Source organism: Bradyrhizobium sp. AZCC 1577 (assembly GCF_036924575.1).
Classification (GTDB): domain Bacteria; phylum Pseudomonadota; class Alphaproteobacteria; order Rhizobiales; family Xanthobacteraceae; genus Bradyrhizobium.
In genome coordinates this window covers 1-115343 of record NZ_JAZHRQ010000001.1, presented here as the reverse complement: position 1 = coordinate 115343, position 115343 = coordinate 1, and the positions used below count along the sequence as shown (strand labels likewise).

94 protein-coding genes and 7 pseudogenes are annotated in these 115343 nt (G+C 59.5%); 56 read left to right on the top strand and 45 right to left on the bottom strand.

Going from position 1 to position 115343, the window contains the following annotated elements; genetic code table 11:
- Positions 1 to 404: 404 nt before the first annotated feature.
- Together V1278_RS36795 and V1278_RS00485 are read left to right on the top strand one after the other, a co-directional pair.
- A pseudogene (locus V1278_RS36795) lies at positions 405 to 482 on the top strand (zinc-ribbon domain-containing protein); the annotation flags it as partial.
- A gap of 150 nt (positions 483 to 632) precedes the next feature.
- On the top strand, positions 633 to 3773 hold the full coding sequence (locus V1278_RS00485) for an AAA family ATPase (protein ID WP_334379307.1): 3141 nt from the start codon (positions 633 to 635) through the stop codon (positions 3771 to 3773).
- Positions 3774 to 3996: 223 nt separating this feature from the next.
- On the opposite strand, the gene V1278_RS00480 is transcribed toward V1278_RS00485, so the two are convergent.
- Positions 3997 to 4893, bottom strand: a complete 897-nt coding sequence (locus V1278_RS00480) for a LysR family transcriptional regulator (RefSeq protein ID WP_334379306.1) — start codon at positions 4891 to 4893, stop codon at positions 3997 to 3999.
- A 269-nt stretch (positions 4894 to 5162) separates the two neighbouring features.
- Between V1278_RS00480 and V1278_RS00475 the strand changes: the two genes are divergently transcribed.
- Together V1278_RS00475 and V1278_RS00470 are read left to right on the top strand one after the other, a co-directional pair.
- Complete coding sequence (locus tag V1278_RS00475; protein WP_334384065.1) at positions 5163 to 5897, top strand: SDR family NAD(P)-dependent oxidoreductase; 735 nt, start codon at positions 5163 to 5165, stop codon at positions 5895 to 5897.
- Between the two features lie 41 nt (positions 5898 to 5938).
- A complete protein-coding gene (locus tag V1278_RS00470; protein ID WP_334379305.1) occupies positions 5939 to 6538 on the top strand; it encodes an NADPH-dependent F420 reductase in 600 nt (199 codons plus the stop codon).
- A 1149-nt stretch (positions 6539 to 7687) separates the two neighbouring features.
- Here V1278_RS00470 and V1278_RS00465 read toward each other — a convergent pair.
- Positions 7688 to 8599 (bottom strand): LysR family transcriptional regulator, encoded by a 912-nt coding sequence (locus V1278_RS00465; protein WP_334379304.1) that lies wholly within the window; start codon positions 8597 to 8599, stop codon positions 7688 to 7690.
- Between the two features lie 116 nt (positions 8600 to 8715).
- Between V1278_RS00465 and V1278_RS00460 the strand changes: the two genes are divergently transcribed.
- From V1278_RS00460 to V1278_RS00450, 3 genes are all read left to right on the top strand, one after another.
- Positions 8716 to 9648 carry a ring-cleaving dioxygenase gene (locus tag V1278_RS00460; RefSeq protein WP_334379303.1) on the top strand — a complete coding sequence of 311 codons (933 nt, stop codon included), beginning with the start codon at positions 8716 to 8718 and terminating at the stop codon, positions 9646 to 9648.
- Positions 9648 to 10313: an alpha/beta hydrolase gene (locus V1278_RS00455; protein ID WP_334379302.1), complete on the top strand. Its 666-nt coding sequence runs from the start codon at positions 9648 to 9650 to the stop codon at positions 10311 to 10313. The genes V1278_RS00460 and V1278_RS00455 overlap by 1 nt, the downstream gene beginning before the upstream one ends.
- Before the next feature lie 310 nt (positions 10314 to 10623).
- On the top strand, positions 10624 to 11262 hold the full coding sequence (locus V1278_RS00450) for a hydrolase (RefSeq protein WP_334379301.1): 639 nt from the start codon (positions 10624 to 10626) through the stop codon (positions 11260 to 11262).
- 204 nt (positions 11263 to 11466) lie between these two features.
- Here the strand turns inward: V1278_RS00450 and V1278_RS00445 are convergent, their stop codons facing one another.
- Positions 11467 to 11697, bottom strand: coding sequence for a DUF2798 domain-containing protein (locus V1278_RS00445; protein ID WP_334379300.1), 231 nt, complete (start codon positions 11695 to 11697; stop codon positions 11467 to 11469).
- A gap of 302 nt (positions 11698 to 11999) precedes the next feature.
- On the opposite strand from V1278_RS00445, the gene V1278_RS00440 reads away from it, so the two are divergent.
- The 12 genes from V1278_RS00440 to V1278_RS36790 all read left to right on the top strand — a co-directional run bounded on the left by V1278_RS00440 (position 12000) and on the right by V1278_RS36790 (position 23092).
- Positions 12000 to 12626 (top strand): tyrosine-type recombinase/integrase, encoded by a 627-nt coding sequence (locus V1278_RS00440; protein ID WP_334379299.1) that lies wholly within the window; start codon positions 12000 to 12002, stop codon positions 12624 to 12626.
- A gap of 318 nt (positions 12627 to 12944) precedes the next feature.
- On the top strand, positions 12945 to 13430 hold the full coding sequence (locus V1278_RS00435; RefSeq protein ID WP_334379298.1) for a hypothetical protein: 486 nt from the start codon (positions 12945 to 12947) through the stop codon (positions 13428 to 13430).
- Positions 13431 to 13579: 149 nt separating this feature from the next.
- Positions 13580 to 14176: a lytic transglycosylase domain-containing protein gene (locus V1278_RS00430; RefSeq protein WP_334379297.1), complete on the top strand. Its 597-nt coding sequence runs from the start codon at positions 13580 to 13582 to the stop codon at positions 14174 to 14176.
- A 1287-nt stretch (positions 14177 to 15463) separates the two neighbouring features.
- Positions 15464 to 15832: a VOC family protein gene (locus tag V1278_RS00425; protein WP_334379296.1), complete on the top strand. Its 369-nt coding sequence runs from the start codon at positions 15464 to 15466 to the stop codon at positions 15830 to 15832.
- Positions 15833 to 15914: 82 nt separating this feature from the next.
- Positions 15915 to 16670 carry a cupin domain-containing protein gene (locus tag V1278_RS00420; protein WP_334379295.1) on the top strand — a complete coding sequence of 252 codons (756 nt, stop codon included), beginning with the start codon at positions 15915 to 15917 and terminating at the stop codon, positions 16668 to 16670.
- A gap of 254 nt (positions 16671 to 16924) precedes the next feature.
- A complete protein-coding gene (locus V1278_RS00415) occupies positions 16925 to 17155 on the top strand; it encodes a hypothetical protein (protein WP_334379293.1) in 231 nt (76 codons plus the stop codon).
- A gap of 739 nt (positions 17156 to 17894) precedes the next feature.
- Complete coding sequence (locus tag V1278_RS00410) at positions 17895 to 18344, top strand: CBS domain-containing protein (protein WP_334379292.1); 450 nt, start codon at positions 17895 to 17897, stop codon at positions 18342 to 18344.
- Positions 18345 to 18782: 438 nt separating this feature from the next.
- Positions 18783 to 19205 carry a hypothetical protein gene (locus tag V1278_RS00405; protein ID WP_334379291.1) on the top strand — a complete coding sequence of 141 codons (423 nt, stop codon included), beginning with the start codon at positions 18783 to 18785 and terminating at the stop codon, positions 19203 to 19205.
- Between the two features lie 283 nt (positions 19206 to 19488).
- Positions 19489 to 19734, top strand: coding sequence for a hypothetical protein (locus tag V1278_RS00400; protein WP_334379290.1), 246 nt, complete (start codon positions 19489 to 19491; stop codon positions 19732 to 19734).
- Positions 19735 to 19937: 203 nt separating this feature from the next.
- Entirely contained in the window at positions 19938 to 21725 is a 1788-nt protein-coding gene (locus tag V1278_RS00395; protein ID WP_334379289.1) for an adenylate/guanylate cyclase domain-containing protein, read from the top strand.
- 405 nt (positions 21726 to 22130) lie between these two features.
- A complete protein-coding gene (locus tag V1278_RS00390; protein ID WP_334379288.1) occupies positions 22131 to 22895 on the top strand; it encodes a Crp/Fnr family transcriptional regulator in 765 nt (254 codons plus the stop codon).
- Complete coding sequence (locus V1278_RS36790; RefSeq protein ID WP_442894639.1) at positions 22892 to 23092, top strand: GFA family protein; 201 nt, start codon at positions 22892 to 22894, stop codon at positions 23090 to 23092. The genes V1278_RS00390 and V1278_RS36790 overlap by 4 nt, the downstream gene beginning before the upstream one ends.
- A 324-nt stretch (positions 23093 to 23416) precedes the next feature.
- Here the strand turns inward: V1278_RS36790 and V1278_RS00385 are convergent, their stop codons facing one another.
- The 3 genes from V1278_RS00385 to V1278_RS00375 form a co-directional block, all read right to left on the bottom strand.
- A complete protein-coding gene (locus tag V1278_RS00385) occupies positions 23417 to 23884 on the bottom strand; it encodes a hypothetical protein (protein ID WP_334379287.1) in 468 nt (155 codons plus the stop codon).
- Between the two features lie 495 nt (positions 23885 to 24379).
- Positions 24380 to 25726, bottom strand: a complete 1347-nt coding sequence (locus V1278_RS00380) for an NAD(P)/FAD-dependent oxidoreductase (RefSeq protein ID WP_334379285.1) — start codon at positions 25724 to 25726, stop codon at positions 24380 to 24382.
- A 311-nt stretch (positions 25727 to 26037) separates the two neighbouring features.
- The gene (locus tag V1278_RS00375) at positions 26038 to 26316 is read right to left on the bottom strand and encodes a DUF1127 domain-containing protein (RefSeq protein ID WP_334379284.1); all 279 of its coding nucleotides are present in this window, start codon (positions 26314 to 26316) and stop codon (positions 26038 to 26040) included.
- A gap of 150 nt (positions 26317 to 26466) precedes the next feature.
- Between V1278_RS00375 and V1278_RS00370 the strand changes: the two genes are divergently transcribed.
- Positions 26467 to 28020, top strand: coding sequence for a winged helix-turn-helix domain-containing tetratricopeptide repeat protein (locus tag V1278_RS00370; RefSeq protein ID WP_334379283.1), 1554 nt, complete (start codon positions 26467 to 26469; stop codon positions 28018 to 28020).
- Positions 28021 to 28265: 245 nt separating this feature from the next.
- Here the strand turns inward: V1278_RS00370 and V1278_RS00365 are convergent, their stop codons facing one another.
- The 3 genes from V1278_RS00365 to V1278_RS00355 all read right to left on the bottom strand — a co-directional run bounded on the left by V1278_RS00365 (position 28266) and on the right by V1278_RS00355 (position 30702).
- Positions 28266 to 28985 (bottom strand): twin-arginine translocation signal domain-containing protein, encoded by a 720-nt coding sequence (locus V1278_RS00365; RefSeq protein WP_334379282.1) that lies wholly within the window; start codon positions 28983 to 28985, stop codon positions 28266 to 28268.
- A complete protein-coding gene (locus V1278_RS00360; RefSeq protein ID WP_334379281.1) occupies positions 28921 to 30072 on the bottom strand; it encodes an acetamidase/formamidase family protein in 1152 nt (383 codons plus the stop codon). The genes V1278_RS00365 and V1278_RS00360 overlap by 65 nt, the downstream gene beginning before the upstream one ends.
- A gap of 387 nt (positions 30073 to 30459) precedes the next feature.
- The gene (locus V1278_RS00355) at positions 30460 to 30702 is read right to left on the bottom strand and encodes a hypothetical protein (RefSeq protein ID WP_334379279.1); all 243 of its coding nucleotides are present in this window, start codon (positions 30700 to 30702) and stop codon (positions 30460 to 30462) included.
- 722 nt (positions 30703 to 31424) lie between these two features.
- Between V1278_RS00355 and ltrA (V1278_RS00350) the strand changes: the two genes are divergently transcribed.
- The 3 genes from ltrA (V1278_RS00350) (at position 31425) to V1278_RS00340 (ending at position 37081) form a co-directional block, all read left to right on the top strand.
- On the top strand, positions 31425 to 32756 hold the full coding sequence (ltrA, locus tag V1278_RS00350; protein WP_334379278.1) for a group II intron reverse transcriptase/maturase: 1332 nt from the start codon (positions 31425 to 31427) through the stop codon (positions 32754 to 32756).
- A 333-nt stretch (positions 32757 to 33089) separates the two neighbouring features.
- Positions 33090 to 34871, top strand: a complete 1782-nt coding sequence (locus V1278_RS00345) for an adenylate/guanylate cyclase domain-containing protein (protein WP_334379277.1) — start codon at positions 33090 to 33092, stop codon at positions 34869 to 34871.
- A gap of 464 nt (positions 34872 to 35335) precedes the next feature.
- On the top strand, positions 35336 to 37081 hold the full coding sequence (locus V1278_RS00340; RefSeq protein WP_334379276.1) for an adenylate/guanylate cyclase domain-containing protein: 1746 nt from the start codon (positions 35336 to 35338) through the stop codon (positions 37079 to 37081).
- Positions 37082 to 37215: 134 nt separating this feature from the next.
- On the opposite strand, the gene V1278_RS00335 is transcribed toward V1278_RS00340, so the two are convergent.
- Both V1278_RS00335 and V1278_RS00330 read right to left on the bottom strand, forming a co-directional pair.
- Positions 37216 to 37599: a hypothetical protein gene (locus V1278_RS00335; protein ID WP_334379275.1), complete on the bottom strand. Its 384-nt coding sequence runs from the start codon at positions 37597 to 37599 to the stop codon at positions 37216 to 37218.
- 62 nt (positions 37600 to 37661) lie between these two features.
- Complete coding sequence (locus V1278_RS00330) at positions 37662 to 39029, bottom strand: phenylacetate--CoA ligase family protein (protein ID WP_334379274.1); 1368 nt, start codon at positions 39027 to 39029, stop codon at positions 37662 to 37664.
- A 597-nt stretch (positions 39030 to 39626) separates the two neighbouring features.
- Here V1278_RS00330 and V1278_RS00325 point away from each other — a divergent pair.
- Complete coding sequence (locus tag V1278_RS00325) at positions 39627 to 40217, top strand: hypothetical protein (protein WP_334379273.1); 591 nt, start codon at positions 39627 to 39629, stop codon at positions 40215 to 40217.
- A gap of 287 nt (positions 40218 to 40504) precedes the next feature.
- Here the strand turns inward: V1278_RS00325 and V1278_RS00320 are convergent, their stop codons facing one another.
- Positions 40505 to 40912 (bottom strand): hypothetical protein, encoded by a 408-nt coding sequence (locus V1278_RS00320; RefSeq protein ID WP_283032868.1) that lies wholly within the window; start codon positions 40910 to 40912, stop codon positions 40505 to 40507.
- A 774-nt stretch (positions 40913 to 41686) separates the two neighbouring features.
- Here V1278_RS00320 and V1278_RS00315 point away from each other — a divergent pair.
- Positions 41687 to 42868, top strand: coding sequence for an amino acid ABC transporter substrate-binding protein (locus V1278_RS00315; protein WP_334379271.1), 1182 nt, complete (start codon positions 41687 to 41689; stop codon positions 42866 to 42868).
- Between the two features lie 412 nt (positions 42869 to 43280).
- On the opposite strand, the gene V1278_RS00310 is transcribed toward V1278_RS00315, so the two are convergent.
- Both V1278_RS00310 and V1278_RS00305 read right to left on the bottom strand, forming a co-directional pair.
- The gene (locus V1278_RS00310; protein ID WP_334379270.1) at positions 43281 to 45224 is read right to left on the bottom strand and encodes a PrkA family serine protein kinase; all 1944 of its coding nucleotides are present in this window, start codon (positions 45222 to 45224) and stop codon (positions 43281 to 43283) included.
- A gap of 657 nt (positions 45225 to 45881) precedes the next feature.
- Complete coding sequence (locus V1278_RS00305; protein ID WP_334379268.1) at positions 45882 to 46238, bottom strand: hypothetical protein; 357 nt, start codon at positions 46236 to 46238, stop codon at positions 45882 to 45884.
- A gap of 462 nt (positions 46239 to 46700) precedes the next feature.
- Here V1278_RS00305 and V1278_RS00300 point away from each other — a divergent pair, with 462 nt between their 5' ends.
- On the top strand, positions 46701 to 47069 hold the full coding sequence (locus V1278_RS00300; RefSeq protein WP_334367245.1) for a hypothetical protein: 369 nt from the start codon (positions 46701 to 46703) through the stop codon (positions 47067 to 47069).
- Between the two features lie 100 nt (positions 47070 to 47169).
- On the opposite strand, the gene V1278_RS00295 is transcribed toward V1278_RS00300, so the two are convergent.
- Positions 47170 to 47430 carry a hypothetical protein gene (locus tag V1278_RS00295; RefSeq protein ID WP_334379267.1) on the bottom strand — a complete coding sequence of 87 codons (261 nt, stop codon included), beginning with the start codon at positions 47428 to 47430 and terminating at the stop codon, positions 47170 to 47172.
- Positions 47431 to 47551: 121 nt separating this feature from the next.
- Between V1278_RS00295 and V1278_RS00290 the strand changes: the two genes are divergently transcribed.
- Positions 47552 to 48988 (top strand): IS1182 family transposase, encoded by a 1437-nt coding sequence (locus V1278_RS00290; RefSeq protein WP_334384064.1) that lies wholly within the window; start codon positions 47552 to 47554, stop codon positions 48986 to 48988.
- 710 nt (positions 48989 to 49698) lie between these two features.
- On the opposite strand, the gene V1278_RS00285 is transcribed toward V1278_RS00290, so the two are convergent.
- A complete protein-coding gene (locus V1278_RS00285; protein WP_334379266.1) occupies positions 49699 to 49944 on the bottom strand; it encodes a hypothetical protein in 246 nt (81 codons plus the stop codon).
- Positions 49945 to 50429: 485 nt separating this feature from the next.
- Entirely contained in the window at positions 50430 to 50690 is a 261-nt protein-coding gene (locus V1278_RS00280) for a DUF1488 domain-containing protein (RefSeq protein WP_334379265.1), read from the bottom strand.
- A 491-nt stretch (positions 50691 to 51181) separates the two neighbouring features.
- On the opposite strand from V1278_RS00280, the gene V1278_RS00275 reads away from it, so the two are divergent.
- From V1278_RS00275 to V1278_RS00255, 5 genes are all read left to right on the top strand, one after another.
- On the top strand, positions 51182 to 51427 hold the full coding sequence (locus V1278_RS00275) for a hypothetical protein (protein WP_334367235.1): 246 nt from the start codon (positions 51182 to 51184) through the stop codon (positions 51425 to 51427).
- Between the two features lie 414 nt (positions 51428 to 51841).
- On the top strand, positions 51842 to 52615 hold the full coding sequence (locus tag V1278_RS00270) for a sensor histidine kinase (protein WP_334379264.1): 774 nt from the start codon (positions 51842 to 51844) through the stop codon (positions 52613 to 52615).
- Between the two features lie 216 nt (positions 52616 to 52831).
- A complete protein-coding gene (locus V1278_RS00265) occupies positions 52832 to 53332 on the top strand; it encodes a hypothetical protein (protein WP_334379262.1) in 501 nt (166 codons plus the stop codon).
- Between the two features lie 28 nt (positions 53333 to 53360).
- The gene (locus V1278_RS00260; protein WP_442893699.1) at positions 53361 to 53768 is read left to right on the top strand and encodes a signal transduction histidine kinase; all 408 of its coding nucleotides are present in this window, start codon (positions 53361 to 53363) and stop codon (positions 53766 to 53768) included.
- A gap of 85 nt (positions 53769 to 53853) precedes the next feature.
- Positions 53854 to 54087 carry a hypothetical protein gene (locus V1278_RS00255; RefSeq protein ID WP_334379261.1) on the top strand — a complete coding sequence of 78 codons (234 nt, stop codon included), beginning with the start codon at positions 53854 to 53856 and terminating at the stop codon, positions 54085 to 54087.
- Between the two features lie 47 nt (positions 54088 to 54134).
- Here the strand turns inward: V1278_RS00255 and V1278_RS00250 are convergent.
- Positions 54135 to 54292 (bottom strand): annotated as a pseudogene (locus V1278_RS00250) (Hsp33 family molecular chaperone HslO); the annotation flags it as partial.
- Between the two features lie 3 nt (positions 54293 to 54295).
- Here V1278_RS00250 and V1278_RS00245 point away from each other — a divergent pair.
- The gene (locus V1278_RS00245; RefSeq protein ID WP_334367231.1) at positions 54296 to 54541 is read left to right on the top strand and encodes a DUF2061 domain-containing protein; all 246 of its coding nucleotides are present in this window, start codon (positions 54296 to 54298) and stop codon (positions 54539 to 54541) included.
- 722 nt (positions 54542 to 55263) lie between these two features.
- Here the strand turns inward: V1278_RS00245 and groL are convergent.
- The 5 genes from groL to V1278_RS00220 all read right to left on the bottom strand — a co-directional run bounded on the left by groL (position 55264) and on the right by V1278_RS00220 (position 59040).
- Complete coding sequence (gene groL / locus V1278_RS00240; RefSeq protein WP_334379260.1) at positions 55264 to 56913, bottom strand: chaperonin GroEL; 1650 nt, start codon at positions 56911 to 56913, stop codon at positions 55264 to 55266.
- A gap of 137 nt (positions 56914 to 57050) precedes the next feature.
- The gene (locus V1278_RS00235) at positions 57051 to 57368 is read right to left on the bottom strand and encodes a co-chaperone GroES (protein ID WP_334379259.1); all 318 of its coding nucleotides are present in this window, start codon (positions 57366 to 57368) and stop codon (positions 57051 to 57053) included.
- Positions 57369 to 57730: 362 nt separating this feature from the next.
- Entirely contained in the window at positions 57731 to 57907 is a 177-nt protein-coding gene (locus V1278_RS00230) for a hypothetical protein (RefSeq protein ID WP_334367229.1), read from the bottom strand.
- 354 nt (positions 57908 to 58261) lie between these two features.
- On the bottom strand, positions 58262 to 58672 hold the full coding sequence (locus tag V1278_RS00225) for a hypothetical protein (protein WP_334379258.1): 411 nt from the start codon (positions 58670 to 58672) through the stop codon (positions 58262 to 58264).
- A 203-nt stretch (positions 58673 to 58875) separates the two neighbouring features.
- The gene (locus V1278_RS00220; RefSeq protein WP_334367227.1) at positions 58876 to 59040 is read right to left on the bottom strand and encodes a DUF1488 family protein; all 165 of its coding nucleotides are present in this window, start codon (positions 59038 to 59040) and stop codon (positions 58876 to 58878) included.
- Positions 59041 to 59352: 312 nt separating this feature from the next.
- Here V1278_RS00220 and V1278_RS00215 point away from each other — a divergent pair, with 312 nt between their 5' ends.
- From V1278_RS00215 to V1278_RS00185, 7 genes and pseudogenes are all read left to right on the top strand, one after another.
- Complete coding sequence (locus tag V1278_RS00215) at positions 59353 to 59544, top strand: hypothetical protein (protein ID WP_334367226.1); 192 nt, start codon at positions 59353 to 59355, stop codon at positions 59542 to 59544.
- A gap of 173 nt (positions 59545 to 59717) precedes the next feature.
- Positions 59718 to 60650, top strand: a complete 933-nt coding sequence (locus tag V1278_RS00210) for a class I mannose-6-phosphate isomerase (protein ID WP_334379257.1) — start codon at positions 59718 to 59720, stop codon at positions 60648 to 60650.
- Entirely contained in the window at positions 60647 to 62932 is a 2286-nt protein-coding gene (locus V1278_RS00205; protein ID WP_334379256.1) for a glycosyltransferase family 4 protein, read from the top strand. The genes V1278_RS00210 and V1278_RS00205 overlap by 4 nt, the downstream gene beginning before the upstream one ends.
- 33 nt (positions 62933 to 62965) lie before the next feature.
- On the top strand, positions 62966 to 64264 hold the full coding sequence (locus V1278_RS00200; RefSeq protein WP_334367223.1) for a glycoside hydrolase family 130 protein: 1299 nt from the start codon (positions 62966 to 62968) through the stop codon (positions 64262 to 64264).
- A 50-nt stretch (positions 64265 to 64314) separates the two neighbouring features.
- Positions 64315 to 64514, top strand: a pseudogene (locus V1278_RS00195) (hypothetical protein).
- A gap of 195 nt (positions 64515 to 64709) precedes the next feature.
- On the top strand, positions 64710 to 64958 hold the full coding sequence (locus tag V1278_RS00190) for a hypothetical protein (RefSeq protein WP_334367222.1): 249 nt from the start codon (positions 64710 to 64712) through the stop codon (positions 64956 to 64958).
- 48 nt (positions 64959 to 65006) lie between these two features.
- Positions 65007 to 65141 carry a hypothetical protein gene (locus tag V1278_RS00185; RefSeq protein WP_334379255.1) on the top strand — a complete coding sequence of 45 codons (135 nt, stop codon included), beginning with the start codon at positions 65007 to 65009 and terminating at the stop codon, positions 65139 to 65141.
- Between the two features lie 857 nt (positions 65142 to 65998).
- Here the strand turns inward: V1278_RS00185 and V1278_RS00180 are convergent.
- The 5 genes from V1278_RS00180 to V1278_RS00160 all read right to left on the bottom strand — a co-directional run bounded on the left by V1278_RS00180 (position 65999) and on the right by V1278_RS00160 (position 70927).
- On the bottom strand, positions 65999 to 66160 hold the full coding sequence (locus V1278_RS00180; protein ID WP_334379253.1) for a hypothetical protein: 162 nt from the start codon (positions 66158 to 66160) through the stop codon (positions 65999 to 66001).
- A 430-nt stretch (positions 66161 to 66590) separates the two neighbouring features.
- Entirely contained in the window at positions 66591 to 66842 is a 252-nt protein-coding gene (locus V1278_RS00175; RefSeq protein ID WP_214493926.1) for a DUF1488 family protein, read from the bottom strand.
- A 1376-nt stretch (positions 66843 to 68218) separates the two neighbouring features.
- Positions 68219 to 68677 carry a MaoC family dehydratase gene (locus V1278_RS00170; protein WP_334379252.1) on the bottom strand — a complete coding sequence of 153 codons (459 nt, stop codon included), beginning with the start codon at positions 68675 to 68677 and terminating at the stop codon, positions 68219 to 68221.
- 71 nt (positions 68678 to 68748) lie between these two features.
- Positions 68749 to 70161, bottom strand: a complete 1413-nt coding sequence (locus V1278_RS00165) for an enoyl-CoA hydratase/isomerase family protein (protein WP_334379250.1) — start codon at positions 70159 to 70161, stop codon at positions 68749 to 68751.
- Between the two features lie 646 nt (positions 70162 to 70807).
- On the bottom strand, positions 70808 to 70927 hold the full coding sequence (locus V1278_RS00160; protein WP_334379249.1) for a DUF1127 domain-containing protein: 120 nt from the start codon (positions 70925 to 70927) through the stop codon (positions 70808 to 70810).
- 287 nt (positions 70928 to 71214) lie between these two features.
- Here V1278_RS00160 and V1278_RS36785 point away from each other — a divergent pair.
- The 4 genes and pseudogenes from V1278_RS36785 to V1278_RS00140 all read left to right on the top strand — a co-directional run.
- Positions 71215 to 71520 (top strand): annotated as a pseudogene (locus tag V1278_RS36785) (winged helix-turn-helix domain-containing protein); the annotation flags it as partial.
- A 1103-nt stretch (positions 71521 to 72623) separates the two neighbouring features.
- Complete coding sequence (locus V1278_RS00150; RefSeq protein ID WP_334379247.1) at positions 72624 to 73028, top strand: FAD-dependent monooxygenase; 405 nt, start codon at positions 72624 to 72626, stop codon at positions 73026 to 73028.
- Positions 73029 to 73063: 35 nt separating this feature from the next.
- On the top strand, positions 73064 to 74041 hold the full coding sequence (locus V1278_RS00145) for a Bug family tripartite tricarboxylate transporter substrate binding protein (protein ID WP_334379246.1): 978 nt from the start codon (positions 73064 to 73066) through the stop codon (positions 74039 to 74041).
- 26 nt (positions 74042 to 74067) lie between these two features.
- Complete coding sequence (locus tag V1278_RS00140) at positions 74068 to 74256, top strand: hypothetical protein (RefSeq protein ID WP_334379244.1); 189 nt, start codon at positions 74068 to 74070, stop codon at positions 74254 to 74256.
- A 40-nt stretch (positions 74257 to 74296) separates the two neighbouring features.
- Here V1278_RS00140 and V1278_RS36780 read toward each other — a convergent pair.
- Together V1278_RS36780 and V1278_RS00135 are read right to left on the bottom strand one after the other, a co-directional pair.
- A pseudogene (locus V1278_RS36780) lies at positions 74297 to 74464 on the bottom strand (recombinase family protein); the annotation flags it as partial.
- A 288-nt stretch (positions 74465 to 74752) separates the two neighbouring features.
- A complete protein-coding gene (locus V1278_RS00135; RefSeq protein WP_334379243.1) occupies positions 74753 to 75715 on the bottom strand; it encodes an ABC transporter substrate-binding protein in 963 nt (320 codons plus the stop codon).
- A gap of 625 nt (positions 75716 to 76340) precedes the next feature.
- On the opposite strand from V1278_RS00135, the gene ltrA (V1278_RS00130) reads away from it, so the two are divergent.
- Positions 76341 to 77672, top strand: a complete 1332-nt coding sequence (gene ltrA, locus V1278_RS00130; RefSeq protein ID WP_334379227.1) for a group II intron reverse transcriptase/maturase — start codon at positions 76341 to 76343, stop codon at positions 77670 to 77672.
- A 286-nt stretch (positions 77673 to 77958) separates the two neighbouring features.
- Here the strand turns inward: ltrA (V1278_RS00130) and V1278_RS00125 are convergent, their stop codons facing one another.
- From V1278_RS00125 to V1278_RS00115, 3 genes are all read right to left on the bottom strand, one after another.
- A complete protein-coding gene (locus V1278_RS00125; RefSeq protein ID WP_334379242.1) occupies positions 77959 to 78396 on the bottom strand; it encodes a hypothetical protein in 438 nt (145 codons plus the stop codon).
- 123 nt (positions 78397 to 78519) lie between these two features.
- A complete protein-coding gene (locus V1278_RS00120; protein WP_334379241.1) occupies positions 78520 to 78918 on the bottom strand; it encodes a thioesterase family protein in 399 nt (132 codons plus the stop codon).
- Positions 78919 to 79073: 155 nt separating this feature from the next.
- A complete protein-coding gene (locus V1278_RS00115) occupies positions 79074 to 79409 on the bottom strand; it encodes a hypothetical protein (protein ID WP_334379240.1) in 336 nt (111 codons plus the stop codon).
- 756 nt (positions 79410 to 80165) lie between these two features.
- On the opposite strand from V1278_RS00115, the gene V1278_RS00110 reads away from it, so the two are divergent.
- Positions 80166 to 81620: an acetamidase/formamidase family protein gene (locus V1278_RS00110; protein WP_334379239.1), complete on the top strand. Its 1455-nt coding sequence runs from the start codon at positions 80166 to 80168 to the stop codon at positions 81618 to 81620.
- Positions 81621 to 84338: 2718 nt separating this feature from the next.
- On the opposite strand, the pseudogene V1278_RS00105 reads toward V1278_RS00110, so the two are convergent.
- The 5 genes and pseudogenes from V1278_RS00105 to V1278_RS00085 all read right to left on the bottom strand — a co-directional run.
- A pseudogene (locus tag V1278_RS00105) lies at positions 84339 to 84503 on the bottom strand (hypothetical protein); the annotation flags it as partial.
- Positions 84504 to 84780: 277 nt separating this feature from the next.
- Entirely contained in the window at positions 84781 to 85827 is a 1047-nt protein-coding gene (locus V1278_RS00100; RefSeq protein WP_334379238.1) for an adenylate/guanylate cyclase domain-containing protein, read from the bottom strand.
- 39 nt (positions 85828 to 85866) lie between these two features.
- Complete coding sequence (locus V1278_RS00095; protein WP_334379236.1) at positions 85867 to 86235, bottom strand: response regulator; 369 nt, start codon at positions 86233 to 86235, stop codon at positions 85867 to 85869.
- A 145-nt stretch (positions 86236 to 86380) separates the two neighbouring features.
- Complete coding sequence (locus V1278_RS00090; RefSeq protein ID WP_334379234.1) at positions 86381 to 89419, bottom strand: response regulator; 3039 nt, start codon at positions 89417 to 89419, stop codon at positions 86381 to 86383.
- Positions 89416 to 90762 (bottom strand): histidine phosphatase family protein, encoded by a 1347-nt coding sequence (locus V1278_RS00085; protein WP_334379232.1) that lies wholly within the window; start codon positions 90760 to 90762, stop codon positions 89416 to 89418. The genes V1278_RS00090 and V1278_RS00085 overlap by 4 nt, the downstream gene beginning before the upstream one ends.
- 593 nt (positions 90763 to 91355) lie before the next feature.
- Here V1278_RS00085 and V1278_RS00080 point away from each other — a divergent pair.
- The gene (locus V1278_RS00080; RefSeq protein ID WP_334379231.1) at positions 91356 to 92408 is read left to right on the top strand and encodes an IS110 family transposase; all 1053 of its coding nucleotides are present in this window, start codon (positions 91356 to 91358) and stop codon (positions 92406 to 92408) included.
- Positions 92409 to 92929: 521 nt separating this feature from the next.
- On the opposite strand, the gene V1278_RS00075 is transcribed toward V1278_RS00080, so the two are convergent.
- Complete coding sequence (locus V1278_RS00075; RefSeq protein ID WP_334379230.1) at positions 92930 to 94480, bottom strand: winged helix-turn-helix domain-containing protein; 1551 nt, start codon at positions 94478 to 94480, stop codon at positions 92930 to 92932.
- Positions 94481 to 94642: 162 nt separating this feature from the next.
- Between V1278_RS00075 and V1278_RS00070 the strand changes: the two genes are divergently transcribed.
- From V1278_RS00070 to V1278_RS36770, 5 genes and pseudogenes are all read left to right on the top strand, one after another.
- Positions 94643 to 95623 carry a Bug family tripartite tricarboxylate transporter substrate binding protein gene (locus tag V1278_RS00070; protein WP_334379229.1) on the top strand — a complete coding sequence of 327 codons (981 nt, stop codon included), beginning with the start codon at positions 94643 to 94645 and terminating at the stop codon, positions 95621 to 95623.
- Between the two features lie 25 nt (positions 95624 to 95648).
- The gene (locus V1278_RS00065) at positions 95649 to 96665 is read left to right on the top strand and encodes a methyltransferase (RefSeq protein WP_334379228.1); all 1017 of its coding nucleotides are present in this window, start codon (positions 95649 to 95651) and stop codon (positions 96663 to 96665) included.
- Positions 96666 to 97277: 612 nt separating this feature from the next.
- Entirely contained in the window at positions 97278 to 98609 is a 1332-nt protein-coding gene (ltrA, locus tag V1278_RS00060) for a group II intron reverse transcriptase/maturase (RefSeq protein ID WP_334379227.1), read from the top strand.
- Positions 98610 to 99101: 492 nt separating this feature from the next.
- Positions 99102 to 99743 (top strand): septal ring lytic transglycosylase RlpA family protein, encoded by a 642-nt coding sequence (locus tag V1278_RS36775; RefSeq protein ID WP_442894615.1) that lies wholly within the window; start codon positions 99102 to 99104, stop codon positions 99741 to 99743.
- A gap of 109 nt (positions 99744 to 99852) precedes the next feature.
- Positions 99853 to 100246, top strand: a pseudogene (locus V1278_RS36770) (GTPase); the annotation flags it as partial.
- An 822-nt stretch (positions 100247 to 101068) separates the two neighbouring features.
- Here V1278_RS36770 and V1278_RS00045 read toward each other — a convergent pair.
- Positions 101069 to 101230: a hypothetical protein gene (locus V1278_RS00045; RefSeq protein ID WP_334379226.1), complete on the bottom strand. Its 162-nt coding sequence runs from the start codon at positions 101228 to 101230 to the stop codon at positions 101069 to 101071.
- Positions 101231 to 101932: 702 nt separating this feature from the next.
- On the opposite strand from V1278_RS00045, the gene V1278_RS00040 reads away from it, so the two are divergent.
- Complete coding sequence (locus V1278_RS00040) at positions 101933 to 102865, top strand: alpha/beta hydrolase (protein ID WP_334379225.1); 933 nt, start codon at positions 101933 to 101935, stop codon at positions 102863 to 102865.
- 767 nt (positions 102866 to 103632) lie between these two features.
- Here the strand turns inward: V1278_RS00040 and V1278_RS00035 are convergent.
- Complete coding sequence (locus tag V1278_RS00035; protein ID WP_334379224.1) at positions 103633 to 104061, bottom strand: hypothetical protein; 429 nt, start codon at positions 104059 to 104061, stop codon at positions 103633 to 103635.
- 902 nt (positions 104062 to 104963) lie between these two features.
- Between V1278_RS00035 and V1278_RS00030 the strand changes: the two genes are divergently transcribed.
- Entirely contained in the window at positions 104964 to 108368 is a 3405-nt protein-coding gene (locus tag V1278_RS00030; protein ID WP_334379223.1) for a glycoside hydrolase family 113, read from the top strand.
- A 470-nt stretch (positions 108369 to 108838) separates the two neighbouring features.
- Here V1278_RS00030 and V1278_RS00025 read toward each other — a convergent pair whose 3' ends face one another.
- A complete protein-coding gene (locus V1278_RS00025) occupies positions 108839 to 109018 on the bottom strand; it encodes a hypothetical protein (RefSeq protein WP_334379222.1) in 180 nt (59 codons plus the stop codon).
- Between the two features lie 1439 nt (positions 109019 to 110457).
- Between V1278_RS00025 and V1278_RS00020 the strand changes: the two genes are divergently transcribed.
- Positions 110458 to 111843, top strand: a complete 1386-nt coding sequence (locus tag V1278_RS00020; RefSeq protein ID WP_334379221.1) for a DUF2252 domain-containing protein — start codon at positions 110458 to 110460, stop codon at positions 111841 to 111843.
- A 404-nt stretch (positions 111844 to 112247) separates the two neighbouring features.
- Here V1278_RS00020 and V1278_RS00015 read toward each other — a convergent pair whose 3' ends face one another.
- The gene (locus tag V1278_RS00015; protein WP_334379220.1) at positions 112248 to 112601 is read right to left on the bottom strand and encodes a hypothetical protein; all 354 of its coding nucleotides are present in this window, start codon (positions 112599 to 112601) and stop codon (positions 112248 to 112250) included.
- 1234 nt (positions 112602 to 113835) lie between these two features.
- Between V1278_RS00015 and V1278_RS36765 the strand changes: the two genes are divergently transcribed.
- Positions 113836 to 114168 carry a diguanylate cyclase domain-containing protein gene (locus V1278_RS36765; RefSeq protein ID WP_442893701.1) on the top strand — a complete coding sequence of 111 codons (333 nt, stop codon included), beginning with the start codon at positions 113836 to 113838 and terminating at the stop codon, positions 114166 to 114168.
- A gap of 179 nt (positions 114169 to 114347) precedes the next feature.
- On the opposite strand, the gene V1278_RS00010 is transcribed toward V1278_RS36765, so the two are convergent.
- Together V1278_RS00010 and V1278_RS00005 are read right to left on the bottom strand one after the other, a co-directional pair.
- The gene (locus V1278_RS00010; RefSeq protein WP_334379219.1) at positions 114348 to 114980 is read right to left on the bottom strand and encodes a LabA-like NYN domain-containing protein; all 633 of its coding nucleotides are present in this window, start codon (positions 114978 to 114980) and stop codon (positions 114348 to 114350) included.
- A 151-nt stretch (positions 114981 to 115131) separates the two neighbouring features.
- Positions 115132 to 115343, bottom strand: a 212-nt coding sequence (locus V1278_RS00005) for a hypothetical protein (RefSeq protein WP_334379218.1), incomplete at its 5' end; no start/stop codon positions are given.

Sequence of the window (115343 nt, the reverse complement as noted above, 5' to 3'; positions counted from 1 at the left end):
TGGAGGTTCATGCCTTCCATACAGCGCGTTGTCCATGTGCTCACTTGAACTGCGCACGATGCTCGGTTGGAGCCCGTGCAAGTTGAAGCCTAAGGCTGCCAGGAGCGGACAAACTGAATGATGTGAAACGGCGCACATTTGGTGCGAGCGGATTGGACTAAGATTATTGCTGGAAGTCGTGGTGCGATTGTCCCTGTTTTCTAGGGAGCTTGCCATGAACAAACTGTCCTTGATCGCGCAGGTCGCAGCTGCGTTCGAAATGGCAAATGCAACAGCCAGGAAGCTTCCCAATTGCATTAGCGCGGAATTGCCGGAACCAAGGAGCAATGTCGCGCTCTGAAGGTTCGCTCTTAGAGGAAAACCGATGAGAGCTCATGTAGATCAGCAATTGGATCGGGTGCGACATGGATTGCCCGAGCTGCGGCAGAGTCAACCCAGAGAGTAAGAAAGTCTGCGGCGACTGCGGCGCGCCGCTATTCGTGCGCTGCCCTGCGTGCGGAGCCGACAACCCGTCGGGTAAAAGGTTCTGCGGCGACTGCGGCGCAGCGCTTACGCCGACGGAAGCCGCGCGAGTATCGGCAGCGGCTCGACCGTCGACGTCCACCGTGGTGCGGGTCACGGAGCCCTCGACCTTGTCATCCGCGCCAAGTTCTTCCGCCGAGCGCCGCCAACTCACAGTGATGTTCTGCGACCTCGTCGGCTCGACGGCGCTTGCGATCATGCTCGACCCGGAAGATCTACGGGAGGTCATCGCCGAGTACCGCGATGGTGTGGCGGCCATCGTCCGCAAGTACGGGGGCACGATCAGCCGCTACATCGGCGATGGCATGCTGATCCTGTTCGGTCATCCTTCAGCGCGTGAGGATGATCCCGAGAGCGCGGTGCGCGCCGCGCTTGAGATCGCCGCGGCCCGGCACGCGCCGAGCGCCCCACCGGATCTCGAGCTGCGGGTGCGTCTCGGGCTCGCGACTGGTCTGGTTATCGTGGGGGACCTCATCGGCAGTGAGGCCGCCGAGCCGCAGGCGGTGCTCGGCGAAACGCCGAACCTGGCCGCCCGACTGCAAGCGCTCGCCGAGCCCGACGGGGTGGTAATCGCCGAGGACACGCGGCGGCTCATCGGCGGGCTCTTTGATTACGAGGATCTCGGCGCGGTGATGCTGAAGGGCTTCGCCGCCCCGGTGCGCGCCTGGCGGGTGCTGCGTGAGGGAACGGCGGAAAGCCGCTTCGAGGCGTTCCACGCGGCAGAGCTCACGCCGTTGGTTGGGCGCGAGGAGGAGCTTGAGCTGCTGGTGCAGCATTGGCAGCGTGCCAGGACGGGCACTGGCCAGGTAGTGTTGCTGGCGGGGGAGCCGGGGATTGGCAAATCGCGCCTCGTCGCGGCTCTCCAGGAGCGCATCGGGGACGAGCCGCACACTCGCTTGCGGTATTTCTGCGCGCCGCATCATCAGGATAGCGCGCTGTATCCCTTCATTGCTCAGCTGCAGCGAACCGTCGATTTCGAGCGCGAGGACACGCCGGAGCATAGGTTCAGCAAGCTGCAGGCGGTGCTATCCCCGGCACTGCCGCCCGACGAGGACATAGCAATCCTTGCCGAGCTGCTATCGATCCCGACCAGCGAGCGATATCTGCCGATTGCCCTTACGCCCCAGCGAAAGAAAGAGAAGACTTTCGATGCCTTGTTTCGGCAGCTTCAAGGTTTGGCCCGGCTACACCCAATCATGATGGTCTTCGAGGACGCACAATGGATCGATCCAAGCTCGCGCGAGTTGCTGGACCGGACCATCGATCGAGTGGCGACCCTGCCGGTGCTGTCGCTGATCACGTTCCGTCCCGAGTTTCAGCCCGTATGGACCGGAAAGCCACATGTCAGCACGATGGTTCTGAACCGCCTTGATCATGAGGCGGGCGCCGCTTTGATACGGAGCATGACTGGCGACCGGGGACTGCCGCCCGAGCTCGTCATTGAGATCGCCGAGCGAACGGACGGTGTGCCGCTGTTCGTCGAGGAAATGACCAAGGCTGTGCTCGAAGCGGATGCTGCGGGGGCCGAGCGCGCTGTCTCCACTGCGCCACTCCCGGGGCTCGCGGTGCCGCCCACGTTGCACGCTTCGCTGATGGCGAGGCTCGACCGTCTTGGCCCGGTCGCGAAGGAGGTCGCGCAACTCGGCGCGGCCATCGGCCGAGAGTTCTCCTACGATCTGCTCTTCGCCGCCTCGCGCCGAAGCGAGAGCGAGCTGCGATCAGCGCTAGAGCGGCTGACGCGTGCCGGGTTGGTGTTTCGGCGCGGCGAACCACCCGAGGCCAATTTCCTCTTTAAACACGCATTGGTGCAGGATGCGGCATATGGCACGCTACTACGCGGCCAGCGTCGTGAATTGCATGCCCGTATCGCTGGCGCACTGGAGGAGAAGTTCGCGACGAGCGCCGAAGCGCAACCCGAGATCCTCGCGCGCCATTTTGGAAATGCCGGTCTGATCGAGAAGGCGGTTTCCTATTGGCAGGAGGCCGGCGAACGTTCCAAAGCGCGCTCAGCCACGGCAGAAGCGATCAGACAAATGCGAAAGGCGCTCGATCTGTTGTCCCATTTACCGGACACCGCCGAGAGCCAGCGCACCGAACTCCAGCTTCAGCTCGCAATCGGCGGCGCGCTGATCGCCGCGAAGGGCCATGCGGCCGAAGAGACCGGAAAGGCCTACGCGCGGGCGCGTCGTCTCTGCGAGCTGTTGAGCGACACGCCGAATCTGCTCAAAGCATTGTGGGGCGAGTTCGTCCATCACCATGTGCGCGCCGAGACGCAATTATCGCACCGTGCCGCCGAAGAACTGCTCGAGTTGGCCGGACGACAAAACGACAGGGCCGCCTTAGTCGCCGGTCATCGGGCGGTCGGCGATAGCTGGCTGCATCGCGGACAGTTGCGTTTGGCGCGCGCACATCTCGAGCAGGGGCTCGCACTTTACGACCCCACGCAGCATCGATCTCTGACGCTTCTGTTCGCCGAGAATGCCCGCGTGGCGACGCTCTCCTTCCTATCGCTGACGCTTGGGCTTCTAGGTTTCTTCGATCAGGCCCGGGCGCAGAGCAGGGAAGCCCTGGCAGAGGCGCGCGAGCTATCGCACCCCATCAGCCTTGCGTTCGCGTTAAGCGTCGCCTGCCGGCTGCATTTCGTGCTCGACGATCCACGGACTGTGCGCCTGCTCGCGGATGAGCTCATCGCGCTTACTACCGAGCAGGGCTTTGCCTTCTTTCTCGCGATGGGAACCGCGTATCGCGGCTGGACCATGGTCGAGGCCGGGGAATCAGACGCCGGGACCGATCTGCTGCGGCTCGGGATCGAGAGATTCCAAGCATCCGGCGCGGCGTGGACTCTTCCGTTCTACCTCGCGCAGCTTGCCACGGCGCACGTGAAGATGGGAGCGCCCGAAGACGGGCTCGGCCGACTAATTGAGGCTTTGTCTCTGACCGAGAAATCGGGCGTGCGATGGTTCGAGGCAGAACTGCGACGCCGTCGAGGCCAACTGCTGCGGACCACCCGCCAAAACGCCGAGGCCGAGGCGGAGGCCGACTTTCGCCATGCCATCGCGATCGCGCGGCAGCAGGAGGCGAAGCTCTGGGAACTCCGCTCCGCCATAAGCCTCGCCCGGCTCTGGTGCGACCTAGACAAGCGCGATGAAGCGCGTGCTCTCCTCGCGCAGGTCTACGGTTGGTTCACCGAGGGCTTCGATACACCCGACTTGAAGAAAGCGGAGGCCTTACTCGACAAATTAGACGCATAGAAGTCCGTGTAATCGTCATTGCCAGACCTGAATTCTGACTGCCTTGAAGCAGACTAGGCGATGTTGCGGAGGAGGGGACTTGATTGCTGCGGAGAACGACTCCAAGTGGCCCTTCTGAGACGTTCGGGTCCGGCCGAATGTCCGGTTTGCGCCATAAGCCGTCATTGGTCGCATATTCTCGAGCCTTCTCGTCGGCTTATTAGCCAGCGTGCTTCAGTGGGCGTCAGTCGCGCGATGCCGACACTCCCGCGAGAAGCGGAGCGTACGCGGCGAGCCTGCGGGATACGAACTCCGTGAAGAGCCGCACGCGCTTCGTCTTGCGTGTCTCGCCCTGCGTGAGAAGCCAGAGCGTTCCATGCATGTGCACGTCGGTGCGCGGCACCCTCACCAGGAGGGGATCGGCATCTCCAACGAAGCACGGCAGTGTCGTCATCCCGAGCCCTTGCCGTACTGCAACGATCTGCGCCTCGCCATCCGTGGTCCTGAACGGAACCCCTGTGGTACGAACCTCGCCCTCGCGGGCCCAGTCCGGGATGCCATGCATGCTTATGACGATCCACCGGATGGGGTCAGGCGCGCCCGCACGCCATGCGGCTAGTCGATCGCAGGACATGTAAACGCCGCCGAACAGCTCCGGTCCCTTCATGCCGTGAAGATTGAGCGGCAGGGTTTTGCGGTCGTAGACGACGCGGATCGCGACATCGGCCTCTCGGTTGGTCAGATTTGCCAGCTCGCCGGACGACAAGATTTCCATCTCGATGTCCGGATGCAGACGCGCGAAGTCGGCGAAATCCGGCATGAGCAGGTGTGTCGCGAGGGTCGGAGCCAACGTCACCCGCAGAAGCCCGCGCACGCTCTGGTCGCGTCCGAAGACGCGCGTCTCCAGCTGGTGCGACGACGCTTCCATCTGGTTCGCGAGCTCGAGGACCTCCTCGCCCGCAGCCGTCAGGCGGTAGCCCGAAGGCAGCTTTTCGAACATCTGCGCCCCGAGGCGTGCCTCGAGCTGGGCTATGCGTCGCAGCACGGTCGAGTGATTCACTCCGAGGCGCTCCGCCGCAGCCCGCACTGAGCCTCCGCGCGCGACGGCAAGAAAGTAGCGAACGTCATCCCAGTCGATCATGGTGCATTCCGGCACCGCGCGGTGCGCCTTCCAAAGCCCGTATCTAACACATCGCACAGCAGTACGGGCGATTATCATAGCTTATGTCGATGAGCGCGGCCCAATTCCGAACGGTGGACACCGATCGTCGCGGCTGGCGTCAGTCGTCCAGCCGGATCGATTTCGCACCACCGATGTGCGCGCTTCCGCACTCAACGCCTGACGCCGGCAGTCCCATCTCGAGGTTCTCGGGGGGCAGATGCTGTCCCGACACCACGAAAGGAGAAGTTATGGGAAAGCTTGAGGGTAAAGTTGCAGTCATCACGGGTGGATCGAGCGGCATGGCGCTGGCGAGCGCCAAGCGGTTCGTTGAAGAAGGCGCCTATGTTTTCATCACGGGCAGGAGGCAGGAGGCGCTCGACGCAGCCGTCAAGCTGATTGGTCGGAACGTGACCGGCGTGCGCGGCGACGCGGCCAAGCTCGACGACCTCGACCGCCTGTTCGACACGGTCAAGCGGGAAAAGGGCAGGATCGACGTCCTGTACGCGAGCGCCGGCACGGGCGAAGCCGTCCCACTGGGCGAGATTACCGAGCAGCATTTCGATGCGACCTTCGGCCTGAATACGCGCGGCACGCTGTTTGCGGTTCAGAAGGCGTTGCCGCTGTTCAACGATGGCGGATCGATCTTCATGACCGGGTCAGTTGCTTCGGTGAAAGGTTTTCCTGGTTACGGCGTGTATTCGGCGAGCAAGGCGGCGTTGCGCTCATTCGCACGCACTTGGCTCAACGAACTGAAGGGCAGGAATATCCGGGTGAACGTGCTGAGCCCGGGGCCGATCGCCACACCGATGCAGGACCAAGTTCTCACCGAGGAGGCGAAGCGGATGTTCGAATCCCTGATTCCGCGGGGAAAGATGGGTCGTCCTGAGGAAATTGCGGCGGTCGCGCTGTTTCTTGCTTCAGACGATTCGAGCTTCGTGAATGGGGTGGAGTTGTCTGTCGACGGCGGCTTCTCGGCCATCTGAAGGGCCGGGGAATCAATATCAACGCGGATCGGAGAAGTATTATGAGCTATGCGATTGTAGGATTCGGTGCGGTAGGCCAGGCTCTCGCCCGGGCCTTCGCCCGTAAGAACATCAAGGTGGCCGTCGCAAGCCGCCGGCCGCCCGAGGCGTTGGCGCCGCACGCTCAGGCGATTGGACCCACGGTCGTCGCCAAATCGCTGCGGGATGCACTCGAGGCCGACACAATCATCTTGGCGGTCCCGTTCGGGGAGCATCGCGAGGTTGCGAAGGCCCTGCCGAGCTGGAAAGGCAAGACGGTCATCGACGCGACGAACGCGTTAGTCCCCCTAGAAGAATTGGACGGTCTCCCGTCCTCCGCCTTCGTCGCGAAGGCGTTCACCGGCGCCAAATTCGTGAAAGGTTTCAATCACCTGATTGCGGCCACCCTGGCTGCCGATCCGATCGTCGAGGGCGGCCACCGGGTCATCTTTCTGTCGAGCGACGACGAGGACGCGACCGCTCCCGTGGCGGCCTTGGCCAAACAACTCGGGTTCGCACCCGTCAAGCTGGGAAAGCTCAACGAAGGTGGCGCGCTGGTGCACGCACGCGGCCGCACTTGGGGCCAGCTCATCTTCCAGGATTTGTTCAAGAAGGAGCAGTAATCGATCTAGGACAGGCTAATTCGGCGTAGGGCGGCTCCTAGGGCCGCTCGACTAGCCGGTTAGGTCTGGACGTCGGTAAACGGCATTAGAAGCCGAAGTTTCGCTCGGAATGCAACGCTCACCCGACCAACCAAGGCCGTTCCATGGACTTCGGCACCACAGGAGTCGTAGATTCCCGAAAAGCCGCAGCCCACTTCACGTCCGCCAAACAACGAATCGCGCGCGCGTATGCAATCGCTCCGAGCGGAAGCCATTATCTCGAGCACACCCCTTGCGAACGGAATCGGTGGGACCCTCTTCGTCGGACTAGCGGTTTTGGCTGTTTCGAAAACTTGCAAGTGTCTTTGCTGGAACGTCTGCTCCGACCATAACGCCCGTCGACGTCGCTCTATTATTACCCGGTCCCTCTAAGATCGAACCCACATCTCATGTTGTAGTCAGTTATCAGATGCTTCGATCTTCGGCGAGGCAGATCGTAGACTGCGCGCTCTTTCGCCTTGGCGGGCTCATCCGATGCGCGAAGTCGTAGTGGGCGTGTCGCATTGCTCGCCTATTGCGATCTGCATTTCTAGCGCACCAAAGTGAGCTACGTCCGCTTTGCGCCAGAAGAGGTCGTTCGCCAGAGGGCAGCTTATGACCCACACCGAGGCGTTTGACAGTTCAGGTCGGATCCTGTTGGGCGACTGGTACTTCGCTTCAAATTGCCGCCGCTAAGGCGCCCGCGGCTATGTCGAAGATGGTGGCTGACTGTGAAGTACTTTATATCCCTGTGTTCTCGGCCCAGGCTAAGATTGGGTAAGGCTTCTTACTTTGAAGGAGGCATCCGATGCTCGCGACAATCAAATGGAACTCCCGATACAACGTTCGCGAATGGATGATGATGGCTGGAGCTCTCGTCGTCCAACTCAGCGCACTGAATGCGTTACGACAGAGGGGTGAAAGCAAACCAAGGCGGCCACTCTGGAAACACTTCGACGACACCCATCATTGGGACTCAACCGCGGAGGAATGGGTGCCCAACGTTGATCAGTGATCGTGCAAGGTGTTAGGCGTCCCGAAGGCCAGATTCCAAGACTTCAAGATCCTCTCGCTGACGGGCCAGTCGAGGGCTGCGGTCGCGTACCTAGGCTCGTTCGATCGGATGATGGATCATGGTTCTACTAGATCCCCTGGTGGCTGGCTCGCGAAGCGTTCGACCAGAAAATCGATGAAAAGTCGCACCTTGACTGCCAGGTGCCGCGTCGGTGGATAGATCGCGTAAAGGTGCAGTGGCGGTGCCTGATATCCTTCGAGGAATCTCTGTAGCGCGCCTTCGCGCAGGGCATCGCCGGCGATGAAGGTCGGCAGCAACGCAACGCCCCTGCCCGCGATCGCGGCGTCGCGCAGCACCTCGGCGTTGTTGGCGCACAGCGTCCATTCCGGCTGAACCCAGTGGTCCCCATCGGGGCCAGTCAATTTCCACTGATTGCCGGTCAGCAGAAAGCCATAGGTCAGCAGCGCGTGACTCCGCAATTCGTTGGGATGTTTCGGCGTGCCATACTGCTCAAGATAATCCGGCGCCGCGCAGATTGCCCGATCGATCGCCAGGATCTTGCGCGCAATCAGGCTCGACGATTCAAGATCAGCGATGCGCAAGGTGACGTCATAACCACCCTGCACCGGATCGATCTGCTCGTCGCTGAGCACAAGGTGAATACGGAGCTCTGGATACAGCGCCATGAAATGCGCGACGGCCTGGCCAAGCTGGAGCGTGCCGAAGGACATCGGCGCATTGACGCGCAACAGGCCGCGCGGCGTGGCCTGCAACTGCGCGACGGCGTGATCGGCCGCGTCGAGGTCGGTAAGAATCACGAGTGCGCGCTCGAAATAGGCCTGGCCGTTTTCGTTCGGGCTGGCGTGCCGGGTGGTGCGGTTCAGGAGTTGTACGCCGAGGTCCTGCTCAAGATCGCTGACATACTTGCTGATCGCTGAGCGCGAGAGCCTGAGTTGCCGACCGGCTTGTGAGAAACTACCGAATTCGACCACTTTGACGAAGGCGCGGAGGCTGTTGAGCTTATCCATGATTGTCATCAAATCATAGACAGTCATGTCATGAAAGACCAGATTGTCTTTGAATTAGCCCACGCCAATTATCCCTGTAACGGAGGCCGGGCGCCTCCTAATCCAGGAGAAAGACCTTGTCAGGCATCCATCATGTCACCGCCATCGCAGGTAACGCCCTGCGAAACTTCGACTTTTACACCCGGTCGCTCGGTCTCCGCTTCGTCAAGAAGACCGTCAATTTCGACGACCCCGGTACCTATCACTTCTATTACGGCGACGAGACCGGCCATCCCGGCACAATCCTCACCTTCTTCCCGTGGGAAGGCGCAGCGGCAGGCAGCGGCGGTGTCGGCCAGACCCAGCAGACCGCGTTCCGCGTGCCGGCTCGCTCGCTCGGCTATTGGACGCACCGTTTCATTGAAAAGGGCATCGCCCACGAGGCACTGGAGAAGCGCTTTGGCGAAGCCGTGCTGCCCTTCACCGATCCGGACGGCATGAGCCTCGCACTGGTCGGCGTCCCCGGCGCCGAGAACGAGGCCGGCTGGAGCAACGGTGACGTGCCGGGGGAACATGCGATCCGCGGTTTTCATGGAGTCACGCTGCTGCTTGAGAATGCCGCCAAGACCAGTTCGATCCTGACCGACGTGTTCGGCTTCAAGGAAACCGCCCGCGAAGGCTCAATCATCCGTCTCACGGCGGACAATGCCGCCGGTGGCATCGTTGACATCTATGAGGCCAAGGGTTTCCTGCCCGGACGCCAAGGCGCCGGCTCCGTGCATCACGTCGCCTTCCGCGCCGCCGACGACGCCGACCAGGCCGAGATGTCGCGCAAGCTCGTGGAGACCCACGGCCAGCATCCGACTGAACAGAAGGACCGCACCTACTTCCGTTCGGTCTATTTCCGCGAACCCGGCGGCATTCTGCTCGAAATTGCCACCGACATCCCCGGCTTTGCCGTCGACGAGCCTGTCGAGTCGCTCGGCGAACATCTCAAGCTGCCGGCGTTCCTCGAGCCGCACCGCAACGACATCGAAGGAGTATTACCGCCATTGGAAAGGGCTGCGTAATGAGCAAGGACCTCTCCTTCATTCATCGCGTCGAGCCGGGCAACCGGCTCGAAGCACCCCCTCTCCTTCTGCTGCACGGAACCGGCGGCGATGAGAACGATCTGCTCCCGCTTGGCGAGGCCATCGCGCCCGGTGCGCCGCTGCTGTCAGTGCGCGGTCAGGTTCTGGAGCACGGCATGCCGCGCTTCTTCCGCCGGCTGGCCGAAGGCGTGTTCGACGAAGACGACGTGCGCCGCCGCGCCAACGAACTGGCGGATTTCGTTGTCGCCGCGGGTAGTCGCTACGGCCTCGCGGCGCCAATCGCACTCGGCTACTCCAACGGTGCCAACATCGCCGCCGCGATCCTGCTGCTGCGCCCGGACGTGCTCGCGGGCGCCATCCTGCTCCGGGCAATGGTGCCCTTGCGCCAAGCGCCGACGACCGATCTCGCCGGCAAGCCTGTACTGATCGTGTCGGGGAAATCGGATCCGATCATTCCGCGCGACAACTCGGCACGTCTCGCCACAATGCTGCAGCAGGCCGGCGCCGAGGTGCAGCACCGTACGCTGCCAGTCGGACATCAGCTTTCGCAGGCTGATCTCACCCTGGCAAAGGCATGGGTACAAGGTCTACGGCACTTCTCGGTCCGGCGTGATCCTGAAAAGCCTGTTGCGGCGTCCGGCTAGGAAAATCGATGGCTGAGATGTCCAACCGACGCCGATATGGGGACCCCGTTGCCCACTGAACGACGCACCGCTGCTTGCCACACGTTGTTCGTCGCTTCACACCCGCAAGAAATCTGCGTAAGCACCGCGTAAGCAAAAAGATGCACGTAGCTCAGCTGGATAGAGCGCCATCCCTCCGAAGGTGGAGGTTAGGTTCGAATCGTGTCGGGTGCGCTGGATAGGATGAAACTGGAACCGCTATGTGATTGTGTCTGATATAGGTTTAAATCATCAATGACGACCGCTTCACTTCGACTCGAAGGAGAACAACGTGGCAAAGACCCAGCCCGAGCCCGTCCGCGACCCCAAGGCCGATCATCTACTGACCCCGCAAAACTGCGTTCTGGTCCTGATCGACTACCAGCCCGAGCAATATTCGACCGTGACCTCATCCTCCCGTGAGAAGATCACCCTCAATGTGGTTGCGCTGTGCAAACTCGCTCAAGCCTACAATATCCCCGTGGTGCTCTCGACGGTCGCAGTGGACATGGGCGTGAACGAAGGCACGATTCCGGCGATCCGCGAGGCTCTGCCGGGAGTGGAAGAGATCGACCGCACGGGCGTCAATGCCTGGGAGGACGAGGACTTCCGCAAGGCCGTCCAAGGCACGGGGCGGCGCAAGGTGGTCATCGCCGCGCTTTGGACCGAGGTCTGCCTGGCCTTTCCGACCCTCGACATGCTGGCCGAAGGCTACGAGGTCTATCCGGTTGCCGACGCCGTGGGCGGCATCTCGCCCACCGCACACGAGCGCGCGTTTGACCGAATGATTCAGGCGGGGGCAAAACCCATCACTGCGATCTCCTTCGGCTGCGAGATCATGCGCAACTGGGCGCGCGGAGATTCCGACAATCTGCGACACGTCATGCGGTGGTATTTCCCCGAGCATCGCCGTCTGCACAAATCAGCTTGAGGGACGCGGAGGTTGTGCCGCGGGCATATGGAAAAAGTGGCGCTCCGCAGGGAATCGAACCCCTATTTCGGCCGGATGGCATGAAAACGGACGATGCATGTCCAAGGACGGCATGAAAAAGCACGACTCCATGTCGAAGGACAGCATGAAGAAGTAGGCGCAGTAGTTAGAGAGAGGCAGGCTCGGCCGTATGAAGCGAGCCTGCTACTCTTCCGTAGTCACGGCATGGGCCAAGCGTCGGATGGCGGGCGCTGCCAACAGCACGACCAGTAGCATCAGAAGCCAAGAGAACAGCCATGCTTGCAGCCAATGCAGAACGAAATTACCAGACGCCATGAGCGGAAAACTGGCGATCGCCGCCGCGATCCCACAGGTCAATCCCGACTGAATAAATCCATAGACGAAGTGGCTGTAGCGGCGCGGGATTCTGAACATGCGACCCTCGACAAGGACTGTTCCTTGTGAGGAAAGCAAAAGGCATGCCCGACATCGAGGTCCGTTTTCGGGGAATGGATTACTACATCCGGCCAAGGCGACCCGACGCGAGAACTTGAACTGAAGTAAGCGGCTTCGCTATTGAGCAGGTCGGGGGCGGCTGTTTGCGTACGAACGGCCGCTTTTGCGCCAAAACCTGTCGTCCTGAAATCGTAGCTGGGTGATATCAAGACGCACTCGTCGCTATAATACCGTGCTCGCTATTGAGCGACGCGGCCGGGCGGGTTGGCGGAGAACCCGCCATGCATGTTCGTCCTGTTTGCAAAAGCCGTCCAATACCATGGAATAAGGGGTTGCTCGTCGGTCAGAAAAAGCCTCTTCAGCCCAAGCACGTTTGGTCGAAACGCGTTCGATTGGAGGTCGCCCAGATGTGGCGAGATCTTTCCCTGTTCAATCTGGCGATCGATAGCAAACTTCGCGCGTGTGATTTGGTCAAACTGCGTGTCGACGAAATATGTTCTGGCGCTAGGGTCCGAGTTCGAGCGACGGTCGTTCAAAAGAAGACAGGCCGACCCGTACAATTCGAGATTACGGAGCAGACAAGGACTTCCTTAGAGATCTGGTTACGATCGATCCGGACGACCGGCTCTCGATATCTCTTCCCCAGCAGACTGCATGCAAACCCTCACCTATCCACCCGACAATATTCTCGACTGGTGCACCGCTGGGTTGATAGCATCGGTTTGGAATCAATCTCCTATGGTACCCATTCGATGCGGCGTACGAAGGCCACTCAGATCTACCGCAAGACAGGCAACCTTCGCGCCATTCAACTCCTCCTCGGCCATACGAAGCTGGAGAGCACCGTCCGATATCTAGGAGTTGAGGTGGATGACGCTCTAAATATTGCTGAGCAAATCGAGCTCTGATTGTCGACCACCGGCAACACGAGTGGTGGTCGCTTCCCGCCAACAGCTGACATTCGCAAGTCCGCTGTTATGGAATAGTGGACGGTGTCCTTCGCGAAGCAGGCGCTGCTAACGACTTCCACGATTAAGCGAGACGTAGGCCTCACCGGTGCTTGCTCGGTGGATTAACCCTACTACCAAACTTTGCCTCATCGCTGCTGCGGGTAGAACAGTTCTGCCGCTAACCCGCCGCATTGAATCCCAAAGATCATTCCGCGAAGGTTAGGCTAGGGTATTCGCTCGACTGGTCAAGCATCTCCGTTCCGGAGGAGTAAGATCATGATGAGGATAGGTCTCATCGTCGTCGGCTTGGGCACACTAACTGTCATGGAGATGGGGACACCATCGCGCACGAAAACAAGTGCGCCAGATCCGTTCGAGCAACTAGCGGTCGACGTAAGCGTATCACGCGACACCTTAGAGAAGGCTGATCGGCTCGAAACCCACTATTTGCAACATGAAGTACCGGTTCAGCCGATTTCCCCTGTCGAACCAGCACCACCACCGGATGTGACGGCCATCATCCCAGAAGAAGATTCGAACATTGCTGGCCGCGGTACAAACGACAAGAAAGAAGTTGTCAGAAAACTAAAACCTAAGCCGAAGTACACGTCTCCTAACAAGCCTCAGCCTAAGCTCACAAACTCCAATAAAGCTCCAAAGACGGAACGATCGAAGGCGATGGTCGAGGTCAAGCCGTGTCGTCCAAATGCTTTTGATAGCCTGCTTCAAGCATTGAACCTGTCCTCCCGATGCCAGACCTAGCTCAACGGTTCTCGTGCAATGTCGAGTTAGCCGGCGCCAAACCAACTCACTTCGCTCATATCCCAAGCCAAGTAGGGAGCACGGACGAAATCAGGCCACCTCTCCCAGATGAGAGGATGGCCTCTGATAAATCGGGAGATTCGCTTTGCGTGGCCATCGCGGCGATCGCTCTAACGGCGGCGATTGCGGCGGCTGTTATCTTATGTTTCTACCTATCTCGCAGTACTCCGTCGAACCGGGCGGCAATCGAGGCAATTGACGTCAAGGCTCTCGTGGAGCGCATCGTCAAAGTCGAATCGACGGGAATTGCGAATAAAAGGAACAAGCTTTCCAGCGCCACTGGGGCTGGTCAATTTCTTGATGACACATGGCTTGAAGCAGTCCGAAAGTATCGCCGTGATCTGATCAAGGGCCGCAGCGATAAAGACCTCTTAAAGCTACGGCGAGACACAGAACTTACTCGCGAGATCATTACGCGCCTGGTTGAGCAATACGCTAAGACATTGCGGAAACGGGGTCTGCCCCTCACGCCCGGCTCTCTATATTTGGCCTATTTCGCCGGACCAGCTGGCGCAGTGGCCCTGCTATCAGCTACTGAACATGCCGACGCCGCCTCCCTTATGGCCGCTGCCGATACGACAGGTCGAACCACCCGCCAGAAACTTGTCAGGGCTAATCCATTCCTCGAGGTACTAACGGTTCGTGATCTCAAGAACTGGGCCGATCATAGGATGCGAGGCATTTAGTTCGCCATGACCCCCGACATCGGGGAACTTCGCCCATCGAAGGTTATGAAAAAAATGCGACGAACGACCGCATTGCGCCAATAGGCGACATCGCGCTTGCATTTCTTACGACGAGGAGAGCGCCACTGAGATGGCCGTAAGCAAATGCCCCGGACAATGCCGAGGCTTCGAAGATTTCGATTTTTCTGTTGTCGATTAGGCGACTGCGACAAACGGGTTATTCTCCTTCGTTCGAGGATAGTTGCGTGCTCAATGGCCGCGAAAGCTCTTCACCCCTCGAATAGGTCGGCGCTGATGAGGATGACCGGCTCGGACGAGGCAGGCTCGCAATCGAAAAACGACGCGCGTGTCTATTGCATAGTTTCGTTACATCTCGTTACCGCGGTTGCGGCCTTCTTAAGCACGATCATAAAGAGATGGCATCACAAACAGATGGCGCACGTTTTATGGCACCAGCGCTGTCTTGAAGTCGCCTCGCGACTGCACCATGTTGGGGTCGATGAGCCCCGTAGGACTTATCGACATCACGGTACGCAACGGACGCGCCTCGCGCATCGTAACGATCCGCGACGCCGCGCGTCGCAACACATCGCTACGCAACGCTTGTGCCGCTGGGGAAGCCCGGCCGCTCGCGCGCGTTTAGCACGGACGCTCCCCTCAATCGCCTGTGGCTCCGAGACGCCTACCGCAGCCAGCCGGAGGCTGAAACCGAGGAGATCTGACAACGAGGGCGCGAGCTAGTCCCGCGCCGTCCGATCCGCCGGTTCACGCCGGCGGGCCTTACTTTGGTGAGTGCAAATCGCCTTGAAGCCAGCGTCCAAGGCCCTTGGACTTCATGGGGTCTTCAAACGCGGCAAAGGCCGTAAGTACCTGATTGCAGACAGCGCATTCAAACGTTTGCAAGTCGACGCCCCGGGCGCGTGCTGGCTCGATGCTAACGAGCATCATCTGGGCCTTGCACTTCGGACAGGCGGGGCGCTCAATTGCAGCGAATGGAATGACGGACGAGAGGCGTTGAGATTGGGGCATGATGCTTCCCTCGAACAGGCGGGAGCGCAACACTCTCTGTCACCGGTAATGCCTAGGAGGCGGAGCGGTGATTGCCTGAGTATGCGCCTGAGGGATCGCAAACGCGAGTTAATTCGCAGATATTTGGAAGGAAGGTAAGCGCCCCGCGGAAGTTGCGAAACCGGAAGCTCCCGCCCGATGCGGCGAGCGTCCGCCGCCAGCTGCCGGTCTGGGGCCTGTGGCAACGGCGCGGGGAAATGAAACGGGAGAGTTCTGTCCATGATCGAGGGGATCAGCGCGGTTACACTCGGCACCCACGAAATGCCACGAGCCGTCCGATTCTACTGCACGCTCGGGTTTGAGGTCCTGCACGGCGGCGAAGATTCGTCATTCACCAGCTTTCGAGCAGGAACGAGCTATCTCAACCTCATCACCCAGCCTAACGAGCGGCGCTGGTCCTGGTGGGGGCGGGTCATCTTCTACGTTGCCGATGTTGACGCACTTTACGACCGTGCACTCGCAGCGGGATACCAGCCAGCTACCGTGCCCCGCGATGCCAAATGGGGTGAGCGCTTCTTCCACCTAATTGACCCCGATGGCCACGAACTCAGTTTTGCTCGACCTTTGCTCCCGGCTTCCGGCCAATAGCAGCTCGAAGCGGCCTGTCATTCCAAGAGGCGTTGGGAGAGCGTATGGTGCTCCGATTATACGCTCAACCTGGGAGGCAATCATGCAGTTCAGGACAACCGGACTACTGTTGCTCGGCGCGATGGCGCTTCCCGCCTCCGGGACCGCACAAACCACTCCTGCTCCATCGGCAATTACACGAACGGTGATCGCCGCAACCAAACTGCCGACCGTTACAGACGTGCCGCTCCATTTCAAAGCGGTGAGTATCACTCTTCAGCCGGACGAGCGGAGCAGCGTCTCGGCGGCCAACGGCATCCTCTACCAGATGTCAGGATCGACCGAGGTCGCGCTCGATGGCGAGGCCAAAATGCTCAACGCCGGAGAGGGACTGTTCATCGCTGGCGGAAAGACTGCGGCGCTAACGGCGGGCAGTGGAGGACCGTCGACTTTCCTCCACTTCTTCCTTGCTGCCGCTGTGGACTTGGGTCAGCCTGCCGAGACGGCGGCGCCTGCCGTCGTGAGAGAATTGTATCGCACAGCAAATCCGATCCCCGACCTCAAGCCAGGTGGTTATGATCTCAATCTCACGCGAGTCACATTTCCGGCACAGATGCCCTCGAACCCGCCGCACCATAGGTCAGGCGCGGCTCTATACTTTATCATCTCCGGCACCGGGGCCAACACGGTCGACGGTAAGACAGAAGCAAGGGGGCCGGGTTCCTTGATCTATGAACCGTACGCCCTCGTGCACCAATGGGGAAACCCAGGCAACGAGCCGTTGATATTCTTGACCTTCAACATCAATCCGGAAGGTGTGGCAGCCGTGCTTCCGGGCGCACCAGCAAAGAAGCAATAGCTAAAGGCGAGCGGCGCACCGCAGAACTGCCTGTGAAAGACTTCATCGATAGCGAATGGTTGCTCGATCGAACGGATGACGGGTGCGCGCACGCTATTTATCGGACGGCGCGGAGTCGGAGAGCGGACATCGGGCCGCCGTAGTTGCCCCCAAGTTTCGGCGGAGAAGGGCCCGCGTCAGTCATGATTCGTGCCGGCCATCGCGAATGCTGCTTTGGCGGAATTCACGGTCATGTCGTTCAAGGAGAAGTAGCCATGGCGACGAAGGTAGGAATTCTTCCGAAGACGATGCCATCGCCCGAGACGGGCGAGACGCTGACCCGTGGCGTGCGCCCATTTAAGGCCACCTACAAGGGGCAGAGCATCACTGTGGACCTGCCGGGTTACTATGCACAGGACGATAGCGAGGGTCTGCATGTCGGAAACGACATGAGTGTCGTCGACCGCACGCTGCGTGCGCTGAAGGAGAACGTGGACGGCATCTAGGAAAGAGATCCGGAAGGCCTGAAGGACCGACGCCTCGCCCCGATCCTTGAACATTTCCGGTGTCAGCGTTCCCGCCTTTCCGGCGGCTTCCTCATCGCGCCGATCTTCGTCGTGACGTAATCGAAAACCCCTGTGGCAGTGGCGGTGTTTTCTTTTGATGAACTAGGCTATTCGGATCAGCGTGTCGATCTTGCGATGGCCACGCGCGTGGGGGCGCCCGCCTGATAATCGTTTTATACCAAGCTTAAGTAGCTTGGGTATCGAAGTTCGATAGCGTTTGATCAGCGAAAGGCCGCTTCTGGCACGTTTGAGACATGCCGACCGTATTGAGCAATGTCCGCTTTCAGGGGTAACCCGGAACACATTTGCTCACATTGAGTTCTTCTCAGTTTGACCCCGACTCGGACATTGGGGTCACTGGTTTTGGCCGAATTGTTTGTGCCGGCGCCCCGGCCAATATGAGGTCTTTTGGATGGGCGTTGGATCGTGTAGTCTTCTTTAGAGCTGCTCTTCGAGACGGGACGTGCCGACGTCTCCGTTCGAGGCGAAGGGGCAGCGGGGAATGCCGTCGGCGGGCTTCGCACTCTCAATAAAAACCGACAGTCCTTTTGTGCCGGTCTCTCAACCGAGCACTCGTCGTGCGCACGGGCACGCGAAATGCTTACTTTGACCGCAACGAGGGGGCGCCATGAAACCAAAATAGAATCTTGCCGGGGCTTGTGTCCGAGGGAGGATCCAAATGACTACGGTGCGACAGCTGCTTGATCAGAAGGGCAGAAACATTTGGTCTATTCACCCAGATGCTACCGTCTTCGATGCCATCGCGAAAATGGCTGAAAAAGACATTGGATCGTTGGTAGTGATGGAAGGCGACGAGTTCGTTGGCATCATCACCGAAAGGCACTATGCGCGGAATGTTATTCTCAAAGGTAAAACGTCTCCCGCAACGCACGTGCGGGACATCATGGAAAGACACGTCGTCATTGCACGGCCGGAACAATCCGTTGACCAATGTATGGCCCTCATGAGTGAGAAGCGCGTGCGCCATCTGCCGGTGTTTGAGGGAAAAACGCCAATTGGCATTGTTTCAATCGGCGATCTTGTCAAAAGCACAATCGGTGATCAGAAGTTCATGATTGATCAGCTCGAACACTACATCCGCGGTGAACGGGCCATTGTGGACGGCTGAATACAATCCCGAACGACCTCAGCGCTCGGAAGCATTACAGCCGAACATCACCGCGCCGCCGGTGCCGTTTGCGCTGGCCGACGAGGTGAACGAATGAGGCGGGCACTTCCGTTGTTGGCACCCTTGAGACATGCCGACGAACGACCAGAATGTCTGTTTACCGGGGTAGACCGGAAGTGATCCGCCGTCGGTCAGAATGACGCGAATTGGACCCAAAGCGGACGTTCGGTGAACAGATTTACTAGGCTGGGCGTATCCGACCGCTTTGTGAAGCTTCATCAGATCGGAGCTCTACCATCGCCTGTCGAGCAATAGTCGCGCGATCTTGCAGCCGAACTTCCGATTATACGATCGTGCAGCGTTATACGCGGAAGCGAATCTCATATTGGTTTTGCAGGCTCGCCGCCCTAGAATTGCGGGGATCGCAGGACGAGCGAAATGCAGTATGTTTGCGACGCGCCGAACGGTAAGGCCTGGTTCCGTATCGAGACGGAAGGTGAAGCGGCGCATGAGTCGCGCCTGATGGGCCATACGGTCGAGAAATATTTTCGCCGCGAGCGGGAGAAGGCAGTCCAGTCCTGGCGTCCGGAGCGACCCAACGCGATCGAGCGCGACATCGGCCTCAAGGCCCATGTACAGCGAGAGATGCCGCTTTTCCTCACGTTGCGCGACAGGGAGGGCAATGCACTGACTACAGCGATGCTGCCGCCGGGTGGCAAGGATCGCGGCGGGTTCCGCATCATCATCGTTGCCGCATCCAATGCCGATCCTTATCCTCAGCAGGACGCGGCCATCGCTGCGCTGGGAGCGCATTTCGGTCTCACACTCGATCGCGACCGCTGCTTCCCCTACGGCCGCTAACGATGTCGGCTCATGGACCCCTAGCCGGCGAAGCACGGCATCGGCCGTTATGTCCGATCTTGGGAGGACAGCGGACTGCTCGTGCTCTGGCCGAGCCTTTCGGCTCATGACCCATAACAGCAATGACGGCGTTAAGCTGACGTTTATGCTGTGAGTTTGGGCTTTCTAATTTGCCCGGCCTTTGACGCGGCGCTTCCATCGATGTGTTAGTCTAGGCGCTGGTTGCGCTTGCTGGGGACGAGAGGTCACCCGATATGCGGTTGCGGATTGGCTGGAGGCGTAGGTGATTTTCTTAGATTTCATTCTTGACGTCGTAGGATACATGACAGCGCGATTATTGCTTCCAACCTTGACCTTTCAGAAAGTCAAAGTTGACGTTCTTTCTTCTGACGAAGTCGGCTTCAACTGGTTGGGCTTTAAACGCTTGCCCAACGGCGCATTGCTGTGCGACGCGGATTCGGCCGGATGGATAGGCGCACTTTCTTGGCTGATCGTCCTCGCCGTAGCAATCACCATCGCCCTGCGATAGATCGCCTCGTTGGTTATCACGTCGGCTATTGGCACCTTTGAGACATGTCACCGCACGCCGAAACCGTCCAGTTGTCGAGGAAGACCGGAAGTGACGGTCACAGGGCCAAAGCGGCGCTTTTGACCCCGAAGCAGGCATCAACTGACCCGCAGCTGTACGGAAATTGGCATTTTCTGTAGAGTAGGGGCTGGGGCCCCGGGTGCGTGGAGAGCGCGTTGCCGAAGCGTAAGCTGGCAGCCATTCTGGCCGCCGATGTGGTTGGCTACAGCCGTCTCATGGCGCGGGACGAGGCCGGCACGCTGGCACGTCTCCAAGCCCATCGATGCGAGCTCATCGATCCCAAGATCACGGAGCATAGCGGCCGGATCGTGAAGCTTATGGGCGACGGGACACTGGTCGAATTCGCAAGCGTCGTGGATGCCGTCGAATGTGCCATCGCCATTCAACAGGCCATGCACGAGATTAACGCTGGTCACGCGGAGGACCAACGGGTCGTTTTCCGCATCGGCATCAATCTGGGTGACATCATTATCGAAGGTGACGATATCTACGGCGATGGCGTCAATATCGCGGCGCGGCTCGAAGGCATCGCCGAACCTGGCGGCATCTCGATTTCCGAGGATGCATGGCGGCAGGTGTACGGCAAGGTGGCGGTGAGCTTCGTCGACATAGGCGAGCAGAAACTGAAGAACATGGCGAGGCCTGTGCGCGTCTATCGCGTCGAGCTTGGCGAGGCCAGTTGGTTGCGACCGGCTCCGCCCGCCTTGTCATTGCCCGACAGGCCTTCGATCGCAGTGCTGCCATTCGACAATATCAGCAGCGATGTGGACCAGGAATTCTTCGCCGACGGCCTCGCCGAGGACATCATCACGACGCTGTCAAAGCTGGCCGGGCTGCGAGTCGTCGCGCGCAATTCGAGCTTCGTCTACAAGAGGCGCGCAGTGGATGTTCGTGAAGTAGCGAGACAACTTGGTGTGCGATATGTCCTGGAGGGCAGCGTCCGCAAGGCAGGCAACCGCATCCGCATCACGGCTCAGCTTATCGACGCCGAGAGCGGCTCGCACCTGTGGGCCGAACGCTATGACCGTGCAATGGACGACATTTTTGCGGTCCAGGACGAAATCACGTTGGTCTTGGCAACTGAGATGCAGGTCAAACTCACGGAAGGCGAACAGGCACGGCTCCGTTACCGGACGACAAGCAATGTCGAGTCCTGGACCTACTGGGTCCGCGGATTGTTCCACTATCGCCAAGCGGTCACGAAGGAGACACTGGGGCCCGCGCGCTTCTATTGGGAGAAGGCGCTCGCGCTTGACCCGAATTCGGCGGTGCTCAACGCGATGCTCGGAATTATGCACTACGTCGACGCGCGCTTCGGTTGGTGGGACGATCGCGAAACAGCCATTGCCAAAGCGCGTGCATACGCTGACCGTGCGTTGGAGCTCGATCCTGGAAGTCCCGACGCTTGCTCCACATCAAGTCTCGTGTTGCTGCTGGAAGGGCGCTATGAGGAAGCTGCGACTGACGCCAGGCGTGCAGTCCAAGTGGCGGCCGGTTCCGCCGACGCGGCGACGTTTTCCTGCTTCGTTCTCGCGTCATCCGGATATCCCGAAGAAGCAGTAGCGCAGATCGAACGGGCAATGACCCTCAGCCCAAGCTATCCCGGCTACTATCTGGGCCACGCCGGCAACGCCTATCGTTTGTCGGGACGGATCCCAGAGGCCATCGCCGCCTTTACAGCATATGACGCGCGAAGCCCGGGATTTGGCCTTGCCGATCTGGTGATCATCTATCAGCAAAACGGCCAGTTCGAACTGGCGAGGAGAACGGCAGAGCGTCTCTTGGCCCTCCGCCGGAATTTCACGATCGAATCATGGGCGAGAACTCAATTCCGCCGGGATACGGCACAACTGGAAGCCGATGCCGCAGCCCTTCGTGCCGCTGGACTTCCGACGAGTTGCGTGCAGACGGGACGAAACGCGTTGCAGTGACTTCTCATTTTGGCCCAACCCGGACATCTCGGTAGGCGGCCCCAACGTCTGCTTCCAAGGGATACTCATAAATCGGGACGTTGGATTGGCGCGTTCGATGTCGCTTGTTTGCCGTGCGCCGGGAATTGGAACCTCTGCGTTTCCGCACATCTACGGCGTTACCCATGCGTATTGTACAGTTGTGTCCGGCAGCTATTTGCGTCTAACCCCACGACGCCGCGAGCAGGAACCCTTCTCGCGGGGAGGTTTTTGGAATTTCGTTTTTAAGAATAAAAGCGTCTCTAAGTGAGTTTGGGTCTCGGTGCGCGTAGAGAAAGCAAGCAGAGCTAGACATTTGTTAAGACCGCCGTTTCACGGCGCTCCAGAGGGAGAGAGCCGCGGATGCCTCACCGCGGGTTCGTCGCAGTGACGCCTCGCGGCGGAATTGGTAACCGCCTTCTGGCAGCGCTACCGCAAGTTGACCTGGATCTGCTCGCGCCCGAACTAGAGGCGGTGGCGCTCCATCAAGACGCGGTGATCTCGCGAGAGGGTGACCAGGTCGACTATGTCTTGTTCCCTCATAGCGGTGCCATCTCGCTGATGATCGACATGGCAGACGGTCACACGGTAGCTACGTCGGTAGTCGGGCGCGAGGGAGCATTAGGTACTCTTTCCGTGTTTGGACCGTCAGCTTCGGCCCTTACCGCCATCGTCCGTGCGGCGGGCACTGCCTCGCGAATCCCGGCGCCGCGATTTCACGCCGCATTTAACCGGAGCCCCGCGATCCGGCACATGATCCAGTGTCACGTCAGGGCGATGCAGGTACAGCTTCAGCGCAGCGGAGCCTGCAATGCGCTGCATCAGGTGCAAGCCCGGATGGCGCGCTGGCTGCTCCACATTCGCGACCGCACTGACGACGACGTCCTCCCGCTCACCCAAGAGGCGCTGTCGCAAATACTCGGCGTGCGACGAACGACAGTGACGCTCCTGATGCGCAATCTGCGAGCGCGCGGAGCGATCAGGTCTGAGCAACGAGGCAAGATCGAGATCGACCGGTCGCGGCTCGCCGCGGCAGCGTGCGAATGCCACGGCACCATGCGTCTCGAAGTTGAGGAGATCTTCTCGAAGAATACGGCCCGATCTCGTCGGGCGATTCTGGCTGATGATGAGCGCATCTCAGGCGTTGAATAAGCGGCGCCAGGATCGCGACGACATTTTGCGGAACATGCGGTACACCGATCTATTCGTGTGCAGCCGACAATCCGAAGTTTGTGTACTTGCGTCTCGGTGGAGTAACCCAGCGCGCGCAGCTGCCGCCGAAACGGCAGGGATTTTGCACCTCCGCAATGCCATGGGCGTATGATATCCGCGCGGTCCCGAAGGTCTGATCTCGGCTGCTAGTATCAAAGCGCAAAATCGTTCTACACGTAAGGTCATGTCTCTTATTGGCACCTTTGAGACATGCCGACGGACGCTGAAAATGTCTGCTCATTGGGGTAGATCGGAAGTTGTCGGCTCACAGTCGAAATGACGCGTCTGACCCAGAGCAGAACTCCACCCCGCTCTCGCACCCCACTGAGGAGTGGTCGGCGTCGTATCGCAAAAAACATTCCGAGGTCGCAAAGCATATATTGCACCAGACCGCTCTCGCGGTATCGAGTGCGCCACTGACCGGTAACCGAACCCGGAACAGCCGTCGGCATGCAGGAAACCTACGACGAAGAAATTGTCCGCATCAAAGTCGCGGAGTTGATCTGATACGCCACCGCGGTTTGCGCGAGGTTGATCAGTGTGAGTAGCAAGAACTCGGTATTGTCAAAAATGCCGAGAACCTGGACCTTGGCGGCGCCGAGAGCAAACAGCAATACCTGAATGATTGCGATCGCTCCCATGAGAAGGACCTCGGTAGTATTGTTGATGCCGGGTTTGGCGACCTTGATCTGCTCGGCCATCGCGACGATGGCGGCGGCGAGCAAGAGGACTTCGACCCACGAGAGCCGGTAACCCAAGACATCGAAGAGATTTGCCCTCGGATCGGAGAAGACAAACTTCCCGATGACGTACAAGATCAGGATATAGAGGAACCCCGGCACGTAGCCGAGAATGCTTGGCTGTCTGCGGCGGGCTCTGTCCGAGCCGCTTACGACTGCGGCGTCAACATGGTCTGCACCTTCCGCCATCCATTTATTCCTTCTGAAGTCGTTGAACTGTATGGCTCTTATCTAAGAGTAACACGCTGGCAACGATTTTTGTGATGGCAAATGAGTAGGGAATGGCTAAACCAAGCCATTCTCGATACGTCGACACCGAGATAGTCTGCTCGCGAGCGTGTAGGACTTCCGGTGTTGGCCCTTTTGAGACATGCCGACCGGCCCTGGCGATGTCCGTTCACCGGGGTACACCGGAAGTCTTCGTCAGACGGTGAAAACGACGCTTTTGACCCAAAGCCGACATTCCGCCAATGCGGCGCATCGGCGACTGTAGCACATCAGGTGATGCTGTCGGTCGCGCTCAGGCCTAATGAAGTAGGGATAAGTCCATGTCGTTATTGACGACAAATTTGACGACAGGCGCGGCCTCGACAATAAGCCGTACGAAGGACGCCAATGGACATCTCTCATCGCACCATCGGCATCTCCATGCACGCCGCCGGGCCGCCAATCGGGCTGCGGCGCTCACACCTCGGCCATCCTCGCGAACACGCGCCGCATTAGATTGGGGTCGCGATAAACGCTCCGTGGCTTCAATAGATGTTGGACTTCGATGGTCAGCCGGTGAACGGCCGGATCTTCGGCAGCGAGCCGGGTCAGGGCGATGCCGAATTTGAGCGTGGTCTCAAAATCAGCCGGACGCTCCCCGCGCGTCTCGGGAAACGCGAAGTCAAGCATGGCCACCGACCACGGCGTCTCGATCAATGCCTGCATCTCGGAGAAGAAGCTCGGTGCCAGCCCAGCGATGGGATCGCTGTCTTCCTCCGCTCTCTCCAGCAGCCGCTTGAGCAAACACGCCTCCAGCGCGGCCACGCTCATGCCTTGACCGTAGACCGGATTAAAGCGGCAGATGGCGTCGCCAATGGGAAGAAGCCCGCGGGGGAAGCCGTCGAGCCGCTCGAAATGGCGCCGCACGCTCTCCGGGAAGCCGTAGCGCGCAACCCCGTCCAAGCGCTTGCTGTGCCTGATCGCATTGTAAATCGTGGGCGTGCGCAGTGACTGGGCGAAAGCCAAAAATCCCTCCGCATCGCCCGGCAGCACGTCACCGCGGTGCCCAACGGTCACCATCCACCGATTGCCCTCGAGCGGCAACATCAGGGCACCACGGCTATCCCGGGGTGCCTCGCCGAAGGTCATGACGCCTTTCCAGTCGGTCGAAGCGTCGTTCGGGATGGCAAATATGCACGTGGCGTAGCCGAGATTAATCCCGATTGTGGTCTCCTCGGGCAGTGGTCGCCCGACCGACTGCAGCAGCGCGAGAGTAAGGGCACCGCGTCCGGAGGCATCGACGACGAGGTCCGCCGCCATCGTCTCGCTAGTGCCGTCATCGTTCTCGTAACGCACACCGGTAACCATCGCTCCATCCGGCGACGCCAAAACTTCCTTGACCCGGCAGCGCTGGCGCAGCGTGATGTTTGCGTGGCCTTCCACCCGCCGTCGCACGGTGCGCTCAATCGTAGGCCGTGACACCGCATAACCGGACCAGCCGAGATCGCGTTGCGGGAAGGGATCGTAACCCGGGCGTTCGACGCGAACATCCAGACCCGCCCTGAGCGGGACCGCTCCCGCCCGCGCAAGGTCCTGCTCGAACCCCGGGAACAGCTCGCTGAGCGCACGCTGGCCGCTAAGCAGCAGCCCATGGACATGCCGGGCCTGGGGTGTGCCGGCCCTATGGGCGGGCTCTGAGAGCAGGGTATCGCGCTCCAGAACAACGACGTGATCGAAGTGGTGAGCGAGCGCCCCGGCGGCGGTAAGCCCAGCCATTCCAGCGCCGATCACGAGCGCTTGCTTGCCGATCCGAGTTGACGCCATCGTCGCCTCCCAGCGTCGCGCTCCGCATGCAGGATCATGACCCGCATGTCACCAGGCGCCAACCACAATCAAAGCGATAAGGATGAGGGCCCCCATGCAGATGATACCTGCTGGGACGGCAAACCAATCGGGCGCATTCATGCTTCACCTCACGATCGGTCAGTCTCAGGTAAGATAATCCGATCAGCTCGCCGGAGGTTGTGAGCTGGTTAACAATCTCGGCGCTTTAATAGTGACAATTCTAGTCCCGGAAAGTCGGGTTCTGACCGATACTGGAAGTCGAACTCCGCTCGGAGGGGTGCATCTGGTCGTCACCAATTTCCGCCGCTCGGTCGCCGCTGGATTAGGGGATCATCCCGCTCCTGATACCTCGCGGATCGCAAACCTCGATGCGAAGCGAGGTAGTCGATTTCGCCGCGCGTAATACCGATATCCTTTAGCTCCCTGTCACTTAGGTCGCACAAGTGGGCCAGTAATCTCCGGCGTTTGCGCCACTCCTGAAATGCATTCCAATATGTTTCGAGAGGGCTGTAGACCTGCCGCCTTGCGGTTACCGGTCCCAGCTCAGTGGTCCCGCGGATCGTGCTCATTAGGGTGTGTCCTGTCTGGACTGTTCACTAGGCAGAAGTTGCCGCAAGATGCGCGGGCGCGCTTAACTGGTGGCTTACATTTCTCTTACCGGCGGCTTATTCTTCATGCGCTGCGCTAGTACAGAGGCGACCCCGAGAAGGAATGGCAGCTTGCGCTATCTTTTCGAGGAATACGCATTTGACACCGACCGGCGCGAGCTGCATCGGGGGACCGATGCGGTGTCGATCACACCACAGGTTTTTGACCTGCTCGATTACCTGATCCGCAACAGGGAGCGGGTTGTCAGCAAGGACGACCTCATCAAAGCCATTTGGAATGGGCGCAGCGTCTCTGACGCGGCGCTGACAACCCGCCTGAATGCCGCCCGGGGTGCAATCGGCGATTCCGGCGAGGAACAGCGCTTCATCAAAACACTACCGCGCAAGGGCTTCCGCTTCGTCGGACAGGTCCGGGAGGCGCGAGAAGTTACGGGCCCAAATCCGGGCGATGCGCCCGAGAGCGCTCTTGCGGTTCCCGACAGGCCCTCCATCGCCGTGCTGCCGTTCGCGAACATGTCTGGCGATCCCGAGCAGGAGTACTTTGCGGACGGGATGGTTGAGGAGATCACTACCGCGCTTTCGCGGTTCAAATGGTTGTTTGTGATCGCTCGAAATTCGAGTTTCACCTTCAAGGGCAAAGCCGTCGACATCAAGGAAGTTGGGCGCAGGCTTGGCGTGCGCTATGTCCTTCAGGGGGCGGTGCGCAAGGCGTCGGGGAAAGTTCGCATCACGGGCCAGTTGATTGAGGCGGCTACGGGCGCACACATTTGGGCGGACAAGTTCGAGCGTGACATGACAGATATTTTCGCGTTGCAGGACGAAGTCACGCTCGCCGTTGTCTCAGCTATTCAGCCAAAGTTGTTTCAAGCCGAAATTGCACTGGCGTCGCGGCGGCGACCGGAAGACCTCACCGCGTATGATCTTTTTCTCCGGGCTATACAGCAAGCCGTCCGATCGACCCGCGAAAGTTTGGCCGAGGCACTCCGACTGGTCCGGCGCGCCTTGGAGCTTGACCCTGGGTTTGCTGGTGCGGCAGCTTTGGCAGGTGACTGTCATATGGAAAACGTGTTTAGGAGCTATGCGATCGACCCACAATTCGAACGCAAGGAAGCCGTTCGGCTTATGCGCTTGGCATTGAGCCTCGACGATCATGATCCAGACACGTTAGCAACTGCTGCATCAATCTCGGCTTTGTTGGTCGGCGATTGTGAGGCTGAGATTGAGATGGCCGATCGGGCGGTCGCGCTCAACCCAAATTCATATCACGCATGGAACCGCAGAGGCTGGGTCTATAAGATTGCGGGGCAGCCGGAGGAAGCGATCCGGAGCTTTGAACGTGCCATGCGCATGAGTCCGGTAGACCCGCAACTATACTCAACGTTTACTGGGATGGGACTTGCCTTTATTGAGCTTCGTCGCTTTGACGAGGCCATCGTTGCAGGGAAGAAAGCCCTGCGTCAGAACCCTTCCTATCCAGGACCACACCGTTGCCTCGCGTCCGCTTTCGCCCATCTCGGACACAATGCTGAGGCCCGTGAGGCGGCGGCTCGTGTGCTTGAGATCGACCCCGCTTTCACAATATCGGCGTGGATCGCTCGGAGCCAGGTATCAAAAAATGCGAAGCTGATGATTGAGGGTTTTCGCAAAGCGGGGTTGCCCGAGTAGCTCTCCAATGTCCACGAGGTGATCGAATAGCGGCACTCTGCTGCGGCGCATGAGTCCGGAGTTGGCACGAAACTGACATGCCTGGGCGGTCCGACGATGTCCGCTCTTGAGGGTAGTACGGACAGGCCATCCTGGCTGGATCACTTCTGGTTCTGACCCTTTTCTGAAGTGCTGCGAGGGCGCGACGAGGCTCGCAATTGATGAAGAAGCAGAGGTCTGGGCGGCCTCCAGCTTAGGGCCGCGGCTCATTGCGGGACATCAACCTCGTGGGTGTGATCTTCATGGGCATGTGGCTCGAGGCCCGGCATGGGCGCGCCCGTGAAATAACCTAGAGCGCCAGGATGCAGCGGGATGCGCGAGTCGGGTGGCTCGGCGGACGAACCGCTCGGCAGCAGCAATTCGGGAAGGGCGCTGCGGCTCTTGTCCAACGCTTCGGCGATCAACCAGGCATGGCGTGCTGCAAAGTCGTCGCGGCAGACGAACAAATACTCTCCGATGCCGACGACGGTGAACAGCTTGACTGGTCCGTGCTCGGCGAAGGGGGGCCTCCCTTGTCGAAGGGCTGCCGCATCGTCGCGCCGCATCAGCGCGACGTCCAACTGCTGCGAGCTGATCAGACTGGCGATGCGCTCCTTGTGCGGCGCCCTGCTCACCTGGGCCTTGCTGCTCGGCAAGCGATCCGCGAGGACCTCAGCTACCCGCTTGCCGAGCTCGAACGAGGGAGGATCGGCGCGCGAAGTCAGGATCAGCAGGTGACGCCGGCGGTAGGCGCCCCACTGGCCATAGGGTGCGTGGCCACAAAGGAACATGGCTGCGGCGCCGGCCCCCGCCGTTCGGAGGAATTCCCGGCGGCTCGGCCTCCCGCCAACCTCAGGACCTTCGGTCTTATGCCACACGCTACTACTTGCGGAATATGGTGGTCGGCAGGATGGCGGAGACTGCGTAGTTCGGCACGTCGACGACATTGCCGATACGCAGGTCGGCGGCCACGCTCGCCACGACATATGCCTGCTCCGGCGTGAGGCCCTTCTCGCTAACCATCCAGTCGATCAGCTCGATCAGGGCGTTGCGCGCCGCCAGCATCAGATCCTCCGAGAGGTTCTCGAGCGGGCCGATTTTCTGGCTGTCGAGGTAGGTATGGTAAGGCGGGATCTGGCCCTTGGCTTTCAGCGGGAAGCCGGTGGTGGCGTAGAACTCGGTCGGCGCCAACCGGATGAGCTGATCGCCGCCTTCGAAGTGCGGGACTTTGACCTTCGCGGCTTGCGCTTTGCGGATCTCGGTGACCAGCGTGACCGTCGCCCCCATCTCGATCGCCGTGCCGGAGACCTCGCCATCGCCTTGCGCGAAATGGACGTCGCCGACGAACAACCCGCACCCGTCCACGAAGCAGGGCAGCAGCAGCGTCGTGCCCACCACCATCTGCTTGATGTCCATGTTGCCACCGTTCTCGCGCGGCGGAATGGTGCGCAGGCACTCATTCTTGCTGCTTCCGTTCTGACCGCAGACATCGCTCGGCAGCGCACCGAGCGGCTGCGGAGTCAGCACGACGCCGCCCGCGCTCTGCAGCGCCGCCTCGCGCGTGAGGATCGTGGCCACCTCGGGCTGGCCCGGCAGCACCCCGACCGTGCCCATAAATCCGTTAAAGGGGATGACGACGCCCGGGATCTGGTCGGAGACCGCCTCCTTGCGGTTGAGTTTCCAATTGGCGATGAAAGGCTTGGTGAAGCGATCGCGCAGGAAACCGAAGCCCGGGACGATCACGGTGTAACCGTAGTCGTCCGGCTGTACGTCGAGGAGTGTCACCGCCAGTACGTCGCCGCGCTGGGCACCCTCGATGAAGACCGGGCCGGTCAGCGGATGGACGAGATTGAGATCGGCCGCCGACACATCCTCGGGCTTGGAGCCGAGGTTGAAGTCGGAGAAGGCGTCGCGCGTTTCAAAGACGATATGCTGACTGGGGTTGGCGCGACTCACCGGCTTGATGGCCGGGTGCATGCGGTTCATGCAGTTCTTGTCGTCGACGCAGTGCGCACCAGTCTTCGCGACGCGCACAATCTGCCACGCCTTAACGGACGTCGTATCCGCATGCGCTGCGGTTGCGCTGAGCAGCAATGTCGCGGCCGCAGTGATGATCCAGAATTGCCCGGATTGCATCATTCGCTCCTCCCTCAGCAGAATCGTGACCCTATTCTGGTCGGGACGACGATCGGCAACGCCTTGGGCGCCCGGCGGCACGATGAGGAGATCAAGATCTCGTCCTGACGACCGTCCGGCGAAGCTACTCCCCTTTGGGGTAAGTGCCAACCACCATGGGTCGAAAGGGCGGAAAAACAACGGCCTCTTCACCGCCATGGCGTTTTTGTCGGTCCAGCATTTCCTTGTCCTCAAAGTGCAGCGTTTTCAGTGTCGGCGCTGATACGACGGACATATCCTTCGCGGTCAGATCACCGAAACGAACGGCGCGAGACCGATCAGCAACAGGGCGACGCCCGTGGCACCTTCCAGGAGACGGGACAGATGGGCTGGGGTTGCGCCAAGCCGGGTCCAGCTGCGCACGCGCCATTCGCGTGCGAAGATTGTCAGCAACGCAACGACGCAGGGCGTCAGGGCGACGCCCAGCAGCATCGCGGCGGCGAAAGCAACGCCGGCCGCGGGGACACCGTTTGCCAGGGCGTAGACCATCGCGAACAACGTGAGGCGGGCACGGTACGAGACCCGCCACAAGTCCCACGGACAAGCATCGTGACGGTGTGGCTCACCACGGATTGCGCGAAAGAGCAGCCATGCGCCGATGGCCGCCAGAAGACCGCGACTGAGCAGTTCGAGGGCGGGGGCGCCCGGCGCCTCTGGTCGAGTGTGAACGCATGAAGCCACCGGCGCCAACTCATAGCGACGTCCGCTTCTGGCGTGCGCCGTGAGAAGGCGGCGCTTTCCAGTGGGTGCAAGTCCCACCCGGCGAAACGCTCCAGCCGGAAGCAACCGGAGCAGCTATGGAGGTGACGAAGTGGCTGAAGCCTTCGGATAGCTGTCACGATATACGGTGACAGCGCGAGTGTGCAGGCCGTAACGCGAGTGAACGCTGAGCAAGCCTCGAAAAGGACGATGCACAGGCCGACCTGACGGCCATATCAGGGAAGGCTGACACGACTGGGGCGACGTGAGCGAAGCAATACCTCCAGTCGCTGTGCCGGGGTAGTGGCGACGGCATGTACACAAGGAAAGCGTACGCAACACGGGAGGCCCCAAGGCGTGGTCAGGGATGATCAACCGGACGCCCGCGAGGGACAGGCCGGGCGCCCTGGGGTGGCGGAGAGGTTTGTAGTACCGCTGAAGCCGGGTAACGCCGGCGGAGGGAAGGGACCTCAGTTCAAGACGAACGCAAGACGTAGTGAGGGACCTGGGGATTGGGCAACCTAACAACTCCGAAGAGTGTTCAGAAACTGCAGACGGCGTTACACGCGAAAGCGAAGGCAGAAGCCGGCTACCGCTTTTACGCTCTGTACGACAAGATCAGCCGGGAAGACATCTTGGCCCATGCCTATGCTCAATGCCGCTCCAACAAGGGCGCACCGGGTGTAGATGGGCAGGACTTCGCGGACCTCGAGGCGTACGGGGTGCAGCGGTGGCTTGGCGAACTGGCGCTTGCGCTCAGGCAGGAGACGTATCGACCGGACCCTATCAGGAGAGTGTACATACCGAAGGCCAATGGCAAACTCAGGCCATTGGGCATCTCGACCGTGCGTGATCGGGTCTGCATGACAGCAGCGATGCTGGTGCTTCAGCCGATCTTTGAAGCCGATCTTCCACCAGAGCAATATGCCTACCGCACCGGGCGAAACGCCCAGCAGGCGGTGGTCGAGGTGGAAGCGCAGCTGTTCCGCGGCCACCCGGAAGTCGTTGACGCCGACCTCGCGGACTACTTCGGGAGCATTCCACATGCCGAGCTATTGAAATCGGTAGCGCGCCGGATCGTAGATCGGCGCGTGCTGCATCTGATCAGGATGTGGCTGGAGTGTCCCGTGGAAGAAACCGACGATCGAGGAAGGAAGAAACGGACGACCGAGGCACGGGACAAGCGGCGAGGCATCCCGCAAGGCTCACCCATCTCACCACTGCTGGCAAACCTGTATATGCGCCGGTTTGTGCTGGGATGGAAGATGCTCGGGCTGGAGCGAAGCCTCGGCTCTCGCATCGTGACCTATGCCGACGATCTCGTAATCCTGTGCAGGCGGGGCAAAGCTGAAGAGGCCTTGCGACAACTGCGCATGATCATGGGAAGGCTGAAGCTGATGGTCAACGAGGAGAAGACACGAATCTGCAAGGTACCGGAAGGAGAGTTCGACTTCCTGGGTTACACGTTCGGGCGGATGTACTCAGCGAAAACCGGCCAGGCGCGCCTGGGATACCGGCCATCGCGCAAGAGCATCAAACGCGTGATCGAAAGCATTCACGCGCTCACCGCCCGATCAGGAACTTGGCAAGAGACCACGGAGCTCGTAGGCCAGTTGAACCGCACGCTGCGCGGATGGGCGAACTACTTCAATGTAGGCACCGTCACCAAAGCGTATCGGGCGCTCGACAACTACGCGGCTGCGCGGTTGCGCCGGTGGTTGCGCTTCAAGCACAAGGTCAGGCGACGCAGGGGCGGGACCTATCCACTCTCGCACCTATACGGGTACTTCGGGCTCGTACGCCTAACCGCGCTTGGGCGCGACGTGCCGTGGGCGAAGGCTTGAAGTCTTGTCCGAGAGCCGGATGCGGGAAATCTGCCTGTCCGGTTCGATGAGCGGGATGTGGAAACGGAGCCAAGGGTGAACCACTAAGGCACCGCCAGACGAAAGAGGCGGCCAACAGATATGTTCCGCCTACCGCCACCGCGCCACATCTCGACTCTACCCTTTAAGACATGCCGAGCGACCCGGAATTGGTCTGCTTATGGGGGAGACCGGAAGTCATCGGCGTACGGTCAGAACGGCGCTTTTGACCCATTTCGGACCTTGGGCGTAGCCGGACATCGACCCACAATCGTGCTATATAACCATTCGATTTCCCCAGCACGGGGGACCATCTTGAGCAGCGAGCACGTAGAGCGACGACTAGCAGCTATTCTGGCGGCGGATGTCGCGGGCTCTTGCCGCTTGATAGGGATCGACGAAGAAGGCACGCTGGCGCGACTGAAAGCGCTTAGAAGAACGATTTTCGATCCCAAAATCGCGCAGCATCACGGTCGTGTCGTCAAGAGTACCGGGGACGGCGCTATCGCTGAGTTCGGCAGCGTGGTCGACGCGGTCCGATGTGCCGACGAAATTCAACGCGGCATGGCCGAACAAAATATCGACGTGCCGCAGGACAAGCGGATCGAGCTCCGCATCGGCATTCACGTCGGTGACATCATTATCGAAGAGAACGATATCTTTGGTGACGGGGTCAATATTGCAGTGCGTCTCGAAGGGATTGCAGAGCCGGGCGGTATCAGCATCTCGGACGACGCTCGTCGGCAAATTCGTGGCAAGGTAGATGTAACGTTTGAGGATTTGGGTTCGCAATCCTTGAAGAATATCGCCGAACCGATGCGGGTCTGGCGCGTCCGATACGGTCGCGCCGTGCCAGCCGTGCCGAACCGCTGGCCTGTTGATGAGACCCTTGCTCTGCCCAATAAGCCCTCGATCGCCGTTCTCCCCTTCACCAACCTGAGCTCCGATCCGGAACAGGAATATTTCGCGGACGGGATGGTCGATGACATCATCACAGCGCTATCTCATTTCAAGGCGCTGTTCGTCATCGCTCGCAACTCGAGCTTCACATACAAGGGGCGCGCCGTCGACGTGAAGCAGGTGGGGCGCGAGCTTGGAGTGCGCTACGTGTTGGAAGGGAGCGTTCGCAAGGCGGCAAACCGAGTGCGCATCACGGGACAGCTCATCGATACCGCCACTGGGGCACATCTTTGGGCAGAACGGTTTGATGGTGGGCTCGGCGACATCTTCGATCTGCAGGACCAGGTGACGGAGAGCGTTGTCGGGGCGATCGCGCCGGTGGTGGAAAAAGCCGAGATCGAGCGTGCCAAGCGCAAGCCGACCGAGAGTCTCGACGCCTATGACCTCTATTTACGCGGTTTGGCCAGGCTATATCAGTTTGCTAACCGGCAAGCGAACGACGAGGCATCGCGCCTGTTCAAAAGCGCAATCGAGCTTGACCCCGATTTTGCGTCCGCCTACGGTCGTGCCGCCCATTGCTACGTCATTGCCAAGGCCATGGGCTGGTTTTCAAACACAGCGAACGAGATTGCCGAAGCAACGAGGCTCGCTCAACGAGCGGCTGAGTTGGGCAAGGATGACGCGGTCGCGCTCGCCACCAGCGGGTGGGCGTTAGCGTATGTCGTTCGCGATCTCGGGGTAGGCGCCGCCTTAATCGATCGCGCGCTCGTGCTCAATTCCAATTCGGCCGAGGCATGGAGTTTCGGCGGCTGGGCAAAAATCTGGCTCGGCGAGCCGGAACCGGCGCTCGAGCGCTTCGCGCGTGCCATGCGCCTGAGCCCACTTGATCCGTCGCTAAGAACGCCAAGCGGGAACGCGCATGCACATTTCTTCCTGGGCCGCTATGACGAAGCGGAATCGTGGGCGGCAATGGCATTGCAGGACAATCCGGACTATCAACCTGGATTACGGATCGCCGCCGCAAGCAATGCAATGGCCGGGCGGCCGGAGCAAGCACACAAGGCATTGGCTCGGCTGCGGCAACTGAACCCCGCGCTACGTGTTTCCACTCTCAAAGACGTGTTGGGCCCTTTTTGGCGGGCCGAAGACTTTTTGCGATACGAAGAAGGATTGCGGCAAGCCGGGCTGCCCGAATGACCATCGCAGAAAGATGCGCTCCCGTTGGGACGAGATGATCGAATAAGCGCGACTTCCGTTGTTGGCCCTAAGCCGACCAAGGTGCCTGCGGCTGGTCTGGTATTAAGAGCAGTCCGGACTTCGCATCAGCGATCGTTCGGCCGCTTGTGGCCCCTTTACGACATGCGAATAAGCTCCGAAATGGTCCGCTTATAGCGCCAGCTCGGAAGTGATCGCCAGACCGCCAAAGTGACACTTTTGACCCCAAGCCGACATCCCGAAACGCGAGATCCTGGTCGCGGATTCCGTCCCACTGCGTACGAACCTCGAACCCAAGCCCAAAGCCTTTGCCCGTCTCTGGGGGGCGCCAAATGCAGCGTGTGACAGATAGGTGCTCCCGCGATTGCCGCTCACAGCTGCGCAACAAAGTGCTAAACTGCTTTCAGTCCCACCGGCGTGGTTAGACGGGTCGTTCGGAGGGCGCTGTGACAGAGCAGCGGGTTCAACGTCGGTTAGCGGCCATCTTGGCGGCGGACGTGGTCGGCTATTCCGCGCTGATGGAGCGGGCGGAGGAAGCCACCTACGTGGAGTTCGAGCGGCTCAAGCGCGACGTGATCGAGCCGAGCCTCTCCCGCCACGAAGGGCGACTTATCAAGACTACGGGTGACGGCGCGTTGGCCGAGTTCGCGAGTCCGTCGGCTGCCGTGCGATGCGCGGTGGAAATACAGGAAAGCATCGCGTCAGGCCGAAGCTCCCTTAGCTTACGCATTGGGGTCAATCTCGGGGAGGTCATCGTCGGGGCGGACGGCGACCTTTTTGGAGACGGGATCAACATTGCTGTCCGGCTGGAGGGGATCGCCGATCCGGGCGGCATCCTGACGTCCGAGAAGGTGTACAGCGAGGTCGAAGGCAAGCTGGACGTCGGCTTCGAGGATCGGGGCGAGCAGCAGCTCAAGAACATCGCCAAGCCGGTCCGCGCGTATGCCGTATGCGCGGGCGCGCATAGTGCGCTGATCGAGAGGCTAAGTGCAGCCCCTCCACTTCCCGACAAACCGTCCATCGCCGTGCTGCCGTTCGAGAACATGAGCGGCGATCCCGAGCAGGAATATTTTGCCGACGGAATGGTCGAGGAGATCATCACCGCGCTGTCGCGGTTCAAATGGCTGTTCGTGATCGCCCGCAATTCGAGCTTCACCTTCAAGGGCAAAGCGGTCGATATCAAGGAAGTCGGACGCAGGCTGGGCGTGCGCTATGTCCTTGAGGGGTCGGTGCGCAAGGCGTCAGGCAAGGTCCGCATCACAGGGCAGTTGATTGATGCGGTGACCGGCGCGCACATCTGGGCGGACAGATTCGAGCGCGACCTGACCGACGTTTTCGCGCTTCAGGACGAAGTCGCAGTCGCCGTCGTCTCGGCCATTCAGCCCAAATTGCTTCAAACAGAAATTGCAGCGGCGACGCGGAGGCGACCGGAGAACCTCACTGCCTACGATTCTTATCTCCGAGCCATGCAACAGGTTTACCTGTTGACCCGCGAAGGATTGGCCGAGGCGATCAGGCTGGCTCGTTGTGCCTTGGAGTTCGACCCTCGCTTCGGCCTTGCCGCTGCTCTGGCAGGTACCTGCCACATGCAAAACGTCCTTTGGGGCTATGCTGTCGATCCGCAATTCGACCGCAAGGAAGCGATTCGGCTTTATCGCGTGGCATTGAGCATGGACGATGGTGATCCGGACACGTTAGCATGGGCTTGCCTAATCCCGGCGTACATGGACGGCGATTGCGAAAGTGCGATCGAAATGGCTGACCGGGCCGTCGCGCTCAACCCAAATTCATATTCCGCATGGAGCCGCAGAGGATGGGTTTATCACATTGCGGGGCAGGCCGGGGAAGCGGTCCGGAGCTTTGAACGCGCCATTCGCATGAGCCCGGTGGACCCGCTGCTACACGTATCGTTTGTTGGGCTAGGGTATGCCTTTATTGAGCTTGGCCGCTTTAACGAAGCCATCGTCGCAGGGAAGAAGGCCCAACGTCAGAACCCCTCCTTCCCGGTAGCTTACCGTTGTCTCGCGTCCGCTTTCGCTCATCTCGGACGGGATACGGAGGCGCGTGAGGCAGCGGCGCGTGTGCTTGAGACCGATCCCGCCTTTACAATATCGGTGTTTATCGCTCGGGGCGGGCAATCAAACTCAAAGCTAATCATTGAGGGTCTCCGCAAAGCGGGGTTGCCCGAGTGACGGGTGCGCACGCCCCATGCTGACGAGGTGATCTGATAAGGTCTACTTTGCGGTGCACGAGTCCGGAACTGGAAGCTAAGCAGACATCACTTAGAGATTGCAGAACGGTCGCGATTGTGAGTACGCGCCATCCGCTAATTCAGTTTGCCCTTTTGGGCGTCGGAGGATGAATGCGTGGCCTTTGCCGAATTGCGCGCCTCCATCCGGTCTGCCAGCATCCGAAGCTCATCCGCAAGAACGGTCCCTCTCGGAACCGGATAATCATGGGAAATGCGATCATTCATATAAACGCGGAAAACCACTTCTTCCGCAGTCTCAACGATCCGCACTCGTTCAATGCTGGGAAGGGCCATGCTGTCTGCGGCCGGACTTCCAATCGCCTCCTCTAACGAGGTCCTCAACGCACCGATAAGGTCTGCCGTCTCTACTGTGCTTAGAGCGATTTCGTGTTCACCGCGCTCATCGGTGAACCCAATAATCACCCTTCCATCCCGTGAATCCGTATAGGTTAGTTTCATAACCTTGGCTCTCGTTAGGGCCACTTAGCAGCAGCGCGATCCGCCTAAGCTCTCATCAGTCTTCAAGCGCTCGAAACCAATGGGATGACGGTGCGGCACTTTCCGGCGGAAGATGGAACTGGCGGTTCGGCCGCCAACTCAACAGACACGTGACCAAGCCCATGCTCATTCAACAGCTTGGTCAATTCGGAATGCACCGCCCGCCAAACCCGGTTTGGGTCTGCGTCGGCTGCGGGATGTAGGCGAACGCGCAATTGTGTTGGCGCAGTCTGCACTATCTGAAACAACTCCACACCGGGTACATGATCGATCTCAAGCGCGAGCGGTGGCACTGCGACTTTCTCTCCGCGTTCGGCTGGGAAGGTGAGGATGTCGGCAGTGCGGCCCCGCACGCGGATCGCCGGAAGCGGGTTGCCGCAAGGACAAGGATCAGGTCGTCGCAGGATGCGGTCGCCTAGATCGTAGCGGAGGATCGGCTGCACGCGATTGGCGAGGTTGCTCACGAGGACCGTATGCGACGCCTCGCCTTGCGGAACCGGCCGATAGCTCGCATCGACGGGCTCGAGAATCACCCAATCGCTGTTGACATGATACCAACCGTGTGCACAGCCGATGGCCATGAACAGGCATTCCGTCGCGACGTAAACGGTCCGGACCTTGGCGTGGAATGCCCTTGCGATCCGGTCGTATCCGTCCTGCGAAAGCCCTTCCGAAGTCGGAAGAACCAGCACCGGCTGAATATGCAGGCGACCGGCATCCTGCTCGGCGGCCAATAGTGCCATGACGCTGGCGTATCCGATGAGCAGAGCCGGGCGGTACCGATTGAGTTCGGCGACCAGATTGCGCAACGGCGCCTGCGCCGGAAGCGCCCGGAATCGTCGGGCCGACCGTTTTGTGCGGATTGCAGCAAAGCTGGTTGCGCCGATGTAATGGCCGCCCATCGCCAGCACCGACGCCGCGCGGCCGCCGCGGACGAGGAGACGAAACATGTCGCTGGCGTTAAGCCAGCCCATCATCATGCGCAGCGAAAAAGCGAGAGTGACCGTCCAATTGAGTGTGTCCAACAGAAATATTCCAGGTGTCCCGGTGCTGCCCGAAGTGGTTGCCACGGAATACTTGCCAAGGAGACGTTGCCCGATCAGCTCAGGGTTATCGACGAACCCTCGCACTGCCGCGAAACTAACCTCGCGGTCGGTGACCCAGTCGTCAAAATGACGCATTAGCTCTTGCTTATTAGCCACCGGTAGCACGGACGAACTCTCAATCCGCTCCGGTAGACCCTGATAGAGTTCGCGATAATAGGGCGAGTTGGCGCGAGCGAAGGCGACGGCCTCGCTAAGCCGAGCGCGTCGTCGCTGCGCGATGGCGTTGAGACCTTGCCTTCTTGCGCGGTGCGCATCGAGCAATACCGATGAGATGCTTTCGCTCATGACAAGTAAACCCACCGCAGGCGAGCGCGTGGCGATGACATTCACGTCGCACCACCGCGCAAGAGGCTCGCGAAGGCTTACAGGATCATCAGACGAAAACGGCCTATAACTAACCAACCGCGCCCAACTCGCGGCGCAAGCGCTTGCGCCGCGTGGGGCGCGGAGGTTGATGCTCGCTTTCTCTGGCCGCTAGGACGCTGGCACTGTCGGCGCTGGCCCCGTCGGGCACTGGCACTGTCGACTCAGGTCCGATGGCGCTCGTGGCGCGAGAGACCGTCTCGATCAACCCGCCCTTGATGTAGACCCGCGCAGGCAGCGGACCCAACTCACGACTAGGTGAAAGCCGAGATCCGGTTAGGGCTGATCCGCCCGACCGGACCACGGGCGTCGCGCCCTATCGCATCCGGATGGACGAGACGCCACGCGGCTGCTCGAATGACGCCAACGTGCAGAATGTCCGGTTTGCGCCAACAGCGGTCATTCCCGTGAGGTCAGCTTTTGGACCCATTTGCGACATAGCGACGTTACGCCTGACGCTGTTATAGATATGTTTGCTGCTGCTGACCCTTGCCGCGATGACCTGCCTTCGGTTGCACCATGTTCGATGCTGACCCTAAAGCCAGCGCCGATCTAAGGGTGGGAACCCTTTATGCGATAGCGGGCGAATCCGCCTGGATTTACTACGGCCAGGTGACGCTGGACAAAGCCATCGGCTTCTTCCGGCGTCGAGCGCACAATTTGGTGGGACCAGAAGGGGTCTTATCGTCGAACGTGATGACGACAGTCGTCGTTGCCTATCCATCCATAGGCCGAGCATTGAGGTCCGGCCGATGGAAGAAGCTGGGCCGTTTCCCGCTGCACAAAGAGCTACAAAAGATACGCTATTCAGTTCAGTGGCCGGCAGCAGCTTTGAACGTAACGGTATGGGCAGGCGGCAAGCCGAGCCATGATACGTGCGTCGAAGATCCCGCGATCCAGAACATGGAGATTATGGCTGTCTGGGACGCGGAGTATCACATTCCACCGCGCCTCACTGCCGACTTCGGAGAAGAAGAAGCTGAATGGCAAATCGGCGGACCAATCTGGCGCGAGCGGAAGGTCAAGGAGGAAACAGCGAGACGTTTTCCTGATCAGCCATGGCACAGGCTCCACCAGGATTGGGTGCCGACTGATGGCGACCAAGGGTAGGAAGCGCCGATCCGCTAGTTCGATACCGAATGGCTGAATCTGGCACCTTTGAGACATGGTGCCGAGCCCTGCGATTGTCTGCTTGCTGGTGAAGACCGGAAGTAATCGGCGCATAACTCAGAATGACGCGATTGACCCAAACAAGACTCTCGGCGCCGCCTTCTCGCATCCATCAGAGCAGCCCGTGTGCTCCGCGGAATGTCGAGCGCCGATGGTTGCCGCGCGGCTGGCGCCTCGTCGAGTACGCCATCCGCACCTGCAATCGGTCTCTTTCGAAGAAACGAGCCTTAAGCCTTCAGGTCCGTGATCCTCATAATTGCGACCACGTTCCCATCATTGAACGCCTGCTCTTTTGTGTCCTTGTTGCAGGTCCAGACAAAGTTCTTCTTGGCCGTAAAGGTCTTTCCCTCCTGCTCGAGCCGAAGCTCGCCCTCGGGGATATGGCAGATCATGGCATTCATCATCGGGGGACCCATAGTCTTCGATCCCGGCTGCATAATGACATCGCGCATTGAGACAGTCTTAAAACCGGGGATGATGGATGGTGTCTCGCCATCGTAAGCGCGCACCACGACACCTGGCCACGGCGTTGTATCCTTGTAGCCCGTGGTTTGAGCGGCGGCTGGCTTTATCATGGCCGCCGAAGCCGCTGCCAACCCGATTCCCAATGCTGACCTTCGATCGATCTTATTCATCGCTTTTCTCCTGAGGTTAGAGCAACGAGCCGCCGCAGAAGCGGCGCGCGCATTTCGTGGAATGTGAATGGTCGTGCGAACCGAAAAAAGCGTCGGTCTCTTAAGAGAGCGTGCGTGCCGATGGCATCAGTGTACTGCTCGTTCGCCCGGACGGCGATTTCGGCTGTCCCGTTTCAAGGGCAACTAGATTATACGCGACCTGACGCGCCTGAGAAACAGCATCCAAAATGCACAATGTCTCAAACTGGTTAAAGCCAGAGACTGAAGACCGGACCCGGCGTCGGCAGCTTCACTCCGACCAACGGATATAGCAAGTCAGCGTGACTGACCGGCCCTACGCTGATCAGGGTCAACGTCGTGGCCGCGGATTGACATTTCTCTCTACGGGGAGATTGCATGGCGCGCACAGCTTTACGGACCTCGTCATGAAGCTTTAGGATCCAAGTACTGCTCGCGCGTTGTTTGCCCCCTCGGCAGGGATGAATCGATGCCAGAGGTCACACCGACTCCGACTTTTCAGATTGATGCGGTCGCCGGCAACCGTGTCACTCTGCAGACGAACGCGAAGCAATTGCCGGCTCGCCGATTCTTGGTGGTCGCTTCGCCAAGCAAGAGCCGCTGTTCGTCCTTAAGGGCCTACCGGAGGACTTCGTGAAGCAGTCCATCGCTTCTGGCCTCATGCGGAAGATCATTGACCGCTCGGGAAGGTCCGGTCTGAAAAACGGGGCCGTGCAATGAACGACCAGGGATCAGGTTATCAAAGGGAGACTGACCATGAGTAGCATCAAAAATCTTTCGTCATTGCTCGGATTTTCGGTCGCCTTTGCCATTGGGGCGGCATCGTCGGGCCACACCCAGCAGACGATCCGAATCGGCGCAACCATGTCAAAGACCGGCACCCTGGCCACCCAAGGCGTTCCGGCGAGCAACGGCTACCTGCTCTGCCAGAAGCACGTCAACGAAAAGGGCGGCATCCTCGGCCGGAAGATCGAGTTTCTGATCTACGACGACAAATCCGACCCCAAAGTAGCGACTGAGGTCTACGAGAAGCTGATCACGGAAGACAAGGTCGATGCCGTTATGGGCCCCTACGGCTCGACCCACACCGAGGCGGTGGCCGCAGTCACCGAGAAGCATCGGATGGTGCACGTCTCGCCGCTGGCCGCGACCACCTCGATCTGGGAGAAGGGGCGGCGCTATATCTTTATGGTGCTTCCACCCGCAGAACTTTTCCTGGGGGGATTGATCGACATGGCGTCCCGCAACGGGCTTAAGACCGTCGCAATCATCGAGGAAGATGCTTTATTTCCCAAAGCTGCGGGCAAAGGGGCCGTTGAACTGGCCAAGAAAAAGGACATGCAGGTTGTCCTCCACGAGACTTACGCGAAGGGTACCAAAGACTTTTCAGCCATTTTGGCGAAGGTCAAGGCAGCGAACGCTGATGTATTGGGAATGGCTGCCTCATCGCTAGGGGATCAGATCGTTGTCGGCCGTCAAATGAAAGAGCAGGACATCAACGTCAAGATGTTCGGGATCGCGCAGGCGGTCGCCGAGTTCCAGGAGGCGCTCGGGAAGACGGCCGAGTTCGTCTATGGACTTTCGGCGTGGGAGCCGAGCCTCCCCAACCCAGGCATCGAGGAATTCATGGAAACGTATCAAAAGGAGTTCAACAAGCCACCGAGCTATCACGCTGCAGGTGCCTATGGCGGCTGCCAGATTTTTATGGAAGCGGCCCGACGGGCAAGCAGCTTGGATTCCGACAAGCTCCGCGAGGAATTGCTGACGCTCAAGATCAAGACCATCTTCAGCGACTATGCCGTGGATGAGCGGGGATATCAGACTGCCAACAAGGGCCTCTTCATCCAATGGCAGGACGGTCAGAAGGTTGTGGTCTGGCCTGATGAACTCGCGTCTGCCAAGCCCCGGTTCCCGACCCCAGCATGGAGCCACCGATAGCGGCAAAAGCGTGTTCGCGAAGGAGAACCATGGGCAGCTTTTCAAGCGTGAATTGTGCTGCCCGGTGGGCGAGGCGCGCTGGCCATTTTTGATCGGCACGATCGGCAGCTATTGGCACGTTTGAGACATGCCAACTGGCACTGAATATGTCCGGTTAGTGGGGAAGACCGGAAGTGTCCGGCCGATTGCCGAAACGGCGTTTTTGACCCAAACCGGACCTTCGGACGTAGTGTGGTTCTCATAGCGATCAAGCTTGCCGCGCGGTCGCGACTCAAAAGATGCCTGACAAAAATCGTCACGCTTGACGACCATCTTCCCAAGCAAGCATGAAAATGCTGGCGGTTCTCCAGTGCTCTTGCTGCCCGGATTCAGACGCCGATCGACAATGAACATCGCCACTGTTGCAGCCGCCTCACCCGGCCCGTTTCACGCGCATGTACCAGTCGACCAGCCGCCGGACCTGCCGTTCGGTATAGCCGTGCTGCACCATCCGAGCGACGAAATCGTCGTGTTTCTTTTCGGTCTCGCTGTCCTTCTTCGTGCCGAACGAAATCACCGGCAACAGGTCCTCGACCTGCGAGAATATCCGCTTTTCCATCACTTCGCGGATTTTTTCGTATGAGGTCCAGGACGGATTCTTGCCCCCGTTACGAACGCGCGACCGCAGCGAGAACTTCACCACCTCGTTGCGGAAATCCTTGGGATTGGTGATGCCCGCGGGCTTCTCGATTTTGGTCAGTTCCTGGTTGAGCAACTCGCGGCTGAGCATCTGACCGGTGTCGGGGTCCTTGAAGTCCTGGTCCTCGATCCAGGCATCTGCATAGTCGACGTAACGGTCGAACAGGTTCTGGCCGTAATCGGAATAGGATTCAAGATACGCCTTCTGGATCTCGTTGCCGATGAACTCAGCATAGCGCGGCACGAGCTCGGCCTTGATGAATTCGAGATAACGCTTCTCGACCTCCTCAGACAACTGCTCGCGCCGAATCGCGTGCTCGAGCACATACATCAGATGGACGGGATCGGCACCAATCTCGGCGGTGTCGTGGTTGAAGGTTGCCGCCAGCACCTTGAAGGCAAAGCGGGTCGAGGCACCGTCCATGCCTTCGTCGACGCCGGCCGCATCCTTGTATTCCTGGACGCTTCGCGCCTTGGGGTCGCTCTCTTTAAGACTTTCGCCGTCATAGACCCGCATCTTGGCAAACAGCGTCGAGTTCTCGTGCTTGCGCAGGCGCGACATTACCGAGAAGCGGGCGAGCGTCTCCAGCGTCGCCGGCGCGCAGGGCGCGGCCGCAAGCTCGGAGCCGGAGATCAGCTTCTCGTAGATCTTCTGCTCCTCGGTCACGCGCAGGCAGTACGGGACCTTGATGACACAGACGCGGTCGATGAACGCCTCGTTTTTCTTGTTGGCCTTGAAGCCCTGCCATTCCGCCTCATTCGAGTGCGCCAGGATGATGCCGCCGAAGGGAATCGCGCCGATATTTTCGGTGCCGATGTAATTGCCTTCCTGCGTCGCCGTTAACAGCGGATGCAGCATCTTGATCGGCGCCTTGAACATCTCGACGAATTCGAGAATGCCCTGATTGGCGCGATTGAGCCCGCCCGAGTAGCTGTAGGCGTCTGGGTCGTTCTGGGCGTAGGTCTCAAGCTTGCGGATATCGACCTTGCCGACCAGCGAAGAGATATCCTGGTTGTTCTCGTCGCCCGGCTCCGTCTTGGCTACCGCGATCTGCCGCAGCCGTGAGGGCTGAATCCTTGCCACGCGGAACTGCGAGATGTCACCGCCGAAAGCTTCGAGCCGCTTGTAGCACCACGGGCTCATCAACCCGTTGAGGCGGCGGCGAGGAATGCCATACTTCTCCTCGATCATCGGTCCGAGGTTTTCGGGATCGAACAGGCCGAGCGGGGACTCGAACACCGGACTAAGCTCGTCGCCGGCTTTAAGCACATAGATCGGGTGAACTTCCATCAGCGACTTCAACCGCTCGGCGAGCGATGACTTGCCGCCGCCAACGGGACCCAGCAGATAGAGGATCTGCTTGCGCTCCTCGAGCCCCTGCGCGGCATGGCGGAAGAAACCAACGATGCGCTCGATCGTGTCTTCCATGCCATGGAAGTCGGCGAAGGCCGGATAGCTGCGTATTGTCCGATTGGAAAAGATGCGGCCAAGGCGACGGTCCTTGGCCGTGTCGATCATCTGAGGTTCACCGATCGCAGCTAGTAATCGCTCGGCCGCATTAGCGTATCGCATCGGATCTGTTCGACACGATTCCAGATATTCCGCCATCGACAGGTCGGTCTGACTTCGAGCCTCGAAGGACCGAGCGACAGCGTTGAACAGCAAATCGCTATACATGATCCCCTCCAAGGTATGACCCGCCGCACTGGTGAACCGAGTCGGGTTACCGCTCGGTACCGGCCTTGGTCAGTTCATGTGATCGTGCAGTAGGGTCCTCCCATTCCAACATGTTTCTAAATTGGCTATTCGCGAACAGGATATCAAGGCGGCCGGTCGCAACATGGGAAGGCTGCGTTGGTCCAACTTCACTTCACACCACCGGGCTCCAATCCCGTGGGAACGTTGGCAACTGCGCCCTTATGCGATGTGGCTGCCGGATCAATTCCGCAGGGAGGGCGGGGGTATTCGGTTTCGTGTCGGCCCTGGAATCTCGGTATCATTGGAAGCGTCTGACAGATCTCTGCCTCAGCAGTCGGTCGACTCCAGCACCGGGCCCGGTCCGCAACCCAGAGCCGCCAGAGTTTTCACCCCCACGGTATGGCCAATCGGACCCCCTTTTTGCTGCGGTGCATGAGTCAGCAATTGGCCCTTTTGAGACATGCCGAAGCTTGGTATGGATGTCGGCTTTCAGGGCGAAAGCGGAAGTCGCTCGGACATTGCCGATTGTCGCGAATGGCCCAACTCGGACAGAGAGGGCAGCGCCAGTCCGTGAACCGGCATTGGCAGCGAGCTGTGGCCCGAGACGCTCCCCGAAACAGCCGAAGCGCTGGACGCCTACTCCCCTACATATTCGAGACTTTGCCAACCGCCACGGAAGTGACGTCGATAGCCCCATCCGCCACGCCAACCCGGACCAGCATACGCATATACAGGAGGTGCCACATAGACGCGCGGTGCCGCATAGACCGGATATTCATCAATCACCGCTGGCGGCGGCGCTACGATGACGGGCCGGCGAACCACGACAACGGGAGCCGTCTCCTCGACAACGACAGGTGGCGGCGTCCGGTACTCGTACATGTGAGTCTCCCGCCCATAGCTCGGAACTTCGCTATAGGGCGTTACTCCGTTGGCCATTGCCGGCGAGGCAAGAGCTAGTGCACCTGCCGCACCCAAGAGCGCTTTACGCATGGACGTTGCTCCGTTTTTTGATTCCTTGTTTGTTGCCCTGGAAGCAAACGCGAGAACCCGTTGTTAGGTTCATGAACGCGTGTTCAGCGCGCAAGCGCGCGGGCATATCCGCACCCGAGCGCCGCTTATTACTTACGGCCCGGATATTCGAGCGCGATCTACAACCCTCATAGAATCGAAGTTCTTCGGTGACTTCCGTTGATGGCACTTTTCCGAAGTCACGAGCGGCTGCAGCAATGTCCGCTGTTGAGGGAAAAGCGCGAGGGCAGGGAGCTATTCGACTTCCGCTGATGGCCCCCTAGCGGACGTTCCGGAGACGCCGGACAATGCACCTTGTGAGGCATAAGAAACGACCAAAAAACAACAGTCTTGCTCAAAGCAGAAGGCTGCTCAGGAATGGGATTCCATTTTCTTCAGAATGTGGCCTGATTGATCGCCGGAAACAGTCTAGCGGAGGCTGCCATGAAAGCATTCGATCGCGTACTGACGACGTTCGGTATTCTTCTTCTGCTTTCCATTCGTGCTGATGCGCACGATCCGTCGATGCCGCATCACGAATGGTTCAACAAGCAGGAAATGAACCCGGCTGCACAGCGTCGGCTCGGTCTTCCCTACAAGTCTTGCTGCAACAACGGCGACGTATTCAAGACCCGCTTCCGGGTTGGTGAAGATCGCTCAGACCAGTGGCAATACCTGAAAGATGGCGAGTGGAAAATCATTCCACCCGACATAATAAAGGAAAGTGATACGCCTGATCGTACCCCCGTCCTGTTCATCAACAGATCGACGGGACAGGAGCTGTGCTTCTTCGTACCGCAAGGAGGCCTCTGATGAGTGGCCTGGATCCGATACCATTCAAACCATGACTGCCGCTTCTGCGGAGGAAAGCTCACTCTCCTCAAAACGATCGTGGAATCTGAAAGCGGAGTTGTCACCCATATGTTTGAATGCCGGCGGTGCGGAGAGCGCACTTGGAGGGATTAAGGCCGCCCAGTTGGCGGCCTCTTTCATTGTTCATCTTCAGTTTCCCGGCGAAGGCGGCCAGCCGCCTGTCGTCGTTCAGCGCGAACCAGACGGCATCCTTTTTCGTGGTCTCCAACCCTTCAAAGAGGAGGAGTAAGGCCGCCTCAGTTGGCAGCTGCCTTCCGTCAGCTGTTGGCCCATAGCCGCCGTGCCCCGTTTTGTCGCCCATGTCGGCTTTCAAAGGTAGAACTGACCACGCCGATAGGTCCGCGAAGTCGCCTTTTGACCCTGGCTGTGTGAAAACGCCACTGCTTTGCTATGATTCTCTCGTGATTCTGCGGGGGAAGCTGATGAGGCGCTTCGTTGAGCAGGCGGATCGAGGACAGTGGACGCTATTGCCGGAATGCCTCGATGATTTCATTGACGAGAGCAACCCAGTTCGCGTGATCGACGTGTTTGTCGATGCGCTCGATTTGGCTGAGATGAACTTTGAGGGGGTAGAGCCGGCGGCGACTGGTCGGCCATCGTACCACCCCTCGGTTCTGCTCAAGCTTTACATTTACGGCTATCTGAACCGGGTTCAGTCGAGCCGGCGGCTCGAACGAGAAGCCGGACGCAATATCGAGGTCATGTGGTTGCTGGGTCGGCTCGCACCTGATCACAAGACGATCGCGGACTTCCGCAAAGATAGTGGCCTGGCGCTGCGCAAGGTATGTGCGCGCTTCGTCGAACTCTGCCGTGAGATGGGCCTTCTCGCGACGGCGAGCGTCGCCATCGATGGCAGCAAGTTCAAAGCCGTGAACAACCGGGACAAGAACTTCACACGGGCGAAAGTGGAGCGGCGGCGTGCCCAGCTGGAGGAGAGCGTCGCGCGCTATTTGAGCCATGATACGGCCGACCGGCAGGAGCCGACGGAGGCCCTGGCCGCGAAGGTGACGAGGCTTACCGAGAAACTGACGAAGCTGAAGGAAGAAATGGGCAAGCTTGCCGTTTACGAGAAGCAGATGCTCGCGTCGCCCGACCAGCAAATCTCTCTGACCGATCCCGACAGCCGATCGATGGCGACGAGCGGCCGTGGTTCCGGCGTCGTCGGCTACAATGTGCAGGTCGCCGTGGATACCGAGCACCATCTGATTGTGACGCATGAGGTCACGAACAGCGGCTCAGATCGGGCTCAACTGGCCAATATGGCCAAGCAGGCCAAGGCTGTCCTCGAAACCGAGACGCTCGAGGCCGTTGCCGATCGCGGCTACTTCAGCAGCCTGGAGATCCTCGCGTGCCACGAGGCCGGCATCACGGTAACTCTGCCCAAGCCGCAGACCTCGGGCGCCAAGTCAGATGGCCGCTTCGGCAAGCAGGACTTTGTCTATTTGCCAGAGGAGGACGCCTATCGCTGTCCAGCCGGGGAGCAACTGCCATATCGCTTTACGAGCGAGGAGGACGGCAAGCGGCTACGGCGCTACTGGACCACAGCCTGTCAAGATTGTTCTCTTAAATCGCAATGCACGACAGGACCGGAGCGGCGGATTCCACGATGGGAGCATGAGCATCTGCTCGAAGCTGTGCAGCGGCGCCTTGATGCAAACCCGCATGCCATGCGCGTGCGTCGCGAGACGGTCGAGCATCCGTTCGGCACGATGAAGGCCCGCATGGGAGCGACACACTTCCTCACCAAAACGCTTCCAAAAGTAGCCGCCGAGATGGCTCTCTCGGTCCTGGCCTATAACCTGACACGGGTCATGAACATCGTCGGAGCCAAGCCGCTGATGGCTGCGATCGTGGCCTGAGACCGTACCGGTCCTGGCTTCTCACCAACTTCCCTAGGAAGGGTGTTTTTACACGTCCAAGACCCGGAGCGGACTCCGCCCGGACCAGCCGCATCACGTTCCTGAATGGCCTAAGCTTCCGATGCGTTCCCATAGGTCGGGCGGCACTGGCCTGCCTCAGTGGCCTAGTTTGAAAGTACTAGTGGCCTGCTTTGAAAATTGACGAAGTTCATGTGCCGTTGAGCCGCTGAGTGATTAGAGGTCGGGCAGCATCCCGAGCGGGGCTAGAGGGATGGATGCTGTTCCGGGTCGTCAGGGACCCGGGCAAACCCTTTCCGTGTCCCGCCCTTGGGACTGAGGGAACTCCCCGGCCGGGAGTATCTTAATTATTCCTCGTTTTGTAGATTAGTGCGCTTACACTCGCCGATAGAACGGTTACCTTTTCTTCATCACCGCTCCGTTCACTGTAGCTATCGGTGACTGAGAGACAGTTGCGCTCCCGCCATAAGGGAGTTGCGCATGCAGCGACGCCGCTGCCAGCCCCATACATTGAAAGAGCAAATTGAGGCCGCGAAGAAGCGCCTAGAAGTCGCAGGATCGCGTTTGCCACCTGGTTTGCTCCGATCCAAACTAGAGCGAAAGATCAGGTATCTTGAGGCCGCTTCCCACATGAATGACTGGCTCACATCGCCCGGCCTTAGGTCGCCCACGTAAGACGTTGTCAGGCCGCCTCAGTTGGCGGCCTCATTCGTTGAGTGAAGTGGTTTGTAGGGCGCAGGAGAAGACTTTGTCCCCTCCGGCGGATTAGCTGGCGGAATGATGAACTCGAATTCTTTTTGTCCTCCGAAGCGCTCCACGATCCTTGCGCTCATGTGCTTGCCTATCCGGCAACGACTCAGCTGATCGCCGCCCTTGGCCCTCAGCGCCGTTGGAAGTTTGCTGTTGCTCTCGCCGAGTGGGTGATAGATGTGATTCACCGTAAGATCGAACTGGCCTGTTTCCGACCTCAATGGCCTAGTTTGAAAACGTGAGTGACCTGTCTTGGATTAGTGGCGCATAAAGTGGCATGTCAGAAGCACACCACCGATCCTGTCAGTGCGGAGCGGTTTATGAGCGCTGAGAGAGGGTGGCTCCGGCCCGCCAAATCAGCAGTTTTGAATGCTCCGTGTGCAGTGTGACCATGGAAAGCTGGAACACGGCATGGGTGCCAACCTATCGGTTGGTTGCTGGTCCGGTTAGGGAAGTAGAACAAAGCCCTTGAGGCCGCCTCAGTTGGCGGCGCTCTCTCATGCGAAAGCCCGCGATTGTGCCGGGCGATCGCAAATGTCGGGCTCTCCGACGCAAGGCCGCTCAATTCCGTAGCCCACCTCCAGAGACGCTCGCCAAGGTCCCTTACCCACAAAGGCTGTACCATCGCCCAGGGCGCATCCTTAGGTGGTAGCTAAGATCAAAAGTGTTCGTTTCAAAAATTTGCGGCGATCAGATCGTAAGACCCCCGGCTTCCACGGACGTAAACCTTCGCAGCCACCGCGCATATCACATCACGGTTGCAATGGAATGCATTCAGCATACCGGACTCATCGGGGCGGGCATTTGGTTGAATTCGCCTCAATGCGCCCTCGTCTATGAAGAATGACGCTTCCAGCGCGCTGTCATGCCCCCAGAACCGCACGGCTCGCCGGGTTTGATCATATGAACGGCTATGATTTGGAAACTCAATCATTGATTTGCACCGATCAAGGTCTTGCCGGCGAACCACGCGCGTGCCGGCTTTCGCACAAGCTGCACCGAAGCATACTCAAGGCCATGGCTTGTCCCGACCGCTGACGCACATCGAAGCGATGTGCGGTTGGTCAATGTCGTTGACAAGATTTGGCGTGGCTAAGCTTCGCGCTGCCGCAAAGGAAATGCAGAAGCAATACGATTGCGCTCTCTCTGAAGTGGCTACGTCGTGTCGCATTACAAGGCTTGTCAGGTCCTGCGCAGAAAACAAACTGCGATTCTTCTCGCTATTCGGCCGATGATCACTATATGATCGATATCATCACGCGGCCCCCGGCTATTATCGGTGACTGAGAGCTTTGCGCTCCCGCCTAAACCCAAAGGCGGTCATATGCCAAAATTCCCCGCATTCAATCTGCGTGAGTGGCTGGTACCCCCGGTATTGATGCCGATCTTTCTTGTGCTGCTCGTCGCCGCTGCGATGGTTATTCAATGGTGATCGAGCGTAACGCGGTTTCACCGCAGGACGGGCTATCTGCGATTAAACAATCCCAATCGGCACTTGCCCACGATCTGGACGCCAAGGCGGTGATCGCCCTGGATGAGGCTCGCGAGATGTCCCCGGGGGAAGAGCGCACCGAGGCGCTTCACAAAGCACTCGTCCTTCGAAATGCCACCGAGCTTCACGAACTGCTCTGCGGGCAAGCGCGACGCACCGGACGTATGACGGAGGCCTAGTCCGTTGGCGGCGAGCTTTTGGTGTCATTGTTGAGCCAGCGGGGATCATACGGACCGCAAGATACTTGACCCAGATGAACAACTATCCAAGTCGACCGTCATTCCCCGCGAGCGTCCTTACACGCCACTCGAGGCACTGGATGCCGCCGAAGCCGTCGCCATTCTGGATTCCCGATCCGACGTCGCGCTGATCTGCACCGATATCCAGATGCCTGGCAAATGGACGGTGTGGGACTTGCGCATGCCGTGCATGAGCGTTGGCCGACCATCAGGATCATCGTGGTATCGGGGCAATTGAACCTGCCGCACCAGATCTTCCTCCCCACGCCGAATACGGCTCAAATCGCGTGATTGCGCACCAATCAGCCACTGAAGATCAGTGCGGTACCACAACTCATGATGATACGATCAACGATGTCTGAAGGCGATCGCCGGACGGAACCGCGTCCCGCAAGCAGCGCATCCCCATACCAGGACGAACTGGCGGCAGAAAATGTCAGCCTGCGGCTTCTGCTCGCGCAGCCCGAGATCAATGCACAGAGTTTGCTGGCTACGGCCGGCATCGACGCCAGGGAGCGCAAGGCGGCCGACAAGCTACAGAAGCTGATCCTCGAGGAGCTGCATCACTGCATCAAGAATACGCTCGCAACCGTCGGCGCCATCGTCTCGCAGAGCCTGCGCGAGTTGCCCGACGCCAAGCACGCGCAGCACGCCATCGAGGGCCGGCTGCTCGCGCGGGCGCACGATCTTCTTCTGCAGGCAAGATGGAGCAGCGCGAACCTTGCCACGATCGTTCGCAGCGCCACCGAAGCCTTCGACAATCCCGCCGAGCCGAAATTCTCGATTTCGGGGCCCGATATCCGGATGACGTCGGGTGCCGTCATCGCCATCGCAATGACGCTCAACGAGCTTTGCACCAACACCACGAAGTTTGGCGCCCTGTCGGTCCCGGAAGGGCGCGTCGACATCTGCCGGGCGCTGGATCAACAGGCGCAGCGCCTGCACCTCACATGGACCGAGAGGAATGGTGCCGCAGTTCGTCCGCCCGAAAAGCGCAGCTTCGGGACACGGCTGATCGACACGCTCGGCGGGAAACTCCGGGGCGACGTGCAGCTCACGTATGAGCGAACCGGGTTCGTCTACACATTCGACGTGCCGATGGCTTCACTGACTTCGGCGGCGGCATAAGCCCCTATTCGGGCATTGCGGAAGCCAAATCGTAACCTGCATTCGTTTGAACTGCTACGATCTGTCAGGAATGGCTATTTTACCCAGCGATTGATGACGTGGTGATTTGTCACTGGAGCTCGTTATTCGACCCTTTGATCCCCACATGTAATTCCGTCCTCGTCAACCATCGGGATTGGTCGGAACGCGCGGAGACTTCCAACGAAAGGACGCGGCATGTTTAGATCTCAACAGCACCGCGAAAAGGCAGCCGCATACGGCGAACTGATCAAGCGTTCGAGCGGTCAGGGCGAAAGCGACAAATTTCAGAAACTAAGGGATCGCCACTCAGCGCTCGCCGATAGCGAGCAGGGACTATCTGATAACTACGACAGCGCCGTGAACGCAGCGGAACAGAATCCCGCTCGCGGCCTGGCCCTTGCGGCCGAAGAGGAGCACGTCTTGCGATGTCTCGGCGCAGCCATCATCATGCAATGGAGCGCGCTGCCGAAGACCATGCAACGTGAGATCTTCGACACCGCCGCATCGGTCGGAGAATTATTGGAGACGGCGGCGCTTCGCGGGCAGATCGCCCGCTTTCTGCACAAGCATAAGAATCATGCCGACCGCGAAAGGGCTTCGACGGAGGATGCGCATCGCGACGCGAAATCGCGCGCAGCGGCTCTGTCGCGATGGGACGATGAGGGAGGCGCAGTCCCCGACGGACTGCCGAGGTGAACCAACGTCGGCAACAGGAGGATCCCCCATGTCACGTAAAAACTTGTCACTTACAAAATTCGGCATCGATGACGGCCCGCACAACATGGACGGGCTACGGCTTCTCGCATGGCACGGAACTGAACGGGTCGAAGCGTTCATAGGCCGCAAGGTGATGGACGTCTGGGTCGAATCCGTCGAGCACCGGGGAGGACGACAGAGTCTGTTCCGCGATCAGTACAACGCGTTGGGCAAGCGCAATCTTGCGGCGATCGAGCGGATCGTTAACGCGAAATACCAACGCGGCGCCGCACTCAACCGCCAGCATCCCTATGTCGAGGTGCTGTTCTCGGATATCACGGAAAGCGGCGAGGCACTGGACCTAGGCGGCCTTGTACGCCTGCCCTTGCCGCCGGAGTTTATCAGGCTGAGCCGGATCGGCCAAGCGAGGCAGTGACGGTATCTGGCAGGATCGTCAGCCGCTTCGCGTGATCCAGGCCAGATCAAACCAAACTATCGCGACAATTTCGAAAGGACCAACGATGACGATGAAAGAACGAGTTCTCTCGCTTGACGAAGCGAAGCCGAAAAGGGCAATGCGCGCCGACCGGCCTCCGACCGAGGGCTTCGTGACGGTTGTCGACGGCCATTTCAAGTCAGAGTTTGACACCGTCGAGGCTGCCGAAGCATCGGCGCGGAAATTGAAGTCGGCTTATCCGATGCTGCAGATCGAAATCTATGATGCCGCCAACAAGGTCCACGCGTCGTTGAGCTAACCTCCGGCCCGGTGCGGCGATCACCTTCACGCCTGGCGTTGCGCCCCCTATTCTACGCCCGCTTCCTGCGGCGTGAATTCGTAGACCGAGGAGCAGAACTCGCAGTTCACCACCACCTTGTCGTCCTTGGGCGCAAGCTTTTCAGCATCGACGACACCGCATCGCGCGAGCACGAGCATTGCGGGCGCAAGGGAAGCGAGAGGAACTGATGTTCATTCTGGTGCGAGATTCCCATTCCCGCTCGATCGTCAAGGCTGTCAGTTGGAGGGTCACCGGTAGCGTCGACACCTTCGTGTTGAGTTTCGTCTTCACCGGTAGCATCAAGGTGGGAGGCTCGATCGCCGGCGCGGAGGCGATCACGAAAATGATCCTCTACTATCTTCACGAAAGGGCCTGGTCCTTCATTCGCTGGGACCAGCAAGGACAAGCCGGTGACGGCTCCAGCACAACCTGATCCGCTAGTCATGGGATAGGCTGCTGGCGATCTTCCTCAGACGGTTCGTCAAGTCATTTTCGCGCCCGTGAACACCTTCGCCTCGACCAAGGCAAGCGGCCTCTGTGCGGGTGGCATCTGAGGCCGCTTGAAGCCTTCCGCCGGGCATTGGGGCAAAATGTCGACCGGTCAGTGGGCTTGGCTCTCGGGGATAGGATCACCGATTGCTGAGGACCAAGAACTCCCAAGATCAATCGTTCCTGCTATTTGAAAATATTAAGTGTCCTAACCAGGATAGGACCGAATATTCGAAACGCTCAGGGCCTGCGCCTCCGCCAGACGTTATCAAATGAAAGGGCCGCCAACTGAGCCGGCCTAGTACTCGTCCTTGTCGCTATGATGGAGGTTGAAAGCTCGATCGTACCTGTCGCGGGCTTCGGTACCCACGCTGTATCGGCCGGGCCACCATCCATGCGGTGGATTGTAGTTGTCGTTCTCAGCGTCTTCCTTGGCTTTTTCGTCTAGTGTCTCAGGCGTCCAAAGCGACATTGATTTATCTTTACGCACAACTGAGTCCTCCAAGTGGGACGATAGTCGTCCAAACCTAATTGGCTCCTCACCATCCAAAGTTAGGAGACATGAAATTAAGATCGGCCTCTCTCATCTCCAAAAAAGAGCATCAGCCAAACCCTGCCGCACCAGGTGAGAATTCTCTCATGAAAAGCACGCGCCGAACGTTGGACTTAGAAATCCATACCACCCATGCCGCCCATGCCGCCGCCACCCGCAGTCATGCCGGCGCCTGCGTTCTTCTTCGGCACTTCGGCCACCATGGCTTCGGTGGTGATCAGCAGCGCCGCAACGGAAGCCGCGTTCTGGATCGCCACGCGAACCACCTTGGTCGGGTCGATGATGCCCTTGGAGATCAGGTTGACATATTCGCCGGTCTGCGAGTCGAAACCGTAGGAGTACTGGTCCTTCTCCAGGATCTTACCGACGATCACGGAGCCGTCTTCGCCCGCGTTGACCGCGATCTGGCGTGCTGGCGCCGATAGCGCCTTGCGCACGATCTCGACGCCGGTCTTCTGGTCGTCGTTCTTGGTGCGCAGCCCCTTGAGATGCAGGGAGGCACGCAGCAAGGCGACGCCGCCGCCCGGCACGATGCCTTCTTCAACCGCCGCACGGGTCGCATGCATCGCGTCATCCACGCGATCCTTACGCTCCCTCACCTCGACTTCGGTCGCGCCGCCGACGCGGATCACGGCGACGCCGCCCGCGAGCTTGGCCAGACGCTCCTGCAGCTTTTCGCGGTCGTAGTCCGAGGTGGTTTCCTCGATCTGCGCCTTGATCTGCTGCACGCGCGCCTCGATGTCGGCCTTCTTGCCGGCGCCGTTGACGATCGTGGTGTTTTCCTTGTCGATCATCACCTTCTTGGCGCGGCCGAGCATCTGCAGCGTGACGTTCTCGAGCTTGATGCCGAGATCTTCCGAGATCGCCTGACCACCGGTCAGAACCGCGATGTCCTGCAGCATGGCCTTGCGGCGATCGCCGAAGCCCGGAGCCTTGACGGCCGCGACCTTCAGACCGCCACGCAGACGGTTGACGACCAAGGTGGCAAGCGCTTCGCCTTCGACGTCTTCGGCGATGATGACCAGCGGCTTACCGGTCTGCACGATAGCTTCCAGAAGCGGAAGCAGTTCGTTCAGGCTGGAGAGCTTCTTCTCGTAGACGAGAAGATAGACATCATCCATTTCAACGCGCATCTTGTCGCCGTTGGTGACGAAGTAGGGCGAGATATAGCCGCGGTCGAACTGCATGCCTTCGACGACTTCAAGTTCGGTCTCAAGCGACTTGGCTTCCTCAACCGTGATGACGCCCTCGTTGCCAACCTTCTTCATGGCATCGGCCAGAAACTTGCCGATCTCGGCGTCACCGTTGGCGGAGATGGTGCCAACCTGCGAGATCTCGTCGTTCGAGGTGACCTTCTTGGAGTTCTTCTCTAGGTCGGCGACCACGGCTTCCACCGCGAGATCGATACCGCGCTTCAGATCCATCGGGTTCATGCCGGCGGCAACCGCCTTGGCGCCTTCGCGCACTATGGCCGCGGCCAGCACGGTCGCGGTGGTGGTGCCGTCGCCGGCAGCGTCTGCCGCCTTGGAGGCGACTTCGCGCACCATCTGCGCGCCCATGTTCTCGAACTTGTCGTCGAGCTCGATTTCCTTGGCGACGGTGACGCCGTCCTTGGTGATGCGGGGAGCGCCGAACGACTTGTCGAGCACGACGTTGCGGCCCTTCGGGCCGAGCGTGACCTTCACCGCGTTGTTGAGAATTTCGACGCCGCGCAGCATGCGGTCGCGGGCATCAACGCCGAATTTGACTTCCTTGGCTGACATAATGATCTCCGTATTCCCATATCCCAAGGTCCGCGCACCTGGGCGGATTCCTGAGGGATGAGATTTGGATTGCAGGCCCCTTCCTTCGAGACGCCGGCTGCGCCGGCTCCTCAGGACGAGGGAATGGACTAAAGCGCTTAAGCGGCCTTCTTTTTGGCGGCGGGAACGTCAGTGAGAACGCCCATGATGTCGGACTCTTTCATGATCAGGAGCTCTTCACCGTCGATCTTGACCTCGGTGCCCGACCATTTGCCGAACAGCACGCGGTCACCCGCTTTGAGGTCGATCGGGATCAGCTTGCCGGCTTCGTCGCGGCCGCCCGGGCCGACGGCGGTGACTTCGCCCTGCGAGGGCTTTTCCTTGGCACTGTCCGGAATGATGATGCCACCTGCGGTTTTGTCTTCGGCGTCGATGCGCTTGACCACAACGCGATCGTGGAGCGGACGGAACTTCATGCGATCCTCCATGGCTTTGTGATTGTTTCTGGATTGGCAGTCGCAATGAGCGAGTGCAGCCGCTCTCCACATAGGCTTGTAACACTGTGGCGCAAGGGCTCAGCCCACGATGTTTGACTGCTAATTCCATTCCCTTAGTGCCCCGGAGCGGGCAGCAGGGCTCGCAAGCCAGCAGCCGCAGCTCTCGATCGATTGGATCAGGGAAAGCGTGCCCTACCGGACTCCGGAGTTGATGGAGCGATTCCTGTAGGGCATGCGGAAAGCGGGATTGAACGAGACCTGACCGTCGGGGTCAGGAGCAAGCCGCCTCAGCTCGCTTATGCGTCGGTTGGTCTCATCGCATTTCAGAATCTTCATTTCAGCTACGCGATTCTGACATCTCGAGTTGCCAGATAAAGGCTGATCGAACCCACAATTACGGTTAGTAGTCCCAGGAGCGTCCAAACCAAAGGGGAGCCAGTGCCGATCGTGCCAGCGGCAATCCAAATTCCAAAGGCAATGATACCTACCGAGATTAAGAACGAGAATGCGTCATCCATGATGACCTCCAATTGAAGGACCTGCGTTTGCCGGATGGATCGCATGGACAGGTAGAAAGAATGGCAAGGAAGTTAAGGAAATGGGTTGTCCTTAGCCTTCTCCGAGTACGGTAGGCTTTCTCTGGTGGCGAACAACGGTCAGTGGAACGATCGAGGCGCCTCTCGGTGTGTTGAGGCGTCAGCGATTGAATGTCAGATTCGGTGCCATCGTTGCGGAGTTGTCGTCCTGAAAGCCATTAAGCACCACATAACAGCCAAACAGGATGACTGCTAACAAGCAATATACAGAATAGGAAGGCCGTCCGAACCTGTGACCGCTCATTCGCTGGATCCCTAATCTTGGCGACCGACCGCTCAGCTCTTTGTGGCCGTCCTTGAGAGTTCGGCTTCCACGCCGGCTGCGCACGCTTTGGCGAAGGAATAGTCCATACTCGTGGAGGCAACGGTCTTCACGAATTCGCCGATAACGTTGTCCCTTGAATATGAGCCCGCCGCCTTAAACTTGGCGACGGCGCCGTCAGCCGCAGTGAACTGCGCGACGCACATCGGCACCAAGATAGACATCCGACCGCTGCTTTCTGCCATTGCGCTCATAGTTCTGGCAGTGCCGCCGGTGACCCAGCCGCCCCAGATAAATCCGATCGTCATCGCCGCGACAGCGCCGAAAGCGATACCTTGGAGGAAGCGCGTCCGGGCCTCACCCTGCAAGATTGCGGGTATTCTCATGATGGTCTCCTTTGCGCACAAACGCGCGTTCGCAGCCACAGACGCCGCTTGCATCCGCGCTTGGAAAAGCATCTAGCTTAAGAGATTGCGCCTTCCGATGGCACTCTAGCTGCCGCTACGACGACCAGCAGCGACGTCGGACGTCGCCGCTTCATGGACAGCTTCAAGGTGGAGCAACGGCCACCCGGTAGCTGAACGGTAGACTGTTGGTCGGATGCTGTACAGCACGTTCTTGTCTCCAGTCAGTAAACTTCGCAGCCGCCGCTGCATATCACATCACGGTTGCAATCGAACGCGTTCAGGATACCGGGCTCGTTGGGGCGGGCTTCTGGTTGAATTCGCCTCAGTGCGCCCTCGTCAGTGAAGAATGACGCTTCCAGCGCGCTGTCGTGCCCCCAAAACCGCACGGCAGGTCCTGCCCCAAAACAAATTGCGATTCTCCTCGCTATTCGGCAGATAGTCGCTATATCTGAAATATCACCGCGCGCCCCGGGCTATTATCGGTGACTGAGAGCGTTGCGCTCCCGCCTCAACCAAAAAGGCGGTCACATGTCAGATACCCTCAAGTTCGACCTTCGTGATTGGCTGGTGCCTCCGGTGCTGTTGCCGATCTTTTTTGCGCTGCTGATCGCTGCCGCCGTGATTCTTCAGTGGTAGTTCGCCTCAAGTGACATGCCGGCAATGGGAATCCGAGCGCTTAACAGAAAGCAGGAGTCGGAATGGCAAATACGGCGATCATCAGAGACGCGTACGGCGTTCCGGCAATGTTTGTTGATTCGAAAACCGGCAAGGATGATGCCGCCTTTGTCTTTATCAGGGTCGGCGATGAGGAGCGCCGGATGCGGTGGGCCGAATGGAATTCGCTTCCCGCCTGGACTGGCGTTCGTCCGTCCTGGGCCACCAAACACTAATCGACCTGGCAAGGTTGCTATCTGACGCCGGAGTGCCCATGTGATCATTTAGCCCGATGGGACCGCGATAACGGCGCACATCCCGTCGCGACGTCTTAGCCACGCCAATCATATGGACGGTATCGACCAACGGCATGTCGCCTCGACATGCCGTTACGGGTGAGGAAATATCTATGGCCATTGAGCATGCCGCCGTGCAGGTTGCGCGCAAACCGTGGGGGGTTGGCGATCTCCATCCATGGAGCAGCATCGACGTTGCCGGTGACCCGGTTGGAGAGTTGTGGTTTCAGCGCACGCATAAGCATGCACCTATCCCGGCCCTGCTGCTCAAGCTACTGTTCACCAGCGAGCCCTTGTCGATTCAGGTTCATCCGGACGATGGATTTGCCCGCTCAATAGGCTTGCCGAACGGCAAGACTGAAGCCTGGTACATTCTCGCAGCAGTTCCAGGTGCGCGGGTTGCGCTGGGACTGAAGCGGCGGCTCGCGCCACAGGCATTGCGCGCAGCGATCAGGGACGGCTCGATTGCCCATCTCACGCAATGGCGTCCCGTCGCGAAAGGCGACATCATCTTCGTCCCCGCCGGCACGATCCACGCCATTGGCGCCGGTATCGTGCTCGCCGAGATTCAGCAGCGCAGCGACACGACATTCCGTCTGTTTGACTATGGCAGGCAGCGCGAACTGCATGAAGAACGCGCCGTCGCTGTTTCCGACGCCGGGCCGGTTCGGAGCCAATCCGGTTCACGACGCCTCACCGCGGCTCGAACAGCTTTGATCACAAGCCGTCATTTCGTCATTGAGCGGATCGACCTGCCGGCGAATTCGAATTGGGCGCTCAATGCCGATCGGGAAACCTGGATCCTTGTGATCGAGGGTCGGGCGCGGATCGGGTTGACGAGCATGTCGGTTGGTGACGCCGTCTTCATCGAGGGCGATCGAACCGGCATCGAGGTTGGCGCGGACGGCATGAGCGGCCTGATGGCTTATCCGGGACCTGATCCCGTTGCCGCCCTACTGGAGGACGCCGGAGAGCTGAACAAATCTGCCAGCATGTCCGCCGGCCATTCGCAGAAATCAGGCGAGACTGTCGAGGTACAAGCATGACACCGCTTCGCCGCATCGCCGTAATCGGCAATTCGCTACCCCGCCGCTGCGGCATCGCAACCTTCACGACCGACCTGCAGCAGGCGATATCGACGTCACGCCCGAATCTGGAGACCTGCATCGTGGCGATGACCGATAATGGCCAAACCTATGATTATCCCAAGGCAGTCGCTTTTCAGATCCAGGCCGACAAGATCGAGGAATACATCCATGCAGCAGACTTCCTGAATGCCGGCCGGTTCGACGCGGTGTGTCTGCAGCACGAATTCGGAATTTTCGGCGGCGAGGCCGGCGGCCACATTCTCGAACTGATGTCGCGCCTCACCGCGCCGGTCGTGACGACGTTCCACACCGTGCTGGCCAATCCGACCGCCACCCAACGCGCGGTCATGGAACGCATCGTCGATGCGTCGTCGAAGGTAGTGGTGATGGCCAACAAGGGCCGCGAACTGCTGCGCAGCGTCTATCAGGTGCCGGACGACAAGATCGAGGTCATAGCCCACGGCATTCCCGACGCCGCCTTTGTCGAGCCCGATGCGGCGAAGGTCAGGCTCGGATTTGACGGCAAGCCGGTCATCCTGACATTCGGCCTGCTGTCGCCCAACAAGGGCATCGAAGTCATGATCGATGCCATGCCATCGATTCTGAAGCGTCGCGCTGATGCGGTGTATGTCGTGCTCGGCGCAACGCATCCAAATCTGGTTCGAGACCAGGGCGAGGCGTATCGCAACAGACTGATAAGGCGGGTGCGCGAACTTGGCGTCGAAGACCATGTTGTGTTCCTCGACCGGTTCGTCGATCTGCCCACGCTGCTCGAATTCATCTCGATGTGCGACGTCTATGTCACGCCCTACCTCAACGAGGCGCAGATGACGTCGGGGACGTTGGCCTACAGCTTCGGGCTGGGGAAGCCCGTCGTCTCGACGCCTTACTGGCACGCGCGCGAACTGTTGGCCAATGGACGCGGCGTCCTGGTGCCGTTCGGCGATGCGGACACGATCGGCCTGGAAATCGCGGAATTACTCACCGATGACGTTCGCCGGCAGGCGATGTGCCGGCGCGCCTATGCGGTCAGCCGGACCATGACGTGGGAACGCACCGCCGAGCACTACATGTCGGTTTTCGAGAGTGCGTCTCAGGGTCACTGGCTCAAGGTCATCGCGTCCTCAAATGCGGCATCGCCGGAGCCGCGCAGCCCTGCGGCGCCTGATATGCAAATCGGCCATTTTCTGTCGATGTGCGACGATACCGGCCTGTTCCAGCACGCCGTGCATTCGGTGCCCGATCGCTCGCACGGTTACTGCGTCGATGACAACGCCCGCGCGATGCTTTTGGCCTGCGCTCTCAATAATCCGGGCGAGCAACCCCTCTCGGAAGCGTTGACGGCCCGCTTCGCTGCTTTCGTGCAGCATGCATGGAATCCTGATTCCCGGCGGTTTCGCAACTTCATGGGCTTCAATCGAACCTGGCTCGAAGCCAGCGGGTCCGAAGACAGTCACGCGCGAACGCTTTGGGCTCTGGGCGAAACCGCGCGCAGCGACGCAAGCCCGTCGCGGCGCCAGTGGGCTGCCGCCTTGTTCGCCGAGGCTCTGTCGACCGTGGAGACCTTTCGCTCACCCCGGGCGTGGGCGTTCACCCTGCTGGGTTTGGACGCTTATTGCGCCGTGGCTCCGGATGATCTCCACGCCCAGGAGATCCGGCATTCTCTTGCCGACAGGTTGATGTCTTGTTTGGCGTCGGTCGAAACACCGGACTGGGTGTGGTTCGAGGAAGGGTTGGCTTACGACAACGCCCGCCTGCCGCAGGCTCTGCTGATAACAGGCGCGGCGACGCAAACGCCTGAATATATGGAGGCCGGATTGAGGTCTCTGCGCTGGCTGATGACGCGACAAACGACGCCGGCAGGGCATTTCCGCCCCGTCGGCACCGCCGGCTTCGGCGAATTGCGGCAATTCCCCCGCGCCTTCGATCAGCAGCCCGTGGAAGCGACGGCGACGATCGCTGCCTGCCTCACGGCATGGCGGGCGGACGGCGATGCTGAGTGGAAAGCGGTTGCGACCCGCGCGTTCACCTGGTTTCTCGGCAGCAACGACCTGTCGGTGGCGCTGGTCGATCTGCACACCGGCAGTTGCCGCGATGGACTGCACCCCGATCGCGCCAATGAAAATCGCGGCGGCGAGTCGGTGGTGTGCTATCTGCTTGGGCTTGCGGAGATTCGCCAGCTTGCGCGCGTCAACGCCGGCCTGACCAAACCCACGGCACTCCGCGCCGTGGGTGCCTGAATTTTGCCTCCTGCTCAAGCGATCGAGGACACCGTGTCACAGGCCATCTTCCTGAACCGGCAGGCGCTTTATTTGCGTCCCGATCCCGCGCGGGTGATCGTGCGCCCGTTCAAGCCGGCGACTGAACCTCGCGATCTCAACCCGACCGACAAGACGCGTGCAAATCATATCGTCGACCGGGTTCTTGCCCTCGACTCCGAAGCCGTTGCCTCCCAGCTCGCGGACGTTCTTGAAAATTTCCTGGGCCGACACCGGAACCTGCTGGAGAGGTTTGAGGCCCGCGCAGAAGAAATGGAGGACGCTTTCGCCACGCATGGAATCTTCTCGAAGATCCAGCGCCAGCTCATTGGCGCCTATTTTCTCAATGAGTATTCGTTCGAAGCCTCTGCCTTGTTCAACCCCAGCATAGTGCCGCACCCCGACCAATCGGACGCGCCGAAAGGCGGCCTGCGCTTCATCCTCAGCCTCCGCGCCATCGGCGAAGGGCATGTATCGTCACTGACGTTTCGATCCGGCACATTCGCAGCCGACGGCAGCGTGACCGTTGATCCGACGGCGCGCCTTGCCTCGAGTCCCCGGATTTGCCATCGCGTATCCGGACCGGACGGCGACCATGTCGAATTGGTCTTCAAGCCCGAGGAAGACCTCAGCGAGCGCGTCATCTTTCCGGTCACCGCCTCCCAATCGAACGGGATTGAGGACGCCCGCTTTGTCGAATTCAGCGATGGCGGCCGAAAAACCTACTACGCGACCTATACCGCCTATAGCGGGCGAGCGATCCGTTCCGAATTGATTGAGACCCGCGATTTCATGTCGTTCCGGTTGGCGCCCTTGAGGGGCGCCGCGGCACGCAACAAGGGCATGGCGCTGTTTCCGCGCAAGATCGGCGGCAGATACGCCATGATCGCGAGACAGGACAATGAGAACCTCTACCTGATCTATTCCGACGACCTGTACACATGGGGCGGCGGTCAGGCCATTCTGAAACCGGAATTTCCCTGGGAGTTCGTTCAGATCGGCAATTGCGGATCGCCTATCGAGCTCGATGAAGGCTGGCTGCTGCTGACGCATGGCGTCGGCCCGGTGCGCAAATACTCGATCGGGGCGGCGTTGCTCGACAAGAACGACCCCTCGAAGGTGTTGACCCGCTCGCGCGAGCCGTTGCTGCGGCCCGAGCCATCGGAGCGCGAGGGATACGTCCCCAACGTCGTCTATACCTGCGGAGCGATGCGGCACAACGACCAGATCATTCTGCCATACGCGGTGTCGGACACCTTCTCCAATTTCGCGACCATCAAGATTTCGGCGCTGATGCAGGCGATGAAAAGTTGACCGCCGCCTGCCCGGCGCCAATTCGTCCGTTGAAAGGTCAGGGAGCCTGAATGAGCGAGCGACTTGAAACGCTGAAGAAAGCCCGTGAGCGCATGATCGAGGACAGGGACGCGCATGCGAAGGTGCTGGCCGCTCCTTTCGACCGGGATAAAGCCGAGCGGGCACGCAACAGTTCATCGAGATTCAGACGCTGGTCGATGCGCTGGATCGCGCCATCCGTGGAGAGGAAGTCATTTCGCCAAGAGGCTGAGCGGCGGCAGCGAGGCGCTGCATCAACTAATGCATGGCTATTTGTGGACAATGGGCGCACAGTTGCGCAATGCGAGTCTTCAGGTCGCGCTGAACGAACTTCCCGGTTCAAGCCCTGGATCCCACAGCGCGAGATGAATGCAGGCTTGGCGCCATGTCCTTTCGGGCGTCGGCTAGACTTTGAAAGGGCGAGGTGATGCCTACGCTATCGAAACTCCTGCTTGAGAATGGGTTACCCAATCTTCCGGTGTTGCTGATCGAGCCGCATCGCAACCACGGGGGAATCTGGCGCATCAAATTCAGCTATGAAACGGGCGAACCGTTCTCCATGGCTGCGACCCAGGCATCGATCATGGTTTCCCGTCTGCATGAGATCGGGGAAGTCGAACTGGCCGAAGAAATCGACGGCGCGATAAGAGTTGCGACACGCTACGCGACATTGTGAAATTCGGCGTGCAATGACGGCGTCATCATCATCCCAAAGGAGATCGACATGGCCAAGGGCGAGCAAAAAGGAAATCGGGAAGCCAAGAAGCCCAAGAAAGAGAAGATCAAGACGATAGCTGCGGCCCCAAGCCAAAAGGCCGCGGGAGGGCAACCGGGTTTCTCGTCCGGCAAGAAGAAATAGCAACGAAAGCGTCGACGTAGGGCGATACGTTGGACTGACGCGTTCGAGCGTGCGCAAAAGCGCGCTCCCGCAGGGCTGCACGATTCGGTGGCGCTGATTGGCCAATTGCTGGCGCGGCCTGCGCTTCGCGGATACGGCCTGTTCTAATGGCGGCTATAGGCTGGGTGATACCACAAGGAAATCGGATGAAAATAACGCTCGCCGTATTGACGCTCTGCGCATGCGCGCAAGGCGCTCTCGCCGCTGGACCGGAATGCCGCACGATCGAAAGCACGAGTGGGCGACTTGCCTGCTACGATGCGGCGTCTCCTCCGAGAATACAAAAGCCTGCTGCGGTCGAAAGCGACGCGTCGCGGCCGCCCTACAAGGACCCCTTCATCGCGGAAGACGCCCGAACCACTGCTAAGCTAAAGGGTATCTGCCGCGGCTGTTGAAGATTGATGCTTTCCAGCTATGTCCGAGCGTTGCAGCAGGCCCGCTGTCAAGGGACTGAACGGGTAGCGACGCTTCTTGGTGCCCCTGCCGGAACGAGCCCGGTACTTCTTGCAGAACCCGATTTGGAGTCGCGCACGTCGACCGGTCCGCCACGGGCCGCGCTTCCGTCCGCTGTGTCTGCAAAGACTTCGAGGCGTGCACCAGGTTGTCTTCCGCGACGGCAACGGCCGCAAGATATCCGGCATCCTCGGCCGGATGGATCTGCAAGCTACTGTTTTTCAGGGCCACCTCGATCGAGTCCACGCGTATGTAAACGGCGCTGATTTCCTGCGCCAGCCCAGGCAATCCAGGCGATAATCTGTGAGCTTTAAGGCTGCAATTGGCACTTTTCGGACCTGCCGAAGCGGCCTGGCGATGTCAGTCTAATCGGCGGGTTTTTCTTTGTAATGCGGCTCGCCACGGTTTTCCGCAGTCTGCTCAGCATCTCCGGGCTCTTTTCCCGCCATATTGCCAGGATTGAAGTGGTACTTACCTTCTGGGTTCTCGCCGGGCTGCTTCTCATTCGGGTTTTTGTTGTTGGCCATTAGGCATTCCTTTCGAAAGAGTAACAAAGCTGAACGGGACTCAAGTCGCTAAGTTCCAACGATCGTTGCAATGGCCTGCTTTGATTTGTCGAGTGGCTATTTCGGCCATCGGCCGAGTGCGGATTTCCGCTTGTGGCACGTTTGAGACATGCCGACTGGTTCTAAAGATGTCCGATTATCGAGCTGGACCAGAAGTGGCTCGGACCTCATCAAAGCAACGCGATTGACTCGGAACGGACTTTCCTCGGCCTATCGACTTGACCGGATGCAACGCGTCGACGCTAACTAGCGAGGAGAACGACGTGTCTGTTGCGCAGCAGGGCTGGTCATGTGTTACGACCATCACACGCGCTGTTGAGGCGTCGCCGCTCAACAGCTAATGGCCACGTTGTCGCTTGCGCAAGTGAGGGCGTCGAACAGCCAACCTGCATCAAGGGTTCAGATCCTCAGTGGTCACTACAACACCGCGGTCAGAGTGCCCCTCCCGCTGCAACTTCGCGAGAGCGAGATGTTCGATCTCGGCTCGGTGCCTTACAAAGATAGCGATGAGCTGTGCATAGCCTGCGTCCTTTCTGCTCATACGCTCTCTGTTCAGAAGGGCAGTCTCCGTTACCCGGCACTTTTCGATTTTGCCGCCGTACTCCACAACGAAATGGACGTAATCGCCGCCAGCAACAACCATGAGAATGGTCCTCAGACGGGGGTGAGACTAACATATGGTGGTTTGTCCGGCCCCCTACAAGCGAGGACTGCAGGAGCGCATTAATCTGCCAGCGCCCATCTTCCATAGACCGACGCGATAAGGGTTTGGGTTATGGCCACGCCCGCGCGCGTCGGCCGAATTAGCTCGCGTTTGAGATCCCTGGAGCGTATACTCTGACAATCACCGCTCCGCCTCCTGGGCATTACCGGTGACAGAGAGTGTTGCGCTCCCGCCTGTTCGAGGGAAGCATCATGCCCCAATCTCAACGCCTCTCGTCCGTCATTCCATTCGCTGCAATTGAGCGCCCCGCCTGTCCGAAGTGCAAGGCCCAGATGATGCTCGTTAGCATCGAGCCAGCACGCACCCGGGGCGTCGACTTGCAAACGTTTGAATGCGCTGTCTGCAACCAGGTACTTACGAGCTTTGCCGCGTTTGAAGACCCCACGAAGTCCAAGGGCCTTGGACGCTGGCTTCAAGGTGATTTGCACTCACCGAAGTAAGGCCCGCCGGCGTGAACCGGCGGATCGGGCGGCGCGGGACTAGCTCGCGCCCTCGTTGTCAGATCTCCTCGGTTTCAGCCTCCGGCTGGCTGCGGTAGGCGTCTCGGAGCCACAGGCGATTGGGGGAAGCGTCCGCGCTAAACGCGCGCGAGCGGCCGGGCTTCCCCAGCGGCTCAAGCGTTGCGTAGCGATGTGTTGCGACGCGCAGCGTCGCGTGGCGGAACGTTACGATGCGCCGAGGCGCGTCGCGTTGCCTACCGTGATGTCGATAAGTCCTACGCGTCTTATCGACGACCCCAACATGGTGCAGTCGCGAGGCGACTACAAGACAGCGCGGCTGCCATAAAACGTGCGCCATCTGTTTGTGATGCCATCTCTTTATGATCGTGCCTAAGAAGGCCGCAACTGCCGTAACGAGATGTAACAAAACCATGTAATATAATAGACAGGCGCGTCGTTTTTCGATTGCGATGCCTGCCTCGTCCGAGCCGGTCATCCTCATCAGCGCCGACCTATTCGAGGAGATTGAGTACGCAACTATCCTCGAACGAAGGAGAACAACCCGTTTGTCGCAGTCGCCTAATCGACAACAGAAAATCGAATCTTCAAAGCCTCGGCATTGTCCGGGGCATTTGCTTATAGCCTTCTCAGTGGCGCTCGCCTCGTCGTAAGAAATGCAAGCGCGCATGTCGCCTATTGGCACCTTTGAGACATGCCCGCCTATCCTGACGATGTCCGTTTCCAAGGGAAAACCGGAAGTAGTCGGCCGACGACCAAAATGACGCGATTGACCCGCAGCGGACTCGAATCACTTATGGGTGCGCGACGCGTCCAACCGAATGTGGGGCTGAGTGTTTAGCCGTTCGCAACCCCTCGGCGCGCGACGAGCACGTTATTGATGCATTGCAATACCGTTTCACGCTTTTGATTGCGCAGATGCATCTGATTTCTGACAATACCTCTGTCAGGGTTCGACTTCGACTCGCGCTTCTCCAGGATGGCTACTTCGAGATTGAGTTCGTCTCCCGGGCGCACGGGGATGGGCAGCCTGAGTTCATCCCAACCGAGCCCAGCAATGATACGAAGCGAGTATGGCTGCGTCTTGCTCAACAAGGATATAAGTATCGCGAAGGTGTGGGCGCCCGAGGCCGTCAACCCCGCGAAGACGGATCGTGCGGCAGCTTCCTCGTCTGTGTGGAAGGGCTGGGGATCATACTTTCTGGCAAACTCAACGATTTCCTCGCTCGAGACGAGGTAGGGGCCAGCCGTACGCAGTTGGCCGATCTCGGCCTCGTCGAAGTACAGACTGGACATAAATGTGCTCCCAACGTTAACCGGGGCTGACTGTGATGTGTGTATCCGTTCAAAAGCGCGATGTCAGCGAGTCAGCTTCTGACCCCGGAACGGACAACGAGGCTCACAGTTTGCGTTGCCTGGCGTTCCAGTGCTTTTCGAGATTGATTATGAGCTGATCGCTGAGGTGACAGAACGCTTGCTCGAAATGCGTATGTCGTCAGGTATCTGCGGAATGCTTCCAGCGGCTCGGTTTGCTGGCGGATCGCCTTGCGGTTGGCACCAGGGCTGACGACACCCGATCCGATCGCATTTTCCACGCAGCGTGAGACCGCGAGGTCCATTTTGTCCGATGGCACCACTTCATTGGCGATCAGGCGCCCCTCCGGCGTGTCGGCGTGAAACACGCGGTCGAACAAGATCGCCTCGCGCGCCAGCCGCTCGCCGACAAAGCGTGGCAATCGCATATTTGCGGTGCCGGGCAGGAAGCCTTCCTTGCGCGCGGGCAGATTGAAGTAAGAGCCAGCCTCGGCGATGACATAGTCGACGACGAGCAGAAGCTGGCAGCCTCCGCCGATCGCGAATTTATCGACGGCCGCAACCCATAGCTTCTCCAGCGTGCGCTCCGGCTCTTCGAGCGGCGCATCCAGGCGGTCGGGCTCATGTTCGACGAGCACGCCACGGTAGAGCTTGCTGTGCAACCCCATACTGCGGAAAAGGAACGAGAGATAGCTCAGCTTTCCCTGGTAGATGCGCGTCAGATTCATTCCCGATGAAAACACGCGCTGGCCCCGGTACTTCGGATGATCTACCACGCTGCCGCGCAGGACGCCGATTTTCACTTCAGGATGCAGCAGAGTCAGATCTGTCGCGATCTCGAGCGGACCCACTACGGTGTCGTCTTCGGAGTTGAGGTACCGTTCGTTATGGATGGTCACGTGACTCGCGCTGCCCTGCACCTCGACGCGCGCGGTACCCAAATCGGCGCGGCCTGTCGCGATGAACTGCGGCAGCAGCTCAAGGGATTCTGCTCGGGGGCGCAGCATGGAGCGTATCAGGTGATGCCCCGCCTGCCGGTCGGCCAGGATCTGGCTGACGAACAGGCCCTGGTGAATCTCGAGGCCGTCCTTATCTGCCTGCATGTGGTTGCCCTCGGCGGTGATCTCTGCCTGGGTAGGCAGAATGTCAGGCCAGCGCGCGGCGGCCTCCCACAGAATCGCATCGACGCGCATCGACCGCGCGCCCTCCTGGGTCAGGTCGCGGTACATCGGCACGGCATGGCGGCGGAAAAATCGCCACACAGCATCGGCCGTCAGATGGACGATCGCCTCGCCGCCCGCCTTTTGCACCGGGGTCCGCTGCGAGCGTAGCGGCAATCGCGCCAACAGCGCGCGGCCGCTGCGGATCGCGGCGCGCAAATCGGCGGCAGCGAGGGTTGCGACAGCGTGGTTACGGGTGATCAGAAACGCTTCGGTCTCGGCGCGTGGCAACGCGGCAGCGAGCACCTGGGAATGCTGTTCGCGGGGGATTGAAAGCATTGGACACCTTGGAATGACGCAGGAGTGGAAGTGTAGGACGAAGATGCATCCTGCGAAACGAGATGCTGTCGCAAAGCTGCCAAAAACTATCGACATCCAGCGGATGGGCGGTGCGCGTCCAACGAGTGCAACAACTACTTCCGTTATTGGCCCCCTAGCAGACACGGGCCGAGGAGTTGGCCGATGTCAGGTTCTGAGCGGACATCATTCTTCCGGCACCCCGGCAGCAGAGGGAAATTGGTGCTACACGGCATACGTTAATTACGGAACCAACACTTGATCGGCTCACTTCCTACAATTAGCTCGGACAAATCCGATGGAAACGAACGCTGAAGCGCAAGCTCCCTTTGGCACTTGCGCTCAAGGAGATACGCAACGGATATCGCTAACATGATTGATGCGATGGCAGCGAAGTACGGCCAACGTTCGTTCCTCATTGAGCACTCCGCGGGAAGGGTCGCCTATGCTCATATACTCAAATTTAGCCCTGCTGACGGATGCGCCATGTGAACGTGTTCACATTTGTATCCGCATGTGGCTGCCAGGGCTAAACGGTAGGTGGCAGAGACCCGGAGACAGCCATTGTCGTGCCTTACAATCTGCCGTAGGAGAGTCAGACCAATTCGGCGGGTCGAATGGCTCGTGGGTCGACAGATCGGTTGCAGGCAACGTAGTCGATCTCCCCGCGCGTGATACCAATGTCCGCAAGCTCGCTGTCCGTCAGGTGACACAATTAAGTACGCAGCCTATCACGTTTGCGCCACTCCAGAAATGCAATCCAATATTTTTCGAAAGGACTGTAAACCTGCCGCTTTGCCGTTGCCGGTCCCAGCTCGGTAATCCCGTGGAGCGTGCTCATGGCGGTGTCCTGTCTGACTGTTTCACTACGCAGAAGGTGCCGCAAGATGCGCCAGCGCGCTTAACTGGAGGCTTACATTTCCCTTACCGAAGGCTTATTCTCGCCGGACAATTGCTGCCGCGCTCTCGGGGGACAGAGGGCAAGCTTGGGGAATGGTTGCCATGCGCTATTTCTTCGAGGACTGTACGTTGGACACCGACCGGCGCGAGTTGCGGCGCGGGCCCGATGTTGTGCCTACGACACCACAGGTTCTCGATCTGCTGGAATATTTGATCCGCAGCAGGGATCGGGTCGTCAGCAAAGACGATCTCGTAGACGCGATTTGGAATGGTCGGATTGTATCTGATGCGGCGCTGACAACCCGACTGAACGCCGTCCGACGCGCGATCGGCGACTCCGGCGAGCAACAACGTCTTATCAAGACATTTCCACGAAGGGGCTTTCGTTTCGTAGGCCCTGTACACGATGAGGATCGATGCCCAGGAACCGCGGTGGTCTCAGACGCCCTCGCAGAAGTGTCAAAGCTTGCCCGCGCGGCCGGAAAGGCAGCGGCTTCGGTCCCAGATCCCTCTGAAAAAGTGGTTAGCAAACCACGATCCGATGGCTGGCGGGGTCACCTCAGAGGTCGTTTGACGCTCGTCGGCGGGGCGCTGGTGTCGGTTGCCGCCATCGGCGCAATTGCCGGTGGCCTTACCGGTTATTGGAATGTCTGGAAGACGGTCGGTACCGGCGTAGTTCGGGAAGCTCAAAAGATCCAAGAACAACCGACAATCGGGTCCGAGATGGCGGCTCGTCTCTCTCTCGTCGTGTTGCCATTTGCCAACCTTAACAACGATCCAGAGCAGGACTACTTAGCCGACGCCATCACGACAGATTTGACGACCGATCTCGCACGAACGCCCGCCACTTTCGTCATTGGACGCGAGGCCGCCTTTACCTACAAGAACAAGTCGATCGATCTGAAGCAGTTCGGGGCGGATCTCGGCATCCGCTGGGCCGTACAGGGCGCGGTAAGACGCAACGGAGACCAAGTGCGGGTCAACGTATGGCTAACAGATCTTCAGACCGCCCGCGACATCTGGTCAGACCGGTTCGATGGCGACCGTACAAATCTGAGCGTCTTGCAAGATAACATCACAGCGCGGCTTCTCTGCGTTGCATACCTGCACCTCCGTCAATATAAAGAAGCCATCGAACAGTGTAGCCGCTCGTTGAATATGATCGGCGCGAACTTTCAAGCTTACATGAGCTAATCTCGGCTTATGGTCGACGGACAAATGAAAAAGGCAGCGAAGGCACTGGCCCTGCTGCAAAGACGCATCCTAATTTTACATTGCAGCTTTATCGCCGGGTTTCCCGAGCATTCTCAAGCAATCTGAGTATCGTCGTTGAGTCGACGACATTCTAGATGACTTCCGGAAGGGAGGCATCCTGGCGCATTGAAGGACTAGCCCGCCTATCCTCGTATGTCCGCTTGTGGCGGCCCTTAACCGACATGCCGAGCTAGTCGGCAGATGTCCGCCGTCGGGCGCAAAGCAGAAGTGCCAGCAAGTCCGAGCGACGTCGCATTTTGGCCCTCAGCGGACCAACCGACATTCGGCTTGACCGAGCACCGTTGCCGTACTGGTCGACGGCTCGGATGACGCTGCTCGGCGATGCTGCCCATCCAATGCTGCCGCATTTTGGGCAAGGCGCCGGTCAAGCGATCGAAGATGGCTTTGCCCTTGCCGTCTTGCTGGAAAATGCCTGCAAGGCTCAAATTCCAGAGCGGCTGAAGGCCTATGAACGATTGCGACTCGCGCGTACGAGCCGGGTGCAGGCAGTCTCACGCGAAGCGGGCAGGTTCTTTCACTCCGAACACGGGAACAGCTCAGAGAGAGAACAGCAACTGGCGAGCTGGATGTCGGCGGGAAGGTGGATCTTCGAATATGACGTCGAAGAAGCCGCTAAAGAATTGCTGTTTGAAATAGCATAAGCGGGAACGTTTAAACCAGGTCAGGGAGACAGGTGATGATCACGCGTCGTGATATGTTGACCGCGTCGGCCGGTATCGCGATCTCCGCCGCATATCGCGCGCCGCGGGCGCTCGCGCAGCCGCTCGCAAGAACCGTGCATATCCTGACGGGCTTCTCGCCGGGGCTGCAGGACGCCTTGGCGCGGCTCGTGGCCGGCCAGATGAGCGACTATGCGGAAACCATCGTGGTCGAGAACCGGCCGGGCGCAGCCGGTCGCATCGCGGTGGAGGCGGTGAAGAACGCCCATGCCGACGGATCGGTCATACTGTTCGCGCCGCTTGGCTTCATGATGTTGTTTCCGCACGTCTACAAGACGCTGAGATACCAGCCGCGCGATTTCGCGCCGGTGTCGACCGTTGCCTCGGCCCCCGCATTTCTGACGGTCGGTCCGAAGGTGCCCTCTGACGTCACGACGCTGGCAGAGTTTGTCGTCTGGTGCCGCGCCAATCCGAAGCTCGCCACCTATGGCACGCCGGGCACCGGAACTACGCTGCATTTCCTCGGTACGATGCTGGGCCGCAGCGTGGGCTTCGATCTTCTTCACGTGCCCTATCAGGGCATTGGCGCGATTCAGGATGTGGTCAAGGGCGTGATTGCAGCGGCCGTCATGCCGATCAGCAGCTCGCTCGGACTGATCCAATCTGGAGATCTTCGTGCGCTGGCGACCACCGGGCCGCGCCGCAGCACGTTCGTTCCGGCGGTACCGACGGTGCGGGAAGCCGGATATCCGTCGCTCGAGGACCTCACATGGTTTGCGTTCTTCGTTCCGGCGAAGACGCCGGCGTCGATCATCGACAAGCTCAATGCCGCTATCCAGGCGGCCTTGCGCACCGACGAGGTGAGGGCCGGCATGGCAAAGCTGGCTGTCGAGCCTGACGCGATCGCGATGGGAGACTTAGCCCGGCTGATCGCATCCGAGACGGAGCGGTGGAAGGCGATCGTGCAGGCAACGGGGTTCGTCCCGACCGATTGAACCCCGGCATTGACAGGAGGAAACACATGAGCCGGCCAGCATCCGTGCATGATCTCGTGCAGTCGCATCGCATCACCGCGGTGATCTATGCGGCGGCGAAGCTCAATCTCGCCGTGGCCATCGGCGGTGAGGCGAAATCGGTGACCGAACTCGCCCGCACAGAAACTCATAGTGAGCGGCTTGGTCCGGGTTCTGAAACCGCCCCCATCGGCTAACATCAAGAACCAAGATGGCATCAAAGGCGCGGGGCGTGGCAAGCGCGTCGCTGAGCAGTTGCTTAAGCGCGTCTCTGCCTTTAAGCGAGAGCCCGCTCTTCCCGGCGTCAATGTATGATGCGACGACAGCGTAACCGTGCTGCTCGGCATACTCTGCAATCGCATTCTGCTGATTTTCAGTCGAGTATCGTTGATTTTCCGACGACATGCGCAAACATTGCGCTGCGCGGATCGGGCCATCGACGTGTGATTCGAGACGGTGGGACATGGTCTCCCTAGCTCGGATCGTTCGCCGACAGAATACTACCTAACCTATTACATTCAATCTCAGGTAGATAGCAAAATCGAGGGGCAGAAGGTCTGCATTGGGTCAAAAGCGTCGTTTATACCGTCCGACGAAGACTTCCGGTGTACCCCGGTGAACGGACATCGTCAGGGCCGGTCGGCATGTCTCAAAAGTGCCAAAACCGGACTCATGCGCCACAGCAAGAAAACGCTATTCGATCACCTCATCCGCGCGCGTAAGCAGCGACGGAGGAATGGTGATGCCAAGCGTTTTGGCGGTCTTGAGATTCACGATTAGCTCAAACCGGGTCGGTTGCGCGACTGGCAAATCGGCCGGGCGTAAGCCCTTCAGTATCTTGTCCACGTATATGGCCACTTCCCGCCACTGGTCGGGATCAGAGGCGCCGTACGACATCAGACCGCCCGAAGAAGGAAACGAACCAACCATCGAGAACGAAGGCATCTGATGCTTCAGCGTGAGTTCGATGACATCCCTCCGTACCAAGGTTGGTTGAATAATAACTGCATCCACCTTGCTTTGGCTCATTCCCTCAAAATGACCCTCGGCATTCTCCGTTGGATGCATCATTACCCGATTGATCTCGATGCCAAGGGCCGGTGCTGCGAGCTCGATCTGACTGAGAAAGGGCTTGCTGAAGGGGTCCACCGTGTTCGCCAGAACTGCAACGCGGCGAGCGGCCGGCAACGTCTCACGAATGAGTTCGACGTTCTTAGCCATGACTTCTGCAGCGATAGCCGTATTTCCGGTGATGTTACCTTCAGGCCGTGCCAGGTTCTTCACAAGTCCGGTAGCAACCGCATCGCCGACTGCCGCCATGATGATGGGAATGCTGTTCGTGGCTTGCTTCGCCGCCATGGCAGATGGCGTTTGCCAAGCGACAATAACGTCGGCTTTGAGGCGAACCAATTCACTAGCCAAACCTCCAAGGGCTGCCGCATCGCCACCCGCGGATCGCAGCTCTAGGCGAAAACTCTGGCCTTCGATGTAGCCAATTTTTCCCAGCGCTTCTCGAAGAGCTTTCAAAAAGGGACCGGCATTAGGATTCCCCAAAACGAGTACGCCGATTGTCGGAACTTTGATTTGCTGCCCAAACGCAGCAAAGGGACATATTACGGCTCCGCCGAGGCTTAAGAGAAATTCACGCCGTTTCATCCTTGTCCCTGAGAGCAATGAAGCGCGGCTATTCATTTAATTGCCCGAAGCCCAACGTGGTTTCCGGTGCCTGTTTTAGCCGCTTAACAGCTACCTGTATATCCAATTGGACCCTGCGTGATGTCCGAGTTGGGTGTGCGCCGTGTAAAGGCGGCGCTTTCCAGTGGGTGCAAGCCCCACCTGGCAAACGCTCCAGCCGGAAGCAATCGGAGCAGTCATGGAGGTAACGAAATGGCTGAAGCCTTCGATTAGCGTGTCACGCATTGGTGACAGCGCGAGTGTGCAGGCCGTAACGCGAGTGAACGCCGAGCAAGCCTCGAAAAGGACGATGCGCAGGCCGACCCGACGACCCTTTCGGGGAAGGCTGATACGGCTGGGGGAATGAGCGAAGTACGCCCAGCCGCTGTGCCGGGGTAGTGGCGACAGCATGTACACAAGGAAAGCGTACGCAACACGGGAGGCCCCACGACGTGGTCAGGGATGATCAACCGGACGCCCGCGAGGGACAGGCCGGGCGCCGTGGGGATGCGGAGGGGTTCGTAGTACTGGTGAAGCCGGGTAACGCCGGGGGAGGGAAGGGACCTCAGTTCAAGACGAACGCAAGACGTAGTGAGGGACCTGGGGATTGGGCAACCTATCAACTCCGAAGAGTGTTCAGAAACTGCAGACGGCGTTGCACGCGAAAGCGAAGGCAGAAGCCGGCTACCGCTTCTACGCCCTGTACGACAAGATCAGCCGGGAAGACATCTTGGCCCATGCCTATGCTCAATGCCGCTCCAACAAGGGCGCACCGGGCGTGGACGGTCAGGACTTTGCGGACATCGAGGCGTACGGAGTGCAGCGGTGGCTTGGCGAACTGGCGCTTGCGCTCAGGCAGGAGACGTATCGACCGGACCCTATCAGAAGAGTGTACATACCGAAGGCCAATGGCAAACTCAGACCATTGGGCATCTCAACCTTGCGCGATCGGGTCTGCATGACGGCAGCGATGCTGGTGCTGGAACCGATCTTTGAGGCCGATCTTCCACCGGAGCAGTATGCATACCGTCCCGGGCGTAATGCCCAACAGGCGGTGGTCGAGGTGGAAGCGCTGCTGTTCCGTGGTCACCCGGAAGTCGTCGACGCCGACCTCGCGGACTACTTCGGGAGCATTCCGCATGCCGACCTTCTCAAGTCGGTGGCGCGCCGGATCGTGGATCGACGCGTGCTGCATCTGATCAAGATGTGGCTGGAAAGTCCTGTGGAAGAAACCGACGATCGAGGACGGAAGACACGCACGACCGAAGCCCGGGACAACCGGCGCGGCATCCCGCAAGGCTCACCGATCTCGCCACTGCTGGCAAACCTGTACATGCGCCGGTTTGTGCTGGGATGGAAGATGCTCGGTCTCGAGCGAAGCCTCGGCACTCGCATCGTGACCTATGCCGACGATCTCGTGATCCTATGCCGGCGGGGCAAAGCCGAAGAAGCCTTGTCGCGACTGCGCGAGATCATGGGAAAGCTGAAGCTGACGGTCAACGAGGACAAGACACGAATCTGCCAGGTCCCGGAAGGAGAGTTCGACTTCCTGGGATACTCGTTCGGACGGATGTACTCAGCGAGAACCGGCCAGGCGCGCCTGGGGTACCGGCCATCGAAGAAAAGCATCAAGCGCATGGTGGAAACCATTCATGCGTTGACGGCTCGAACCGGGTTAGGGCAAGACACCACAGAGCTGGTGGCGAAGTTGAACCGCACGCTGCGCGGATGGGCGAACTACTTCAATGTAGGCACCGTCACTAAGGCGTATCGCGCGATCGACAACTACACTGCTGTGCGGTTGCGCCGGTGGTTGCGCATCAAGCACAAGGTCAGACGACGCAAGGGCGGCACCTATCCACTCTCGCACCTTTACGGGCACTTTGGGCTCGTACGTCTAACCGCGCTTGGCCGCGACCGGCCGTGGGCGAAGGCGTGAGGTCTTGTCCGAGAGCCGGATGCGGGAGATCTGCCTGTCCGGTTCGACGAGCGGGATGTGGAAACGGAGTCACGGCTGCACCACTAAGGCACCGCCAGACGAAAGAGGCGGCAACAGATATGTGCAGCCTAAAGCCACCGCGCCACATCTCGACTCCACCAAAATGCGAAGAACTCACCGTGAGCCAATTTAGTCCGCCATGCTTCACTGAGCGGACCTCAACGAGGCGGGTCGCTACTTCGCTTTTGGGCCAGGAGCGGGCATTCAGCTCGCTCTCGCGTATGGACTAGCTCCGCTCGCGGGGGCGCTGCGGCGGCTGAGGATTGTTGGCGGGATTGGTATCGTACTTGGATATTCGCGTGATGAGCCCGCTAGTGGCGAGCGGTTGCAAGTCCGCCTCCAGCGCGTCAGCAATCTCCTCGGCATAGACCTCCCGGTCGTCCACGTAGACTGTAAATGATCTCAAATACTTTTCCTTCTTCGCCGGATTCTCGATCGTCGCCTTCGTCCACTGGTAGAGCGGATAATTTTCGACGCCGTGCTCTTCTGCTGCGGCGACATACTCCGCAAAGGCGTCAAACTGGCATTTCAGCGCAGCGCGATGCTCGGCGATGATATCGAACAGCGGCGCCAGTGCCGGAACACGGAGTTTTCGGCGTACCGATTCCGCCGTAGCGGAATCGTTTACATCGAACCTAACCTGATACTGCCACTGAGAAGTCACGCTAGTCTCGCATTCTGTCGCACCCGATTTGTCCCTTTCCGATCGCAAGGCGCTACCGCTTCCTCACGAGCAGGTCCGGCACGCGTATCAAGAGCTGGCCGCAATGTCAGGCCGACCGTTTCGTTAGTAGCTCTTCTTTTTGGCAAGGCGCTCGTTGAACGAACGAAGATCGATCACGATTCGCTGGTGGGTTCCGCTGCCGATCTCCTCTATGCCATCGCTTGCCGACACCTTGAAGTCAACTCGCTTTCCCTCGACATTGATTACCTCGGCCGTCGCGCACACCTCGTGGCCTACAGGCGTGGCGGCGAAGTGCTGTACATCTACTGCCGTACCGACCGCGCTTTCACCTGGATCCAAAAACGGTCTTATGGCATTGAGCGCGGCGTTTTCCATGATCAAGATCATCACGGGTGTCGCAAGCACTTGCGGCAATATGGCGTCCTTGAATCGGTCGGCAAGATGTTCGGGTTGCACCCGCAATGTCGACGTTCCTCTGGCTCCCAACGGAATCTGCCGCATTCATTCGTCCTAGAACTCTATATGGACGCGTAGACCGCTTCGCCCCCAACAGCAGCACAAATGCGGACATCTGGCTAGATCACAGTCGGGCCACAAGCCGACTTCCCTGAGATGACCGTTGTCGGCTTAGAGCAGCCCGCAAGCAAGCTAGAGTGTTATTTGAGCTCGATCTCCACCAGCTCGACTGCGCTATTTCCATTGTTTTCAATGCCGCGCTCTTCGACAGGCATCACCATGAAGTCATGATTATTCAGCACCAGTGGCTGATCCGGCTTCCCAGGTCTTTTTTCTGTCACCGTGCCGCCAGTAACGACGATCCTTGCGCCTAGAGCCGTTTGCTGAATTGTGGGAGCGCTTTCACCTGGACTTAGCTTGAGCCGCCAAGCCCGAGCACGATTGTTATCCAGCGCCACTTCGTATTTTGCAGGTCGTGTCGAGACAATGTAACGCCCCGGTTCAGGATAGACGATCCCAACCGCAAGAAGCCGCATCGCACGGTCCCTTTCAAGATTGCAGCATGATCACCTTCTTTCTGCGACACGCGATCGCACGAGAGGGCACATCACCCAGCGTAAAGATCCGCCTTACGGCCCGTAACGCTAGACCTACAACCAAAGGTTCGCAAGCAGATCGAATGATGCAAGGAGGACCCCGCTCTAGCTGTGGTTCGGATTGGAATGAATCATCGGTCAGCTGGGCTTACCAATGCAGAATCGGCCAATTGAGAATGCCGGTTGAGTAAGATCCAGAAGCACTTGGTCCACTTGAGCCGACACTGCGAACATAGAAGCGGCTCTGTCTAGAAGGTCTGCATCGGGTCAATCGCGTCCTTGTCGGAACGACCGCTGTTGGCGCAATGCGTACATCCGGCAAATGGCGATGTACGCCAAGTGCTAATGACAGACGTCGCCCATCATTCGTCGACCACGTCATCAGCGCGCAATAGTATTGTCAGAACTTCAATACCTATCATTTTCGCGCTCTTCAGAGTCACTATTGCTAAGAAACTACTGCATGACAGCGGTGGACACTCATAGCGCTCAAGCAATGTCCTGTTTCTCAAAGTTTGAGCACGCAATGCTTAAGTAATAGGCGAGCGTCTATTTATCTCTTGGCTTCGTTATGCGGCGGCGCGGCCTTCGCCGTCCAACAGTCAAACTGACATGACGCACAAGTTTGACTGTTCCGATGAACTGCGATGGGATGAAGGTGCGCGTAAAATGCACGTTCAAACCAGGAGAGATCCGATGTGCGCGGGTGACGACAAGAACTGTCCGGAATTCGAATTGCACCACCGCAAGTTCAAGGAAACGCTCGATCGGGAACGCCGGTCGTTCCTGAGGTCCAGCTTCGCCGCGGCCGGGGGCGCGGCGGCGATCACCGCGGGCGGCATTTCTCTGGTGACGCCGCAGATGGCGGCTGCCGCCGAGCGGAACCAACCAGCTAAGCGGTCCTATCACCATTTGCCGGCGAATGCCGACACAGTGCATTGGGGCTATTTCAGCAAGAAGTTGAAACCGCAGGTCGAGATCGATTCCGGCGACTTCATCACCATTGAGGCATTAACCCACCATGCCAACGACGACGCCGAGCGCATGGTGAAGGGCGATCCCGGCGCCGAAAGCGTGTTCCTGTGGACCAAGGAGAAGAAGGGCGTAAACCGACGCGGCGCCGGACCGATGGATGCCTCGCTGTTCGGGCGTGGCGCCGGCGAGGGCCTTGGCGTGCACATCTGCACCGGCCCGGTCTACGTACGCGGTGCCCAGGAGGGTGACGTGATCGAGTTGCGCATTATCGACGTCACACCCCGGCCTTGCGCCAATCCGCAATATCCCGGAAAGGCTTTCGGCAGCAACGCGGCCGCATGGTGGGGCTTTCACTATAAGGACCTGCTCACCGAGCCAAAACCGCGCGAAGTGGTTACGATCTACGAAGTCGACGCGACCGGCGAACGCAACTGGGCGAAAGCCGTGTATAATTTCCGATGGACTCCACAGACGGATCCCTCCGGCGTAGTTCACAAAACCATCGACTATCCTGGCGTTCCAGTCGATCACTCTACGATCAAGGAGAACCACGGCATCTTGAAGAATGTGCGCATCCCGATACGCCCACATTTCGGCGTGATAGGCTTGGCGCCCAAGGAGGCTGATATCGTCGACTCGATTCCGCCGAGCTATACCGGTGGCAACATCGATAACTGGCGGATCGGCAAGGGCGCGACGATGTATTATCCGGTGGCGGTCGAAGGTGGCCTGTTATCGGTTGGCGACTCGCACGCTTCCCAGGGAGATTCCGAGTTGTGCGGTACGGCAATCGAATGCTCGCTGAACGGCACCTTCCAGATCATCCTGCACAAGAAGCCCGATCTCGTCGGTACGGCTCTCGAAGCTCTGGACTATCCGATGCTGGAAACCAAGGACGAGTGGCTGGTGCACGGCTTCAGCTTCGCCAATTATCTTACCGAATTAGGGGACAAGGCACAGTCGGACATTTACTCGAAATCGTCGGTTGACCTTGCTTTGCGCGATGCGTTCCGCAAGATGCGCAAATTTCTGATGACAACCAAGAAGCTGACCGAGGATGAGGCGATCTCTTTGATTACGATTGGCGTCGACTTCGGCATCACCCAAGTGGTAGATGGAAATTGGGGCGTTCACGCGGTCATCAAGAAGGATATCTTCGCCGGCGGCGAGACCTGATCGGTAACGCCGACGCGGTCGCCTTCGGCAGGAGCTGGCTGCGTCGCGCTGCATTTCGGGGCAACCGCGGTTTGGCCGCGTACCGCCGACTTCCGCTCTACACCTATAAGCAGACATCGTTACCGTGCGTCGGCATGTCTCAATGTGCCAAGGGCGATGATGCTGGCCGCGGTTGTTCAAACATGTGAGCTCGTTCACAGCCACTTGCGCTCTTCCGGGTACATAACGTGGCTGCGGAGGGCACACGCTATGACCCAACCTGCAAAGCGCATACCCACATGGCTGACGATTGACGTGCTGGTGATCGTCATATCGCTGGCGATTATCGGGATCGGCATCGGGATCGGCATTGCTCCCTAGCCACGAACCTGAACCGGATCGGTTCTGACAGCTACCCAGTACTACCCAAATTGGTACATGCGGACTGCCGGCTTTCCGAACGGTTCAGTTTTCATAACATCGCAAACCAGAGGAGCTCTCTTGTGTGCGCGCTCCGGCGAGAAAACCGCGTTGGCTCAATCCAGCCCCCTGTACCGCAGCCAAGGGCATGTATCTCGTCGGGGCGCGCAAGCAAGAATTGCCTGGCGCAACGCTCCTCGGGAACGCTGTGGATGTGACCTGGAAGCGGAACGGCGGTGAACATGCGTGGTCGTTTTTAACAGATTAGTCGAGTGTTTGATCTATCAAGCACCAAACGCCGCTGCCCGGGTTGCGTCGGCTGCGAACAGACCGCTGCCCAACGCGACGGGCGGCCAAAAAACGCCTCGACGGACACGGGGTTTTCCGATGTGGACATATCTTACGATCAATCCCCGCGCTGGCAGAAACTCGCGGCGGTACCCGAGGAAATTTTCGAGCGCGAGGTGCAGTAAAAGCCCACAGCGACCGGCGCGCGGTGGACTCCGATCGTCAGAGATGCTGCCGGGTCGCCGGGGTTGCCTGCCGGTTAGCCCTTGATGCGTGCAAAAAAGAATATTCCGGCGATCAGCGTGATCGCAATTGATACGCCAGCCTAGCAATGGCGGCAGCGCCAAGTCCGCCTTGCTCCTGGAAGCGAACATCGGCAGCGCCGGCGGCCATGTCGGCTTTGTGCCCAAAAGCGGAAGTTGGGCCAACTGAACAGCATGTCCGTTCTACCCTCGATTGTGTTGAAAAGTCCTTTTTCGCCGATGACTGAAAATTCTCAGGACCGCTGGTACGTCTCTCTCGCTGCGAGGTGATGGACCACATCAATTACCGCAAAAGCGATCGCTGGCCCTCGTATCGATTCTAGAGAGCCTTGCAGCGGCTGAAATCGCCAATGCGCTACATTTGCGAGATTTTCGGAGTCCCGCGATTTTCGAGTTTTTCAACACAATCCCCTCGATAGCAGACATTGGAGGAATGATGCCGCATGTCCGCTTGCGCTCAAGCCGGAGTGACGGCGATGGTGCTCAGGCGGGGCGCAAATGCCCCACCTTCACCATGATTTGTGCGTAGATCCACCGCGCCTAATGGACAGGGCCGCGCCAATGACAGCTCAGTTCCATGAGACAACAGAAGCGGAGTTCGAGGTGCAGGTTCGCAACCTCGTGCGCCTCGTGTCAGCTTGCACTTTGGGGCTTTGGTCCTTTTCTGCGGGCCTGCTGATCGGGAGCTTTTTTCTGTTTTGAACAGTGTTCGGGCGACTTCCGCTTTAGGTCGGCCGTTACGTCAGTGATAGCAAGCCCCGCTTCTTGGATCCGATCCGCCTCATGCGGGGGTCAATTAGGACACCTGGACAACACAGCGCCGCCGAGCGTTGAAACGATCGCTGGCGGCGCTGAATCTCTCGCCCGAGAGGGTCTAACAAAATCCCGGATACATGTCAGTCTGTCCTTCAGCGCCAAAGGTTCATCCGCCTTACTCGACCTCGGTGAAGATCGGACATCGCAATAACCGTTTGGCGGAGGTGCTCTCAGGCGTGGCTCCTGAGACGCAGGTAATCCTGCATCCAAGCGACAAGATCAGCGATGGCGCCAGAGTCGTGTCGAGGGTCACTCGATGGGGCGTTCAAGTCAGGAGTAGGAGACCCGACAGCCGGTCCGAGCGTCTCTATCCATCTTGGCTGGCTGTGTTTCCAAACCATGACAAGCTCAACGGAGACCGTTGCCGAAGAAATCAAGAGACTCCAGCAAAATAGGGCCTTTCCGAAGAGCCGGGTTTGGCTCCGCCGAACAGGTCAGGCGGAATGGGTCACGATTTGCGGGGCTTTGCCAGAGCTTGTGCGTGTCCTTCCAAAAGCTATCGATTTCGCGTGGAAATCTGGATTGAAGGACCTCAAGACCACGCGCAGGGTTCGACTATTGTTCGACCATCTCGCTATCGGGCTCGCGGCTTTCGTTCGTGGTGATCGAACGAATGCGTAGGCGACGGTAAATGCTGCGCGAAGGCTAGGGTTCGCTATTGACCTAAATGCCTGCCCCTTCCCCGAACCGGGTGTAGCCATCGCCGATAGAGTTCTTCCGTAATCGTTCATGCAACATATATGCAACACGAGCCTGCTAAGGTATTGACATCATTGTCCTGAAAACGGTTTCCTAAACCGTAGGTCGGAAGTTCGAGTCTTCCCGGGATCGCCAGCACTCGCGCGGCGCTTAGCGTAATAAGATCAACGACTTCTGATGCGTCCTCAATTTGTTCGTCGCCGAGGATTCGCGTTGCATCACTGATTCCGTGGGCTCCGCGGGCTCCGTGCATTTACAAGGGATTACGCAGTATACCACTTGCTCCATGCAACATCGATTCATCGCCTTTGACCTTCTTTCCGCTGATCTGCGGACAGATCGAGCCGAGGCGGCTGCCGTCGCGCACGCCTGACCAGGGCTCCGCGGCCTCTGTCGGTTTCCAACGCAGTGGTCCGACCGGGGCCCGAGCTTAGGGGATGCCTTTGAACGCAAGCATGTCGCCCTCAACGACCCCGCGCACCGCCCCTTGCTGCGTACACGCGATATCAGGTTCATTGGCTGCGCAGCTCAGTATTTGCGCAGCAGGGGTTACAGGGATCACGGCGAGCAACAGATGAAGATTTCATGGAGCAGGACATGGGAATATCCTTTCCCCGCGCGCCACCAAAGAGCGTCAAAATCGCGTCGTCACTACCCACCCGTCAAGCCTGAAGGAGCCGGGTAGCAAAGCGCCGCTAACGTTCTCCCGACAGCGCTTCGCACCGGTACACTTCCAGTTCGCCCTTGCCCTTGAGCTGCACCGGCCCCACCCCCAGAACCCGACAACGATCGCGCACCCGCGCGAAGGCCTCCCCCGACAGGTAGACAGCCGCCTCATCGCTCAGCGCGGACAAGCGCGCCGCCACGTTCACGGTGTCGCCCCACAGGTCGAAGCTGAACTTGGTCCGGCCCACAACCCCGGCGACCACTGGGCCAACGTGAATGCCGGCGCGGACGCGCCAACTGCTCGGGCTGGCGCGCGCCGCGACACTCATGTCGTTGGAGCAGCGGAGAGCGGCCATGACCGGATCGGTATGCGGCTGCAGCAGGTTCGCGGTCGCCATGAAGGCATCACCGACCGTCTTGATTTTCTCCATGCTGTGCTGATGGGCGAGGGTCTCGAAGTCCTCGGCCAAGCGCTGAACGCAGGCGACCACCTCCTCCGGCGGATGCGCGTGGCACCACGCCGTGAAGCCCACCAGATCGACGAACAGGACCGCGACATCGTCGAAATGACGGGGTCGCACGCGGCCGGTCGTCTTGAGCTCGGCCACGGCAGGCGCCGGCAGGATGGCATGGAGTAGCTCCTCGCTCCGCCGTCGCTCCCGCTCGATCGCGTCGAGGTGCGCCACTTCCCGGTCGTGCAGCCGTTTCCTCTCGAGGCAGGCGCCGATCCTCGCCTCGAGGAGCACCGGCTCGAACGGCTTAGGCAGGTAGTCCTCTGCGCCGCGCGCGATACAGCGCACCACGCTGGACATGTCCGTCAGAGCCGAGATCATGATCACTGGGATGTGCCGCCATGCCTCATGCGACTTCATGCGCTCTAGCACGCCGTAGCCGTCAAGCCGGGGCATCATGACATCGAGGAGAACGAGATCGAACGGCTCGGCCCCGATCCTCTCCACCGCCTCTGCGCCGTTCGCGGCCCGCCTACTCGTGTGTCCCAGAAGCTCGAGCTCCTGCTCGAGGACATCGAGGTTGAAAGCTTCGTCGTCGACGATGAGGATACGGGCTGGATCCATGGCGTCCCTCCCGGCGAGGCGCTGGGCAATGAGCGGCCGTTAATTCATGTCACCCAACCAGCGGCGCAACTTCGCGAACAGCAGGTCCTCGTCGATCGGCTTGGTCAGGAAGTCGTCGCAACCCGCCGCCCGCGCCTTGGCCTCGTCGTCCCTCATGGCGTGCGCGGTGAGGGCGATGACGGGGATGCGCGCGGTGGCGGGGGCGGCCTTAATCCGCCGCGTCGCCTCCCAGCCGTCGATGACCGGCAGCGAGAGGTCCATGAGGATGAGATCCGGCTGTTCGATCGCGGCCTTCTCGACGCCGGAAGCGCCATCGATGGCGATCGCAAGCGCATAGTCCTCTTCGAGAAGCTGGATCAGTAAATCGCGATTGAGCTCCACGTCCTCGATGACAAGAATCTTTTTCATGACGTGCCTCGTTCCGCGTCGGGCGAAAATCTAGGACCTTACCATTGCAAGCCGAGATGCCGCTGAGGATCATAGCCGCTCCGAACCGCATCACAGCAATCTTGGTTCCTCGTGCCGTCCTCCACGCCGCGTCCATCCTTGGTCGTCAATCCGCTCTGTCCGCATCCGCCGGCTCAGTCGACAGCAGACCCCGCCGGATCTGCCGGATCAGCGACTCTTGGTCCAGGCCATGTTTCTCTATCAGCCCCAACACACGCTCCTGCAGCGCCTGGCGATCGGCATCGGTCAAGGACTTGGCGGTGAGCACGATGACCGGGATGTCGCTATGCGCAGCGTCCGCCTGGAGCGCGTCGAGGAAGGCGAGGCCGTCCATGCGCGGCATCATCAGGTCGAGGAGGATCACATCCGGCCGTGCTTGCACGATGCGCTCGAGCCCGGCGACACCGTCCGCGGCCCAGTCGATTGCACAGCGTTCGCCCTCGAGCCACTGGCGCACCAAGTCCGCCACGTTCGAATCGTCGTCGACCACGAGGATGCGTCGGCAACGCGGGGCAACGCGAGCCAAGGCGCCGATCAGGGCCTCGCGGTCGAACGGCTTGATGACGTAGTCGGCGGCGCCCAGCCGAAAGCCGAGATCCTTTTGGTCGACGATCGAGACCAGGATGACGGGAATGTCTCGTGTCACGGGATCGGTCTTTAGCGCGTGCAGCACCTGCCAGCCGTCCGTGCCCGGCATCACGATGTCGAGGGTGATGGCGCGGGGGCGAAGCTCGCGCGCCTTCTGCAGTCCTTCCTCCCCGCTCGCGGCGCCGATCACGTGGTAGCCGGCGTCGGCGAGGTTCTCCTTCAGTAGATAGATGACATTGGGATCGTCGTCGATGACGAGCACCAGCGTGTCCCTCGGCCGGGCGGGGACCTCTCCGGTGGCCGGCGCCCCCGCCGCCGGTATCGGCGGTAGCTCCGGCGCGCTCGGAGCGAGCCGCACGGGGATGGTCACCGTGAACGTCGAGCCTTTGTCTTCCTCGCTCGTGACGGTGATGTCGCCGCCCAGCATCCGGGCGAGCCGGCGGCTGATCGAGAGCCCGAGGCCGGTCCCTCCGCGTGCCCCCCGCCCGCCACCGTCGCCCACCTGGCGAAACTCCTCGAAGATCAGCTCCAGCGCGGCACTAGGAATTCCGATGCCGGTGTCCGCTACAGCCAGCTCGACCCGTTCTCCGAGGCGGCGCCCGCGCAGCGTGATCGAGCCCGTTTCCGTGAACTTGGCGGCGTTGCTCAGGAGATTGATGAGGATCTGCTTGAGCTTCTCCCGGTCGGTGAAGAGGGTCAACGGGCCTTCGACGTCCTTAATCAGCCGCACGCTGCCGCTCTTGACCATAGGCTCAACGGTCGCGAGGCAGAGATCGAGTAGCGGGGCGAGCGGGCACTCAGCCGGCCTCAGCTCCATACGGCCGGCCTCGATCTTCGACAGGTCGAGGACGGCGTTGATGAGCGAGAGGAGGTGCTCGGAGCTCACCAGGATCTTCTCGAGGTTCTCTTGCTGCTTGGGCGGCAACGTGTCCCCCGCGCGGCGTATCACGAGCCGGGTGAAGCCGATGATGGCGTTGAGGGGTGTTCGCAGCTCGTGACTCATGTTCGCGAGGAACTGGGATTTGTGATGACTGGCGGCTTCGAGTGCTCGGCTCTTCTCCTCAATCTCGCTGAACAGGCGTGCGTTCTGGATCGCAAGCACCGACTGCGCGGCGAAGGTCTGAAGACGATCGACGGTGCCGTCAGGAAACCGACCTGGCTCTTTGCGCCGAACCACCAAGGCTCCTACAATCCGTTCAACACGGAGCAAGGGGACGATGAGGAGCGCTCGGTACCCCGAGCGCAGGATGATGTCCTCAAATGGTGGCAGTGGCCTATCCCGTAGGTCAGGGACCTGCACCGGTTGCCGCGACGCAGCCGCCCGGCCGATGGCGGTGTTGTCATCAATGCAGATTTCTTGTCGGTTTATTGCGTCGATCAGTTCTTTGCTCATGCCGTATGTGGCGCGAAGACGGAACTTCTGACTCGACTTGCTAAACACGTAGATTGCCCCCGCGTCGGTGGCAGAAAGCTGGACAGCCTTAGCGACTATCGTCGAGAGCACGGTCTCCAGATCTAGGACTGAATTGACTGCATGGCTGACCTCGCCTAGTACCCGGAGCTCCTCAACCGACTTAGCCAGCTCAGCAGTACGCGCCGCGATTCGGACTTCAAGCTCCTCATTGGCTCGCCGCAACGCCTCCTGAGCTTGGGTCCGCTTTCGTATCTCCTCTTCCAGTTTGCTGTTCAGATCCATCGCAGCAGCCTGGGATCGCGACAGCTGTATGAGGCCCCCCTTAAAGATCTGGACTGCCCGTACCATAGTCCCGATTTCGTCTTTCCTGACTTCAGAAGGGATCTCTATGCTCGTATCACCCTCTGCCAACTTGGCCATCACAGCCGCTATGGATTTGATCTCACCGGACAGGGAAGCTGCAAGCCAGACGGTGATAAGCGCTATGAAAATAACACCAAGTAGAACTATAAATCCGAAATATGTTGCACGAATATTCGCCTCGTGCCGCATAGTCTCAATCGATGCGGTGCTTTCCTGATGTACTTGGTTTAGTAATGACAAGAAGATCTTGTTAGCCTCATTGTAACTCTTATTTGCTTTGATCATCTGCTGGGTAGCCAGCGCGAGGTTCACTGTGGCTGTCTCGATGGCACTGATCGCGACCTCGCGATAGCGAGCCACCTCTTCCGTCAGTTGTTGCTGAAGCTGCGCTTCTTGCTCGTTCAGCGTGAGATCCTGTCCGATCCCGTCGATCTGAGCCGTGATCTCGTGAATTTGATAGAGGTTGTGTTTACCGCTTTCGTAGAGCTGTTCCTCACTAGCTCCGGAATCTGCTGAGGCAAGAAGATTGAAGATCCCGAGGTGATTCGCAGCTAGTTCGGAAAAAAGACGCGACATCTTGTCGATCTTAACTAAGTGGTAGTCGGCAATACGTGACAGCAGGATCTTCTGGTCGTTGAGGCTGTTTGCGAAAATTGCTCCCAGGAGCAACATACCGCCCGCCGCGACGAGTGGAACCAAGAGGAACTTGAACGTGATTGTCAGATTCCTAAGGAATCCAACGCCGGGTCTCCAGCGAAACATCGTTGCACCCGAATTCATTTCAATCTGGCAAGCTCGCTCCATTCTTCCGGCCCCACCCTCGCAACTACGGTGAATCCACCGTTCTGTCGCGGCTGAAAGATGTATGCGACGCCCTCCGGTTGAGGCCAGATACCAGCAGCTTCCTTCAAATTCGCCGAGTGCGCGACCACTATATTATTGGTTCCTGACAAGGGAGGCGTCTCAAGCAGTTTGCGGAGTACCGCTCCCAAACGTTTTGCTTCCGCCTCGTTCTTTGCAATGGCAAACTCGAGGTCCTGGACTATGGTGACGCGGCCAAAAGCGAGCTTTGCCGTCTCGACGCACCTGCAGTAGGGACTTGAGAGAACCTTCGACACATTGATGCCGAGCTCCGAGAAAGCCTCGTTGATTGCTCGCGCCTGTGCCCTTCCTTTGTCGGATAGGTTGCGCTGCGTCGCGCAATTTGCGAGGTTAAGACGGTCGGAATCTGACTGCGATTGATCAGTTTCCGCATGACGGAAATAGATGACCTGACCGCCGCTTTGCAAGGCGTGAACCAGAGTCTGACGGTCACGGATACCTCCAGGCTCTTTTTTTTGGGCCATAGCAGTGCTGGCCCGCGCCAGCGCACCGAGGCTGAACACCAATCTGCAAGGCGCGTTTGCCACGAAGAAGGTTATCGCGGCGGTCGCAGGCTTGAGGAACTGACGCCGGTTCAACCGCAGATTCTTCACCGCCTCGTTGCTTAATGGCTTTCTCGCCGCCTCGGCCAACGCGAGCGGTCGGCCAATCACCCGGCGCCGACACTTTATCAGCTCGTGTCTCCACTCTATCGCCGATGGCGTCGCGATGGCTTTAAGAGAGAGGGCGAAGACACGCACCAGCTGGGCGATGCTATTGACGCTTTGTTCGCCGCGATTCTCCAAATACGGCAGCTTGTCGTGCACCTGATCACGCACCGTCCGCGAGATGCAGAGGCCGCCCGGCTCGGCCAAGCCTTCCAGGCGCGCCGCGACATCGACGCCATCGCCGTAGATGCCCTTCGCCGCGACCAGGACGTCGCCGAGATTGATGCCGACGCGGAAGGTGATGCGCTTGTCCGCCGGGGTGCCGGCATTGCGATCGACCATGCCTCGCTGAACCTGGACGGCGCAGCGCACCGCCTCCACTGGGCTTGCGAACTCGATCGGGATCCCGCTGCCCGTGACCTTCACGATGCGGTCGTGGTGCTCCTTGATCTTGAGATCGATCAGTTTCCGCAGGTGCGCCTTGAGGAGGACGAGCCCTTCCTTGTCCGAGCCCATGAGACGGGGGCACCCAGCCGCCAGGACCGTCACCAGCCGGCGCTCGACACGCTGCGGATCGGCAAGTCTTCCGGCCATCGGGGCCTCGCAAGCGAGCCCGAAAAGGTTAACACGCACCAGGGGGAGCGGGCGAGCTGAATTTAGGGCGGCCGGCCAGAAAGTGCGCCGACGTTCTGCGAGGCGCTGGCCGTCATCCGGATGCGTTGGGACAGCTTAGCTGTCGGGTTACATCGCTTGCACTAATCAAGTTTGAGCGTTGACTTCAATGATGACGCGCGCCCACCGCAACTCCCATAAGTTAGCGATGTAGTTTGTCGAGCAATCCATTCTGTGCTGATAGCGTTGAGTAGATCTCTGAGAGGTTGCGCTCTCTCCATCGGCAATCCGGTGCAGATTGGTCTGGGCCGAGCCTCAGCCGGCCGGAAACGTCACCAGCGTGACCTCTTTGAACGTCAGATTGGACCGAAGCGCTTAGAGTTGATGGATGAACTCCTACCGGCGGCGAAAGATATTGCGCTGTTGGTAAACTCGAACAAGTATCTGTTCAGTTCAGTCCGGCAAGTTCGTGGCGCTACGAAACTTTCTCATGTCCGAGAATGGGATGGACCGGCCGTGCTCCCGCCCAACCAGCGAGCATGCTTGCTGGGGGCGATAGCAGAAGGAACCGAGCCATGCCGCGTAAATCCAACACCGCAGTCGTCTCCATTGGTATCGATCCCGGCAAGAATACACTGCACCTAGTTGGCCTCGATGCACGAGGAGCGATCGTGCTGCGCGAGAAAGTGGCACGGAGCAAAATTGTGTCTCGGCTTGCGAATGAGCCGCCATGTCTCATCGGGATAGAGGTGGGCATGGGAACGCACTATGTGACCCGCGAACTGCTTGCCCTCGACCACGACGTCAGACAAGTGCCGCCGGTCTACGCCAAGCGTTTCCGGCAGACCCACAAGAATGATTTTCGCGATGCGCATGCGGTCGCTGAAGCCGTGCAACGCCCCACGACGCGGTGCGTACCGCCGAAAACGGACGAACAGCTCGATCTTCAGGCGTTGCATCGTGTGCGCTACCGCCTAGTGGGGCAGCGGACCGCGATCATCAATCAGATCCGTTGCTTTCTCCTGGAGCACGGCATCACGGTGAGGCAACGGCTCTACTGGTTGCGCCATGCATTGCCGGACATCCTAGCCCAACGCACAGACGTCCTGTCACCGCGGATGGTTCGCATCCTAGAGGATCTAGCTCAAGACTGGCGCCGCCTCGACGATCGCATCGAGGCTGTGACTGACGAAATCGAAGCACTCTCCAAGAACACGGAGCCCTGTCGGCATTTGATGACAATACCGGGCATAGGCCCGATCATCTCAAGCGCGGTGGTCGCTGCGATCGGCAACGGAACTGCCTTCACACGCGGCCGCGATTTTGCTGCTTGGCTCGGCCTAATCCCAAAGCAGATATCCACCGGCGATCGAACCATCCTCGGGCGCATCACCAAACGTGGCAATCGCTATCTTCGCATGCTTTTCCTGCAGGCCGCCCGTGTCGTTCTGCTGCGGCCAAAGAACTGGATGCAACACAGCTTTGGACCTTGGCTTGCCGCCGCGGCTCAACGGTTGCACCACAACGTGCTGGCTACAGCTCTAGCCAACAAGCTGGCGCGCATCGCATGGAGCGTGCTTGTACAAGATCGTGTATACGAGGCACGTCTCAGCGGAGCAGCGATATGAGCTCGCTCTGGCTCACCAAAGGGATGACCGCCACCCTTCTCCGCCCCCGTCGCTCGCCTATCAAGGCGAGCGAGCGACGGTGGCTCCGAAGGGATGGCTTCAGTTAATCCCCGAGCCGCTTGGTAGTAGAGGACACCCGCCGAGGTCTGCGAGTTGGATTTGAGGAGATGGAGAACGGTCTCGCCGTCGCGTTCGTGATCTGGTGACCCAACTGGCCTCCGAGGGCCTATCCGAGAATGAGATCGGACGCGCGCGGATATCCATAATGGCCAGGAACGATCTGCTCCACCCAAGGGCCGGATACAGAAGCGCAAGACCAATCACTGCCACTCTCAAGATTCAGCTTGCAACGCACGGCCGGTCCATACAGTTGGGTCAAAAGCGTCGTGTTCACCGTCCGACGAAGACTTCCGGTGTACCCCGGTGAACGGACATCGTCAGGGCCGGTCGGCAAGTCTCAAAAGTGCCAACAGCAGAAGTTCGCAAGATCGATCCCTCAGCCTCGACTACCTGCTCGCCATTCACGCCTCGGGAAGTCCTGCCTTGAGTAGACCCTTGGCGATACGAGCTCGCTGCGCGAGACAGGTCGGATTGTCAGTTGGGGAACTTGCGTGGAATTGGGCGATGCTGAAATCAGGAGCGAGGATGAGCCCCGCCTGCACAAAAGCCCGTGCTTCCTCGCCCCGCCCGAGATGAGCCAGCGCCGCAGCGAGATAGAAATGCACGAACGGGGCAATGTTCCGGTTGGTCTCGATTGATCGCTTGAACCAGTGAACGGCAGCCTCATCGGCCCCGAGATATGACTGCGCGACGCCTGCCGTATTCATCCAGGAAGAGGCTTTGTTGTCGCGGGGAGAGAGCCGGAATGCTTCCATGATGTGGGCTTCAGTCTCCTCGGCCCGACCCAGATTGCACTTGCCAAGTCCGATCCATGCATGGGCGGTGGCCAGATTTCGATCCAGCGCCAACGCCCGCTCACATTCGGCAATGCCCTGGGCGGCGCGTTTTGTGAAAATCTGAACGACGCCCATTAGGCAATGCGCCCTCGCGTGATTGGGCGTGTTAGCAAGTATCCTGCCCAAGGACGCTTCGACCACCCGCATAGGCGCCCTCCGGTCAATCAGCATGGAGGCAGCCCACATGGTATCGACGTCGGCCATGCCCACCATGGCTTCGACGTTCGCGGCGTCCAGGCGGAGGGCTTGTTCGAAGAACGGGCGCGCCTGCGACAGGCTTGCGGGATCCGTTCCGCGATTCAGATACGCCACGCCCTGGAAATACCGGTCCATCGAATCCGGATGCGGCGCCCGCGCCGCGCGCCGTGCCTCCACCGTGACCAGCTCGGTTCCCAGTTGATTGGCAAGACGGGCACCGATCTCGTCCTGCATGTCGAAGAGGTCGGCGACCTGTTTGTCAAAACGTTCGCCCCACAAATGGTTGCCGCTCTCGGCATCGATGAGCTGAACGTTGATGCGCATACGGCTTCCAGCCCGCTGCACCGAGCCCTCGAGCACGTAGCGAACGCCGAGTTCGCGGCCGACTTGCTTCAGATCGACACGCTTTCCCTTGTAGGTGAAGGCGGTGTTGCGGCCAATCACGAAGATGCCGGCCATCCGCGACAGATCCGTGGTCAGGCTCTCGGTCACGCCGTCGACGAAATAATCCTGCGCGGGATCGGGGCTCAGATTGGCAAAGGGCAGAACCACGAGCGACGGCTTGCCTGCCGCGGGGCTCGGCGAGCTGGTGACGGTTGCTGTCGTCGGCGCTTCGCGCACCGCCGCGACGAAGCGGACGCCCTTGCGCGGAAAGGTCTTGATCAGGCGCTGCTCGTCTCCGGAATCGCCGATCGCCTTCCGCACCGCATTGAGGCGGGTGGTCAGAGCGACGTCCGAGACGGTGCGGCCCTGCCAGATCGCGCTGATCAGGTCGTCCTTGCTGACGACGCGCTCGCGGTTGCAGATCAGATAGCCGAGCAGGTCGAATACCTGCGGCGCGATCGCGATGACCTCCGGCCCGCGACAAAGCTCGCGTCGGTCGGTATCGAGTGAAAAATTGTCAAAGAAATAGCGCAAGCCACTTCCCCGCAGCCGCCGTCCATCGCCGGGCGTTCCGTTGCTTCGGCGCAAGAATAAGCTGCCGGTAAGGAAAAAGTAAGCCGGCGACCAAGCCTGTCCATCCCTGGTGTGATACACCCAACGGTAGAACGCCGGACAGATCAGGATAGGAGACAGGTGATGATCACGCGTCGTGATGTCTTGACGGTGTCGGCGGCCGCTGCTGCGTTCTCCGCCGCGCACCTTGTGCCGCGGGCGCTTGCACAGCCGATCGCGAAAACCGTGCATATCCTGACCGGCTTCACGCCCGGGCTGCAGGACGGGCTGGCGCGGCTCATGGCCGGCCAGATGAGCGGCTATGCGGAAACCATCGTGGTCGAGAACCGGCCAGGCGCGGGCGGTCGCATCGCGGTGGAGGCGGTGAAGAGGGCCGACGCCGACGGGTCGGTCATACTGTTCGCGCCGCTCGGCTTCATGATGTTCTTTCCGCACGTCTACAAGACGCTGAGATACCAGCCGCGGGATTTCACGCCGGTGTCGACTGTCGCCTCGACCCCGACATTGCTGACGGTCGGTCCTAAGGTACCGGCTGACGTCAAGACGCTGGCAGATTTTGTGGCCTGGTGCAGCGCCAATCCGAAGCTCGCCACCTATGGCACGCCGGGCGCCGGAACCCCGCTGCATTTTCTCGGTGCGATGCTGGGCCGCAGCGCGGGCTTCGATTTTCTTCACGTGCCCTATCAGGGCGGTGGCGCGATTCAGGATCTGGTCAAGGGCGTGATTGCAGCGACCGTCATGCCGATCGGTAGCTCGCTCGGACTCGTCCAGTCTGGAGATATTCGTGCGCTGGCCACCACCGGGCCGCGCCGCTGCCCGTTTGTTCCTGCGGTACCGACGGTGCGGGAAGCTGGATATCCGTCGCTCGAGGACCTCACATGGTTCGCGTTCTTCGTTCCGGCGAATACGCCGGCATCGATCGTCGACAAGCTCAATGCCGCGATCCAGGCGGCCTTGCGCACCGACGAGGTCAGGGCCGGCATGGCAAAGCTGGCCGTCGAGCCCGACGCGATCGCCATGGGAGACTTCGCCCGGCTGATCGCATCCGAATCCGACCGGTGGAAGGCGATCGTGCAGGCAACGGGGTTCGTCCCGCCCGATTGAGCCCGGCATTGACAGGAGGCAACACATGAGCCGGCCAGCATCCGTGCATGATCTCGTGCAGTCGCATCGCATCACCGCGGTGATCTATGCGGCGGCGAAGCTCAATCTCGCCGAGGCCATCGGCGATGAGGCGAAATCGGCGACCGAACTCGCCAGGCTGGTGTCCGCCGACGAAAGTGCGCTGCGCAGACTGCTGGTCGGCCTGACGACACTTGGCCTCTGCAGGCAGGCCGACGGGGACCGTTTTGCTATGACTGATCTCGGCCGGCAGCTCGACGAGACCGCCGACCCATCCTTCAAGGACTGGGTTCTCTTTGAGGGCGAGATGCTCGCGCAATCCTGGAGCGGACTGGCCGATTCGGTTCGCACCGGCAAGACCGCGACGCAGCTGCGCGGTGACGGTGACGATCGCTATGCGGTGACAGGCCATGCGACGGAATGGACCCGCCGGTTCAACGCTGCGATGGTCAGCCTCACGCGGACCATCGTCCCAAAGATCGTTGCGGCCCACGACTTCGCGGCCGCGCGCGTCGTCATGGATCTCGGCGGCGGCACCGGCGAATTGATCGGCGGCGTGCTCCAGCGCAGCCCGCATCTCGAGGGCATCGCCTTCGACCTTGCGCGCTGCGAGGCAGACGCGCGCTCGCATTTCGATCGGCTCGGCATCGCCGGCCGCTGCCGGTTCGTCGCCGGCAGTTTCTTCGAAGTGGTCCCAAGCGGCGCCGACACCATCCTGATGAAGAGCATCCTCCACAATTGGAAGGACGATCGTTGCGAGATCATCCTGAAGAATTGCCGGGACGCGCTGCCGTCCAGCGGGACGCTGATCGTCATCGAGCGGATCATGCCGGAGCTTGCCACGACGGACCCCGAGGACCGCTCCTGCGTCATGAGCGACATCAACATGCTGCGCGGACCCGGCGGCTGCGAGCGCACGGAAGCTGAGTATCGCAGGCTGGCCGTCTTGGCCGGCTTCGCTTTCGTAGGGACGACTGATATCGGCCCGTTCAGCTTAGTCCAATTCAGAAAAGTTGGTAATTGAGGAGGCTTTGTCTGTCGTGGCGCATGAGGACACTGATTGTGCGTACCGCCGCGCTCAATGACAAAGCCGATTTTCCTGATAACGGGAACGATTTCCGCCCTGCCGGGACGTCCGCTTCGGGTGTGCGCCGTGTAAAGGCGGCGCTTTCCAGTGGGTGCAAGCCCCACCTGGCAAACGCTCCAGCCGGAAGCAATCGGAGCAGTCATGGAGGTAACGAAATGGCTGAAGCCTTCGATTAGCGTGTCACGCATTGGTGACAGCGCGAGTGTGCAGGCCGTAACGCGAGTGAACGCCGAGCAAGCCTCGAAAAGGACGATGCGCAGGCCGACCCGACGACCCTTTCGGGGAAGGCTGATACGGCTGGGGGAATGAGCGAAGTACGCCCAGCCGCTGTGCCGGGGTAGTGGCGACAGCATGTACACAAGGAAAGCGTACGCAACACGGGAGGCCCCACGACGTGGTCAGGGATGATCAACCGGACGCCCGCGAGGGACAGGCCGGGCGCCGTGGGGATGCGGAGGGGTTCGTAGTACTGGTGAAGCCGGGTAACGCCGGGGGAGGGAAGGGACCTCAGTTCAAGACGAACGCAAGACGTAGTGAGGGACCTGGGGATTGGGCAACCTATCAACTCCGAAGAGTGTTCAGAAACTGCAGACGGCGTTGCACGCGAAAGCGAAGGCAGAAGCCGGCTACCGCTTCTACGCCCTGTACGACAAGATCAGCCGGGAAGACATCTTGGCCCATGCCTATGCTCAATGCCGCTCCAACAAGGGCGCACCGGGCGTGGACGGTCAGGACTTTGCGGACATCGAGGCGTACGGAGTGCAGCGGTGGCTTGGCGAACTGGCGCTTGCGCTCAGGCAGGAGACGTATCGACCGGACCCTATCAGAAGAGTGTACATACCGAAGGCCAATGGCAAACTCAGACCATTGGGCATCTCAACCTTGCGCGATCGGGTCTGCATGACGGCAGCGATGCTGGTGCTGGAACCGATCTTTGAGGCCGATCTTCCACCGGAGCAGTATGCATACCGTCCCGGGCGTAATGCCCAACAGGCGGTGGTCGAGGTGGAAGCGCTGCTGTTCCGTGGTCACCCGGAAGTCGTCGACGCCGACCTCGCGGACTACTTCGGGAGCATTCCGCATGCCGACCTTCTCAAGTCGGTGGCGCGCCGGATCGTGGATCGACGCGTGCTGCATCTGATCAAGATGTGGCTGGAAAGTCCTGTGGAAGAAACCGACGATCGAGGACGGAAGACACGCACGACCGAAGCCCGGGACAACCGGCGCGGCATCCCGCAAGGCTCACCGATCTCGCCACTGCTGGCAAACCTGTACATGCGCCGGTTTGTGCTGGGATGGAAGATGCTCGGTCTCGAGCGAAGCCTCGGCACTCGCATCGTGACCTATGCCGACGATCTCGTGATCCTATGCCGGCGGGGCAAAGCCGAAGAAGCCTTGTCGCGACTGCGCGAGATCATGGGAAAGCTGAAGCTGACGGTCAACGAGGACAAGACACGAATCTGCCAGGTCCCGGAAGGAGAGTTCGACTTCCTGGGATACTCGTTCGGACGGATGTACTCAGCGAGAACCGGCCAGGCGCGCCTGGGGTACCGGCCATCGAAGAAAAGCATCAAGCGCATGGTGGAAACCATTCATGCGTTGACGGCTCGAACCGGGTTAGGGCAAGACACCACAGAGCTGGTGGCGAAGTTGAACCGCACGCTGCGCGGATGGGCGAACTACTTCAATGTAGGCACCGTCACTAAGGCGTATCGCGCGATCGACAACTACACTGCTGTGCGGTTGCGCCGGTGGTTGCGCATCAAGCACAAGGTCAGACGACGCAAGGGCGGCACCTATCCACTCTCGCACCTTTACGGGCACTTTGGGCTCGTACGTCTAACCGCGCTTGGCCGCGACCGGCCGTGGGCGAAGGCGTGAGGTCTTGTCCGAGAGCCGGATGCGGGAGATCTGCCTGTCCGGTTCGACGAGCGGGATGTGGAAACGGAGTCACGGCTGCACCACTAAGGCACCGCCAGACGAAAGAGGCGGCAACAGATATGTGCAGCCTAAAGCCACCGCGCCACATCTCGACTCCACCCAATCGCGGCTCTTTGACAGCGCGCGGCGAACTTCTGCTCTTCACCGATCAGCGGACATCGCGGACCGGGGGCGCGACAGGTCCGAAAAGTGCCAACAACAGATGTCGCGCGTGCAGTGAGGCCAGGAGCAATGCGTAATAGATGGGGCGCCATTTAGGGTGTCGCGCTGCGCCTTGTCGTGGCTTATCTAAATCTGCCCTTCCCTTTGTGAGCGCATGCGCTGCATCGAGACAGCTGTCACCGTGTCGGATCAGGAGCAACAAACTCTCAACTAGGCAATACCGAGTGAAATAGGCGTTTCTTGCTGCGGTGCGCCTAAGCATCAAACCATATGATAGTCGGAAAGCATCGGTATCCATTCACCTTTTACCGCCACGAGAATTTCTGCATGTGCAGGAACGGAGCCTCAAGAGTTTGCATTGTTCATTTGTTTTTCCATTTGTTTGTGAGGCCGCCCATGCGTCTTATTTTTGGAATAGTCGCAATTGCGACAGTCCCGGCTTGGTTGTTCGTACACGTAGATTTTGCTGCAGCACAGACCTTCAATGACAGATGGTCTATCATTCCAAAAGCGCACGCAGAACCGGCTCCCGAGGCACTCGACCAGACCAGGCAAAATCCGCTAGAGCTACCTCCGACTGGAGGAGAGACGACCCGTCGTGCGGAAGATCGTTCAGCCCCTCGATCAAACCGGGTCTTTTCCGGAAAAGCATCTTACTATTCATATCCGACGGGAAAAACAGCGAGTGGTTCCCGGTTCATTCGGGATTCACTGACCGCTGCCCACCGCAACCTGCCGTTCGGCACACAAGTTCGTGTAACTGATCTTGCGAGGAGCAAGTCCGTAGTAGTTCGCATCACCGACCGGGGACCCTGGGTTCGCGGCCGCGTCCTCGACCTTTCGCTCGGCGCTGCGCGCAGTTTGGGAATTACGGACCGCGGCGTGGCCCAGGTTCGCGCTGAGGTACTATAAGTCTGCTAGGGGAAGTGTCTCGCAGCAAGAATGGAGAGACAAAGTATCAGGAGATGAGCCGCGGGTGCGTCATCCTTCGATAGCAGTCTCCACCATGTCTCTTATGGGTCTCGCACTGGTCGGCTACACCAACGCCGGCAAGTCGACGCTGTTTAACCGGCTCACGCGACCCGACGTCCAGGCAGCCGACATGCTGTTTGCAACGCTGGATCCTAACCTTACGCGTGCTGAGCCTGCCACATGGCGGCAAGGCCATGCTGTCAGACACCGTCGGATTTATTTCCAACCTGCCGACGCAACTAGTTGCGGCGTTTCGTGCCACGCTGGAAGAGGTGCTGAATTCACGCCACGTGCGGCACCGCGTCGAAGCTGCGATACAACAATATCCCGCTTGGTACACGCGGCGGCCGCAATATGTCCGCGGTCATCTAGGTACTATCGACCTCAATCACGGCTGCCACGTCTTCCCCGACACCAACTCGCTCGGCAAATCGGCGGCGGACTTCTTGTTGAAGCCGTGGTCGACCTTGCCACGGCATAGACTAGGCCGTTGCTCTTGCGCCTTACATCACTCTCAACCCGGTGGCGGCTTTTTCGCGAAGGTGCTTCTCAGCGGAGGCCCGCAAAGGTCTACGCGCGCGGAATTGCCAGTGTCGGCCAAGATATCTCCAAAGGAGATATGCCAGACGGTGTTCGGATAGCTGCCGGTGCACACCAAATGGGTCGTATCTGATGCGTAGTTGGCGCAGCGTTTGAGACACTGTTTAGCAAGCGCAGCTTGACGATCCGGGCAGCTCAGGCCAGTTCTTTTGTCTTCGGCCCTGCCGGCATCGTCCTCGAAAAAGCAATCCCGCAACTGCGCACTTCGGGTCAACGCGTTCACGCATTGATTGGTCGCCTCGTCGACCTGTGCTTTGGTTGGAGTCATCAATGGGCAATGCGGGGGGATCTGACGTGGGGCTACGTAAGTACGCGCTGTGCGCAGCGGGCGGGCGAGCACCGCGCTTTTTTGGTGCTCGCGCGTCGGGTCGGGGGACCCGGCGGACGGCCTTCGAGAATCCTCAGCGCAGGCGATGGGAATGCATCTGGTCCACAGCGGACCCGTGGTCACGCACCGATTGGCCTCTGGCGTGCAGCCGGCGGGGCAACAGGTTTGAGCAAACGCGGGCAGTGCTATCAGCGCATATGCCAAAACTAGGATTGCCCGCTTGAGATATCGCATTGGCGTCCCGCCACTCCGTTCCGCTCGCGCGGCGTGGTGCGGTTGAGGGTCGGTCCCCGAAAGGTTGCGGAGCGCGCAAGGGACGGGGACCCGGCGGCGGGTATTAGCCACCGGACCGATGCAAAAACGGATCCACGGACTCAGCTAACAGGGCCGCCAATTGGGCGGCGGCAGGCGTGGACTGCTTTTCGGGCGGCAGCGAGCCGACCGCCAGTCCTGCACCAGCGGCAACTATCGCAATTGCAGCAAGATATTCGATCCTCATGGCGATGGTTCCTCCATCGGCCCCAGGGACTAACCGGACACTCGCTGAAATGGTTCCGGAGCGCATCTGATCTTGTCTGCAATCGCAGCCGTTGCTCTCCTTATTGCAGCAATCACAATGCCGCAGTCGTATGACCGAGCGTCACGCTGCCGGTGCAGTCTTGGCGCTCCGATCGCTTTTCTCCCGCAGCGGCCGCTTTACTCCCAGCAGCGGACGTAGCGGCCCCCGCCGTCCACGTCCGCTTCGGGTCAAAAGCGTCGTTTTCACCGTCCGACGAAGACTTCCGGTGTACCCCGGTGAACGGACATCGTCAGGGCCGGTCGGCAAGTCTCAAAAGTGCCAAGAGCCGACTTAGCGCTGTTTGCTGCCGGTCGAGAAATGCCATCGCGAGGTTTGGGCAGACATACTGCCTTGTAACGGACCCAGACCTGACGGAGGGTTAATCGGTTCCGATATGACTCGACGGTCTGCGCGTGATCGCGCGGCAGAGTGAAGGTAAATCGCCTGCACTTGCGGCCATATGAGCCGCGACTTCGCGAACGAACATCGACCGCCAAACTTCACCGTTGTTAGAGGCTCAGAGCGATGTCTTACAGAGCACAAATCGTCACGTTGCTGACGGCCGCGGCTTTGACCACGTTCGCAGCGTTCTCATCCGGCAGAGCGGCCGATCAGACTCCGAAACTCTTGACCGAGCACCTCATGATCGACGCTGTCGATCCTTGGATAAAGTTGTACGTCAGAAACAAGCGCCCGGAGGACATGACGCAATTTACAGCACAGAAAACGCTGCTGTTTGTCCATGGTGCGACCTCGCCGGGCGAGGCGACATTCGATTTTCCGCTCGAAGGACTATCCTGGATGGACCACATCGCCCAGCGCGGCTGGGATGTGTATCTGGTGGATGTGCGCGGCTACGGTCGATCGACGCGGCCGCCGGAAATGGACCAACCGGCCGCCAGTAATCCTCCCATCGTCACGACCGATGTCGCGGTGAGGGATGTCGGCTCCGCCATTGCTTTCATCCTGCAGCGGCGAGGCGTCGCCAAGCTCAGTCTCGTGGGCTGGTCATGGGGCGCAGTCATCACCGGCGCCTACACCGCCGACCACAACGACAAGGTCGACAACCTCGTGCTCTATGCGCCTGTATGGCTGCAAGCCCCGCCGCCCGCGCAAACTGCGCTCCCTCCGTTGGGCGCCTACGTTGCGGCCCCGCCCACGCGGGAGCGCCTGCAAGCCGGCGCACCCGATGATCGAAAGCGCGACTTGATACCGGGGTTCGAGGCGTGGGCGGCGGCCGCCATCGCCTCTGATCCCGTCGGCTCCAAACAGACCCCTCCGGTGCTGCGCAGCCCGGCCGGCGTATTTCAGGACAACAGGAATTACTGGCAGGCAGGCAAGCCATATTATGATCCGGCGCAGATCAAGGTCCCTACGCTGGTGATCGTCGCGGAGTGGGATGGGCTTGCCCCTCCCGAGGGCGCGCAAGCCGTTTTCCGCAAACTGCCGAGCGGCCCCGACAAGCGGCTTGTCATGCTTGGCGAGGGGACCCATTTGCTTATGCTGGAGAAGAATCGGATCCAACTTTTCCATGAGGTGCAACTCTTCCTCGATAGGGCGCGCCTGACAAACTGAAAGCTCTTCGCCCTCTTCGCGGAGCAGTGTCGCCATTTCGATCACGACGGTCGCGTCGCGTCGTTGGGTGCCGACTACTTGGCAATGCGCCTTTAAGAAGTTGCACTGAGAAGCGCCGAGAGTCCGGTTTGGGTCCATCAGGAGATCTCGCGGCGCGCCCCAGCTAGGGCCGTTCACCTTCAATGAACTGACATCGTCAGGTCGACCAGCTACTTCCGAAAGGTGCCGATATTGTTGAAAAACACTGTTTGCGAGGAGTCCGTCGAGCAGAGACGTGGGGAAACGGCGTCGATTCATGCAATTGCAGCTGACGGCTCGTATTGCCTCTGAAGCGGCTCTGAGGGCCAAAGATAGCGACCGCCACGACCCTGCGAGATTTTCGGGCTTGTTCAGTTCCCGAGTTTTTCAACAGTATCCGCCAATAGCGGACCTCACCTGTGCGTTCTCTCAAGACAACAAAGAGTACACCCGTCTTCTCATGCTCCTACTGTCGTGAAGATAAGAGCCCATTCTGAAAAAATCGAGGGCCACCGGCCCTCGCAGTCAGGGAGGAGGCGCGGATTGTGTTTTCCTGTCCCACATGAACGCGCTTACCCTGCGGCAGTGACCGCGCGTTATGCCATCACCTTGATCAAGTCCGCCGGTAAAAGCGTTCGACATTTACCGGAATGGGTCATCGTCGTGATAATTCTCGCACACAAGCGGATGGCCGCTGGCATGTAGAGGTGATGTCGCTGCGCTGAAACGCTCTCCTCCTCTACCAGGCGCTATTCAGTACTTCGGGCGAAAGCGTTTCGGGTGCAAACTGAGTCCTGCGCGTCCGGGCTAATACTTATCGAATATTCGTGACCGTTCTGACAGCCGATGCTCCAATTATCGACGCCGGATTCGGTGCCGCCTTGATACAAGGTTCGAACGACAACATCACAAGCCTGCTTTTTGCTTTTCAGAACGGAGATCCAGAAAGCGAGATGCTTCTTCTGCTCCAGCGCAAGTATCCTCGTCGTCATTTGGTTGGCGGCGTGGGGCATTTTGAAAGGCTCGGGAGCTATCGCCCTGGATCGCACGCCGGTTGATGGAGTGGCATTCGCCTTTTTCGAATGCAAATCAGCATCCAGAACAAACCAGACAGTCGACCATATGAAGACGAAGCTCGCAGCAGTCGCCATGAACGACATAAGTGAGCGCTTCAGCACGTCTCTCCCTCCCGGAGTTTGAGACATGGGGGGCCACGCACGGCATCGCGAGGCCGCAGAAACCTGACGAATGAAAGTACTTCGCGAACAAGCCAGTAGCTGCGCTCCGCCGCGTGCTGGATCCCGAAACTTCGATAAGCAGCTCATCGCGGGCGGTCGCACCAGCGGCAAGAGCATTCGGGTAGCGGCACTGCCGTGTCGCAAAAAGATGAAGGTGGGGCTGACTAATGCCTTTGGGACCGTGTCAGCTCGGCTCGAAACGTTGCGCATCCTTGCATTGCGGCGAGTAGCGTAGCGCCGAGATGCACAACCATGGCATCCTTAAGCTGGACCTGCTCAACGAGAAAAGCATGATCCGGTCAGCGGCAAACTCAATTCACGAATTATGAACCCGTGGAGGTTTAACACCCCCGCGGGGCTAACTCACCGGAGGTGCAGGCGTCGTAGTAGGCGCGAATCTCGATCCATCTCGCTCTATCAGTGATGTTGCGCGCGTCCTTCAGGGCAGAGCACCTTTTGTCGCAGACTGCAGCGCGCCAGCAAGCACTCTCGTTGTCGCCGAGCTCGCCCATCATCCCTGAGTGGCTCGTAGAGATCGAGGCTGCATGCGAACGCCGGCCAACCGCTGAGCCAGGCCCCGAATCGAGGTCGAATGAGAGCCGATTGGCTCGTTCGGGCGTTTCACGGCTTGGCCGCTGGCGCCAGCTTACATCTTTAGGACATGCAATAGCGTTGTGGTAACCGCAGCGGTGGACAACAGCAGGGTTCGCGTGCGGAAAGGAGGGCTGCTGGGCCGTAGTACTACGGCAATCTAGTTTCTGGCTCGATTCGTTCATTGCTCTCGTGTGTAATTATCGCGCGGTTTTCATATGACGTAATTGCAGGCCGGGGACGGGGGATGCATGGCGAATATTTTTGACGTACAGGGCTTCGGCGCATTATCCGAGTGGAACGGACAATTCTCCAGTCTATCAGCAGCTCAGGCCTTCCAGACAATTGCCTCGCTTGGCTCGAACTCGATCGCGCTGACCGCGCGGATCTGGACCCAGAGCAAGACCAGCACGTCCGTCTTTGCCGATCCCGCCAAGACCGAGAGCGACACGAGCCTGCTCGCAGGCTTTCAGGCGGCTCACGCTGCGGGATTGTCGGTTGTCTTCAAGGCGGCGATTTCGCCGCTCGATGGAACGCCGACCCATGCCTTGGCGCCATCAGATGCTGCGAGCTTCTTTGCCTCCTACAAGACCGAGATCGTGCATCTTGCGACGATCGCCCAGCAGGGGGGTGTCGAGACGTTTGTCATCGGCAACGAGATGGGCAGCCTGACCGGCTCCCAGTATCGCGCCTACTGGACCGACATCATCAGCGCCGTGCGCCAGGTCTATCAGGGCGAACTGACCTATGCGGCGGCAACGGATGAGGCTTCGAAGGTAAGCTTCTGGGATCAGCTCGACACGGTCGGCGTCAACACCTATCCGCCGCTGACGTCGAGCACTACACCGACAGTCCAGGATCTCATTCACGCCTGGAGCGAGGTGCCGTTCAACCCGTACTACGCGGCTGCATTCGAGTACAAGTCGCCAGTCGATTTCCTGCATTCGCTGTCCCTGCAGTATAACAAGCCGGTCCTGATGACAGAAGTCGGCTACCGCAGCATCGACGGTACTGCGATTTCGCCGGGCTCATGGACCACGAGCGGCACCACCAATGAGCGCGCGCAGGCCGATGCCTACAATGCGTTTTTCCAGGTCTGGACCGCAAACGGCGGCAGCTGGTTCAAGGGTGTCGAACTCTGGCAGTGGGATCTCAATAACCAGTACAACAGCACCGGCTATTCGGTGATGGGAAAGTCTGCCGAGGCGCTGGTTTCACAATATTTCAATGGCCAAGGAACCGTGCCCGGCCTCACCGTCAACGGATCCCCTGTCGCTGATGTGATCGATCTCGGTTCTGGCAATAACGTCATCAATGGCGGGCTCGGTGACGACGTCATTCGCAGCGGGGCCGGTGACGATGTGATCGTTGGTGGCCCTGCTACAACCGCAAGGCTCTCGACCACGGCCGTCACATTGACCGGCTGGGGCTCGGTCGTGAGCGGCATCGGCGCGCAGGCGCAGATTCTGGTCAACGGCAAGGCCGTGTCTGGCATTATCGAGTTCCATCCGGCGACGGACCCCTCGGGCTATCAGACTTACACCGTCACCTTTGACAATACGGCGACCGGACCGGTCACCAGCATCGATATCAATCTCGTCAATGCGACCCCAGGACGGGCGCTGCACGTGAAGGACTTTTCGATCAATGGGGTCGCGCTCACTCCGAGCGATGGCACCAATGCCAGCGCCCCCGGCACCTTCGATCTGTACGTCCGCACCATCCACTTTGACACGACCAACCATCAGGACTGGTTCGTCGGGGCGTCGACCGATAGCGACGTGATCGATGGCGGAGCCGGCAACGACGTAATCACCGGTGGCGCCGGCAACGATCTGATCGACGGCGGTGCTGATACTGATACGGCAGTCTATTCCGGCAACCGGGCGGACTACAGCATTGCCCTGAACGCGAACGGGAGCTATTCGGTCACTGGCGTTCGCTCCGGCTCCGCAGACGGCAGCGATACCGTACTGAACGTGGAGATTTTCCAGTTTGCCGATGGGACGATTTCGGTCAGCGAAATCGCGAATGATCCTCCCGTCATCACCTCCAATGGTAGCGGCGACAGTGCGTCCGTTCCGGTCGCTGAGAACACCACCGCGGTCACGACAATAACGGCAACTGATCCAGACGCCGGGCAGACACTGAGCTATGCAATAATCGGTGGCGCGGACGCGTCCCGGTTCACGATTGATGCGACGACGGGAGCGTTGGCTTTTGCTGCGGCACCAGACTTCGAAGCGCCGAGCGATGCGGACGGCAATAACGTTTATGAGGTCACCGTCGAGGTTTCGGACGGTAGCGGCGGCACCGACACGCAAGCGATCGCGGTGGCAGCTCAAAATGTTATCGGCGTCAGCATTACCGGAAATAACGCGGGCCAGACTTTGACGGGAACGGCTGAAAAAGACTCGATCTTCGGATTAGGCGGCAGCGATACGCTGTTCGGACTCGCGGGTAATGACGTGCTCGATGGCGCTGCTGGCAGCGACCTGCTCGACGGCGGAGCAGGCCAAGACAGCATGGCCGGCGGGGCAGGTAACGACGCTTACGTGGTGGACAGCTCTGAGGACGTCATCGTCGAGAATGCTGGAGAAGGGACCGACACGATCCGAACGGCGCTCGCGGCGTTTGCGCTTGCCGAGATCGCCAATGTCGAAAATCTCACATTCGTCGGTACCGGAGATTTCACGGGCACCGGCAACGCGCTTGCCAATACCATTACGGGTGGCGCCGGCAATGACGTGCTCGATGGCGCGGAAGGCGCCGACCGGCTGGTCGGCCTGGACGGCAACGACACCTATTATGTCGACAACTCGTCCGATGTCGTGATCGAAGCCGCGAACGCAGGTACGGACGCCGTGATGGCGGCGAGCGCGGCCTATACTTTGTCGGCGAATACCGAGAACCTGACCTACGTCGGCCCTGGCAGCTTCAATGGTGCTGGCAACGGTTTGGCCAACGTAATTACCGGCGGCAGCAACACTGACACGCTGTCGGGCGCCGGCGGTAACGACACGCTCATTGGCCTCAGTGGAAATGACACCCTGGGCGGAGGAGCGGGCGACGATACGTTCGTTGCCACGACGGCCGATGGCAACGACAGCTACGCTGGCAATGGCGGGAGCGACACCTACAGCCTCGCCGGGCTCGCTGCTGACGCTATCATCAACCTGGCAGCGGGTACGGCGACCAGCAGCGAGATCGGCATCGATACTTTGACTACCATCGAGAACGTGGCGGGAGGCTCCGGCCAAGATACGATCACGGCCAGCACTGCGCGCAACGCGTTTACCGGCGGAGCAGGCAACGACACCTTCGTATTCGCAAGCACCGCGGCCGCTGGCATTGGCGCCAATCGGGATCTGATCACCGATTTTACGGCTGCGGCCGATCGCATCGGTCTGAGTGGAATTGACGCCAACGGCGGCCAGGCCGGCAACCCCGAGTTCGTGTTCGTTGGCGAAATCGCCAACGTCGTCGGTGGCGTGGGCCAGCTCGGGCGCGGCCAACTCGGCTACCACTACGAGATGGATGCTAACGGCATCGAGCACACAATCGTGGAGGGTAGCATCGATGCCGATGCGGCCGCGGAATTCCAGATCGACTTGGTCGGCCGTTTCACACTTTCAGCAGCGGACTTCGTACTCTAGAACGGGAGAGAACAATGGCAATCACCGCGAGCAGCCATTGTTTCATGCGAAATCCTCCCAAGCTGTAGCAAGAGACGCAAATCGCAGCGCGCGATCGGTGTGGAAACTGGATTGAAGCTACGCGCCACGATGTTTCAACACAATCGGCGCAAAGCGGACATCCGCCAAACCCGTGAAGTCAGCTAGGTGCCATGACGGACGTTGGCTCACTGTGGCGCGCTCAGACGATGAAGCTAGGATAGAAACCAAAGGGAGACCGCAATGGCTATCCTGGGTGCCATCTTAGTGGTCGCAGGAAGCGCGATTGTACTCGTGTGCGCTATCTTTTGGGCTTGGTCTGCTTACCGGCAGAAGGACGAGGGGGATCATCCACCCGAGGTCCCAACACCGTAGTATATCCTGCGCCAACGTGAAGCGCTATCGGGGGCAGGATGTTAGGTCAGAAAATAGTTTCTGAAAGCGGCAAGTTCTTAGTCGCGCATCGATAGGGATATCCCAAGCTTTGCTGCCATAACAGTCGTCGCACCCGGAGTCCGCTTCAACGCTTTTGCGATCTTGGCGACACCTGACTTTGCGTTTGCCATCGTCTTCATTGTTCGAACATCGTCCTTTGTCCACGCGCGGCGAACTACTTTCTTAGCTTTTGCCATTCTTTCTCCGAATCGTACGGGGGCGGAGCCGGGCTTCTATCATGACCGTCAACGTTGGCGATAATGAACAAGACTACATTGCGAGAATGTGAATGCGACTTCGCCACGTGAAATTCAAATGTGTGAACTAGATCACTGTTTTGGCCGGAAAAAACGGGCATGACTCGCGTTTCGAGGGGACATTCCTGCATGGATGACCGATTTTATAGGGATAGACCGCGCGTCCTGCGGGATCTTGCAGATGAGGCAGACCCGTTGATTAAGCAACGGCTTTTGCGTCTCGCGAACAATTACGACGATATGGTCACAACGAAGACGATACGTAATCACGCGGAAGAACGGCCTGAGCTAGGTCGTGACGTAAATTAGCCGATACCCCCGGGGACGTTTGATAGCGGTTTAGGGCTTCGACCGGTGCGTGGTAAAAACGACGCATCCGCTAAATGGGTGAACACCTATATCGCAAATAGCTCATCGCGGCATCTGCAATTGAGCCGCAGTTGCTTGCCGAAATTGAACTTCGGGCTCAGTGGGCGGAGGGCGTTGCGGCATCCGTTCTTCACAGGGACCGGAGAGGAGGCGTAACCGCAATGCCACATCGACGCGGATTCCGTTCCTTTGTGGTCAGTATCGTACAGACGCAACCGGAATGAAGGGTAGGCTTCGCGTGTGTGGGGGCAATGCAGCGGCGGCGGTTGCGGACTCGTCGAGGAACCTCCAAGCCTCGAACGAGTCCGCTCGCGCCGCTCTTCGACTGATTGCGCGTATCGACTAAGCCACCAAGCGCTCGGTCAATCCAGCATGATGGCGCGCGCGCCGCCGCTATTGGCGCCAAGCGGTCGTTCGTCGAATTTTCCATAACATTCGATCCGCGTAATGTTTGGGGCGGCTAAACCAACGTCCGTTTCTAGGAGATGAGCGGAAGATCCGCTTGTTCTGAGTGTTTCTCAGTTGAACCCAAAACGGAGATTGGACCCAGTTTTGTCTCAATATGAATTTTGGCGGCCACGCCGTTGCCAGCGGTTTGTCTGTTCCACGACGTAGATGGCAAGCACGTTCGTGGTCTGGTCCCCGACCTTAACTTCGTGCATGGCGCCGGGGCACCGAAATCTAAAATTCAATTTAATGGTTGTCGGCGGATTGCTAACCTACATCAGCTTCGCAAACCCTAGAGAACAGCCCCAGTGTTGGGCCGAAATCATGAATGCCACGCAAGGAGCCGATGACATGAGTGATCGTGATGAATGGATTACTATTCGCATTGGGGAATGTTCCTAACTGGAACGAAATATCGAAATAGCCCTCTGCGAGAGATGAGATGACTGACCTTGAGCGCTTGACGGTCTCCTTATTTTAAGGCGTGATCTCTCGCGTTTCGGTCAGCTTGATCATGTGGACCGGCGGCGCGTAGCGTGAGGCTTTCATCGACGGACTTCCAGATGACGGTCACTTTGGGTTCGCGTACCGAACGGTTCAAAGCGGGCAAAGCGCTCCGACGCAAGACGCCGCGAGAAGCACATGCCGACCTTAAAGGATCGATGTCGCGCAATGCCGTTGCAATTCTCGCCGAGAGCGATCCGGATCGCGTTCCGGAGCTTGTGCCGGAGCGTTACGCGCGCATGACGCTTAACCCGTTCGCCTTCCTGCGCGGCGCCGCGGCGGTGATGGCGACGGACTTGGCCGCCCAGCCAGTGGCCGGAATACCGGTGCAGGCAGGCGGCGACAGCCACCTGATGAACTTCGGCGCCTTCGTTACTCCCGAGGACAATATCCTGTTCGACGTGAACGATTTTGATGAGACGCTGCCTGGCGTCGATTTCACCGTCGATCTGAAGCGTCTCGCAGCGAGCGTAGCGGTAGCAGCATCGGCCGCAGGCACAAACAAGAAGCAGGCCCGCGCGATCGCGGCTGCGACCGTCAAGGCCTATCGGACGCACATTTCCGCAATCGCCGAGCTGTCGCCGCTCGAAATCTGGCACAGCCGGATCGACCTCGAACAAGCGATCGACCGGATCGGCAACGGGGGCCTGCGCCGCAAGCTCGCCGGCGTGATCGCTAAGGTGCGCGGTGAGGGCCTGTCAAAGGACGACAATTTCCCGCATCTCGTCAGAGGCGACAATCCGAGGATTGTCGATAAGCCGCCGACCATCTTCCATTTAGATCCCAAAGCCGACGCGCGACACAAGCTCGGCGTAGAACGTGTGTTCGCCGCGTATCGCAAGGGGCTCAATCCGGATCGACTGCGGCTGCTCGAACGCTTCACCATGAAGGATCTCGCTTTCAAGGCGGTGGGCGTCGGATCTGTCGGCACGTTCTGCTGCGTGGCATTGTTCATGACCGACGACAACGAGCCGTTGTTCCTGCAGGTCAAACAAGCGCAGCGCTCGGTTTTGGAACGGTTAGGCGGCAAGCTTGCCTATAAGGGAAACCAGGGCCGCCGGGTTGTGGAGGGCCAGCAGATGATGCAGGCGGCCAGCGATATCTTCCTCGGCTATACACAGGACGAAGACTCCGGTCACCAGTTCTACGTCCGCACGCTGAAGAACCGCAGACTGGGCGGCGTTAGCGAAATCAGCGAAGGGGAAGCGCTCTCGGATTACGCCCAGCTATGCGCTCGCACCCTCGCACGCGCCCACGCGCGGTCGGGCGATCCGGCCGCAATCGCCGGCTACGCGGGCAAGAGCGAGGTACTCGACGATGCGATCGCATCGTTCGCGATGGCCTATGCCAACCAGACGATCCTCGATCACGCCGCTCTGGTGAATGCAAAGAGCCCGGCGAAAACGGCCAAGACGATCACGGTCAAGAAAGCAAAGGTCGCCTAATGCCAAGCGGGGCTGATCTTCGATCTACTTGATTTCAGGTGTCGCCGGATCTCCTGACCCGGCGCCCTTGAAAAAAGCCCTTGTTGCTCGTGTTCTGCTCGATGTTGGCAGTCTCGCCCTGGTGGCGTATGCGATTGCTGACAATAGCATAGACATGAACGATGCCAGGTCCCCACGTTGAAGTTAAGGGCGACGATCACGTTCAGCGCAGCGGAAATGAACATCAGCCCCGATCAGACCAAGCCGAAGATGACGGCGATGTCCGGCACCAGCTCCATGGGCCCGGTCACGTCCGCTCCGCGTCATCCGCGTCGTCGCCGCGAAGTCCGCGCCACGTCCGGTTTTCCCCCGATAACGGCAGAAAAAGAGGTCCCTCATCAACTGCGGACAGACAGAACTAGCCGTCATTCACCCTGGTGGGGTTCGTCCAGGGCGGCAGCGTACCAAAGGCCATTGAGTTCTTCCTCGACCCCCCAGCCGACGTTCCTCGCGCGTGATCTAAGCTTGTCGAGACGCTCAAGGTAGTTGGCGCGTTCGGCAAGGGGTAGGCTTGATACGAATTCGAGGGACCGTCCATACATGCGGATCAGAGCAACAAAGTAGCTTTCATCTTCCATGCTGCAGGATTCCAGGAAGCCGAATGCCTCTTCGCAATAAAATGTCGACAGCTCCGCCATCCCATCCGGGCGCCCAATCGCTTTCTTGTACTCCGCAATCGCCTTCTTGGCCTTTGAAATCGATATGGGTTGGTTGTTCATTGCGTCTGGGCATATCCAGTTAGAAATACGCGCTTTGAAGGGTTGGAGCTGAGGAAGATTTTGCTCGATTGCGAACGCATCGCAACAATGTGCAACGTTACCGGCAGTTGCTGGAAACCAAGCTAACGGATTTTGAGCGCCAGTTCATTGAAAGGCGTCTTACCGAAGAACAGTCGGCTTTCGAATCTTTGGCCGCGGCGACCTTGCCCCTCTATTTGCAAGACACCGTCCCCTAAGAACCAGCGGGTGGCCTAAGCGCGAAATCTGCAAGATGAGACCTGGCCCTGGCGACTGGAGCCGCCGGGGTGTTGTCTTCGATGGCAGCTCGATCAAGAGCGGCAAAAGCCTGGCAGCGGCTTCGTAGAGTGTGTCGCGGAGCACGGCAAATCTTCGACTTCAGTTCACAGGCTTGTTCAAGTGAGATATCGTGCTGGCGCGAGAAGATGGCTTTTTTAACTTACTTTCGGTGACGGTAGGTTGATAGAGTTTGGTCATTTGCGAACGTTCGATCCTCCGCTCCACGAATCGGCCTCACGGCATTCTTGCACCATGTCTGACCCGGTGACTGGCAAGGAGAGCCGTATTGCGGGAAGATGCTCGGCGAACATGCGGACCGGGCGCTGGCACCAGTCGCTTCGAAGAGATGCGAACTATCTGCTCGATCGGGACGCGAAACTTCAGAAATTGCATGTCGTGGTCTGGTTGAGCAGGTCCCCCCGCGGCTTTCTAAGATCACCGATGGCTGCGGCGCGCGGCCCGAACAGCCTATGGATGCTACGAGGTGCCCGTAGTTTCACGGTGAGGAAAGAGGACCCGCTTTGGTGGTAATGCTCGAGCAGCACCGGGGCTGAAAATTTCAGTACGCAGAGTATATTTCTTCCGGAGGGCCGCAGAGCGATCTGCGGCCATTTGATTCAAGCGCCATTCACTGATGTGAATGGTCGGCGAGCGTTTCGGGAAACAGAAACGCACATCTGCTCTCTCATAGCCGACTTCGCAGCCGAGGGAATGCTGACCGGCGTGTGCGTGAACAGGCACCCGCTTCTGCACGGTCACGTCAGAGAGGGAATGGATCTCACGCGCGGGCGTGCCGGCCTGGAGGTGATCCTGGACTTCGAGGCGGAGCGCAGGAGACGACTCGACGAAGACCGGTAGAACTTCGTCGCCTTGCGGCGGGTGCGCGGACGCTGGCGCTGACGCGGGCCGAAGTGCAGCGAATTTCCCGCACGATCAGTTGACCGGGTTACTCAACCGACGGGCCTTGATCAGGCCACCGAATCGGCCTTGTCCAAGGTGCGCGATGCGGACCTCCGTGCTGACGTGCGACATCGACTGCTTTAAGGCGATCAATGACCGGTTCGGGCATGTTCGGAGAAAAGTGCTGATCGCGATCTCGGAGGTACTGCGCTCCTTGCCGAGCGAAGACGGATGCTCGTGGCAAGGCTCGGGGGGAGGAGTTTGCGATTCTGATGACCGGGTTAGCCAAGCTGCGCTCCGTCCAATATGCGGAAGAGCTCGGCAGGCCCTGCCAAGGAAATCTCAAACAAAGAGAGTTCGGCTTGCGTAACGATCAGCATCGGCCGAATGTCCACGGTGAAACGGAGCCGGCTAATGTCATGCATGGCCGATCAGGCTCGCTCTCTATGCGGCCAAACATCGAGCGCGCGATCGCATCGTGGGGGCGAACGTATTGAGGATTCAATCGCGGCCTGGTCCCAGGGGTCGCGCAGACGGAGGAAACGGCAATCAGCCATTGAATTCGTCGGCGTCCCCGCGCGGTCGAGTGGCGGGCTCGCGCTGCACGAATTGCGGCGCGCGCATCTCGCCGCGCTCACGCGGTGGCGGGCGTTCGGACGGGTCCCGGCCCACTTTGGCGCGCAGCTCCGTCAGGTCGGTGAAGATATCCGCCTGGCGGCGGAGTTCGTCGGCGATCATCGGCGGCTGGCTGGCGATGCTGGAGACCACCGTGACGCGGACGCCGCGGCGCTGCACCGCCTCGATCAGCGTGCGGAAATCGCCGTCGCCCGAAAACAGGATCATCTCGTCGATCTGTCCGGCAAGCTCCATGGCATGAACTGCGAGCTCGATGTGCATGTCGCCCTTCACCTTGCGGCGTCCGGAAGCGTCGACGTATTCCTTTGTCGCCTTGGTGACGACCGTGTAGCCGTTGTAGCCGAGCCAATCGACCAGCGGCCGGATGGAGGAGAATTCCTGATCCTCGATGATGGCCGTGTAGTAGAAGGCGCGGAGCAGCGTGCCGCGACCCTGGAATTCCTTCAACAGGCGCTTGTAGTCAATATCGAACCCGAGCGTCTTGGCGCTGGCATAAAGATTCGGCCCATCGATGAAGAGCGCAATCTTGGTGGACGCGGACGACATTCTGGCGCGGCCCGAATTGGCTCCGATGCGGGGCATGCGCCGCATGGGCTCTGTTGACGAAGCATTTGAAGTTAAGGTTGGGGCGGCCTTAGTTGGTGCCGCTAACTAGCATTCTTTGGAACGCTCAAAAATCCGAGCTCCGACGAGGGGGCTATTCCCAATTGTTGGTAGTTTCAAAACCTTTTTCATGAACACTTGAGCTCGCGCTGCGAAGCACAGACAGACCATAGCGATGCCAGACCAACTCCCGCTTTTTGAGATCTGCCTGAGAAAACGCGGCCGGGCATGTCGCTGGCATCTCTGCACGACCGAGGGCCAGGCCGTCATGCAGGGGTCGGAAGGCAGCCGGGCTGCCGCCAGATA

Coding starts and splice junctions, on each gene's coding strand:
- V1278_RS00480 (WP_334379306.1), bottom strand. CDS start 4,893: ATGATCGACTGGGATGACGTTCGCTACTTTCTTGCCGTCGCGCGCGGA.
- V1278_RS00475 (WP_334384065.1), top strand. CDS start 5,163: ATGGGAAAGCTTGAGGGTAAAGTTGCAGTCATCACGGGTGGATCGAGC.
- V1278_RS00470 (WP_334379305.1), top strand. CDS start 5,939: ATGAGCTATGCGATTGTAGGATTCGGTGCGGTAGGCCAGGCTCTCGCC.
- V1278_RS00465 (WP_334379304.1), bottom strand. CDS start 8,599: ATGGATAAGCTCAACAGCCTCCGCGCCTTCGTCAAAGTGGTCGAATTC.
- V1278_RS00455 (WP_334379302.1), top strand. CDS start 9,648: ATGAGCAAGGACCTCTCCTTCATTCATCGCGTCGAGCCGGGCAACCGG.
- V1278_RS00445 (WP_334379300.1), bottom strand. CDS start 11,697: ATGTTCAGAATCCCGCGCCGCTACAGCCACTTCGTCTATGGATTTATT.
- V1278_RS00440 (WP_334379299.1), top strand. CDS start 12,000: ATGCATGTTCGTCCTGTTTGCAAAAGCCGTCCAATACCATGGAATAAG.
- V1278_RS00435 (WP_334379298.1), top strand. CDS start 12,945: ATGATGAGGATAGGTCTCATCGTCGTCGGCTTGGGCACACTAACTGTC.
- V1278_RS00425 (WP_334379296.1), top strand. CDS start 15,464: ATGATCGAGGGGATCAGCGCGGTTACACTCGGCACCCACGAAATGCCA.
- V1278_RS00420 (WP_334379295.1), top strand. CDS start 15,915: ATGCAGTTCAGGACAACCGGACTACTGTTGCTCGGCGCGATGGCGCTT.
- V1278_RS00415 (WP_334379293.1), top strand. CDS start 16,925: ATGGCGACGAAGGTAGGAATTCTTCCGAAGACGATGCCATCGCCCGAG.
- V1278_RS00410 (WP_334379292.1), top strand. CDS start 17,895: ATGACTACGGTGCGACAGCTGCTTGATCAGAAGGGCAGAAACATTTGG.
- V1278_RS00405 (WP_334379291.1), top strand. CDS start 18,783: ATGCAGTATGTTTGCGACGCGCCGAACGGTAAGGCCTGGTTCCGTATC.
- V1278_RS00385 (WP_334379287.1), bottom strand. CDS start 23,884: ATGGCGGAAGGTGCAGACCATGTTGACGCCGCAGTCGTAAGCGGCTCG.
- V1278_RS00380 (WP_334379285.1), bottom strand. CDS start 25,726: ATGGCGTCAACTCGGATCGGCAAGCAAGCGCTCGTGATCGGCGCTGGA.
- V1278_RS00375 (WP_334379284.1), bottom strand. CDS start 26,316: ATGAGCACGATCCGCGGGACCACTGAGCTGGGACCGGTAACCGCAAGG.
- V1278_RS00365 (WP_334379282.1), bottom strand. CDS start 28,985: ATGTCGTCGACGTGCCGAACTACGCAGTCTCCGCCATCCTGCCGACCA.
- V1278_RS00355 (WP_334379279.1), bottom strand. CDS start 30,702: ATGGTCTACGCCCTGGCAAACGGTGTCCCCGCGGCCGGCGTTGCTTTC.
- V1278_RS00335 (WP_334379275.1), bottom strand. CDS start 37,599: ATGAAACTAACCTATACGGATTCACGGGATGGAAGGGTGATTATTGGG.
- V1278_RS00330 (WP_334379274.1), bottom strand. CDS start 39,029: ATGAGCGAAAGCATCTCATCGGTATTGCTCGATGCGCACCGCGCAAGA.
- V1278_RS00325 (WP_334379273.1), top strand. CDS start 39,627: ATGTTCGATGCTGACCCTAAAGCCAGCGCCGATCTAAGGGTGGGAACC.
- V1278_RS00320 (WP_283032868.1), bottom strand. CDS start 40,912: ATGAATAAGATCGATCGAAGGTCAGCATTGGGAATCGGGTTGGCAGCG.
- V1278_RS00315 (WP_334379271.1), top strand. CDS start 41,687: ATGAGTAGCATCAAAAATCTTTCGTCATTGCTCGGATTTTCGGTCGCC.
- V1278_RS00310 (WP_334379270.1), bottom strand. CDS start 45,224: ATGTATAGCGATTTGCTGTTCAACGCTGTCGCTCGGTCCTTCGAGGCT.
- V1278_RS00305 (WP_334379268.1), bottom strand. CDS start 46,238: ATGCGTAAAGCGCTCTTGGGTGCGGCAGGTGCACTAGCTCTTGCCTCG.
- V1278_RS00300 (WP_334367245.1), top strand. CDS start 46,701: ATGAAAGCATTCGATCGCGTACTGACGACGTTCGGTATTCTTCTTCTG.
- V1278_RS00295 (WP_334379267.1), bottom strand. CDS start 47,430: ATGGGCGACAAAACGGGGCACGGCGGCTATGGGCCAACAGCTGACGGA.
- V1278_RS00290 (WP_334384064.1), top strand. CDS start 47,552: ATGAGGCGCTTCGTTGAGCAGGCGGATCGAGGACAGTGGACGCTATTG.
- V1278_RS00280 (WP_334379265.1), bottom strand. CDS start 50,690: ATGATTGAGTTTCCAAATCATAGCCGTTCATATGATCAAACCCGGCGA.
- V1278_RS00275 (WP_334367235.1), top strand. CDS start 51,182: ATGGTGATCGAGCGTAACGCGGTTTCACCGCAGGACGGGCTATCTGCG.
- V1278_RS00270 (WP_334379264.1), top strand. CDS start 51,842: ATGTCTGAAGGCGATCGCCGGACGGAACCGCGTCCCGCAAGCAGCGCA.
- V1278_RS00265 (WP_334379262.1), top strand. CDS start 52,832: ATGTTTAGATCTCAACAGCACCGCGAAAAGGCAGCCGCATACGGCGAA.
- V1278_RS00260 (WP_442893699.1), top strand. CDS start 53,361: ATGTCACGTAAAAACTTGTCACTTACAAAATTCGGCATCGATGACGGC.
- V1278_RS00255 (WP_334379261.1), top strand. CDS start 53,854: ATGACGATGAAAGAACGAGTTCTCTCGCTTGACGAAGCGAAGCCGAAA.
- V1278_RS00245 (WP_334367231.1), top strand. CDS start 54,296: ATGTTCATTCTGGTGCGAGATTCCCATTCCCGCTCGATCGTCAAGGCT.
- groL (WP_334379260.1), bottom strand. CDS start 56,913: ATGTCAGCCAAGGAAGTCAAATTCGGCGTTGATGCCCGCGACCGCATG.
- V1278_RS00235 (WP_334379259.1), bottom strand. CDS start 57,368: ATGAAGTTCCGTCCGCTCCACGATCGCGTTGTGGTCAAGCGCATCGAC.
- V1278_RS00230 (WP_334367229.1), bottom strand. CDS start 57,907: ATGGATGACGCATTCTCGTTCTTAATCTCGGTAGGTATCATTGCCTTT.
- V1278_RS00215 (WP_334367226.1), top strand. CDS start 59,353: ATGGCAAATACGGCGATCATCAGAGACGCGTACGGCGTTCCGGCAATG.
- V1278_RS00210 (WP_334379257.1), top strand. CDS start 59,718: ATGGCCATTGAGCATGCCGCCGTGCAGGTTGCGCGCAAACCGTGGGGG.
- V1278_RS00205 (WP_334379256.1), top strand. CDS start 60,647: ATGACACCGCTTCGCCGCATCGCCGTAATCGGCAATTCGCTACCCCGC.
- V1278_RS00190 (WP_334367222.1), top strand. CDS start 64,710: ATGCCTACGCTATCGAAACTCCTGCTTGAGAATGGGTTACCCAATCTT.
- V1278_RS00185 (WP_334379255.1), top strand. CDS start 65,007: ATGGCCAAGGGCGAGCAAAAAGGAAATCGGGAAGCCAAGAAGCCCAAG.
- V1278_RS00180 (WP_334379253.1), bottom strand. CDS start 66,160: ATGGCCAACAACAAAAACCCGAATGAGAAGCAGCCCGGCGAGAACCCA.
- V1278_RS00175 (WP_214493926.1), bottom strand. CDS start 66,842: ATGGTTGTTGCTGGCGGCGATTACGTCCATTTCGTTGTGGAGTACGGC.
- V1278_RS00170 (WP_334379252.1), bottom strand. CDS start 68,677: ATGTCCAGTCTGTACTTCGACGAGGCCGAGATCGGCCAACTGCGTACG.
- V1278_RS00145 (WP_334379246.1), top strand. CDS start 73,064: ATGATCACGCGTCGTGATATGTTGACCGCGTCGGCCGGTATCGCGATC.
- V1278_RS00140 (WP_334379244.1), top strand. CDS start 74,068: ATGAGCCGGCCAGCATCCGTGCATGATCTCGTGCAGTCGCATCGCATC.
- V1278_RS00135 (WP_334379243.1), bottom strand. CDS start 75,715: ATGAAACGGCGTGAATTTCTCTTAAGCCTCGGCGGAGCCGTAATATGT.
- V1278_RS00120 (WP_334379241.1), bottom strand. CDS start 78,918: ATGCGGCAGATTCCGTTGGGAGCCAGAGGAACGTCGACATTGCGGGTG.
- V1278_RS00115 (WP_334379240.1), bottom strand. CDS start 79,409: ATGCGGCTTCTTGCGGTTGGGATCGTCTATCCTGAACCGGGGCGTTAC.
- V1278_RS00110 (WP_334379239.1), top strand. CDS start 80,166: ATGTGCGCGGGTGACGACAAGAACTGTCCGGAATTCGAATTGCACCAC.
- V1278_RS00100 (WP_334379238.1), bottom strand. CDS start 85,827: ATGGATCCAGCCCGTATCCTCATCGTCGACGACGAAGCTTTCAACCTC.
- V1278_RS00095 (WP_334379236.1), bottom strand. CDS start 86,235: ATGAAAAAGATTCTTGTCATCGAGGACGTGGAGCTCAATCGCGATTTA.
- V1278_RS00090 (WP_334379234.1), bottom strand. CDS start 89,419: ATGAATTCGGGTGCAACGATGTTTCGCTGGAGACCCGGCGTTGGATTC.
- V1278_RS00085 (WP_334379232.1), bottom strand. CDS start 90,762: ATGGCCGGAAGACTTGCCGATCCGCAGCGTGTCGAGCGCCGGCTGGTG.
- V1278_RS00080 (WP_334379231.1), top strand. CDS start 91,356: ATGCCGCGTAAATCCAACACCGCAGTCGTCTCCATTGGTATCGATCCC.
- V1278_RS00070 (WP_334379229.1), top strand. CDS start 94,643: ATGATCACGCGTCGTGATGTCTTGACGGTGTCGGCGGCCGCTGCTGCG.
- V1278_RS00065 (WP_334379228.1), top strand. CDS start 95,649: ATGAGCCGGCCAGCATCCGTGCATGATCTCGTGCAGTCGCATCGCATC.
- V1278_RS36775 (WP_442894615.1), top strand. CDS start 99,102: ATGATAGTCGGAAAGCATCGGTATCCATTCACCTTTTACCGCCACGAG.
- V1278_RS00045 (WP_334379226.1), bottom strand. CDS start 101,230: ATGAGGATCGAATATCTTGCTGCAATTGCGATAGTTGCCGCTGGTGCA.
- V1278_RS00040 (WP_334379225.1), top strand. CDS start 101,933: ATGATCGACGCTGTCGATCCTTGGATAAAGTTGTACGTCAGAAACAAG.
- V1278_RS00030 (WP_334379223.1), top strand. CDS start 104,964: ATGGCGAATATTTTTGACGTACAGGGCTTCGGCGCATTATCCGAGTGG.
- V1278_RS00025 (WP_334379222.1), bottom strand. CDS start 109,018: ATGGCAAAAGCTAAGAAAGTAGTTCGCCGCGCGTGGACAAAGGACGAT.
- V1278_RS00020 (WP_334379221.1), top strand. CDS start 110,458: ATGACGGTCACTTTGGGTTCGCGTACCGAACGGTTCAAAGCGGGCAAA.
- V1278_RS00015 (WP_334379220.1), bottom strand. CDS start 112,601: ATGAACAACCAACCCATATCGATTTCAAAGGCCAAGAAGGCGATTGCG.
- V1278_RS00010 (WP_334379219.1), bottom strand. CDS start 114,980: ATGTCGTCCGCGTCCACCAAGATTGCGCTCTTCATCGATGGGCCGAAT.